Source organism: Humidesulfovibrio idahonensis (genome assembly GCF_054657715.1).
This window is the reverse complement of the sequence record NZ_BAAHYE010000002.1, coordinates 393511-503360: the sequence shown is the minus strand read 5'-3', so window position 1 is coordinate 503360 and position 109850 is coordinate 393511. Positions and strand designations below refer to the sequence as shown.

The 109850-nt window shown below is 66.0% G+C and carries 108 protein-coding genes, 2 pseudogenes and 1 riboswitch (2 of these 111 only partly in view); of the genes and pseudogenes, 48 read left to right on the top strand and 62 right to left on the bottom strand.

The genetic code is table 11. The features are described from left to right. Nucleotides 1-1085: the 5' portion of a hypothetical protein gene (locus ACYQ4W_RS02645; RefSeq protein ID WP_459852473.1), read on the bottom strand. The gene continues 100 nt to the left of window position 1, outside the view; 1085 of the gene's 1185 nt are visible here — the first part of the coding sequence; it begins with the start codon at nt 1083-1085; its stop codon lies off the left edge, out of view. Between the two features lie 190 nt (nt 1086-1275). On the opposite strand from ACYQ4W_RS02645, the gene purN reads away from it, so the two are divergent. The 3 genes from purN to ACYQ4W_RS02630 all read left to right on the top strand — a co-directional run bounded on the left by purN (nt 1276) and on the right by ACYQ4W_RS02630 (nt 4813). Continuing rightward, nucleotides 1276-1974 carry a phosphoribosylglycinamide formyltransferase gene (gene purN / locus ACYQ4W_RS02640; RefSeq protein ID WP_459852470.1) on the top strand — a complete coding sequence of 233 codons (699 nt, stop codon included), beginning with the start codon at nt 1276-1278 and terminating at the stop codon, nt 1972-1974. 140 nt (nt 1975-2114) lie between these two features. Beyond that, nucleotides 2115-2669, top strand: a complete 555-nt coding sequence (amrA, locus tag ACYQ4W_RS02635) for an AmmeMemoRadiSam system protein A (protein WP_459852468.1) — start codon at nt 2115-2117, stop codon at nt 2667-2669. A gap of 140 nt (nt 2670-2809) precedes the next feature. Beyond that, the gene (locus tag ACYQ4W_RS02630; RefSeq protein WP_459854435.1) at nt 2810-4813 is read left to right on the top strand and encodes a methyl-accepting chemotaxis protein; all 2004 of its coding nucleotides are present in this window, start codon (nt 2810-2812) and stop codon (nt 4811-4813) included. Nucleotides 4814-4901: 88 nt separating this feature from the next. On the opposite strand, the gene ACYQ4W_RS02625 is transcribed toward ACYQ4W_RS02630, so the two are convergent. After that, a complete protein-coding gene (locus ACYQ4W_RS02625) occupies nt 4902-6998 on the bottom strand; it encodes a molybdopterin-dependent oxidoreductase (RefSeq protein WP_459852466.1) in 2097 nt (698 codons plus the stop codon). A gap of 325 nt (nt 6999-7323) precedes the next feature. Here ACYQ4W_RS02625 and ACYQ4W_RS02620 point away from each other — a divergent pair, with 325 nt between their 5' ends. The 3 genes from ACYQ4W_RS02620 (at nt 7324) to ACYQ4W_RS02610 (ending at nt 9632) form a co-directional block, all read left to right on the top strand. Beyond that, nucleotides 7324-7779 (top strand): 4Fe-4S dicluster domain-containing protein, encoded by a 456-nt coding sequence (locus tag ACYQ4W_RS02620; protein WP_459852463.1) that lies wholly within the window; start codon nt 7324-7326, stop codon nt 7777-7779. Between the two features lie 77 nt (nt 7780-7856). Beyond that, nucleotides 7857-9104 (top strand): sulfite exporter TauE/SafE family protein, encoded by a 1248-nt coding sequence (locus ACYQ4W_RS02615; protein ID WP_459852461.1) that lies wholly within the window; start codon nt 7857-7859, stop codon nt 9102-9104. Nucleotides 9105-9161: 57 nt separating this feature from the next. Next, a complete protein-coding gene (locus tag ACYQ4W_RS02610; RefSeq protein ID WP_459852459.1) occupies nt 9162-9632 on the top strand; it encodes a hypothetical protein in 471 nt (156 codons plus the stop codon). Nucleotides 9633-9692: 60 nt separating this feature from the next. Here the strand turns inward: ACYQ4W_RS02610 and ACYQ4W_RS02605 are convergent, their stop codons facing one another. From ACYQ4W_RS02605 to ACYQ4W_RS02595, 3 genes are read right to left on the bottom strand one after another with little or no spacing between them, the layout of a single operon-like run. Next, complete coding sequence (locus ACYQ4W_RS02605) at nt 9693-10397, bottom strand: STAS domain-containing protein (RefSeq protein ID WP_459852457.1); 705 nt, start codon at nt 10395-10397, stop codon at nt 9693-9695. A 28-nt stretch (nt 10398-10425) separates the two neighbouring features. Then, entirely contained in the window at nt 10426-12450 is a 2025-nt protein-coding gene (locus tag ACYQ4W_RS02600; RefSeq protein ID WP_459852455.1) for an ATP-binding protein, read from the bottom strand. Continuing rightward, nucleotides 12447-13670: an ABC transporter substrate-binding protein gene (locus tag ACYQ4W_RS02595; protein ID WP_459854433.1), complete on the bottom strand. Its 1224-nt coding sequence runs from the start codon at nt 13668-13670 to the stop codon at nt 12447-12449. The genes ACYQ4W_RS02600 and ACYQ4W_RS02595 overlap by 4 nt, the downstream gene beginning before the upstream one ends. Nucleotides 13671-13922: 252 nt before the next feature. On the opposite strand from ACYQ4W_RS02595, the gene ACYQ4W_RS02590 reads away from it, so the two are divergent. The 7 genes from ACYQ4W_RS02590 to ribB all read left to right on the top strand — a co-directional run bounded on the left by ACYQ4W_RS02590 (nt 13923) and on the right by ribB (nt 21434). Further along, the gene (locus ACYQ4W_RS02590; protein WP_459852453.1) at nt 13923-14786 is read left to right on the top strand and encodes a transposase; all 864 of its coding nucleotides are present in this window, start codon (nt 13923-13925) and stop codon (nt 14784-14786) included. 68 nt (nt 14787-14854) lie between these two features. Continuing rightward, nucleotides 14855-15079 carry a hypothetical protein gene (locus ACYQ4W_RS02585; RefSeq protein ID WP_459852450.1) on the top strand — a complete coding sequence of 75 codons (225 nt, stop codon included), beginning with the start codon at nt 14855-14857 and terminating at the stop codon, nt 15077-15079. A 28-nt stretch (nt 15080-15107) separates the two neighbouring features. Continuing rightward, nucleotides 15108-18185 carry a formate dehydrogenase-N subunit alpha gene (gene fdnG / locus ACYQ4W_RS02580; RefSeq protein WP_459852447.1) on the top strand — a complete coding sequence of 1026 codons (3078 nt, stop codon included), beginning with the start codon at nt 15108-15110 and terminating at the stop codon, nt 18183-18185. 12 nt (nt 18186-18197) lie between these two features. After that, nucleotides 18198-18932 carry a 4Fe-4S dicluster domain-containing protein gene (locus tag ACYQ4W_RS02575; RefSeq protein ID WP_459852445.1) on the top strand — a complete coding sequence of 245 codons (735 nt, stop codon included), beginning with the start codon at nt 18198-18200 and terminating at the stop codon, nt 18930-18932. Nucleotides 18933-19079: 147 nt separating this feature from the next. Continuing rightward, nucleotides 19080-19649, top strand: coding sequence for a peroxiredoxin family protein (locus ACYQ4W_RS02570; RefSeq protein WP_459852442.1), 570 nt, complete (start codon nt 19080-19082; stop codon nt 19647-19649). 27 nt (nt 19650-19676) lie between these two features. Further along, nucleotides 19677-20345, top strand: coding sequence for a peroxiredoxin (locus ACYQ4W_RS02565; RefSeq protein ID WP_459852439.1), 669 nt, complete (start codon nt 19677-19679; stop codon nt 20343-20345). A 174-nt stretch (nt 20346-20519) separates the two neighbouring features. Then, nucleotides 20520-20672, top strand: a riboswitch (FMN riboswitch). 117 nt (nt 20673-20789) lie between these two features. Continuing rightward, nucleotides 20790-21434, top strand: a complete 645-nt coding sequence (gene ribB / locus ACYQ4W_RS02560) for a 3,4-dihydroxy-2-butanone-4-phosphate synthase (protein ID WP_459852436.1) — start codon at nt 20790-20792, stop codon at nt 21432-21434. 77 nt (nt 21435-21511) lie between these two features. Here the strand turns inward: ribB and mltA are convergent, their stop codons facing one another. From mltA to ACYQ4W_RS02545, 3 genes are read right to left on the bottom strand one after another with little or no spacing between them, the layout of a single operon-like run. Beyond that, nucleotides 21512-22909 carry a murein transglycosylase A gene (gene mltA / locus ACYQ4W_RS02555; RefSeq protein ID WP_459852434.1) on the bottom strand — a complete coding sequence of 466 codons (1398 nt, stop codon included), beginning with the start codon at nt 22907-22909 and terminating at the stop codon, nt 21512-21514. Continuing rightward, entirely contained in the window at nt 22906-24048 is a 1143-nt protein-coding gene (locus tag ACYQ4W_RS02550; RefSeq protein ID WP_459852431.1) for an AI-2E family transporter, read from the bottom strand. Before ACYQ4W_RS02550 ends, mltA begins: the two co-directional genes overlap by 4 nt. Beyond that, nucleotides 24045-25622: an ATP-binding response regulator gene (locus tag ACYQ4W_RS02545; protein WP_459852428.1), complete on the bottom strand. Its 1578-nt coding sequence runs from the start codon at nt 25620-25622 to the stop codon at nt 24045-24047. Before ACYQ4W_RS02545 ends, ACYQ4W_RS02550 begins: the two co-directional genes overlap by 4 nt. 475 nt (nt 25623-26097) lie before the next feature. On the opposite strand from ACYQ4W_RS02545, the gene ACYQ4W_RS02540 reads away from it, so the two are divergent. The 4 genes from ACYQ4W_RS02540 (at nt 26098) to ACYQ4W_RS02525 (ending at nt 30061) form a co-directional block, all read left to right on the top strand. Then, on the top strand, nt 26098-26904 hold the full coding sequence (locus tag ACYQ4W_RS02540; protein ID WP_459852426.1) for a basic amino acid ABC transporter substrate-binding protein: 807 nt from the start codon (nt 26098-26100) through the stop codon (nt 26902-26904). 89 nt (nt 26905-26993) lie between these two features. Then, a complete protein-coding gene (locus ACYQ4W_RS02535) occupies nt 26994-27776 on the top strand; it encodes an amino acid ABC transporter permease (RefSeq protein ID WP_459852423.1) in 783 nt (260 codons plus the stop codon). Continuing rightward, nucleotides 27763-28506: an amino acid ABC transporter ATP-binding protein gene (locus ACYQ4W_RS02530; RefSeq protein WP_459852421.1), complete on the top strand. Its 744-nt coding sequence runs from the start codon at nt 27763-27765 to the stop codon at nt 28504-28506. Before ACYQ4W_RS02535 ends, ACYQ4W_RS02530 begins: the two co-directional genes overlap by 14 nt. A 118-nt stretch (nt 28507-28624) precedes the next feature. Next, on the top strand, nt 28625-30061 hold the full coding sequence (locus tag ACYQ4W_RS02525) for a DUF3298 and DUF4163 domain-containing protein (RefSeq protein ID WP_459852419.1): 1437 nt from the start codon (nt 28625-28627) through the stop codon (nt 30059-30061). Between the two features lie 493 nt (nt 30062-30554). Here ACYQ4W_RS02525 and ACYQ4W_RS02520 read toward each other — a convergent pair whose 3' ends face one another. Continuing rightward, nucleotides 30555-30824 carry a hypothetical protein gene (locus ACYQ4W_RS02520; RefSeq protein WP_459852417.1) on the bottom strand — a complete coding sequence of 90 codons (270 nt, stop codon included), beginning with the start codon at nt 30822-30824 and terminating at the stop codon, nt 30555-30557. A gap of 191 nt (nt 30825-31015) precedes the next feature. Here ACYQ4W_RS02520 and ACYQ4W_RS02515 point away from each other — a divergent pair, with 191 nt between their 5' ends. From ACYQ4W_RS02515 to ACYQ4W_RS02500, 4 genes are all read left to right on the top strand, one after another. Beyond that, complete coding sequence (locus tag ACYQ4W_RS02515) at nt 31016-31237, top strand: FeoB-associated Cys-rich membrane protein (RefSeq protein WP_459852415.1); 222 nt, start codon at nt 31016-31018, stop codon at nt 31235-31237. A 56-nt stretch (nt 31238-31293) separates the two neighbouring features. Beyond that, nucleotides 31294-31533, top strand: coding sequence for a FeoA family protein (locus tag ACYQ4W_RS02510; protein ID WP_459852413.1), 240 nt, complete (start codon nt 31294-31296; stop codon nt 31531-31533). Nucleotides 31534-31537: 4 nt separating this feature from the next. Then, nucleotides 31538-33802 (top strand): ferrous iron transport protein B, encoded by a 2265-nt coding sequence (gene feoB, locus ACYQ4W_RS02505; protein ID WP_459852411.1) that lies wholly within the window; start codon nt 31538-31540, stop codon nt 33800-33802. 241 nt (nt 33803-34043) lie between these two features. Then, entirely contained in the window at nt 34044-34430 is a 387-nt protein-coding gene (locus ACYQ4W_RS02500; RefSeq protein ID WP_459852409.1) for a Rid family detoxifying hydrolase, read from the top strand. 81 nt (nt 34431-34511) lie between these two features. On the opposite strand, the gene ACYQ4W_RS02495 is transcribed toward ACYQ4W_RS02500, so the two are convergent. Continuing rightward, nucleotides 34512-34862 (bottom strand): IscA/HesB family protein, encoded by a 351-nt coding sequence (locus ACYQ4W_RS02495; protein WP_459852407.1) that lies wholly within the window; start codon nt 34860-34862, stop codon nt 34512-34514. Nucleotides 34863-35017: 155 nt separating this feature from the next. After that, complete coding sequence (locus ACYQ4W_RS02490; protein ID WP_459852405.1) at nt 35018-35341, bottom strand: IscA/HesB family protein; 324 nt, start codon at nt 35339-35341, stop codon at nt 35018-35020. 186 nt (nt 35342-35527) lie between these two features. On the opposite strand from ACYQ4W_RS02490, the gene ACYQ4W_RS02485 reads away from it, so the two are divergent. The 5 genes from ACYQ4W_RS02485 to ACYQ4W_RS02465 all read left to right on the top strand — a co-directional run bounded on the left by ACYQ4W_RS02485 (nt 35528) and on the right by ACYQ4W_RS02465 (nt 38804). Then, a complete protein-coding gene (locus ACYQ4W_RS02485; protein WP_459852403.1) occupies nt 35528-36100 on the top strand; it encodes a TetR/AcrR family transcriptional regulator in 573 nt (190 codons plus the stop codon). Further along, nucleotides 36097-36642 carry a bifunctional pyr operon transcriptional regulator/uracil phosphoribosyltransferase PyrR gene (pyrR, locus tag ACYQ4W_RS02480; protein WP_459852401.1) on the top strand — a complete coding sequence of 182 codons (546 nt, stop codon included), beginning with the start codon at nt 36097-36099 and terminating at the stop codon, nt 36640-36642. The genes ACYQ4W_RS02485 and pyrR overlap by 4 nt, the downstream gene beginning before the upstream one ends. A gap of 29 nt (nt 36643-36671) precedes the next feature. Beyond that, nucleotides 36672-37232 (top strand): homoserine kinase, encoded by a 561-nt coding sequence (gene thrB, locus ACYQ4W_RS02475; RefSeq protein ID WP_459852399.1) that lies wholly within the window; start codon nt 36672-36674, stop codon nt 37230-37232. Then, nucleotides 37229-37828: a hypothetical protein gene (locus ACYQ4W_RS02470; RefSeq protein WP_459852397.1), complete on the top strand. Its 600-nt coding sequence runs from the start codon at nt 37229-37231 to the stop codon at nt 37826-37828. The genes thrB and ACYQ4W_RS02470 overlap by 4 nt, the downstream gene beginning before the upstream one ends. 571 nt (nt 37829-38399) lie before the next feature. After that, nucleotides 38400-38804 carry a bacteriohemerythrin gene (locus ACYQ4W_RS02465; RefSeq protein ID WP_459852395.1) on the top strand — a complete coding sequence of 135 codons (405 nt, stop codon included), beginning with the start codon at nt 38400-38402 and terminating at the stop codon, nt 38802-38804. Nucleotides 38805-39193: 389 nt separating this feature from the next. On the opposite strand, the gene ACYQ4W_RS02460 is transcribed toward ACYQ4W_RS02465, so the two are convergent. Continuing rightward, complete coding sequence (locus tag ACYQ4W_RS02460) at nt 39194-39373, bottom strand: hypothetical protein (RefSeq protein WP_459852392.1); 180 nt, start codon at nt 39371-39373, stop codon at nt 39194-39196. A 197-nt stretch (nt 39374-39570) separates the two neighbouring features. Here ACYQ4W_RS02460 and ACYQ4W_RS02455 point away from each other — a divergent pair, with 197 nt between their 5' ends. Next, on the top strand, nt 39571-40467 hold the full coding sequence (locus ACYQ4W_RS02455) for a LysR family transcriptional regulator (protein ID WP_459852390.1): 897 nt from the start codon (nt 39571-39573) through the stop codon (nt 40465-40467). A gap of 484 nt (nt 40468-40951) precedes the next feature. On the opposite strand, the gene ACYQ4W_RS02450 is transcribed toward ACYQ4W_RS02455, so the two are convergent. After that, nucleotides 40952-41449 carry a GlcG/HbpS family heme-binding protein gene (locus ACYQ4W_RS02450; RefSeq protein ID WP_459852387.1) on the bottom strand — a complete coding sequence of 166 codons (498 nt, stop codon included), beginning with the start codon at nt 41447-41449 and terminating at the stop codon, nt 40952-40954. Between the two features lie 365 nt (nt 41450-41814). On the opposite strand from ACYQ4W_RS02450, the gene ACYQ4W_RS02445 reads away from it, so the two are divergent. From ACYQ4W_RS02445 to ACYQ4W_RS02425, 5 genes are all read left to right on the top strand, one after another. Next, on the top strand, nt 41815-42216 hold the full coding sequence (locus tag ACYQ4W_RS02445) for a hydrogenase maturation nickel metallochaperone HypA/HybF (RefSeq protein ID WP_459852385.1): 402 nt from the start codon (nt 41815-41817) through the stop codon (nt 42214-42216). A 1-nt stretch (nt 42217) separates the two neighbouring features. After that, the gene (hypB, locus tag ACYQ4W_RS02440) at nt 42218-42877 is read left to right on the top strand and encodes a hydrogenase nickel incorporation protein HypB (protein ID WP_459852383.1); all 660 of its coding nucleotides are present in this window, start codon (nt 42218-42220) and stop codon (nt 42875-42877) included. A gap of 10 nt (nt 42878-42887) precedes the next feature. Further along, nucleotides 42888-43367, top strand: a complete 480-nt coding sequence (locus tag ACYQ4W_RS02435) for a hypothetical protein (protein WP_459852381.1) — start codon at nt 42888-42890, stop codon at nt 43365-43367. A gap of 91 nt (nt 43368-43458) precedes the next feature. Further along, the gene (locus ACYQ4W_RS02430; RefSeq protein WP_459852379.1) at nt 43459-44337 is read left to right on the top strand and encodes a P-loop NTPase; all 879 of its coding nucleotides are present in this window, start codon (nt 43459-43461) and stop codon (nt 44335-44337) included. A gap of 284 nt (nt 44338-44621) precedes the next feature. Then, entirely contained in the window at nt 44622-44765 is a 144-nt protein-coding gene (locus tag ACYQ4W_RS02425; protein ID WP_459852377.1) for a hypothetical protein, read from the top strand. A 6-nt stretch (nt 44766-44771) separates the two neighbouring features. Here ACYQ4W_RS02425 and ACYQ4W_RS02420 read toward each other — a convergent pair whose 3' ends face one another. From ACYQ4W_RS02420 to ACYQ4W_RS02405, 4 genes are all read right to left on the bottom strand, one after another. Beyond that, complete coding sequence (locus ACYQ4W_RS02420) at nt 44772-48332, bottom strand: efflux RND transporter permease subunit (RefSeq protein ID WP_459852375.1); 3561 nt, start codon at nt 48330-48332, stop codon at nt 44772-44774. A gap of 92 nt (nt 48333-48424) precedes the next feature. After that, complete coding sequence (locus ACYQ4W_RS02415) at nt 48425-49615, bottom strand: efflux RND transporter periplasmic adaptor subunit (protein ID WP_459852373.1); 1191 nt, start codon at nt 49613-49615, stop codon at nt 48425-48427. Between the two features lies 1 nt (nt 49616). Then, on the bottom strand, nt 49617-50246 hold the full coding sequence (locus tag ACYQ4W_RS02410; protein ID WP_459852370.1) for a TetR/AcrR family transcriptional regulator: 630 nt from the start codon (nt 50244-50246) through the stop codon (nt 49617-49619). A 483-nt stretch (nt 50247-50729) separates the two neighbouring features. Further along, nucleotides 50730-51185, bottom strand: a complete 456-nt coding sequence (locus tag ACYQ4W_RS02405; RefSeq protein WP_459852368.1) for a winged helix-turn-helix transcriptional regulator — start codon at nt 51183-51185, stop codon at nt 50730-50732. Nucleotides 51186-51325: 140 nt separating this feature from the next. On the opposite strand from ACYQ4W_RS02405, the gene ACYQ4W_RS02400 reads away from it, so the two are divergent. After that, the gene (locus ACYQ4W_RS02400) at nt 51326-51940 is read left to right on the top strand and encodes a flavodoxin family protein (RefSeq protein WP_459852366.1); all 615 of its coding nucleotides are present in this window, start codon (nt 51326-51328) and stop codon (nt 51938-51940) included. 245 nt (nt 51941-52185) lie between these two features. Here the strand turns inward: ACYQ4W_RS02400 and ACYQ4W_RS02395 are convergent, their stop codons facing one another. The 17 genes and pseudogenes from ACYQ4W_RS02395 to ACYQ4W_RS02315 form a co-directional block, all read right to left on the bottom strand. After that, the gene (locus tag ACYQ4W_RS02395) at nt 52186-52488 is read right to left on the bottom strand and encodes a cysteine-rich small domain-containing protein (protein WP_459852364.1); all 303 of its coding nucleotides are present in this window, start codon (nt 52486-52488) and stop codon (nt 52186-52188) included. Then, nucleotides 52485-52901, bottom strand: a complete 417-nt coding sequence (locus tag ACYQ4W_RS02390) for a secondary thiamine-phosphate synthase enzyme YjbQ (protein WP_459852362.1) — start codon at nt 52899-52901, stop codon at nt 52485-52487. The genes ACYQ4W_RS02395 and ACYQ4W_RS02390 overlap by 4 nt, the downstream gene beginning before the upstream one ends. Then, complete coding sequence (gene cobM / locus ACYQ4W_RS02385; protein WP_459852360.1) at nt 52901-53677, bottom strand: precorrin-4 C(11)-methyltransferase; 777 nt, start codon at nt 53675-53677, stop codon at nt 52901-52903. The genes ACYQ4W_RS02390 and cobM overlap by 1 nt, the downstream gene beginning before the upstream one ends. 89 nt (nt 53678-53766) lie before the next feature. Further along, nucleotides 53767-54981, bottom strand: a complete 1215-nt coding sequence (locus ACYQ4W_RS02380; RefSeq protein ID WP_459852358.1) for an FprA family A-type flavoprotein — start codon at nt 54979-54981, stop codon at nt 53767-53769. A gap of 174 nt (nt 54982-55155) precedes the next feature. Continuing rightward, entirely contained in the window at nt 55156-55314 is a 159-nt protein-coding gene (gene rd, locus ACYQ4W_RS02375; protein WP_459854430.1) for a rubredoxin, read from the bottom strand. Between the two features lie 21 nt (nt 55315-55335). After that, a pseudogene (locus ACYQ4W_RS02370) lies at nt 55336-55548 on the bottom strand (rubredoxin); the annotation flags it as partial. A 29-nt stretch (nt 55549-55577) separates the two neighbouring features. Next, the gene (locus ACYQ4W_RS02365) at nt 55578-55961 is read right to left on the bottom strand and encodes a desulfoferrodoxin (protein WP_459852356.1); all 384 of its coding nucleotides are present in this window, start codon (nt 55959-55961) and stop codon (nt 55578-55580) included. Between the two features lie 32 nt (nt 55962-55993). Beyond that, nucleotides 55994-56566, bottom strand: coding sequence for a rubrerythrin (rbr, locus tag ACYQ4W_RS02360; RefSeq protein ID WP_459852354.1), 573 nt, complete (start codon nt 56564-56566; stop codon nt 55994-55996). A 107-nt stretch (nt 56567-56673) separates the two neighbouring features. Continuing rightward, complete coding sequence (locus ACYQ4W_RS02355; RefSeq protein ID WP_459852352.1) at nt 56674-57081, bottom strand: Fur family transcriptional regulator; 408 nt, start codon at nt 57079-57081, stop codon at nt 56674-56676. A 217-nt stretch (nt 57082-57298) separates the two neighbouring features. After that, complete coding sequence (locus tag ACYQ4W_RS02350; protein WP_459852350.1) at nt 57299-57631, bottom strand: PilZ domain-containing protein; 333 nt, start codon at nt 57629-57631, stop codon at nt 57299-57301. Nucleotides 57632-57670: 39 nt separating this feature from the next. Further along, a complete protein-coding gene (locus ACYQ4W_RS02345) occupies nt 57671-59698 on the bottom strand; it encodes a methyl-accepting chemotaxis protein (RefSeq protein ID WP_459852348.1) in 2028 nt (675 codons plus the stop codon). Nucleotides 59699-59708: 10 nt separating this feature from the next. Continuing rightward, entirely contained in the window at nt 59709-60152 is a 444-nt protein-coding gene (locus tag ACYQ4W_RS02340; protein WP_459852346.1) for a cytochrome c family protein, read from the bottom strand. Nucleotides 60153-60360: 208 nt separating this feature from the next. After that, nucleotides 60361-63366, bottom strand: coding sequence for an AIR synthase-related protein (locus ACYQ4W_RS02335; RefSeq protein ID WP_459852344.1), 3006 nt, complete (start codon nt 63364-63366; stop codon nt 60361-60363). A gap of 66 nt (nt 63367-63432) precedes the next feature. Next, nucleotides 63433-65952: a sensor domain-containing diguanylate cyclase gene (locus tag ACYQ4W_RS02330; RefSeq protein ID WP_459852342.1), complete on the bottom strand. Its 2520-nt coding sequence runs from the start codon at nt 65950-65952 to the stop codon at nt 63433-63435. An 11-nt stretch (nt 65953-65963) separates the two neighbouring features. Further along, entirely contained in the window at nt 65964-66932 is a 969-nt protein-coding gene (locus ACYQ4W_RS02325; protein WP_459852340.1) for a polyprenyl synthetase family protein, read from the bottom strand. Nucleotides 66933-66969: 37 nt separating this feature from the next. Further along, nucleotides 66970-67671 (bottom strand): futalosine hydrolase, encoded by a 702-nt coding sequence (gene mqnB / locus ACYQ4W_RS02320; RefSeq protein WP_459852338.1) that lies wholly within the window; start codon nt 67669-67671, stop codon nt 66970-66972. 4 nt (nt 67672-67675) lie between these two features. After that, nucleotides 67676-68998: a nucleotide sugar dehydrogenase gene (locus tag ACYQ4W_RS02315; RefSeq protein ID WP_459852335.1), complete on the bottom strand. Its 1323-nt coding sequence runs from the start codon at nt 68996-68998 to the stop codon at nt 67676-67678. A 73-nt stretch (nt 68999-69071) separates the two neighbouring features. On the opposite strand from ACYQ4W_RS02315, the gene ACYQ4W_RS02310 reads away from it, so the two are divergent. Beyond that, on the top strand, nt 69072-69272 hold the full coding sequence (locus tag ACYQ4W_RS02310) for a DUF2065 domain-containing protein (protein ID WP_459852332.1): 201 nt from the start codon (nt 69072-69074) through the stop codon (nt 69270-69272). Between the two features lie 67 nt (nt 69273-69339). On the opposite strand, the gene ACYQ4W_RS02305 is transcribed toward ACYQ4W_RS02310, so the two are convergent. After that, on the bottom strand, nt 69340-70263 hold the full coding sequence (locus tag ACYQ4W_RS02305; protein WP_459852330.1) for a ubiquinone/menaquinone biosynthesis methyltransferase: 924 nt from the start codon (nt 70261-70263) through the stop codon (nt 69340-69342). 4 nt (nt 70264-70267) lie between these two features. Beyond that, nucleotides 70268-70483: a hypothetical protein gene (locus ACYQ4W_RS02300; RefSeq protein WP_459852328.1), complete on the bottom strand. Its 216-nt coding sequence runs from the start codon at nt 70481-70483 to the stop codon at nt 70268-70270. Nucleotides 70484-70791: 308 nt separating this feature from the next. Here ACYQ4W_RS02300 and ACYQ4W_RS02295 point away from each other — a divergent pair, with 308 nt between their 5' ends. Beyond that, nucleotides 70792-71907, top strand: a complete 1116-nt coding sequence (locus tag ACYQ4W_RS02295; RefSeq protein WP_459852326.1) for an HD domain-containing phosphohydrolase — start codon at nt 70792-70794, stop codon at nt 71905-71907. Nucleotides 71908-71987: 80 nt separating this feature from the next. Here the strand turns inward: ACYQ4W_RS02295 and ACYQ4W_RS02290 are convergent, their stop codons facing one another. The 9 genes and pseudogenes from ACYQ4W_RS02290 to ACYQ4W_RS02250 all read right to left on the bottom strand — a co-directional run bounded on the left by ACYQ4W_RS02290 (nt 71988) and on the right by ACYQ4W_RS02250 (nt 82110). Then, entirely contained in the window at nt 71988-73955 is a 1968-nt protein-coding gene (locus tag ACYQ4W_RS02290; RefSeq protein ID WP_459852324.1) for a hypothetical protein, read from the bottom strand. 80 nt (nt 73956-74035) lie between these two features. After that, a complete protein-coding gene (locus tag ACYQ4W_RS02285) occupies nt 74036-74428 on the bottom strand; it encodes a cytochrome c3 family protein (RefSeq protein WP_459852322.1) in 393 nt (130 codons plus the stop codon). Between the two features lie 167 nt (nt 74429-74595). Further along, a complete protein-coding gene (cobJ, locus tag ACYQ4W_RS02280; RefSeq protein ID WP_459852320.1) occupies nt 74596-75378 on the bottom strand; it encodes a precorrin-3B C(17)-methyltransferase in 783 nt (260 codons plus the stop codon). Between the two features lie 9 nt (nt 75379-75387). Next, nucleotides 75388-76728, bottom strand: a complete 1341-nt coding sequence (locus tag ACYQ4W_RS02275; protein WP_459852318.1) for a cobalt-precorrin 5A hydrolase — start codon at nt 76726-76728, stop codon at nt 75388-75390. Beyond that, nucleotides 76725-77975, bottom strand: a complete 1251-nt coding sequence (cbiE, locus tag ACYQ4W_RS02270; protein ID WP_459852317.1) for a precorrin-6y C5,15-methyltransferase (decarboxylating) subunit CbiE — start codon at nt 77973-77975, stop codon at nt 76725-76727. Before cbiE ends, ACYQ4W_RS02275 begins: the two co-directional genes overlap by 4 nt. A gap of 354 nt (nt 77976-78329) precedes the next feature. Continuing rightward, nucleotides 78330-79460, bottom strand: a pseudogene (gene cbiD, locus ACYQ4W_RS02265) (cobalt-precorrin-5B (C(1))-methyltransferase CbiD); the annotation flags it as partial. 251 nt (nt 79461-79711) lie between these two features. Further along, a complete protein-coding gene (locus ACYQ4W_RS02260) occupies nt 79712-81292 on the bottom strand; it encodes an SDR family oxidoreductase (RefSeq protein ID WP_459852315.1) in 1581 nt (526 codons plus the stop codon). Between the two features lie 3 nt (nt 81293-81295). Further along, entirely contained in the window at nt 81296-81544 is a 249-nt protein-coding gene (locus ACYQ4W_RS02255) for a hypothetical protein (RefSeq protein WP_459852313.1), read from the bottom strand. Further along, the gene (locus ACYQ4W_RS02250; protein WP_459852311.1) at nt 81502-82110 is read right to left on the bottom strand and encodes a cysteine hydrolase family protein; all 609 of its coding nucleotides are present in this window, start codon (nt 82108-82110) and stop codon (nt 81502-81504) included. The genes ACYQ4W_RS02255 and ACYQ4W_RS02250 overlap by 43 nt, the downstream gene beginning before the upstream one ends. 293 nt (nt 82111-82403) lie before the next feature. Between ACYQ4W_RS02250 and ACYQ4W_RS02245 the strand changes: the two genes are divergently transcribed. Continuing rightward, entirely contained in the window at nt 82404-83603 is a 1200-nt protein-coding gene (locus ACYQ4W_RS02245; protein ID WP_459852309.1) for a DUF2325 domain-containing protein, read from the top strand. 212 nt (nt 83604-83815) lie between these two features. Here the strand turns inward: ACYQ4W_RS02245 and ACYQ4W_RS02240 are convergent, their stop codons facing one another. Together ACYQ4W_RS02240 and ACYQ4W_RS02235 are read right to left on the bottom strand one after the other, a co-directional pair. After that, entirely contained in the window at nt 83816-84361 is a 546-nt protein-coding gene (locus tag ACYQ4W_RS02240) for a cysteine hydrolase family protein (protein WP_459852307.1), read from the bottom strand. Between the two features lie 130 nt (nt 84362-84491). After that, entirely contained in the window at nt 84492-84944 is a 453-nt protein-coding gene (locus ACYQ4W_RS02235; RefSeq protein ID WP_459852305.1) for a hypothetical protein, read from the bottom strand. 404 nt (nt 84945-85348) lie between these two features. Between ACYQ4W_RS02235 and ACYQ4W_RS02230 the strand changes: the two genes are divergently transcribed. From ACYQ4W_RS02230 to ACYQ4W_RS02190, 9 genes are all read left to right on the top strand, one after another. Further along, nucleotides 85349-86566: a bifunctional 3,4-dihydroxy-2-butanone-4-phosphate synthase/GTP cyclohydrolase II gene (locus tag ACYQ4W_RS02230; protein ID WP_459852302.1), complete on the top strand. Its 1218-nt coding sequence runs from the start codon at nt 85349-85351 to the stop codon at nt 86564-86566. A 41-nt stretch (nt 86567-86607) separates the two neighbouring features. Then, nucleotides 86608-87078 (top strand): 6,7-dimethyl-8-ribityllumazine synthase, encoded by a 471-nt coding sequence (ribH, locus tag ACYQ4W_RS02225; RefSeq protein ID WP_459852300.1) that lies wholly within the window; start codon nt 86608-86610, stop codon nt 87076-87078. A gap of 68 nt (nt 87079-87146) precedes the next feature. Further along, nucleotides 87147-87680 (top strand): transcription antitermination factor NusB, encoded by a 534-nt coding sequence (gene nusB / locus ACYQ4W_RS02220; RefSeq protein ID WP_459852298.1) that lies wholly within the window; start codon nt 87147-87149, stop codon nt 87678-87680. A gap of 30 nt (nt 87681-87710) precedes the next feature. Then, nucleotides 87711-90227 (top strand): leucine--tRNA ligase, encoded by a 2517-nt coding sequence (leuS, locus tag ACYQ4W_RS02215; RefSeq protein ID WP_459852295.1) that lies wholly within the window; start codon nt 87711-87713, stop codon nt 90225-90227. A gap of 19 nt (nt 90228-90246) precedes the next feature. After that, a complete protein-coding gene (gene lptE, locus ACYQ4W_RS02210) occupies nt 90247-90768 on the top strand; it encodes an LPS assembly lipoprotein LptE (RefSeq protein WP_459852293.1) in 522 nt (173 codons plus the stop codon). A gap of 8 nt (nt 90769-90776) precedes the next feature. Continuing rightward, on the top strand, nt 90777-91838 hold the full coding sequence (locus ACYQ4W_RS02205; protein ID WP_459852291.1) for a DNA polymerase III subunit delta: 1062 nt from the start codon (nt 90777-90779) through the stop codon (nt 91836-91838). Beyond that, a complete protein-coding gene (radC, locus tag ACYQ4W_RS02200; RefSeq protein WP_459852289.1) occupies nt 91835-92563 on the top strand; it encodes a RadC family protein in 729 nt (242 codons plus the stop codon). The genes ACYQ4W_RS02205 and radC overlap by 4 nt, the downstream gene beginning before the upstream one ends. Before the next feature lie 318 nt (nt 92564-92881). Beyond that, nucleotides 92882-93046, top strand: a complete 165-nt coding sequence (locus ACYQ4W_RS02195; RefSeq protein WP_459852286.1) for a JAB domain-containing protein — start codon at nt 92882-92884, stop codon at nt 93044-93046. A 50-nt stretch (nt 93047-93096) separates the two neighbouring features. Beyond that, entirely contained in the window at nt 93097-93981 is an 885-nt protein-coding gene (locus ACYQ4W_RS02190) for a 4Fe-4S ferredoxin (RefSeq protein ID WP_459852284.1), read from the top strand. A gap of 41 nt (nt 93982-94022) precedes the next feature. Here the strand turns inward: ACYQ4W_RS02190 and ACYQ4W_RS02185 are convergent, their stop codons facing one another. The 13 genes from ACYQ4W_RS02185 to ACYQ4W_RS02125 form a co-directional block, all read right to left on the bottom strand. Then, nucleotides 94023-94544 (bottom strand): DUF2059 domain-containing protein, encoded by a 522-nt coding sequence (locus tag ACYQ4W_RS02185; protein WP_459852282.1) that lies wholly within the window; start codon nt 94542-94544, stop codon nt 94023-94025. A gap of 36 nt (nt 94545-94580) precedes the next feature. Next, nucleotides 94581-95117, bottom strand: coding sequence for a DUF2059 domain-containing protein (locus ACYQ4W_RS02180; RefSeq protein ID WP_459852280.1), 537 nt, complete (start codon nt 95115-95117; stop codon nt 94581-94583). 94 nt (nt 95118-95211) lie between these two features. Next, the gene (gene uppS / locus ACYQ4W_RS02175; protein WP_459852278.1) at nt 95212-95928 is read right to left on the bottom strand and encodes a polyprenyl diphosphate synthase; all 717 of its coding nucleotides are present in this window, start codon (nt 95926-95928) and stop codon (nt 95212-95214) included. A gap of 5 nt (nt 95929-95933) precedes the next feature. After that, nucleotides 95934-96488 carry a ribosome recycling factor gene (frr, locus tag ACYQ4W_RS02170; protein WP_459852276.1) on the bottom strand — a complete coding sequence of 185 codons (555 nt, stop codon included), beginning with the start codon at nt 96486-96488 and terminating at the stop codon, nt 95934-95936. A 2-nt stretch (nt 96489-96490) separates the two neighbouring features. Beyond that, complete coding sequence (gene pyrH, locus ACYQ4W_RS02165) at nt 96491-97213, bottom strand: UMP kinase (protein WP_459852274.1); 723 nt, start codon at nt 97211-97213, stop codon at nt 96491-96493. Nucleotides 97214-97311: 98 nt separating this feature from the next. Beyond that, nucleotides 97312-97935, bottom strand: a complete 624-nt coding sequence (tsf, locus tag ACYQ4W_RS02160) for a translation elongation factor Ts (RefSeq protein ID WP_459852272.1) — start codon at nt 97933-97935, stop codon at nt 97312-97314. A gap of 3 nt (nt 97936-97938) precedes the next feature. Next, nucleotides 97939-98715 carry a 30S ribosomal protein S2 gene (gene rpsB, locus ACYQ4W_RS02155; RefSeq protein WP_459852270.1) on the bottom strand — a complete coding sequence of 259 codons (777 nt, stop codon included), beginning with the start codon at nt 98713-98715 and terminating at the stop codon, nt 97939-97941. A 205-nt stretch (nt 98716-98920) separates the two neighbouring features. Further along, complete coding sequence (locus ACYQ4W_RS02150) at nt 98921-99697, bottom strand: fumarylacetoacetate hydrolase family protein (protein WP_459852268.1); 777 nt, start codon at nt 99695-99697, stop codon at nt 98921-98923. A gap of 8 nt (nt 99698-99705) precedes the next feature. Continuing rightward, the gene (locus ACYQ4W_RS02145; protein WP_459852266.1) at nt 99706-100095 is read right to left on the bottom strand and encodes a response regulator; all 390 of its coding nucleotides are present in this window, start codon (nt 100093-100095) and stop codon (nt 99706-99708) included. Between the two features lie 227 nt (nt 100096-100322). Next, complete coding sequence (locus ACYQ4W_RS02140; protein ID WP_459852264.1) at nt 100323-101387, bottom strand: sulfite exporter TauE/SafE family protein; 1065 nt, start codon at nt 101385-101387, stop codon at nt 100323-100325. A 24-nt stretch (nt 101388-101411) separates the two neighbouring features. Then, nucleotides 101412-101708 (bottom strand): hypothetical protein, encoded by a 297-nt coding sequence (locus ACYQ4W_RS02135; RefSeq protein ID WP_459852262.1) that lies wholly within the window; start codon nt 101706-101708, stop codon nt 101412-101414. Between the two features lie 77 nt (nt 101709-101785). Beyond that, a complete protein-coding gene (locus ACYQ4W_RS02130) occupies nt 101786-102325 on the bottom strand; it encodes a hypothetical protein (protein WP_459852260.1) in 540 nt (179 codons plus the stop codon). Between the two features lie 21 nt (nt 102326-102346). Continuing rightward, on the bottom strand, nt 102347-102526 hold the full coding sequence (locus ACYQ4W_RS02125) for a hypothetical protein (RefSeq protein WP_459852258.1): 180 nt from the start codon (nt 102524-102526) through the stop codon (nt 102347-102349). 358 nt (nt 102527-102884) lie between these two features. Between ACYQ4W_RS02125 and ACYQ4W_RS02120 the strand changes: the two genes are divergently transcribed. The 3 genes from ACYQ4W_RS02120 (at nt 102885) to ACYQ4W_RS02110 (ending at nt 107922) form a co-directional block, all read left to right on the top strand. After that, nucleotides 102885-104903, top strand: a complete 2019-nt coding sequence (locus ACYQ4W_RS02120; RefSeq protein WP_459852256.1) for a S16 family serine protease — start codon at nt 102885-102887, stop codon at nt 104901-104903. A gap of 155 nt (nt 104904-105058) precedes the next feature. Then, nucleotides 105059-106564: a sensor histidine kinase gene (locus ACYQ4W_RS02115; protein ID WP_459852254.1), complete on the top strand. Its 1506-nt coding sequence runs from the start codon at nt 105059-105061 to the stop codon at nt 106562-106564. Next, the gene (locus ACYQ4W_RS02110) at nt 106561-107922 is read left to right on the top strand and encodes a sigma-54-dependent transcriptional regulator (protein WP_459852252.1); all 1362 of its coding nucleotides are present in this window, start codon (nt 106561-106563) and stop codon (nt 107920-107922) included. The genes ACYQ4W_RS02115 and ACYQ4W_RS02110 overlap by 4 nt, the downstream gene beginning before the upstream one ends. On the opposite strand, the gene ACYQ4W_RS02105 is transcribed toward ACYQ4W_RS02110, so the two are convergent. Further along, on the bottom strand, nt 107919-108722 hold the full coding sequence (locus ACYQ4W_RS02105; RefSeq protein WP_459852250.1) for a sirohydrochlorin cobaltochelatase: 804 nt from the start codon (nt 108720-108722) through the stop codon (nt 107919-107921). The genes ACYQ4W_RS02110 and ACYQ4W_RS02105 overlap by 4 nt on opposite strands. 558 nt (nt 108723-109280) lie before the next feature. Continuing rightward, nucleotides 109281-109850, bottom strand: the 3' portion of a protein-coding gene (locus ACYQ4W_RS02100; protein ID WP_459852248.1) for a DNA polymerase. Its footprint extends 2448 nt past the window's final position; 570 of the gene's 3018 nt are visible here — the last part of the coding sequence; the start codon falls outside the window, past its right edge; it ends in the stop codon at nt 109281-109283.

The window sequence follows — 109850 nt, the reverse complement described above, 5'->3', positions numbered from 1 at the left end:
GCGCCCACGCGCTCCTCGTGGGTGAGGATGTTGGCGTACTTGCCGTTCTCCACAACCTTCTGGAACTCGCTCTTCTTCATGGCCGGGGAGGTCTTGGCGATGTTCTCTATGGCCACGGCGTAGGCCGCGATCTTGCGGCTCAGCTCGGCCTCGCTCATGGTGGAAAGCTCGCGCACGCGCGCGGCCAGCTCGTCCGGGTCGGGCAGGCGGTCGGACTCGACGATGCGCTTGAAGGCGTTGGCGTAGCGGGTCACGCCGTCGTTGATGTGGTCCTTCTGCACCATGTTCATGCCGGCCCAGCCGGCGCGCAGCCACTTGAACAACATAAAGGTGGTCTGGTGCCCGTTGTCCTCAACAAACACCTGCACCGAGGCGGAGTCGTAGAGGTAGGTGTCGGCCCAGCCGATGAGTCCCTTGTTCAGGCCGTTGATGCCGGAGTAGAAGTAGTTCCACTCGCCCTCATCCAGAATGACGGCCTTCTTGCCCACGGTGGACTTGTCCTTCTGCTTGGAGATGGAGATGAGCACGTTCTTGCCGTTGTGCTTGGTCATGATGAGCAGGCGGTTCAGGTCATAGCGGTAGTAGCCGCCGCCGAAGGAGTCCGGCGCGTTGACCTCGTACTCCTGGCCCCACAGGGCCTCGGGCTTGTCGGACTTGCCCAGGTTCAGCCAGGGCTTGGAGTCCTTGGTCAATATGTCGCTGCCCTGGTACCAGCCGGAGAGGCGCAGCACGCTGGGAAACAGCAGGTAGTTCGGAATGGAGGGGTTGTAGCAGTAGCGCATGAGCCGGGCCAGGCCGGTCTTCATGGTCACGCGCAGCACGGTGCCGTTGGCGTCCAGCCTGCGGGCGGGCACAAGCTCCCGGCCGTCGCCCTTGGACATGGTGACATAGTCGAGCAGCGCGTCGTAGTCTTGCGGATTGATGGCGGTGCCGCGCCGTTGCGAAAGGGCCAGCAGGGCGGTCAGGTTCTGCTCCACGGGCTGTGGCACGGAAACGGCCAAGGCCAGGCCGGGCAAAAGCAAAGCCAAACAGAAGCCGGCAAGGCAAGCGGCCGCGCGGCGGCGAGAAAAAACACGCAGAGCCATCGGGAAACCTCATGTGCGGTTGTGCGGCGGAACAATATGTTCCACCGCCTGGAACCAAATATGATATGCAGGAACGTTCCGTTTGACAAGCTGCGCCCCCCGGTTCCCTTCCGGCCGGAAAAGAGATAGAAGCGGCCATGCCGGGCCGATATGACGGCGCACGGACAGTCAACGCAACGCGGAGTGCCCCATGCCCATGCCCCTTGCCGTGCTCGTTTCTGGCGGCGGTTCCAACCTCCAGTCCATTCTGGACAAAATCGACGCAGGCCTTGTCGACGCCGAAGTGCGCGTGGTGCTTTCCAACAAGGCCGACGCCTACGGCCTCACGCGCGCGCGCAACAAGAACATTCCGGCCATAGCCCTGCCGCACACGGCCTTCGCCACGCGCCAGGCCTTCGACGCCGAAATGGTCCGCCTGATCCATGAGCACGGCGTGGACGCACAGACCGGCGCCATCGCCCTGGCCGGGTTCATGCGCATGCTCACCCCGGAATTTCTGCGCGCCTTTCCGCACCGCGTGGTGAACATCCACCCGGCGCTTTTGCCCAGCTTTCCCGGCACCCACGGCGCGGCCGACGCCGCCAGCTACGGCGTGCGCCTGGCCGGCTGCTCCGTGCATTTCGTGGACGAGATCATGGACCACGGCCCGGTCATCATCCAGGCCGCGGTGCCCGCCCTGCCCGGCGAGGGGGGAGAGGCCCTGGCCGCGCGCATCTTGAAGCTGGAGCACTGCATCTACCCCCAGGCCATAGCCTGGCTGGCCAAGGGACGGCTCAAGGTGCAGGACCGCCACGTGCTGGTGGACGCCGCCGCCCCGGCGTTTTGCGGCTGCGCAGCCCTGCCCTTTTTGGCGAGCCCCGGCCTGGAGCCGGGTTTCCAGCCCGCCTAGGCCGAAGGGCAGGCCCCGCTCAAGCGACGGGCGCGCCGACGGACCGCCCCATCAGCCGATCCCGGCGCTGCGCTCCGTCGCCGCGCCACATTCATATGGCCAGATCGGCCTGACAGGACAGACCCGGAAAGGAGTTCGTCATGGCGCATTTCCAACTTTCCCCCACCGAAGCGGACAAGGCCTACCTCAAGGGCCTTGTGCCCCTCTCCATCGCCAGCGGCCTGGCCGGAAAGGACGACGCGACGCCCCCGCCGCCGCCCTCCGAACTGACCCGGCGCGACCTGGGCGCCTTCGTCACCCTGAAACGCAACGGCCAGCTGCGCGGCTGCATCGGCAACATCGTCGGCCAGGGCCCGCTCTATATGACCGTGTGGAACATGGCCCAGGCGGCGGCCTTTCAGGACCCGCGCTTTTCCCCGCTCACCAGGGGCGAGATGGCGGACCTGGAGATCGAAATCTCCATTCTGGGGCCCATAGAACCCTGCCCGGACCCGGAGCTGGTCGAGGTGGGCCGCCACGGGCTCATCATGCGCCAGGGCGCGCGCAAGGGCCTGCTGCTGCCCCAGGTGCCCGTCGAGTGGGGCTGGGACCGCCAGCAGTTCTTGGCGCAAACCTGCCGCAAGGCTGGACTTCCCTCCACCGCCTGGCGCGATCCGGCTACGCAGATATACTGGTTCGAAGCAGTATTTTTCTGATGCACCATAAGCTGTTGCGATAATCAGCCCTCCCTGTTGATTTTATTTCCTCCAGGGTTTATCTTCTATAGTCCATTATCCGTGGCCGCACATAGGCCCGCGTAATAACTATTACAACAGGAGGATACCCTGTGAAGCGCATGACCATCAAAGCGCTACTTATCATATTGGGCTGCGTAACTCTTGCAGGATTCGCCTCGACCCTCATTTTATTCACACTGCAGTCGAGGCATATCGACAGCACATTCGAGGACATCATCAATGTAGACGAGGCGTTGCTTGGGCAACTGCAGGAAATGTACGCCCAAGGGCTGCAGACCGAGCAGGCCACGCGCAACGTGGTGCTGAACCCCGTGGATAAAACCGCGCGCAAAAACTACGAGACAGCCAACAACAAGTTCAGCAAGTCCCTTGAGGTGGCGTTGCGTCTGTCCAAGGGCCCCATGGCCGAGGCGTTGAAGCCCCTGCCGGCCCTCTGGACCGAGTCTGGCGCGCTGAAGGCCGAGGTGATGACCCTGGGCACGGAGGGCAAGACCGAGGCGGCCATCGATCTGCTGAACACAAAAGAAACCAAGAAGTGGCGCGAGATCAAGGACATCGTCCAAAAGGCCATCGAGGAACAGGGCAAGACCTCCAAGGCCGCCTTTGAGGCGTACAAAGCCAGCGAGGGCCGCTCCTTCCAGGTGGTGCTGACCATGGGGCTCATCCTGCTCGCGGCCATGTCCGTGCTGCTGTTCATGGGCGGCCGCATGATTCTGCGCCCCCTGCGCGAGATCCAGGCCTTCGCCCTCTGCCAGGCCGCGGGCAACTTCGAGCAGTGCCTGCTGGGAGAGTTCACCGGCGAGCTCAAGGAGGTCTCCGGCGCGCTGGAGGCCATGGCCGCCAAGGTGCAGGACTCCCTCGGCTTCACCCAGGGCGTGCTGGGCGGCATAGCCACCCCGTATGTGGTGGTTGATGAGTCCAGCAAGCTCTCCATGACCAACCAGCCCCTGCTGGACCTCTTGCAGCACCAGGGCAGGCCGGAGGACTTCATCGGGCAGAACGTGGCCCACTTCTTCTACGGCGACGCCACGCGCAAGACCGTGCTCAGCACCGCCATGGAGGAGAACAAGACCGTGCTGCGCGAGGTGGACCTCACCGGGCGCAAGGGCGCGGTGCGCCGCATCTACATCTCCGCCTCGCCTCTTTACAATTCCATCAACGGCAAGCTCATGGGCGCGCTGTGCCTGTACACAGACCTGACCGAGCTGCGCGAGAAGGAATCGCAGATCATGGCCCAGAACCAGGTCGTCACCGACGCGGCCAAGCAGGCCGAGGCAGTGGTGCACGCCCTGCTCGACTGCTCCAGGCGGCTCTCCGACCAGATCGCCAAGGCCGAGGACGGCGCGGCGCAGCAGCGCGAGCGTGCCGGCGCAACCACCCAGGCCATGGGCGACATGAGCGAGTCCATCCGCGGCGCAACCGAGAGCGCGGACGTGGCGGCCAAGGGCGCGGAAAACGCCGGCGGCAAGGCCGACGAAGGCGCGGGCGTCGTGCGCGAGGTCGTCTCCTCCGTGGAGGAGGTGCGCACCCAGGCCATGGCCCTGAAGGAGAACATGGGCAACCTGGGCCGCCAGGCCGAGGCCATCGGCCAGATCATGAACGTCATCAGCGACATTGCCGACCAGACCAACCTGCTGGCCTTGAACGCCGCCATCGAGGCGGCCCGCGCGGGCGATGCGGGCCGCGGCTTCGCCGTCGTGGCCGACGAAGTGCGCAAGCTGGCCGAAAAGACCATGAACGCCACCCGCGAGGTGGGCGAGGCCATCGGCAGCATCCAGCAGGGCACGCGGGCCAACGTGGCCCAGGTGGACCAGGCCGCGCGCGCCATCGAGCGCACCTCGGAGCTGGCCGGCCGCTCCGGCGAGGCCCTGAGCCAGATCGTCGGCATGGTCAACGACACCACCCTGCGCGTGCGCGGCATAGCCACCGCCGTGGAGTTGCAGGCCAGCGCCAGCATGCAGGTGGACGAGGCCGTGGGCGAGATCAACGACATCGCCCTGCGCACCTCCGCCGGCATGGACGAGGCCGCCCGCGACGTGGACGAACTGAAGCGCCTGGCCGACCAGCTGCGCGAAGTCATAGAGGGCATGGCCAAGGCCTGAGCCTCCGGCGCGCGGCAAAGAAAAGGCCCGCCCCAGGCATGTCCTGGCGGCGGGCCTTTTGGCGTCTTGTGAACGGACCTGCGGCGGCCTAGGCCTCCACGCGGCGCACGGTGACGTAGTTCTCCTGCATGGCCACGGCGCCGCCCGCCTTGTCCCAGCGGCCGAAACCGCCCGGCATGAGCTCGTTGTCCGAAACGCCGCGGCCCTGGGCCCGGCTCTCCACCGGCAGGGTGTGGCCGAAGCCGTGCACGGTGAACACGCACTCGGCGTGGATGAACTCCGTGACAAAGGCGCGCAGGCGTCCAGGCGTGCCGCCCGCGGCCACGGGCGCCACCTCAACCATGTCCATGTGCTCGATGCCCAGGGCCTTGGCCCGAGTCTTGTTGATCCACAGCACGTTCTCCGGCATGAGCTCGAAGAGCAGCGGATTGTTCACCGTGTGGCCTTGCGTGTGCAGTCCGCAGCGGCCAAAGGCGATGCGGAAGGCATCCTTCGGCGGATGCGCCGGCGAGACATACGCGGGCAGGGCCTCCAGCCCGTCCTTCAGCAGCTTGGCCGAAAGCATCTCGATCTTGCCGGAGGGCGTTTTGAACGAAAGCGGCTTGTACGTGGGCTTGGGCGCAAGCTCCACAAAGCCCTTGGCTTCGAAGTCCGCCAGACTGACGCCCGTGCCCTCGAGCTGGCGCGACCACAATTCCTCCGGCCGGGTCACGGCCAGGGGCTCCATGCCCAGGCGCTTGGCCAGCCCGGCGTAGATCTCCCAGTCGGCGCGGGTGTCGAAGCGCGGGGCCACGGCGCGCTTTCTGATGAAGAACTGCGGCTTGAGCCCGCCCTTGCTGCCGAGGATGCTCTCCCGCTCCAGGTACGTGCTCATGGGCAGCACCACGTCGGCGTTCCAGGCCGTGTCGGACCAGCTGAAGGTGACGGCCACCAGCAGGTCGAGCTTCTCCCACAGCTTTTTCACGGCCTGCTGATCGGGGAAGGCCATGAGCGGGTCGTGCCGGTGGGCGATGTAGGCCTTGATGGGATAGGGCTTGCCCGAGGCGATGGCCTCGAAGGCCAGGTTGACCAGCCCGGGCCCGCCGTCGAAGTGCGTTCTGCCCTCGCCCCACCCGGCCCCGTCCACGCGGGGCTTCTCCGGCTTGGGAAACAGCTCCATGAGCGGCCTGAGCCCCTTGCGGCCCACGTCTCCCGGCTTGCAGGAGAGCGGCAGGCCGCCCTTGGCGCCTATGGCCCCCATGAGGGCGTTGATGATGTACGCCGTGCGGCTGACGTAGAACGAGTCCTCGTAGCGCGCCGTCATCCAGCCCGGATGCCAGATGACCTGGGGCGCGGCCTTGGCGAACTGGCGCACGAACAGGCGCAAAGCCTGGGCGGAGACGCCGGTTTCCTTCTCGGCGAACTCCGCCGTGTAGGGCTCGACAAAGGCCCTGAGCGCGTCCAGGTCGGCTATCCATTCCTTGACGAAGGCGCGGTCGTAGAGCTTTTCGGCCAGGATGGTGTTGATGACCGCGAGGTTGAAGGCATAGTCCGTGCCGGGGCGGACGAGGAAGAAGTTGTCCGCCTTGGCGGCGGGCACGTTGGCGCGGATGTCCACCACGGTGAGCTTGCACCCGGCCTCGCGGGCGTCCATGAGGTCGTTGACCTCCTTCACGTTGATGGCTTCCAGGATGTTGCGGCTCTGCAGCACCACGTGCCGCGCGTTCTTCAGGTCGTACACCAGCTCCTTGCGGCCGCAGCCGAACACGGAAAGGGCCGCGTGCTGCACGTTGCGCGCGCAGGCTGTGTCGTGGTTGCAGTAGTTGGGCGAGCCGAACCCGCGCACAAAGGCGCGCGTCAAATCGACGAAAGGTCCGCCGCGGTCGGAGAGCAGCAGCGCCTCCGGTCCGTGCTCGGTGCGGATGGCCGCGAGCTTGTCCGCGACGTAGTCGAGGGCTTCGTCCCACGAGACGGCGCGCCATTTGCCCTCGCCGCGCCCGCCGGCGCGGATGAGCGGCGTCTGGGGACGTTCGTCGTCGTAGAGCAGGGCCGGTCCGGCCGCGCCGCGCGCGCACAGGGCGCCCTTCACTCCCGCCGCGTGCGGGTTGCCAAAGACCGAAACCACCCGGCCGTCTTCTACATCAACAGCGGCGGGACAGCGCACTGTGCACATGCCGCAGACGCTGTACGTTATTTCTCGACCCATGAGGCCCTCCTGAATACAAGTCAAAAGACGATGCATACCCCCTTAGCACAACCCATCAGTCCTGGCTAGGGGGGAAGAGCGATATTCCAACACCAGAGCCGCTATGCGGCGAAATCTATTCCATCCCACAAAATAGGAATTGATGTGCGTATATGAGAAAAAAAGAACGAATAGGCGCGTCACTTGACAACCCGCTTAACGTTATGGTTTACGATGCTGAACTGGGAATACCTCTCCAGGGTGTGCTGGCGCGTTGCGCAAACGCTCACGCCCTGCCAGCAACGGGAATCACTTCAACTTTTGGAAGGACAGGGCGGGGTGAATCATGAGCCTCTACCGTATCGCGCTTAATCCCAACCGCTGCATAGGCTGCAAGGCCTGTCTTGTTCACTGCAACATGCGCAACAAGCTCCCGGCCGGATTGTCGCTGAACCGCATCAAGGCCCTTGGCCCCTTTACCGGACCGGACGGCAGGCCGCGCATGGAGTTCGTCTACCAGAACTGCATGCAGTGCGACGACCCCTTCTGCGTCAAGGTGTGCCCCGCCGGCGCCCTTGCCAAACGCCCGGAGGACGGGCTGGTCTGGCTCGACAACGACGCCTGCATCGGCTGCCAGCGCTGCGCGGACGCCTGCCCCTGGGATGTCCCCGTCTTCATCGAGGCCTGGGGAAAAACGAAGAAGTGCGACTATTGCAAGGACCGGGTCGACCAGGGTATGGACCCCGCCTGCGTTACCGGCTGCACGGCAAAGGCCCTTACGTTCGTCCGTCCCGCCTCATAAAACCGCGACCTATGCTCCGCGTGTGCGGCGCGGAGCTGTGACATAGGGCTACTATAATCTGGAGGAGTGTTGTGAACATGAACAAACGTCATTACCTGACTCTTGCTGCCGCCACATTGGCGGTCAGCCTGTGGCTGGGCGTTGCAGCAGCCCAGCAGGCCGCTCCGGCCCCGGCCGCGACGGAGACCAAAGCCGTTGAAGTGGCCAATGCCACCAACGCCGCCAAACCGGCCGACGCGGCCAGCACCGGCAACAAGCTTGCCGACGCCATCGCCAAGGCCCCCCGCGGCACCGAGCCCGGCATGATCGACGAGACCAAGCCCACGGGCTTCCTCGGCATTCCCGGCGCGCCCAACGTCAGCATCATCCTGGCCTTTGCCTGGGCGGTGTGGGTCGGCTGGATCTTCTCCACCGTGGGCGCCTTCGGCGGCGTCATGGCGGGCGTGGGCCACATGAGCGTGTTCGGCTTCGGCAACTATGCCGGCGGGCTGAAGAAGACCGCGCCGGAACTCGGCAAGATCGTCACCGACTCCATCAAGGCCTCCAACCAGTTCCTGGTCGGCACCTCGGCGGCCATCAGCTCCTTCAACTACCTCAAGATGAAGCGCCTTGTGCTGCCGCTGGCCATCAGCCTGGGCCTGGGCTCCCTCTTGGGCGCTTATGGCGCGGCCGCCCTTTCCGCGGGCAAGCTCGACTTCAAGTCCTACCAGGGCTACTTCGGCCTGTTCGTTCTGTTCTTGGGCTGCTGGCTTTTCTACCAGACCACCCCGGGCGCCAAGAGCAAGCAGAAGACCGCCAAAGAGGCCGCCAAGGCCTTCGAGGACGCCGTGAAGAAGCAGAAGTGCGGCGAAAAAATTGAAGAATGCAATCTTGGCCTCAAGATCCAGCGCTTCACCATGGCCACCTGCGAATTCACCTTCTACGGCGTGCCCTTCCACTTCAATCCCTTTGTCCCCTTCCTGGGCGGCATCGTGATCTCCGCCGTGGCTGCCTTCCTGGGCGTCGGCGGCGGCTTCCTGCTGGTGCCCTTCCTCACCAGCGTCACCCAACTGCCCATGTACCTGGCCGCGGGCACCAGCGCCCTGGCCGTGCTCGTCAGCATGATCACCAGCATCGTCACCCTCATCAGCAAGGGCACTCCCATCGAGTGGCACCTGGTGGGCATCGAGCTCGTGGGCATCACCCTCGGCTCCATCGTGGGCCCCATGACCTCCAAGTACCTCTCCGACGCCCTGATGAAGCGCATCTTCATCGTGCTTTCGCTCTACATCGGCCTCGGCTACACCCTGGCCGGCTTCGCCGGCATCAAGATTCCCGGCGTGTAAGACGCCAGGCATCGGGCTCCTCCTCCGCAAGGGGGAGGGGCCCCTTTCGCCAACGCCATGAACCCCTTCCAAATTCTCGACGCGATATTGATCGCCCCCTTCCGCCTGCCGGGACCGCCCGAGGCTGGCTTCGTCTTTGGCGTCTTCGTTCTGGCCGTGGCCAGCGCGGCTTTGGGCAAAGCCAGCATGGCCCTGGTGGCCCGCGTGCAGCGCGTCCGCCAGGAGCGCGAGGAAGGCGATGCGCAAAAGCACAGCGACCTTTCCGTGCGCGCCCTGCAGGAGGGCGACAAGAAGGCCTACCTGGCGCAAAACCACCTGGCGCAGCAAGCCTACGGCAACACCCTGGCCCTTTCCGCCGGGCGGGGCGCCGGCCTGCTTTGGCCCGCCTGCGCCGCCCTCACCTGGCTTTCGTGGCGCTTCGACGGCATCCCCATGCCCTTCTTGTGGCGCAGCGCAGGTCCGGCCTCCTATTTCATTCCACTGTACATCCTCGCCCTGTGGGGCCTTGGCCGCTTGCTGCGCAAATAAAACGCCGCGCTCCCCGGCCATGCGGAAAGCGCGGCGCAAAAAGCGCGATGTTCAGGCGGATCAGCCGGGCGTCTGCATGCGGCTGGGCTCCACCAGCCGCGATATGCCCACCACCTCGAAGACCTTGCGGAAGTTCTCGGACAAGCCGCGGATGCGCACGCTGTCGCCGTTGTCGCGCGCCTCTTGCAGCAGGCGCGTCAAAATGGCCAGCCCGGCCCCGTTGATGCTCGCGTTCTCGTCGAAGTCCAGCACGATTTCGGCCTTGTCCAGGGCCCGCGCAGCGGCCATGGCCCGGATCAGAAACGGCTCGGAGCGCGCGGTGACGCTGCCGCGCAGAATGAGCGCCGCCGCCCCGTCCTCCTCGGTTACAGCGATCTCCTGCTTGTGCGTTCTGGCGATGGCCAGGCGCTCCTCCGCGCGGGAAAGCGCCTGGCTCAAGCCCTGGCGCTGCACAGGCTTGTTGAGGAAATCCGTGGCGTCGAGGTTGAGCGCGCGTATGGCCAGCTCCATGTCGCCGTGGCCGGTGATGACGATGACCTCGGCGTGGGGGTCCAGGTCCTTGATGCGCCGCAGGGCCTCGATGCCGTCCATGACCGGCATCTTGATGTCCGTGAGCACGATGCCGGGCCGTTCGCGTTCGAAGATCTCCACGCCCTCGGCCCCGTTGGCGGCGGTCAGGGTCTCGTAGCCATAGGCCCCCAAAAGCAGGCGGAACATGTTCAGCGTGGGCTGCTCGTCGTCGATGACCAGTATTTTCTTGTCCATGCGTGCTTCCTTCCTTCTGCCGCCGTTCTCATGCCGCTTGGGGGAAAATCAGGCTGATGCGCGCGCCGCGCCCGGGTGCGCTCTCGATGCGGATCTCGCCGCCGTAGTCGCGCACGATGCCATAGCTGATGGCCAGCCCCAGGCCCATGCCCTGCCCCGTCTCCTTGGTGGTGAAAAAGGGCTCGAAGATCTTGTCGCGCACGCCCTCGTCCAGCCCGATGCCCGTGTCGGACACGCTGACGACCACGAAACCGCCGCCCGCGCACGTCTCTATGGTGATGAGCCGCAGCGCGCCCGAGTCCGTCGGCTGGCTCTTTTCGTTTATAGCATCGCGCGCGTTGGTCAAGAGGTTGAAAAAGACCTGCTGCAGGCGGTTGTCGTGGGCCAGCACCGGGGGCAGGTTTTCGCCCAGGTCGAGCCGGAAGCGGATGTTGTCCAGCTCGAACTGGCGGCGCACGATGGTCAGCACGCTGGTCACGGGATGGTTCACGTCCACGCGCTCCTTGAAGATCTCCGCCTTGCGGCCAAAGGCCCGCAGGGTGTTGATGATCTCCGCGGCGCGGTCCACCTGGCCGCTTATCTCGCGCACCACCTGGCGGAACGACTCGGGCGTGACCGCATGGCCCTGCTCGTCCAAAAGCGCCAAAAACTCGCTGCCCATCTTGATGGCGTTGAGCGGCTGGTTCAGCTCGTGGGCGATGCCCGCGCTCATCTCGCCCAGGGACTTCATCTTGCCCGCCTGAATGAGCTGGGCGTCCTTTTCGATCATCTCGGTGATGTCCGTGACGGAGATGATGATGGCGTGCCGGCCCCGGTAGGAGATGGAGCAGGCGTGGACGTTGACGTAGAAGGGACGCTGGCCTTTTTTGTAGTGCAGCACCTTGGGATGATACAGGCAGCCCGCGGCCGCGGTCGGGCCTCCGTCGCCTGCTCCTGGCGCGTCTTCTCCCGCAAAGGAGAGCAGGCAGTCGTCGCGGTTCTCCGGTCCGAGGGAAAGATAGCTCTTGCCCAGCAGCTCGTGCTTTTCATAGCCGTAGAGCTCCAGCGCGCGCGGGTTCGCGTCCTTGATGGCGAAGTCCGCGCAGTCCACCACGAACACCGGGTCCGGGCCGGAGTCGAAGAGCGAACGGTACTTCTCCTCGCTTTCGCGCAGGCGGCGGCGATAGAGCTTGATGCTCCAGACCATGTTGCGGAAGCTGTCTCCCAACTGGACCACCTCGTCGCCCTGGCGCTTGCGGTAGAACACGCAGCTTTCGCAGGTGCGGTGCACCACGGCCTGCCGCGCGGACTGGTCGAAGTGCCAGCAGGGCATCTCGGTGTCCGCATAGGCCGGGCAGTCCATGGGCCGCCAGCGCTCGTCTTCCTCCTGCATGTCGAGGGAGATGTTGAAGTTCCCGCGCGAGAGCTCGTCGGAAATGCGCGTGAGCTTGGACAGGGGCCGGATGATGTGCCGGGTCAAGCGGTCGGAAAGATAGAAGGTGATGAGGATGACGGCCGAGATGAAGCCCAGGAAGGTGAGCCGCAGGGTGGCGATGAGGCTGTCGATGTGGCTCTTGGAAAGGCCCACGTGCACGGAGCCGATGCGGTACAGGCCTTCGTTCATGGGCACGGCGATGTCGTGGATGGATTCGTGCTCCACGTTGACCAGCCGCACGCTGCGGCTTTCGCCCGGCTCAAGGACGTTGGCCTGGCGCAGCTCCGCCGGAAAGGCGCGCGTCATGGTGTGGGCCAGCACCAGGCCGTCCTGGTCGGTGACGAAGATGTAGGCGATGAGGTTCTTGCGCTCGTGCAGGCGCGCTTCGTCGAAGATGAGCGAAAGCAGCATGGGCGTGTTCTTGTCCAGCACATACGCGCCGCCGCGCTCGGCCACGGAGTGGGCGATGGCGCTGCCGCGCAGCTCCAGTTCCGCGGTGAGCGAGGACACCAGGATGTACCGGGCGAGAAAGGCTATGGCCACGCTGATGCCCAGCACCACCCCAAGAATGGACAGGAAGATCTTGTTTTTGAGGCTCAAGGACTCGTAGCGCGCAAGGGCGCGGCGCACCGGGCTCATGGCGCGCCCCCGTTGCCGGAGCCCCGCTGGCGGGTCAGGGCGCGGCCGACATTGGGCCAGGAGTCCACAAGGGTGAACTGGCCTTCCACCAGCCGCGTGAAGAACACCTGGCGCAGCCCCTGGTGGTTGTCCGGCCCGAAGGAAGCCACCAGCCCGGGCCCCAGCTCCAGGTCGCGGATGGACTCCAGGGCCTGGATGAAGCCCTCGCGGGTGAGGTTTCTGCCCGCGCGCTCCAGGGCCTCCACAAGAATGCGGGCGTTGTAGTAGCCCTCAAGCCCCACGGAGTTGGGCTTGTCCTCCGGATAATACTTGGCCAAAAGCTCCACGTATTGCCGCGCGCCGCCCTGGGGCGCGCTCGAGGCGCTCTCGATGGGCGGCACCACCTGGCTCATGATGACCACGGCGCCGGGCTTCGGCCCCAGCCTGCGGGCCAGCTCCTCCGCGCCCACGAACGACACGGCGTAGAAAATGGGCCCGAAGCCGGAGTCTTTGGCCAGCTCCACAAAGCGCGCGCACGGGTCGGAGGTGCCGATCATGACCACGGCCTCGGCGCGGGAGTCCTCGATCTTGGCGAAGCCGTCTTCTATGTCCAGGGTGCCGCGCACATAGGAACCGCGCGCCACCGGAGCCAGACCGAACTCCTTCAGCGCCAGCTCCGTGCCGGTCAGGCCGTCGAAGCCGTAGGCGTCGTACTGGTAGAACACGGCGATGCGCTTGAGGCCCAGGTCCGCCACAAGATGGCGCACGGCCGCCGCGGTCTCCTGATAGTAGGAGGCGCGGATGTTGACCAGAAAGCGGTTGAAGGGCTCGCGCAGGGCGTTGGCCCCGGTGAACATGCCCAGCAGGGGGATGCGCGCGTCCTCCACCATGGGCAGAATCTTCACCGTGGTGGGCGTGCCCACGTAGCCGAACAAGGCGAAGACCTTGTCCTCCACGATGAGCTTTTGCGTGTTGGCCAGGCAGCGCGGCGGGTCGTAGGCGTCGTCGTAGGGCACAAGCTCGATCCTGCGGCCATGCACGCCGCCGGTCTCGTTCACGTGCTTGAGGTAGCAAAGCGCCCCGCGCAGGGTCTGCGAGCCCAGGTAGCTCGCGTGGCCCGTGAGCGCCAGGGAGGACCCCAGGGTGACGCGCGTCTCCGTGACGCCGGGCGCGCTTTGATCCACGGCCTCCTTGCCGCCCTGCGCGCGGCAGGCGCAAAGCAGCGCGGCCAGAATAAGCATGCACACCGTGCGGTTGAACCAGCTTGCGCCCACATGCCTCCCGAGCAATGATTCCTGCGCGCGGCCGGCGGCGGCACGCGGAAGAGTTCCCGCAGCGTACGTCAGTTGGGGGGCCGCTTCAACCGAAAAGGCGCGCCAAGGCCGCTTTGCCGGGGCGGAAGGATCATCGCCGCGCCTACCCGTCGAAAATCCTCCCCATGCCTTGGCACAGGGCGGACTTCGTGCTATGCAGCAGGGCGAGGTGGCCTGAACATGCCCAACGAGACCGACACCCCCCCGGCTGCGCCGGCAAGCGAGGCCGATGCCCGCGCCGAGCTTTTGGACCTTTGCTGGCCGACGGGCCAAAAGCGTTGCCCTCGCTGCAACACGCCCGCGCCCTATCAGCTGACCGGCGGACGGCTGCGCTGCGGCGGCTGCCGCTACACCTTCCACGACTTCACGGGCCGCTGGCTGAACGAGGCCGGCCTCTCCGCCCTCAAGTGGAACGCCCTGGCACAGGCCTTTACCGAGGAGCTGAGCACCCGCGAGGCCGCGGCAAAGGTCGGCATCTCCTACAACACCGCCTTCAAGGCCCTCACCGTGCTGCGGCTGGCCATTCTCGCCCAAGGGGCGGACGCGCCGCAGCTGCTTGGCCCGGGCGCGCCCCTGGCCGCCCTTCTGGACAGCGGCCGCGAGCCCGAGGAAGCTCCATCCGGCGCGGGCTTGCCGGTGTACGGCATCTTGCACCGCAACCAGCACATCTTTGTGGACCTCTTGCCGGAGCTGACTGCGGAGAGCGTGCTGCACTTCAACCACAACTTCCACCTGCGCGTGGCGCGGCACGGCAGCATCCTCATCACCGACCGCTACAAGACCTACGACGCGCTGATTCTTTGCGGCGACGAAAGCCTGCCCTACCACTACCTGCTGCGCCACCCCGGCCAGGTCTTCGCCGAGAGCGGCGGCTGCGCCTTCTGGGACTTCGCCAAGCCGCGGCTCAAACAATTCAAGGGCTTGTCGTGGCGGCGTTTTCCCCTGTACCTCAAGGAACTCGCCTTGCGCTTCAACCACCGCCAAAGCGACCTGCGCCCTTTTCTGCTCAGCGCTTTGTGCGCGCCGGTGCCAAAACTTGCATAACCGTCCCTTCTTTTGACGCGCACACGTTTTTATGGCCTATCGTGATCCTCATACCGTGGAGGTATTTTATGGATTCCCCATCTTCCACAGAACGTGATCCCGGCCTGACCATGCTCCCCTTCGGGGGCCTGGGCCTGGATCTGGCGGAGGTCCGGCGCAAGGTGTCGGGTCTTTTGCTTGTGCCCTTCCTCAAACAGGAAGCGCCCCTGCAAGAGCCCCGCTTCGACGCGCCCCCCGTGCTCTCCGGAGCCGAGCTGCTCATCCGGCTCGACCGCGAAACGCTCGGCAGCTGACTTTAAACCTCATAACCAAGGAGGCACCATGACGCTTTCACGCAGAGGGTTCTTGAAACTCTCCGCAACCGCAGCCCTCTCCTCCGCCTTCGCCGGAATTGGCTTTGCCGCCAAGCCCGCCGCGGCAAAGGCCGCCGTCGACCGCATAGCCCAGCTCAAGCCAGAGTGGAGCAAGCAGACCACCACCGTGTGCTGCTACTGCGCCGTCGGCTGCGGGCTCATCGTCAACACGGCCCTTTCCGGCGCCAAACGCGCCCTGAACATCGAGGGCGACCCGGACCATCCCATCAATGAAGGCGCGCTGTGCGCCAAGGGCGCCAGCATTTGGCAGCTCGCCGAGGGCAACCCCGGCCAGCCCAACCCGCGCCTGCAAAAGGTCATGTACCGCAAGCCCTACGGCACCAAGTGGGAAGCCAAGAGCTGGGACTGGGCGCTGGAGCGCATCGCCAAAAACATCAAGCGCGACCGCGACGCCAGCTTTGCCGAAAAGAACGCCAAGGGCCTGACCGTGAACCGCTGCGAGGGCATCGCCTCCGTCGGCTCCGCCGCCATGGACAACGAGGAGTGCTGGGCCTACCAGGCCTTTCTGCGTTCGCTGGGGTTAACCTACATAGAACATCAGGCCCGTATTTGACACAGCGCCACTGTGGCGGCTCTGGCAGAGTCGTTCGGACGCGGTGCGATGACCAATCACTGGATCGACCTCAAGAACAGTGATTGCATTCTGATCATGGGCAGCAACGCTGCCGAAAACCATCCCATTTCCTTCAAGTGGGTCACCCGCGCGCAAGAAAAAGGCGCAAAGGTTGTCCATGTGGACCCGCGCTTCACGCGCACCAGCTCCAAGGCGGACCTTTACGCGCCTCTGCGCTCCGGTTCGGACATCGCCTTCCTTGGCGGCCTCATCAACTACATCGTTGAAAAGAACCTCATCTTCAAGGAATACGTGGTGAACTACACCAACGCATCCTTCCTTGTGGGCAAGGACTTCGACTTCAACGACGGCATGTTCAGCGGCTTCAACGACGAGTCCAGAAAGTACGACAAGGCCAAGTGGGCCTTCGACAAGGACGCGGACGGGAACATCAAGCGCGACAACACGCTGGCCAATCCCCGCTGCGTGTACCAGTTGTTGAAAAAGCACTACGGCCGCTACACGCTGGACCGCGTGGTGGAGATGTGCGGCACGCCCAAGGAAAAGGTTCTTGAGGTGTTCGACACCTACGCGGCCACGGGCAAGCCGGACAAGGCCGGCACGGTCATGTACGCCATGGGCTGGACCCAGCACACCGTCGGCGTGCAGAACATCCGCGCCATGAGCATCGTGCAGCTGCTTCTGGGCAACATGGGCGTGGCCGGCGGCGGCGTCAACGCGCTGCGCGGCGAGTCCAACGTGCAGGGCAGCACCGACCAGGCCCTGCTCTACCACATCATCCCCGGCTACCTGCCCACGCCCAACACGGGCGACAAGGCCCTGGCCGACTACCTGAAGCGCATCGCCCCTTCCACCAAGGACCCCAAGAGCCTGAACTGGAAGAAGAACCAGCCCAAGTACGCCGTCAGCCTCATCAAGAGCTTCTACGAGAACGAGGAGCCCGCCAAGGCCTTCGACTGGCTGCCCAAGCTGGAGCCCGGCAAGGACTACTCCTGGCTGACGCTCTTTGACGACATGCTGAAGGGCCAGTTCAAGGGCTTCTTCGCCTGGGGCATGAACCCCGCGTGCTCCGGCGCGAACACCAACAAGACCCGCGAGGCGCTGACCAAGCTCGACTGGCTCGTCAACGTCAACATCTACGACAACGAGACCGGCAGCTTCTGGCAGGGCCCCGGCATGGATCCCAAGAAGATCAAGACCGAGGTCTTCATGCTCCCCTGCTCCGTCAGCGTGGAGAAAGAGGGCTCGGTTTCCAACTCCGGCCGGTGGATGCAGTGGCGCTACCAGGGCCCGAAGCCCCTGGGCGACAGCCGCCCCGACGGCGAGATCATCTACGAACTGGCCCAGAAGGTGCGCGAGCTGTACAAGAAGGAAGGCGGCGCCTTCCCCGCGCCCGTGCTGGGCATGAACTGGGAAGCCATGGGCCACGGACATGAGTTCGACGCCCACAAGACCGCCCGGCTCATCAACGGCTACTACACCCGCGACGTGGAAGTGAAGCAGCCCGATGGCAGCGTGAAGGTCTTCAAGAAGGGCACGCAGGTTGCGGCCTTCCCCGACCTGCGCGACGACGGCAGCACCACCAGCGGCAACTGGGTGTATTGCGGCTCCTACGTGGAGACCGACCCCAAGGGCAACCGCGCGGCCAAGCGCTCCAAGGAGCAGACCCCGGCCCAGGCCAACGTGGGCCTGTACCCCAACTGGTCGTGGGCCTGGCCGGTCAACCGCCGCGTCATCTACAACCGCGCCAGCGTGGACATGACCGGCAAGCCCTACGCCCCGCAAAAGGCCGTGCTGGCCTGGAACGCCGAGGGCAAGAAGTGGGACATCGACGTGGTTGACGGCGGCGGCGCTCCCGGCGCCATCCATCCGTTCATCATGCAGGTGGAGGGCATGGGCGCGCTCTTTGGCCCCGGCCTGAACGACGGTCCCTTCCCCGAGTACTACGAACCGCTGGAATGCCCGGTGAGCGCGCACCCGTATTCCAAGGTGCTGCACAACCCCACGGCCCTCAAGTTCGCGGGAGAGAAGCACAGCGTGTGCGACCCGCGCTTCCCCTTCGTCTGCACCACCTACCGCGTCACCGAGCACTGGCAGACGGGCCTGCAGACCCGGCCCCAGGCCTGGCTGATCGAGGCCGAGCCGCAGATGTTCTGCGAGATGAGCGAAGAGCTCGCGGAGCTGCGCGGCATCAAGAACGGTGAAAAGGTCTGGCTGGAAAACAGCCGCGGCAAGCTCTGGGCCATCGCCATCGTGACCAAGCGCTTCAAGCCCTTCACCGTGCAGGGGCAGACCGTCCATGAAGTGGGCATTCCCTGGCACTTCGGCTGGCGCTGGCCAAACGACAAGAGCGGCGGCGACGCCGCCAACCTGCTGGTGCCCTCCGTGGGCGACCCGAACACCGGCATCCCCGAGTCGAAGGCCTTCATGGTCAACGTCCGGAAGGCTTAAAGGAGGCGCGTCATGAGTAACGGAAAGAGCTTCCTCGTGGACCTGACCAAGTGCACGGCCTGCCGTGGCTGCCAGATCGCCTGCAAGCAGTGGAAAAAGCTGCCCGGCGAAAAAACCAAAAACACCGGCACGCACCAAAATCCGCCGGACTTCAGCTACAATACGCTGCGCGTGGTGCGCTTCAGCGAAAAGGAAGTGGACGGCAAGCTCAACTGGTTCTTCACCCCGGACCAGTGCCGCCACTGCCTGGACGCCCCATGCAAAACCGCGGCCGAGCAGCCCGACTCCATCATCATCGATGAGCAGACCGGCGCTGTCATCTACACCGAGAAGACCGCCAAGGAGAGCTTCGAGGCGGTGCAGAGCATCTGCCCCTACGACGTGCCGAGAATGGACGCCAAGACCAAGCTGATCCGCAAGTGCGACATGTGCAACGACCGCGTGAAAGCGGGCAAGCGCCCGGCCTGCGTCACCTCCTGCCCCACGGGCTGCATGAACTTCGGCGACCGCGAAGACATGCTGAAGCTTGCGGAGGTCCGCCTGGCCGAGGCCAAGAAGAAGCACCCCAAGGCCCAGCTGGTCGACGCGGACACGGTCCGGGTCATCTTCCTCACGGCGGATGCCCCCAACCTGTACGCCAAGAACCTGATGGCCGACGCCTCGACCGCTCCCGCGGGCGTGCGCCAGTACACCAGGCAGGAGCTTTTCGCCGCGCTCAAACGGCCGGTGAAGAACATCCTGGGATAACATTGCGAGACGGTACGCACCTCTAGATAGGAAGCCGCCGGTCCGGACGGTCCGGGCTGGCGGCTTCCCCATCCATGGCGAGGGCGCTGCCGAGCCGCGCAGAATGATTGCCGGCAGGCCAAAGCACGCAAACCGCACGGAGCCCGCATGAACAGACTGGCCGCGCCTCTTTTGGCGCTTTTGCTCTTCGCCGCCTCCATCTTCACCACCGCAGCCCTGGCCGCCAACCCCAAAGCGGGCGACGTGCTGCCGGACCAGGAGGTGAAGGTCCTGCTCACCCCGGCCGAGGCCGAATACCTGGGCCTGCCCGCGGGCACCCGGAGCTTCCGGCTGTCGCAAATCAAGGCCGAGGCCCTGCTGGTGGAGATTTACAGCATGTACTGCCCGCGCTGCCAGGCCGAGGCCCAGGCGGTGAACCGCGTGTTCGCCAGGCTCGCGGCCTCGCCCGAGGGCAAGCGGCTCAAATTTCTGGCCATCGGCGCGGGCAACTCCCCCTTCGAGGTGGAGTTCTTCCGCAAGAAGTACCAGGTGCAAATGCCCATGCTGCCCGATGCAAGCTATGCGCTGCACAAGGTCTTCGGCTCCGTGGGCACGCCCTCGTTCTTCGTCCTCAAGCCCGGGGCCAAGGGCCTTGGCGTCGCCTTCTTCCAGGAGGGCGCGTTTTTGAACGAGGACGACTTCTACGCCCAAGTGCTGCGCGCGGCCGCCCTGCGCTAACCCCCGGCCCCACACAGGAGGAAAGTCATGCGCACACGTCTCTTCGCCCTGGTCCCGGCCCTTGCGCTGGCCCTGCTTCTGACGGCCGCGCTGTGCGGTCCCCTCACCCTGCCGGGCGTCGCCCTGGCCGTGGACCTCAAGGAGATGATCCTCGACCCCGGCCCGCTCAAGCCGGTGGACAGCGTCCTCAAGGTGCGCCCCGGCGACATGGCCCCGGACTTCACCCTGCCCGGCGTCATCATGGACAAGGGCGGCAAGCGCTCCGTGCGCCTCTCCGACTACCGGGGGCGCAAGAACGTCATGCTCTCCTTCGTGCCCGCGGCCTTCACCCCGGTGTGCTCCGACCAGTGGCCCGGCTACAACCTGGCCAAGGATCTTTTCGACGAATACGACACGGAAATCCTGGGCATCAGCGTGGACAACCTGCCCAGCCTGTACGCCTGGGCCGTGGAGATGCGCGGTCTGTGGTTCCCGGTGCTCTCCGACTTCTGGCCCCACGGCGGCGTGGCCCAGGCGTACGGCGTGCTGCGCAGCAGCGGCACGGCCGATCGCGCCATCGTCATCATCGACAAGAAGGGCGTGGTGCGCTTCGCTGAAATCTTCAACATCAACATCCGCCCGGACCTGGGCGTCATCATGGCCGAGCTGCACAAGCTGGAACCCCTGCCGCCCAGCGGCGCGCCGGGACCGCGCTGACGCCGACCGCCCAATTTCACCATGCGGATCGCGGGCGCGACAGATTTTGCCGCGCGAAGCCTACCCGCGTCCCCCTGACCGCGCCTCCTGACCGCGCCAACAATGGCCTCCAAGCATAGCCGCGCCGAAACCGGCCGCGTTGACGAGCCCGCGCCGAAGGGATAGAAAGACCCCGCTTATTCTCAGGGCGGGGTGCAACTCCCCACCGGCGGTATCCCGAACGCGCTTCGGGGAGCCCGCGAGCGCCTGCTCCATCGGGGAGCGGGGTCAGCAGATCCGGTGCGATTCCGGAGCCGACGGTGACAGTCCGGATGGAAGAGAATGAGGCAGCCGACCCGCCGGTTTTCCCGGCGTGCCACCCGCATGGCGCTTTTCGTGCGCCCTTGCGGCTGGCGTCTGTCTTTTACGCCCTGATTCTGGTCTTTCTTGCCACGGAGGCAAACCATGAATCAGTCCCTGCTTGAACGCTTCGGCAATCCCAAAACACGCGTCGAAAGAGCTCTTGAAAGTCTGCGCAGCGGCAGCGGCGTCCTTGTGGTGGACGACGAGAGCCGCGAGAACGAGGGCGACCTCATCTACCCGGCCGAGAGCGTGAACGAGGAGCAGATGGCCCTGCTCATCCGCGAGTGCAGCGGCATCGTCTGTCTGTGCCTCACCGACGAGCACGCCGACGCGCTGCGCCTGCCCCCCATGGTGGAGCACAACACCAGCCGCAACAAAACCGCCTTCACCGTGACCATCGAGGCCGCCAAGGGCGTGACGACGGGCGTTTCCGCCGCGGACCGCGTGACCACGGTGCGCACCGCCGTGGCCAAGAACGCCAAGGCCGAGGACCTGCACCGGCCCGGGCATGTGTTTCCCCTGCGCGCGCGGCCGGGCGGCGTGCTGGAGCGCGGCGGCCACACCGAGGCCACGGTGGACCTGATGCGCATGGCCGGGCTTGCGCCCGCGGGCGTGCTCTGCGAGTTGACCAACCGCGACGGCAGCATGGCCCGCCTGGCGGAGGTCACGGCCTTTGCCGAACTCCACGGCCTGCCGGTGCTCGCCGTGGCCGACCTGGTGCGCTACCGCCAGGAATTCGTCGCCTAGGACCGAACAATCACAAGAAAAAAGGCCGCCAGGAGATTGCTCCCGGCGGCCTTTTTTTCGCGCTGTTGCTGTGCGGGCTACTGCGGCCCCTGTTCTTGAGCAGGCGTGCCCTGCCCATTGCCCTGCCCGCTGCCCGGCTGCTCCTGGTCCAACTGCGGCTGGCCCGGCTGCGGCTGGCCCGGCGCTTGCGCATCAGACTGCTGGCCGGCGGGCAAAAGGCCCATGGCCCGGCGGCTGACCAAAATATGCAGCTGCCCAGGGTTCTTCATCCGGCCGGAGACGAACTCCGCATACGCCCCGGACCCGCAGAACAGGTCCACATGGTTGCCCACAATGGCCCCGCCCGTGTCCTGGGCCATCATGAGCCCGGACAGACGCGTGGGGCCGCCGCTCTTGGGCGCGGGCAAAGGCACGCTCATGGCCAGGGCCGCGCCCAGGGGCACCTGCGAGCGGTCCACGGCAATGGAGCTCATGGGCGTGAGGATCTTGCCCATGCTGCCGAAGGGGCCGTTCTCCGCCAGGCGGAAGAACACGTAGCTCATGTCCTCGGACAAAAGCTCCTTGGTGAGCTTGGGGTTCTGCTGCACAAAGCTGCGGATGCGCGGCATGCTGGCCTCGTCGCGGGTCATGTAGCCCCGGCGGACGAGGGTGCCGCCGAGCATGTGCCGCTCGCGCCCGTTCTGGTCGGCATAGAGCACGTGGGTCACGCTGCCGTCCGGCAGGATGAGCCGCCCGGAGCCCTGAATCTGCAAAAAGTACAGATCGATGCGGTCCTTGACCCAGGCGATCTCCACACCCTTGTTCTTGAGCGCGCCGCCAAAGTCGATGTCGCCGCGGGAGTAATAGGGTTTGATGCCGTTTTTCTGCATGCGGTAGTAGAGCTTCTGCCCCTTCCAGCGCGGGTGGAATTCGCCCAGGTCCACCTTCAGCAGATCGTTTGGGTGCCCGTAAACGGCGTAGGGGTAGGCCGGGTCCGGCTCCAGGCTGGCCTCGAGGAACGGCTCATAATAGCCGGTCACCAGGGTGTTCTGCTCCAGCGGGAACCAGGCGAAGAGCTGGGCCAAGAGCGCCGGGTCCTCGTCCAGGTACGGCAGGGCCTGGAGCAGGTCCTCCAGGGTCTGGCGCATGGCTCCCCAGGTGAGCTTGAGGCCCGGGCGCTCCACGGCGTAGGCCCCGGCGGGCTTGCCCGAAACATAGGCCAGGTTGGCCTTGAGGCCGGGCTCCAGGTCGCGCCAGGAGCGCAGGCCCTGGGTGGAGGCGTGCATCTGCCGCGCGCGCTCCAGCGCCTGGGCCGCGCTCAAAGGCTCGAAGCTCGGCTTCTCCACCACCGGCGGCGGCGGGGGAGGAGACGGACGAGGGGGCGTGACCGGCCGGGCGCAGCCGAAGCTGAGCAACAGCACGCAAAAAAGCATGCCGCACAGGCGGCGCATGGACCGCGACGGACAAGGCCGGCGCGCAACAAGGCGGTGGATCATGGTTCGTTCCTGTATTCGCTGTAGGCGGAGCGCGAGGTCAGCACGTCCTTGTACTCCTCGCCGTAGATTTTCAGCATGACCATGAGGAAGGTCAGGATCAGCGGGCCATAGAAGATGCCCAGCGCGCCAAAGGCGTTGATGCCGCCAAGGATCGCCAGGAAGATGTAGAAGGGCGAGACCTCCGCGGCCTTGCGCATGAGCATGGGCCGCAGAATGGTGTCGATGTTGGTGACGATGAGCACGTTGTACAGCAAAAAGAACAGCGCCCACTGCCAGTCGCCGAAGAAATACAGGTAGGCCGTGGCCGGTATCCACACCAGGCCGGTGCCGATGATCGGAATCAGCGCGGCCAGGCCCATCATGGTGCCCCAGAACAGCGGCTTGATGCCCACGATGTAGAGTCCGAGCGCGCCCACAAGCCCCTGCAGCACGGCGATGAGCAGGCTGCCCAAAAGCACCGCGCGCGAAACGCGCTGCAGGCTCTCGATGATGATGTCTTCCTGGTGCGTGCGCAGCGGCGCAAGATACTTGAGCTTCTGCACAATGCCGCGCCCCTCGCGCAGGAAGTAGAAAATCATGAAGATCATGAGGAAGAAGCGCAGCACCAGCTTGGCCATGTTGCCCACAAGGGTGGCGCTGGCGTTCAGCAGCGACTGGCTGGAGTTCCGCGCGACGGCAAGGATGCGCGCCTGGATGCTCGCGTCGTCAATGGTCACAAAGGGCAGGCGCTCGCGAACCCAGTTCAGGAAGGGATCCAGCCTGTGGCCGCGCAGAATCTCGGCGAAGTCGTTGCGGTCGGCCCAGGCGCGGATGGTCATCATGGAGTCCAGGCCCTCGGTCACCAGCCCCCACACAAGAAACGCCGTGGGCAACAGGATGAGCACCACCACCAGCAGGGAGGTGATGCCCGCGGCCAGGTTGGCCCGCCCGCCCAGGCGGTGGAACAGCCGCGAGTTGATGGGCGAAAAGATGATGGCCAGCGCGGCCGAGAGGATCATCGTGTTCAGGAACGGCTCCACCAGCACGAAGCCGAAGAAGAACGCCACGACCAGAAAGAAGAGCATGAAATAGGCGAAGATTTTGTTGGAGTGCGGCTGCGACAACGGGGTGTCCGGCGTCTCCGGTGCGCTGTTCATCATGGTGCGTCCGCCCCCTGGCGGTCAGTGGTTCTACTCTCGACAAACGATCGCCTGGCGAGCAATTCCGCCAAGCGTTCCAGGCACGCGCCGCAATCATCGGTCTGCGCCAGCACGTCGTCCATGCCCGCGTCCAGGCGTCTGGCGCGGCCAAGCTCGCTCTCGCTGGCAATGACCCCGAGCACCGGCGTTTCGGCCACGGCCTTGGTGCGTCGGTCGCGCAGCACCCGGGTCAGGGCGGCCGCGGTCTGGCCCTCCAGCGAGGCCGTGAACACAACGGCGTCCACACAGGACTCCGCCAGCAGCTCCGCGGCGGCCGCGCCGCCGCAGGCGCGCAGCACCTGGGCCCCGGCCAAGGCAAGGGCCCGGCACAAGGGCGAGGCCGGCGCAAGCTGCCCCTCGGCCACAAGCACCCGCGCCCCGTTGAGCGGGCTTTGCCGGGAGGCGGCGGAACCGTCCGGCGCAACCGGCTGCACAGGCACGCGCAACGTGAAGACGCTGCCCTGGTCCGCGGAGCTTTCCACGCAGACGCTGCCGCCCAGGCACTCCGCAACCTTGCGGCACATGGCGAGCCCCAGCCCAAGACCGCCCAGGCGGCGGGTCATGAAGTCCTCGCCCTGGGTGAAGCTCTCGAAAATCAGCGGCAGTTGCTCTGGCGCGATGCCGCAGCCGGTGTCGGCCACGCGCAGCAGCAGCATGAGCGAACCCGGCGTCGTGCCGGGCTCGGCCGAGGCGGTCACGCGCACACAGCCTTTTGCCGTGTAGGCCAGGGCGTTGTCCAGCAGATGTTCCAGGCACTGGCGCATGCGGTTTGGCGCGCCCACGACCACTTGCGGCAAGTCCGTGGTCGAAACGACGAAATCGAGCCCTTTGCGCGCAGTCTGCGCGCGGTACCGGTAAACAACGCCGTCAATGAATTCCCTCAGATTGAACTCCTGCGTGCCCAGGTCGCAAACACCGGCCTCCAGGGACGAAAAGTCCAGCAGCTGGTTCAAAATCCCCGTGAAGCTCTGCGCGCAATTCTTCAGGTGTTCAACGGTCTCGCGCTGGTCATGGTCCAAATCTGAAAGGAGCAGCAGTTCGGCCATGCCGAGAATGCCGTTCATGGGCGTGCGCAGCTCGTGCGAGAGCGTGCCGAGGAACGCCGTCTTGGCGTGGTCGGCCTCCTCCGCCGCGCGGCGCGCCCGCTTGAGGTCGCGCTCCGCCGCGTGCTTGGTCAGGGCTAGCTCGATGGCGCCGCGCAGTTCGCGGTCTTCAAAAGGTTTGATGAGATAGCCGAAGGGCGAGGCCCCAAGGGCCCGACGCATGGTGTCCTCATCGGAATACGCGGTGAGGAAGACCACGGGGACATCGCGGACCTGGGCGATGCGGACGGCCGCCTCGGTGCCGTCCATGCCGCCCGCCAGGCGAATGTCCATGAGCACCAGGTCCGGCGAGGCCGAAGCGGCAAGGGCCACTGCCTCCGCGCCGCTGGCGGCGCACCCGGCCACGCGGTACCCCAAGCGCGAAAGCGCGCTCTGGATGTCCAGGCTGACGATGCGCTCATCATCGACGACAAGAATGCTGGGCTCGGTCATTTTCTCGGCCCCGGTCGGATTGTGGTGGGCGCAAAACGGCAGCCCAGCCCCCGAAGCAGGGGCCTGACGGACCGCCTCACATGGGCTTTGTAAGCCGCGCCGCCGGCATGGTCAAGCGGCGGCGGCGCATGCTGCGGCTCCGAACCCCGCGGCCGCAGCGCAAAGGCAAATGCCATTTTCGTGAAGGCACCGGCGCGCCGTGCCCTGGTGCGCAAAACACCAAGCGCAGCCCTAAGGTCCGCCTCCACGTCCTTGGCCGATGCCGCCCAAGAGGACAAAAGAACTGCGCAGGCCGTGTTTGCGGTTCTTGTAATTTGTCAGGGATGTGTCTAAAGGAAATGCCAGTGCCGTGCGGTGATGGGTTTGTCCGCGCATGCACCTGATTTCTTCCCGGCCTGAGAGCGCTCAGGCGCGCAGTCCGGGGCGTTGTGTTTTTGTGTCTGCCCGCAAATAATTTTCAACTGGAGGAGTTCGCATGAAACGCCTGTTCAAATCCATCGTCATCGCCGCCGCGATGAGCGTCCTCGCCCTCGGCGTGGTCGGCTGCGGCAAGAAAGAAGAGAAGGCCGCCGAGCCCGCCGCCAACGCCACCGCGGCTCCCGCCGGTCCGAAGACTATCGTCTTCGCCTCCGACGCCACCTACCCCCCGATGCAGTACACCAACGATCAGAAAGAGATCGTGGGCTTCGAAGTCGACGTGATCAAGGCCGCCGCTGAAAAGGGCGGCTTCAAGGCCGAGTTCAAGAACGTCGCCTGGGACGGCATCTTCGCGGGTCTCGCCACCGGCAAGTACGACGCCATCTCCTCCAGCGTCTCCATCACCGAAGAGCGCAAAGCCACCATGGACTTCTCCGATCCCATCATGCCCATCGAGCAGATCCTCGTGGTCGCCAAGAACGAGAAGGCCACCGACCTCGCCGGCCTCAAGGGCAAGAGCATCGGCGCCCAGATCGGCACCACCAGCTACCTGGTCATCAAGGACGTGAAGGGCTTCAAGGCCATCAAGACCTACGACGAAGTGGGCCTGGCCATGGAAGACCTGGTGAAGGGCAGCATCCAGGCCGTCGTCGCCGACAGCCCGGTCGCCGTCGAGTACACCACCAAGAAGTACTCCGATAAGATCAAGATCGCCGGCACCCTCAAGAGCGACAAGGTCGAGAACATCGGCATCGCCGTCAAGAAGGGCAACAAGGACGTGCTTGATCTGATCAACAAGGGCCTCGCCGCCATCAAGGCCGACGGCACCTTCGACAAGATCAAGGAACAGCACCAGATGAAGTAGACCGGACCGCAACGGACCGATCTTAGAGATTCTCCCGGGGGGCCGCCATTTGGTGGCCCCCCGGCATTCCAACAGCAAAGGCCTCACACATGACCGAATCACGAAAAATCGACGTGGGCGAAGGGGCGGCCATCCCCAACAAAAACGATTGGGGACTCTTCAACGCCTGGATGATCAGCATCGTCGGCGCCATTGCCGGCATCATCTACCTGCTGGTCGCCTATCCCGACCCCTACATGCGGCTGCTCAAGTACCTGGGCGACGGCATCGTCATCACCTTCCAGGTCACCATCACCTCCATCATCTGCGCCTGCGCCATCGGGCTCATAACCGGACTTGGCCGCGTTTCCAAAAACAAGGCCATCAACCTCGTGGCCTCCACCTACGTGGAGATCATCCGGGGCATTCCGCTTCTGGTGCAACTTTTCTACATCTACTACGCTCTGGGGCGCTTTCTGAACGTGCACGACCTCACCGCGGCCATCATCGCCATGAGCGTGTGCTACGGCGCCTACATGGGCGAGGTGTTCCGCGCGGGCATCACGGCCATCGACAAGGGCCAGAGCGAGGCCGCCCGGTCGCTTGGCTTCAACGGCAAGCAGACCATGTTCCTGGTCATGCTGCCGCAGGCTTGGCGCACCATTCTGCCGCCGGTGGGCAACGAGTTCATCGCCCTGTTGAAGGACACCTCGCTGGTGTCCATCCTGGCTGTTTCCGACCTGCTGCGCCGGGGCCGCGAGTTTTCGAGCGAGACCTTTCTCTACTTCGAAACCTACACCATGGTCGCCCTGGTCTATCTCGTCATCACGCTCCTCCTGTCCAAGGGTGTGAGCATCATGGAAGCGAGGCTCAGCCATTATGTCCGCCGCTAGTCAGCCCATCGTCGATATCCGCCACGTGCACAAGAACTTCGGCGCGCTCAAGGCGCTGAACAACGTGTCCATGTCCATGAGCCTGGGCGAAAAGGTCGTCATCATCGGCCCCTCCGGCTCCGGCAAAAGCACGCTGCTGCGCTCCATCAACAAGCTCGAAACCGTCGATGCCGGCACCATCATCGTGGACGGCCAGGACATCAACGATCCGAAGACCGACATCAACAAGCTGCGCATGGAGCTTGGCATGGTGTTCCAGAGCTTCAACCTGTTCCCCCACAAGACCGTGCTGGAGAACCTCACCCTGGCGCCCATCAAACTGAAGGGCATGAGCAGGGACGAGGCCGACACCATCGCCCTCAAGCTGCTGGACAAGGTCGGCATCAAGGACAAGGCCCACGTCTATCCTTCGCGCCTTTCCGGCGGCCAGCAGCAGCGAGTGGCCATTGCCCGGGCGCTGGCCATGTCGCCCAAGATCATGCTGTTCGACGAGCCCACCAGCGCCCTCGACCCGGAGATGATAGGCGAAGTGCTCGACGTCATGGTGACCCTGGCCAAGGAAGGCATGACCATGGCCGTGGTGACCCACGAAATGGGCTTTGCCCGCGAAGTGGCCGACCGCGTGGTGTTCATGGACCACGGGGCCATCATCGAGGAAGGCACGCCCGAGCACTTCTTCCAGAACCCCGAGAACGACCGCACCAAGCTCTTCCTGAGCCAGATCCTGTAGCCCGTTCGCAACCGCCGATCCCCAAAGGCCGTCTCCCCGGAGGCGGCCTTTTTTGCGCCCCTTGCGCCCGGCCTCGCCCCGGCGTAGAGCATTTTCTCGAACCTATCGGAGGATTCCCATGCGCACCCTCGCCCGTTTCGCCGCGCCCCTTGCCCTTTCGCTGCTCCTGGCCGCCTGCGCCGCGGAGCGCCCGGCCGCACCGGCCCCGGAACCCGCGCCGGCCCCCGCACCCCAGGCCGCGCCTGCCCCGGCCGTGAGCGAGCAGCAGATTCTGGGCGCCCTCAATGTTCTGGTGAACGACACCGAGCCCGGCTCGGACGACTACGAGGCCAAGCGCGCAGCCCTGGCGCTGGCGGCCAAGTCCGCCTCGCTCGGCCAGTCCCTGCGCTGGACCGTGGCCCAGGTGCTGGCCTTCGATCCCCCGCGCCTGCGCGAGCGCTGGCAAAAGCGCCAGGAGGCCGAAAACAGCGCCGCCGCCCTCTACGCCGCCAATCCGCCGGAGAACTTCGCCGCGCTCAAGGGCGCGCGCGTGGTGCACCGCATCGGCGCGGCCATCTACCTTGTGCGCCTGCCCGGCGGAGACACAGCCCTGCTGAACACCAAGCGCCGCCTCAAGAACGGCACGCTCATCAAGACCCTGCTGGTTGCGGAGGTGCAGCGCCCCCAGCCCGACAGGAGCAAGGGCGACCTGGTGGACGAGCTGACCGACCAGCCCCGCGCCTTTGTCGAAATATCGAAGCAGGAGGCCCAGCGCCGCGAGTCGCTGCGGGCCCCGGCCCTGGCGCGCCTCAAGACCCTGGAGAGCCAGGGCGGACAGATGGAGCGCGCCGTGGCGGCGGATCTGGCCCGGCTCGACACCCTGACCCGCGACGTCAACGCCGTGGCCAGCCCCATGCTGTTGCCACAGGGCTCCAGAACCACGCCCACCGCGCTCATCCGCAAGGTGAAGCGCATGGCCAAGAGCTACAGCCGCGAGCAGTACTACCGCTACGCCCTGCCCGTCACCGGCAAGCCCAAGGTGGACGCCATGCTCAAGGGCTATCTGGACGAGCGCAAGGCCGAGATGCAGAGCCTGCTGCGCACCACAGGCGTGGGCCGCGGCCATGCGCGCGCCAACGTGGACCGCATCGCCTTTTCGGCCTTCACCGCCACGCCGCGCCTTTTGTCCATCCGCTTCGAGGAAATGCGCGACACGGGCGGCGCGCACCCCAACACGGCCTTCGCCACCTTTGTGTTCGACATGAAGCGCCAGACCAAGCTTGAGCTGGCCGATGTCTTCACCGATGTGCCCGCGGCCCTCAAGATCCTTTCCGAGCTGGCGGCGCGGCGCATGGAGCTCGTGCTCGACGGCTCCGTGTTCCCCGAGGGCCTTGCGCCCAAGGCCGAGAACTTCTCCGTCTTCCTCTTCGACGGCGCGGACATCGTGTTCACCTTCCCGCCGTATCAGGTTGCCAGCTACGCCCAGGGAAGCCAGATTCTGCGCGTGCCCCTGTGCCACCCGCGCCTGCGCCCGCTGTTGACGCCGGACCTGCTCGAGGCGCTGGCCGGCAAATAGCGCGCGGCCGCAAGGAACGTGCCCCTGGGTGCCCCTTCTGCGCCGGCCATGCCGGGCGCGCAGGACCGCTCATCCCAGTCCGGCCCCTCACGCCGCACCTCACAACCCAAAAAGGCTTGAGCCGCGCCAGCGTCCCAAGCCTTTTTTTTGTTGCAGCGCTTCCCCAAACCTTGCGCCCCGGCTTGCCCGCCATCCCAACGCGAAGAGCCCCTTCCGGCGGTTTCACCGGAAGGGGCTCTTCGCGTCCTGGGGAGTCCAGAGGGCGAATGCCCTTTGGCGGGGGTGCCGGGGGCGGAGCCCCTGGATTCTTCAGACGATGCCGATGGGGTGCCTGGATATGCCTCCGGCGGCCGGGGGCTGGCCTCCCCCGGACCCGGCGAAATGGGGAATGGAATGGTTGCCTTGACCGGGGTGCCGGGGGCGGAGCCTTGGCGCTTGATCGAGAGAGGTTCGCTAACGCCGCGTTACGAGCGCGGCCAGACGCTCTGCCCGCCTACTTCCCTTCCCTGCGGTCGTGGATGTTCTTCATGGTGACTCCGGCGAGGCAGCCGCACAAGAGCCCAAGGCCGAGCATGCGGCCCATTTCGGCGCCGGGGATGAGCCAGCCGGCGATGACGGCGACGGAGCCGCCGATGATGATGCCCCGCGCAAGATAGTTGAGGGTCCCGGCGAAGCGCTTGTCCGCGGGCGAAAGGCCCTCGTCCTGCGTTGCGCCCTTCTGTGCGGCTTCATCCTTGCGGTCGCGTTTGGCCTGCTTGCCCATGAGTCCTCCATAAGATTCGGTTGCGGGCGGATAGAACCACAAATCCGCCCGGCGCTCAAGCCCTGGCGCGAATTCTGACCTGCGGCGGATGAATTCTCCGGCTTTTACTTGACATCGATTTTCAATTTCATTATCTCTCCTCGTGACGGCGCAGGCCCGTGTGGGCGCGTCGAAACAAGGAGACTCAAGTCATGTGGCAGAACATCATCGTTTTCGCAATCGTGGCTGTGGCGGGTGGCATCACCCTGTGGCGGTTCTACGAGAAGTTCACCGGCAAAGCATCGTGTTGCGGCGGAGGATGCACCTGCAAGGGCTCCTGCGGCTCGACCGGCATGAAGGATCCCGGCGGCAAGGACAATGGGTTGAAGCGGCTTGATTCCGCCTCGTGCGGCGGCTCCTGCTGCTCCCGCTGACCTGACCGGTTCTGAGAGAATGCCGACAAAGCCTGTAAATGAGTAAGGAGACACCCATGGATTCGTGCAATACGCTGCGCCGCGCACAGGTTAACAAGAAACTGCGCATCTGCTCCATCGATGCCCAGGGCGAGCTGGGCCGCAGGATTCGGGACATGGGGCTCATCCCCGGCGCGGAGCTGACCGTGGTGGGCAAGGCTCCGCTCAAGGACCCCGTGGCCCTGCGCCTGCGGGACTTCACCCTGACCCTGCGCAACAGCGAGGCCGACCACATCGTGGTGGAGCCCGCGGAGTAGATTTATGCCCACCCAAACGCTGACCATCGGTCTTGCCGGCAATCCCAATTGCGGCAAGACCACCATGTTCAACGCCCTCACCGGAGCCCACCAGCATGTGGGCAACTGGCCCGGCGTCACCGTGGAGAAAAAATCCGGCAAGATCATCACCGACGAGTACATTCTCGACGTGGTGGACCTGCCGGGCACCTATTCCCTCACCGCCTACTCCGAAGAAGAAAAGGCGGCGCGGAACTTTCTGACCGACGACCACCCCCACGTGGTCATCAACGTGCTGAACGCCGACAGCCTGGAGCGCAACCTCTACCTGGCCATTCAGATCATGGAGCTGGGCGTGCCGCTGGTGCTGGCCCTGAACATGATGGACGAGGTGCGCAAGGCCGGCAAAGACATCAACGTGCCCCTGCTGACCAGGCTCATGGGCTGCCCCGCGGTGGAGACCGTGGCCCGCCAGGGCAAGGGCAAGCGCGAGCTGCTCGAGGAAGCCGTCCGCGTGGCCACCACCAAGAACGGCCGCACCGAGCCCCTGCGCATCTCCTATGGTCCGGACCTGGACCCCGTGCTGGACGAGATGGAGCCCATCATCGCCCAGGCCGGGCTCTTGGCCGAAAAAGGCCCGGCCCGCTGGGTGGGCATAAAGTACCTGGAGGGCGACGCCTCGGTCGTCCGCCACGGGCAGGAGCAGAACCCGAACGTCTCTCGTCAGTTGGAGGCCATGGTCGCCAAGGTCGCCCAGCACTTGAAGGCCACCCTGAGCGCCGGGCCGGACGGCATCATAGCCGACTACCGCTACGGCTACCTCGCGGGCATCGCCAAACAGGTGGTGAGCTACCCCACCATCAACGCCGAGCGCATCCGCATGTCCGACCGCATCGACCGGGTGCTGACGCACCAGTTCGCCGGTCCCATCGTCATGGCGCTCATCATCTACCTTCTGTACACCATCACCTTCGCCCTGGGGAAATTCCCCATGGACGGGCTTGAGGCGGCCTTTGGCTGGCTGGGCGACACGGTGAAGGACGCCATGGGCGACGGGCTTTTGCGCTCGCTCATCGTGGACGGCGCCATCGCCGGCGTGGGCGGAGTCATGGGCTTCGTGCCGCTCATCATGATCATGTTCTTTTTGCTCTCCGCCCTGGAAGACACGGGCTACGTGGCGCGCATGGCCTACATGCTCGACCGCGTGTTCCGCATCTTCGGCCTGCACGGCACCAGCGTGCTGCCCTTCATCATCTCCGGCGGCATCGCCGGCGGCTGCGCCGTGCCCGGCGTCATGGCCTCGCGCACGCTGCGCAGCCCCAAAGAAAAGCTTGCCACCCTGCTGGTGGCGCCCTTCATGACCTGCGGCGCCAAGGTGCCGGTGTTCCTCATGCTCGCCGCGGCCTTCTTCCCCGGCGCAGAGGCCAGCGTCATGACGGCCGTGACCCTGAGCGCCTGGGTGGCCGCCCTGCTGGTGGCCAAGCTGCTGCGCACAACCGTGGTCAAGGGCGAGAGCACGCCCTTCGTCATGGAGCTGCCGCCCTACCGCATGCCCACCCTGCGCGGCCTGTGCATCCATACGTGGGAACGCTCCTGGCAGTACATGCGCAAGGCGGGCACGGTCATCCTCGGCATCTCCATCCTGCTGTGGGCGGCCATGACCTTCCCCAGCCTGCCCGAAGACCAGGCCAAGCCCTTCGAGGACCGCATCGCGGCCATTCAGGCCCAGGCGGACGAAGCCAAGCCCGTGGTCCCGGCGGATGCCGTCGCGGCGAATGACGTCGCGGCGCAAGCTCCCGCCAAGGGCCAAAAGAGCAAGGGCGAGGACGACGCGCCCCTGACTCCGCAGGAAGAAGCCATCAAGGGCATTGAGGCGGAAAAGGCCGAGGCCGAGCTGCTCAATTCCTTTGCCGGACGCGCGGGCGTGGCCATGGAAAAAGTCATGTCGCCGGCCGGCTTCAACTGGCGCGTGAACATCTCGCTACTGGGCGGGTTCGCCGCCAAGGAAGTCATCGTCTCCACACTGGGCACGGCCTATTCCCTCGGCAAGATCGAGGCCGAGGAAGCCGCCCCCCTGTCGGAGAAGATCTCCCAGGACGACACCTTCTCCAAGGCCGGAGCCCTGGCGCTCATCGCCTTCGTCATCCTGTACGCGCCCTGCTTCGTCACCATCGTGACCATGGCCAAGGAAGTGGGCTGGAAGTGGGCGGCGTTCTCCATGGGCTTCAACACCGCGCTGGCCTACGTTGTCGCGGTCATCGTGTTCCAAACCTCGCGGCTTTTGGCCTAGGGCCTCCAACAGCGCGACAAAGCTATCCCTCCTCCCTCCGTAGGGGCTCCCGGAGACGGCTCCGGGGGCCCCCATAAAAAGAAAAGGCCAGACGCCCAGCAGGGTTCCGGCCTTTTCTTTTTTCCGCAAACCAGATACCCAGAAAGGCGCACAGCGCATCCCGCGCCCCCGGCCTCCGCGCGGCCCTTTTGCCGCATGGACCCTTTCTTTCGCCGGAACAACCCGCAACACAGGAGCCCGCATGCCCCTTGAACCTAAGACCGTCCACACCGACGCCGCCCCAGCCGCCATCGGCCCCTACAGCCAGGCGGTGACCTGCGGAGGCGTCGCCTACGTGAGCGGCCAGCTCGGCAGCGATCCCAAAACCGGGATCATTCCCGACAACTTCGCGGCCCAGGTCCGCCAGGCGCTGGCGAACTTCAAGACCGTCGTCGAAGCCTCCGGCTCCAGCATGGACCGCGTGCTCTCCGTGGACGTCTTCCTCACCGACATGGGGAACTTCGGCGCCTTCAACGAGATTTACGCCACGTACTTCCCCAGCCACCGTCCGGCGCGCGCCGTCGTCTGCGTGGCCGCCCTCCCGCGCGAGGCCCAGGTGGAAATCCGCTGCGTGGCCGCCCTTTCCTAGACGGGGCGCATAGGCCAAAAAAAGGCGGCTGACCCGATCATCTCGAGTCAGCCGCCTTGTCGTTGTCAGAGCAGGCCGGGTTCAGGAGCAGCCGCAGCCGCCGGACTCGCCGCCGGAGCCGCAACCGCCGCCGCAACCGCCGCCGGAGCCGCAGCTGCCGCCGCCGCCCATGGGGTTCTCGGAATCAACGCTGAAGCCGTATTCGGTCATGTCGATGGAGATGGCGCCGGAAGCGGCCAGCAGGGCCTTTTCGGCCAGCAGGGTGTATCCGCCCGCCTCGAAGGTGTCGTCGCCGTCCTTGGCCTCGTCAAGGGCAAGAGACAGCTTGGGGCCGCAGCAGCCGCCCGCCAGGAACACGCGGATGGGAGACTTCTCCTTGTCCGCGAAGTACCCGTCCAGCTGCTCCTTTGCGGAATCGCTCAATGTGATCATGGGGGAAACTCCTTTGTGCGCCGCCTTTGGCGCGCTGTCATGTCTGCGGCAGATGTGTCCGACTGGCTTCCCGCATCTTTCGCCGGGCCGGCCCCAAAAAATGGAGCGCCGCCCCTTTCGGAACGACGCCCCTATTGTACCGTGTCTTGCGAGCCCTAGCTGGAGCAGCTCCCGCTGCTGCAACTGCCGCCGCAACCTCCGCCCCCTGTACTCATGGGGTTTTCCGAATCGACGGTGAACCCGTATTGGGTCATGTCGACGCGGATGGTTCCGGTCTGCTCGCCCAGGGCCCGCTCCACTACGAAGCTGTACCCCTGCACGTCATAGGTGTCGTCGTTCTCACGCGGCTCATCCAGAGCCAGCGAAAGCCTCGGGCCGCTTCAACCCCCTGAAGCCATGAAAATGCGGATCGGGGATTTTTCCTTGTCCGCAAAGTACCCGTCCAGTTGGGCCTTTGCGGAATCGGTCAGTTCAACCATCTCTGCCTCCTTGGAGCGTTGGTGGAAGGTGGATAAATAATGACGCCCCCACCCTTTGTCAAATGAGTGAGGACCTGCCCCCGGACATTGACCGGGAAGTGACTCTGGGCTACATGGCGGGATGCGGATGGACGTGTTGTCCGCCGCCATTGTCCTTTATTTTTCGCTTCTTGAACGAGGCAGCGCATGAGCACCAAGGACCTGATCCTATCGACCGCCAAGGACATGATCTCCGAGGTCGGTTTTCATAAAATGACCACGGCCAACCTGGCCAGGCGGGCCGACATCTCGGAAGGCACCATTTACCGCCACTTCGAGAGCAAGGAGGACATCCTCCAGCACATTCTGGACATCTTCGATCAAAAGTACCAGGTCCTGGCCGAGCAGTGCCGCCTGCGCATGGACAAGGGCACCCTGACCATCGAGGACCTGCTGGGCAGCCACTTCGCCTTTCTCGACGCCAACGCCGCGGACATCAAGATCGTGCTCGGCACCTACAGCATTTTGGAGATCACCAAGCGGTCCATGGCCCGGTTCATCGACCGCATGCGCACACTGTTCGAGGACTTCCTCTCGCGCGGCATAGCGCGCGGCACCATCCGCGACGTGCCCCTGGGCGACACGGGCATGATCATCGCCAACATGTTTTTCGGGCTCATGCGCATCAAGCTGTACTGGCCGGAAATCTCGGACTTCTCCCGCGAGGCCGTGGAATTCTGCCGCCGCAGCCTGGTCATCGAGCCGGAGGCCAAAGAGTGAGCGACTCCCGCACCCTCATGACGGCCAAGGAAATGGCCCGCACCCTGGAGCGTCTGGCCTCGGAAATCATCGAGCGCCGGGGCGAGGAAGGTCCGCTGGTCCTGGTGGGCATTCAGCGCCGCGGCGTGGACCTGGCCCGCAGGCTCAAGAAACTGCTCGACGCGCGCCTGCCCCGCCCGGTCATCCTCGGCATGCTCGACATCAATCTGTACCGCGACGACTGGAGCAGCCTGGGCAAGACGCCGGCCATCAGCAGCACCGAGATCCCGGCCGAGGTGGAGGGCGCCAGCGTCGTTTTGGTGGACGACGTGCTCTTTTCCGGCCGCACCATCCGCGCCGCGCTCGAGGCCATTCTCGACTTCGGCCGCCCGCGCCGGGTGGAGCTGCTTGTGCTCATCGACCGCGGCCACCGCGAGCTGCCCATCCAGGCCGACTACGTCGGCAAGCGCGTCAACACCTCCAGCGCCGAGCAGGTGGACGTGCTGGTGAGCGAGCGCGACGAGCAGGACAAGGTCGTGCTGCGCTCCAAACCCGCGGCCTGAACGCCGCCGCGCCAGCCAGAAGGCATTCCATGCACGCCGAACAGCAATCCGTCACGTCAAGCGCCCTGCCCCGCCTGTGGGACCAGGGCTGCGTCAGCCTCATCGGCATGGCCGCCGCAGGCAAGTCCACCCTGGGCCGCCTTTTGGCCGAGAAACTCGGCTGGGCCCACCTGGACACCGACCGCATGATCGAGGCCTATTACGGCCTGCCCTTGCAGGAAGTGCTGGACGGCATGGGTCTGGCGAAATTTCTGGAAGCCGAGGAAACCCTCGTGTCCACCCTGGGTGTGCGCCGCACGGTCATCTCCACCGGCGGCAGCGTGGTGTACGGCCCCAAAGCCATGGAGCGCCTGCGGCTGCTGGGTCCGGTGGTGCACCTGCACATCAGCATGGCGAGCTTTCTGAAGCGCGTGGGCGACGGCGGCAACCGGGGTCTGGCCATAGCGCCCGGCCGCAGCAAGGAAGATCTTTTCCTGGAGCGCCAGCCCTTGTACGAGGCCGCGTCCGACTTCACCCTGAACACGGATTCGTCCGACCACAACGTCAGCCTGGAAAAGCTCCACGCCTGGCTCATGGAAACACCGGCATGAAAAAGCCTTTGAAGAACCCCGTGCTGCGCCGCCTGCGCGAACTGTACACGCGCATGGACCAGGCCTACGCGGCCTCGTCCACGGCCATCGGCCTGAGCTGCGCGGGCTGCAAGGACAGCTGCTGCGAGACCATGTTCCGCCACCACACCTATGTGGAATGGGTGGAGCTGACCCAGGGCCTGGCCGCCCTGCCCGCCGAAAAGCAGGACGAGATACGCCAGAACGCCGAGACCTGGCTGCGCATCCACAAGAACGCCCTGCCCGGCACCAGCCCGCGCGTGCCCTGCCCTCTGTGCCTGGAGGCCGAGGGCTCGCTGATCTGCGGGCTGTATGAGCACCGGCCCATGGTCTGCCGGCTGCACGGCGTGCCCAACGTGCTGCTGCGCCACGGCGGCCAGCAGGCGGCCTTCCCCGGCTGCGAGCGCGCCCAGAATCTGGCCAAGACCTGCGCGCCCGCCCTGCTGGACCGCACGCCGCTGCTGTCCGAACTGGCGCGCCTGGAAATGGACCTGCTTGGGCGCGAGCGCATGGGCAAAATGCCCCGGATGGACCTGACCATCGCCGAGATGATCCTCATGGGACCGCCGCGCCTGTAGCAAGGCGCACAGCAAAACATCAACGCGCGAGTTCCCCTCGCGTGCGCCCGAAGCGGCACGGCCTTCCACTGCCGCCTTGCCGCTGTTTCCCGCTTCCTGCCGCACCATCCCCGCCCGCGCCGCGGCAAGCGGCCAACCGCCGGCGTTCGCGCTCCGCAGCGGCCGGGCACGCGGGCCGGCCTCGGCAGTCAGCCTCTGAGCAGTCAGCCGCATCGCCCAGCCCCATTGGACAAGGGCACATCGGGCAGGCGCTCGCAAGGCAAGTCCAGCAGCCAAGCTCAGCCTTGCGTGAGCTTTCCGGCAAGCATCCGTGCTCCCTCCTTCGGAGGGCTCGCGGTCCAGGCCGCCAGCTCATCGCCAGCTCATCGCCAGCCCAGCGCCAGCCCAGCGCCAGCCCAGCGCCGCGCAACCGTCGCAAAGCCGCGTGCCACTTCCCTCTTGGCAGCCGCCAAGCGGCCATGCTATACGCATCACAAGACCCGGGCCCCACGGGCCGCGTCCAAGCCAGCACATCCGCCCCCATTCCTCGGCTTCTTCGGCCGGCCGGTCTGGTGCGGCCAGTGGAGGAAGAATGCCGCAGTTCATCTGGGACGACAGCCTGAACCTGGGCGAGGAAATGATCGACCGCCAGCACAAGACCCTGGTGGAGCTCATCAACAAGGTGCACGAGGTCAGCCAAGCCGCGGACAGGGACGTGGAGGCCATGCAAAGCCTGACGGCCATGTACCTCTACGCCAAGGAACACTTCTTCGACGAGGAAGCGCTGATGGAGCGGCTGGGCTATCCGGACATCCAGCGGCACAAGGCCCAGCACAGGGCCTTTGTGGACAAGACCCACGCCCTGACCGACGCCTGCCTGGAAGGCGAGATGGAGATGGAGGAGCTTTCGAAATTTCTGGTGCTTTGGCTGCGGCAGCACATCGCCTTGGAAGACGCCAAAATCATACGCTTCATCAGGTCGAAAGAGGACGCCTAGCCTTCCGTTCCGGCGGGCTGCGGCACGGCTTGGCGCAGCGTAGGCCTCCGGCTCTTCAACTCTTTCCGATCTTTCCGGCCGCGCGGCGCGCATCAGCTCGGGGCCTTCGGCTTTTCAATTCCGCGCCAGCGGCGCAGCGTAGGCCTCCGGCTCTTCAACTTCGCTCTGACCGCGCGTGGGGCATCAGCTTTGGGCCTTCGGCCCAGTCCGGTGGACTCCAACAGCCAGCCCGGCACACGCGCACAGGCAACACTCCCCTCTCGAACGGCCTGAGCTGTCCCGGCAGGCCCCCCGACGGATTCGACCAGCGGATTCACTTGGCGGATTCGACCGGCGGATTCATAAATCAGCCAGCCGCGCGCCGCCAGCCGCAACAAGCCCCTCGCGGCCTAGACGGCCCCGCCCAGCAGACTTGCCAGGCCGATCCCGGCCGCAACGGCCATGGCCGTCCACAACCCGGCCTTGAGCGCACCCGCGGCCACGCCGTCATACCGCACGGCGGCCACCGGGCTCTCCGGCGTGAACAGGTAACGTAAAAACCGCATCAATTCGGTCAGTAGCGGGATCATGGCGGCCTCCTTTTCGGGTGTTTGCAGGCTGGACGGTTGCGGCGCGGCGTGGCATCATCCGCGCCAACGCCGTCCACGCGTCCTGTCTAGCAGCGCGCGCGGGTCCGGGTCCAATCGCAATGCCTGAACCAGTGCTTCAGGAATCGTGATGCCCGCGGCGGTTCTTTTTCCCGTATATGCTTGGCCAGAGGAGAGGCATGGAACTTTACCAGTTGCGCACCTTTGTGACCGTGGCCGAAGAAGGGCACCTGACCCGCGCGGCAGAGCGGCTGTTCATCAGCCAGCCCGCCGTCTCGGCGCACATCAAATCCCTTGAGGAAGAGCTGGGCGTCGTGCTGTTCACGCGCAGTTCGCGCGGCATGCAGCTCACGCGCGAGGGTCAGGCCCTCAAGGCCCAGGCCGAAGCGGCGCTGCAAAGCGTGGGCGATTTTCTCTCCCAGGCGCGCAGCCTGCGCGAGAACCTGACCGGCGAACTGCACCTGGCCCTCAACACCGATCCCGAACTGCTGCGCGTGCGCCGCCTCATGGACAGCCTGCGCGCCGCGCACCCCAAACTGCAGGTGCACCTGCCCCAAAGCTCGTCCAACCTCATCATCGAGGAAGTGCGCCAAGGCCGCGTGGACGGAGGTTTCGCCTTTGTCTCCGGCCCGGCCGTGCGCGACCTTCCGGCGGAGCTCTCCTGCCTGCACCTGGCCGACACCAGCATGCATGTGGTGGCCCCGCCCGCCTGGCGCGACCGCCTGAACACCTGCACCTGGGCCGAGCTGGCGCAGGAGTCGTGGGTCTGGTTCACCGACGCCTGCCCCTGCCGCTCGCTCTTGGAGCACCAGCTCTCGCCCTACACCGGCGAGATAAAGAAGGTCGCCGTCACCGATTACGAAGGCACCCTCAAGGCCCTTGTGGCCAGCGGCGCGGGCCTTGGGCTCATGCACCGCGACGAGGCCGAGGGCTGGGAGAGGACCGGCGAGGTGTGCGTGTGGCCCAACGACCAGCTGCCCATCGGCATCTGCTTCCTCACCCGTTCGGACCGCGTGGCCGACCCGGCCATACGCGCCGTGACCCTGGCCCTGCGCGACGTGTGGGAGCTGGTCTAGCGGCGAGCGCAAGAGCCTAACGACACAGGCCAAGATCTCGCCCTGCCCCCTGTCCAGCGCCCATCCTTGCGGAGCCGCCCGCGCCAGACGCCAAGAACGAGCGCCCGGCCAAAGCCGCGCCGCAACGACCCCGCCCCAACTATTTCATCCGGCCCAGACCCTTTCATCCGGCGCAGACCCTTTCATCCGGCGCGTCGACAAGAACTTCTCAGTCAGAGCGCTTTGGCCTGCGCGTGCGTGGATTGCGGCGCTGGCATGCCCGTCCTGTGCGCAGGCGGGTCGCCAAAAGAAAAAGCCCCCTTCCGCGCATGACGCCGGAAAGGGGCTTTGCTTCTGCCACATGTTCAGCGGGGCTCAGGCCCTTTGGCGGGCCCGGGACCAACTGGCCAGCCCAGGCCCAATGGCCTCTCAGGCACTGGCCTGCTCAGGTCGCTGGACGGGCGCTCAAACGGCGTTGGCGGGGAGAGGCCCCTTCACGTTCCTGCTACTTCAGGGCCGCGGCGCCGGCCATGGCCACGCTCTCGTCCTCGTCCACGCTGCCGCCGCTGACGCCGATGGCGCCGATGATGACGTTCTTCTTGTCCACCAGGGGCACGCCGCCCGCGAAGATGGCCAGGCCGTTGTTGGTCACCTCGATGCCGTAGAGCGGCTTGCCGGGCTGCGAGGCCGCGCCCAGGGCGCGCGTGGTCATGTTGAAGTACCGCGCGGTGACGGCCTTCTTCTTGGAGATGTCGATGCTGCCGATAAAGGCGTCCTCCATGCGGTAGAAGGCCTTGAGGTTGCCCCCGGCGTCCACGATGGCGATGTTCATGGGAACTTTGATGGCCTCGGCCTTGACCAGGGCGGCCTTCAGAATCACCTGGGCCTGGGCCAGGGTGATGTCTCCGGCCAGGGTTTTTTTCGGTTCTTCCGCAAGGGCGGTGCTGGCCATAAGGAACAACAAGCACACTGTGGCCACGAGAATGGACTGAAGCTTACGCATAGTTCATTTCCTCCTCTGGTACAGGTTTGCATTGGCTGAATAAATATCCCTCACGTTTTTGATAGTCAACGTGTCGAGAGCGTCGTTTGTGATTTTTCTCACAATACTTTTCCCGCAAGTCGAAAGATCTCGGGCACGGCCGGGCGCAGATGCTTTCCGCCGCCAATGGCAAGGCCTCGCTCCTGCCAGCCGTCCATGACAATTCCCGGAAGATTGCGGCGGCATAGCCCGAATCGTTATCGGCACGCGGCCCAAGGGGCAGGCAGCGGCAGCGGCGCAAGACCGCCCAAACGTCCCGCGCGGGTTTGAACGCTTGCGCCGCGCGCCCTTGCCGCGCCCAGGCTTTTGCGCTATGCCGGGAACCCATGCACGAACTATCCCTTATCGAAAGCATGCTCTCCATCGTCCGCGAGGAACGGGAGAAGCACAACATGAAGCGCATCCTGCGGGTCAAGGTGGTCAACGGCCGGCTTTCCGGCGCCGTGTCCGACGCGCTCAGCTTCGGCTGGGAGTGCCTGACCCAGGAGGGCGACCTGCAAGGCGTGGCGCTGGACATCGAGGACGCGCCGCTCAAGGTGCGCTGCGGCTCCTGCGGCAAGCCCTTCACGCCGGAGGACGCGCACTACATGCCCTGCCCCGACTGCGGGGAAATTCTGGGGCACGAGATAGAAAGCGGCAGGGAACTCTACATCGACGAAATCGAGGCCGACATCGACGACGCGGAAAGCGCCGCGCAAAGCGATGCCGCGCCACACACGGGAGACTGACATGGGCAAGACCGTCACCATCGTGCGCAACGTCATGGAAGCCAACGAGCGCCGCGCCGTTAAGCTCAAAGAGTATTTCGACAAAGAGAAGATCCTCTGCCTGAACCTCATGAGCAGCCCGGGCGCGGGCAAGACCAGCCTGCTGGAGCGCACCCTGGCCGACCTCAAGGGCGAGTTCAAGATGGCCGTCATTGAGGGCGACCTGCAGACCGACAACGACGCCCGGCGCGTGGCCGCCACCGGCGCGCAGGCCGTGCAGGTGAACACCGAGGGCGGCTGCCACCTCGACGGCTCCATGATCGAGGACGCCGTGGCCGAGCTGGACATGCAGGGCCTGGACATCCTGTTCATCGAAAACGTTGGCAACCTGGTTTGCCCGGCGGAGTTCAACCTGGGCGAGGACCACAAGGTCAGCATCCTCTCCGTCACCGAGGGCGACGACAAGCCGGAGAAGTACCCGCTGATGTTCCACCTCTCCAGCGTGATGCTGCTGAACAAGACCGACCTGCTGCCTTACGTGGACTTCAGCCTGGAGAGCGCCAGCGCCCACGCCAGGAAGCTCAACAAGGACATCGAGATTTTCCCCGTGGCCGCCCGCAAGGGCGACGGCCTGGACGCCTGGTACGACTGGCTGCGCAAGGCCCGCGCGGCCAAGCGCTAGGAAGCGCACCATGCCCGCCGCGCCAATGACGTCCCCCAAGGTCTGCGTGCTTGTCACGGCCCCAACCGAGGCCGGCGTGCGCCGTTTTCTGGCGCACTACGTCAAGCCCGCCTTCGGCCTTTGCAAGAACCAGTGGCGCATGTGCTACCGCGAGCATTACGCGCTCACGGTGCTTTCGCGCCCGTTGCGCGCGGGCGAAAATCCGGCGGACCTCTACGGGCCCCATGCCCGAAGCGGCGCGCTGGTGCTGGCCGCCCTGTCCGCAACCAGCCCGGCATCGGGCTTCGAGGCCGCACGCGCCTGGCTCAAGGCCCAGGGCTTCGACCCCATGGCGGAGCTCGCCGTCAACCTCGCCAACACCGAGAACGAGAACATCGACCAGGGCGCGCTGGTGGTCAATTTCGTCAACGGCCACTGCCCCTGGCGCAACGACCCCATCGACGACCTGGACGCCTACATGGCGAAGAACAACAAACCGTTTTGGGCATAAGACCATTTGACAAGCGCCCCGCCCGGACCTAATTTCCCCCAATCAAGCTGAAATACCACCACCGGGCACGCCCGGGTTCAAGGAGACGACCATGAGCAAGGCATGTAAAAGCTGTCCCTCGGCCAGCGCTTCCGGGGGCTGCTCTTCCGGGCACGACCCCAAAAGCTGCGGCACCAAGCCAGAGGACGAAAAGATCGTTCAGACCCTGGCGCGCATCAAGCACAAGATCGTGGTGCTTTCCGGCAAGGGCGGCGTGGGCAAAAGCACGGTTTCGTCCAACATCGCCATGGCCCTGGCCCAGGCGGGCAAGAAGGTCGGCCTGCTCGACGTGGACATCCACGGCCCCAGCATCCCGCGCCTGCTTTCCCTGCAGGACGCCAAGCCGCACATCGAGCCCGACCACATGGAGCCCGTGCCCTACAACAGCAACCTCGGCGTCATGTCCCTGGGCTTTTTGATCCCGGACAAGGAGACCGCCGTCATTTGGCGCGGCCCCATGAAGCTCGGCCTCATCAAGCAGTTCGTGCGCGATGTGGACTGGGGCGACCTCGACTATCTCGTCACCGACTGCCCCCCGGGCACCGGCGACGAACCCCTGGCCGTGCTGCAGACCTTCGGCCCCGAGGCCCAGGCCGTCATCGTCACCACCCCGCAGGGCGTGGCCATCGACGACGTGCGCCGCAGCGTCACCTTCTGCAACCAGCTGGGCAACCCCGTTCTCGGCATTGTGGAGAACATGAGCGGCTTTGTGTGCCCCAACTGCAAGACCACCCACGACATCTTCAACTCCGGCGGCGGCGAGGCCCTGGCCAAAGAGATGAACGTGCCCTTCCTGGGCCGCATCCCCATGGACCCGGAAGTGGTGCGCAGCGGCGACGAGGGCTACCCCTTCATGAAGGTGCAGGGCGACACCCCCACGGGCCAGGCCCTGGCCAAGATCGTCGCGCCCATCCTGGCCCTCAGCAAATAGGGCAAAAAGCCTAGAGGCCAAGGCGGGCACGCCGCGGCCAGTCAAAAGACCCACAAAAACGGGGGACGTTGCATATGCGGCGTCCCCCGTTCTCATTCGCCCACAGGGCAGCCCCCGGCGAAATGCCGCCAGACCTCGATTCGTAGCAAATGTCTCCTGACCGCAGGCGATGCCTATGGCGTGCGCGCGTGCAATGTTCCACCGCGAGGACGTTCTTTCCGCGATGGTTGCGCGTGTTCTGACGGCGGGCTGCCGCCGCATCGCCGTCCTTGAAGCGGGCGCACGTGGCGAAACGTCCGGCGCTGCCCTCCGGCATCCTCTCCACGGGCCCGGCCCGCATCCACCGGTCCAGCCGCTTCGGCCTGCCGACCGGCGGGACTGGCCTGTCCAGGCGTCCGGCGACAAGCGCGCCGCCCCGCTCCGACTAGCTCCGACTAGCTCACGATCTTCAAATCCTCGGCCGCGATGGTGTACAGCACCGGCACCATGACCAGCGTGACGAAGGTGGCCACGATGAGCCCGCCGATCTGCGCGTAGCAAAGCGGCTCCCAGAGCGGACCGCCGTGCAGGGCCAGGGGCACCAGGGCCAGCACGGTCGCGCCCACGGTGATCATTACCGGCCGCAGGCGCATGATGCCCGCGTCGAGGATGGCCGTGCGCAGGTCCTCGCCCTCGGCCCGGCGTTCCTCGATGAAGTCGAAGAGCACGATGATGTGGCTGATGATGACGCCCATGAGGCTCACGATGCCCAGATAGGCCATGAAGCCGAAGGGCGCGCCCATGAGGTACAGCGACCCGAAGGCTCCGGCCATGCCGTACGGAACGGCCGCAAAGACGATGAGCGGCTTGACCGCGTTGCGGAACTGGAACAGCAGGGCCGTGTAGATGGCCAGAATGGACACGCCCATGACCATGGCCATTTCGCCGAAGCCCTTGACCTGCTCCTCGTACTCGCCGCCTATCTCCAGCCGGTAGCCCGGCGGCAGCTGCGCCCGGAAGGTTGCGAGATCGGGCTGTATGGCCTCGATGACCTCGCTGGAGAGCACGCCCGGCGCGGTGAAGCAGGACACGGTGACGGTGCGGAAGTGATTGCGCCGCACGATCTTTTCCGTATCAAGCCCCCAGTTGACGCTGGATATTTGCCCCAGGGGCACTTTGGTCGCGCCGTCGGAGGAGATGACATAGAGGTTCTTGATGTCCTCCAGCCCGGCGCGCTCCTCCATGCGCAGGCGGGCGATGACCGGCACGTCGAGCCGGCCCTCGCGTATGCTCGCCACCTGGAAGCCGTTCATGGCCGCGGCGGAGGACTTGGCCACATCAAGGTTCGTCACCCCGGCCAGGGCGGCCTTGTCCGGGTCGATGGACAGGCGCGCGCGGAAGATCTCCGCGCCCCAGTTGTCCTGCACGCGGTCGGTGTCCGTGCGGCGGCGCAGCATGGTCTTCAGACGTTCGGCCTGGTCGCGCAGGGTGGCCATGTCGTCGCCGGAGATGCGCAACTGCACGGGAATGCCCACGGGCGGACCGCTCTCCAGTCTGCGGGCGCTGACGCGCACGCCCGGCATGGCCTGGGTCAGCCGGGGCTGCAAATATTCCATGAAGGGCGTGGTGTCGTGCTCGTCGGCGATGTCGAGGAGCACCTGGGCGTAGTTGGGCTGGTCCAGCTCCGGCTCCACCGAGAACCAGAAGCGCGGGCCGCCCGCGCCCACGAAGGTCGTCTGGGTGCGCACCACGGGCCGGTCCTTGCCGCCGCGCGGGTGCTCATGGGCATACTCGCGCGCCACCCGGCGGATGACCTCGTCCACCTGGCGGGAGGCCTTGTCCGTGGCCTGCACGCTGGCGTCCTCGGGCAGCCAGATGTCCACGTAGGCCAGGTGCGAGAGGTCGTACGGGAAAAACTGGTTCTTGAGCTGCGACTTCATGGCAAAGGCGGCGGCCACAATCACCAGCGAGATCCCCAGCACCTTCCAGCGGTGCTCGATGAGCCCGCCCGCGAAGCGGTAATAGCGTCCGGTGAGGCCCTGGGTGCGCAGATCCGCAATGCTCTTGCCCGCGTTGCGCCCCGGCCGCAGCAGGTACTGCGCCAGGAAGGGGATGAAGGTCATGGAGACGATGCGCGAGGACACCAGCGAGCAGGCGATGACGATGGGCATGGAATAGAGGAACAGGCCCGTGTCGCCGCTGAGCAGCAGATACGGCAGGTAGGCCACGATGTTGGTGATGGTGGCGTAGAGGATGGCCTTGGCCAGCCTTGTGGGGCCGAGCCAGGCGGCCACGTCAAAGCTTTTGCCTCCGCGCAGCTCGGCCTTGATGGCGTCGTTGGCCACCACGGGATCGTCCACCAGCAGGCCCAGGGCCAGAATCATGGCCGCGATGGAGATCTGCTGGATGTCGATGCCGAGCAGATGCATCATGCCCGCGGTCATGGCCAGGGTGATGGGGATGGCCAGGGCCATGAGCAGGGCCGAGCGCCACTCGCGGAAGCCGATGTAGGCCACGGCCACCACCAGGATGATGGCCTCCCAGAGACTGGTCATGAACAGGCCGACCTTGTCGTCCACCTGCTTGGGCTGGTCCGAGGTGCGGGAATAGACGAGGTCGCCGGGCAGGCGCTTCTTGAGGCCGTCCAGGGCCGCGTCCACGGCCTTGGAGAACTGGCCTATCTGCGCGCCACTGCGCATGGTTATGGCCAGGGTTATGCCCGGCATGCGCGTCCAGTTGCCCTTGGCGTCGCGCTCAAGAAAGTAATGGCGCTTCGGCGCGGGGCTCACGTAAGAGCGCTCGATGTCCGCTATGTCGCGCATGTAGGTCAGGGCGCCGTTCTTGACGCGGCCCACGGCCACGCCGCCGAGGTCGGCCTCGCCGCTCAGCTCGCCGGAGGGGTCCACCAGCATGGACTTGCCGCCGCTCTCCACCACGCCGCCGCTTTGGCGCACGTTGCGGGCGCTCAGCGCCTCCTTGATGCGCCAGGGCCCGAAGCCGTATGCAGCCAGCCGTTCCTGGGAGTAGTCCAGGTAGATGGCCTCCTCGCGCACGCCCCAGCGCGTCACCTTGGCCACCTCCGGCAGGGCCTGCATGGTGCGCATGATCGTTTCGGTGCTGCTCTCCAGGTCGCGGTACGAGTAGCGGCTGCCCGCAACCGCGGCCAGGGCGCCGGTGATGCCGGCGGTGTCGGACGCGTCGCGCACGATGGCCACGGGCCAGGCGTCCGGGCTCAGCTCGCTTTCGCGCAGGCGCTCGGCCTTGAAGTCATCCACGGCGGCCTGCAGCTGCGCGTCCGTCTTGTCCGTGCGCAGATCAAGAAGCGCCAAGCCGGGAACAAAGCTGGTGCGGGCGTCCGTGCCCAGGCCCTTTTCCACGGCGGCCCGGGCGAAGCGCTCCACCACGCGGCGCACGCCCTGCTCCGGCGTGCCCGGCGGCAGCACCTGGACCAGGGCGGCCCGCTGCCCGGTCGCGTCGCCGCGCAACTGCGCAAGGGTCTTGGCGATCTGCGCCGCGCGCAGGCCCAGCTCCACCTCGCCCTCGGGCGGGGAGGCCACGGTCAGCATCAGGGTGGCGGTATCGCCGAAGTCCTTGATGAAATTCACGGGCCCGGCCCCGTCGGGCAGGGTGAGCACGGAATTGAGCTTGAGGTTCAGGTCGTCGAAGACATCCGACGGGCTCTTCACGTTGTCGCGCAGCTTGATGGTCACCACGGCCAGGCCCGTGCGCGTGGTGGAGTCGATGCGGTCGACCTTGTCGTTCTCCGCGATCTTTTCCTCCAGCCGCCGGGTGACGAGATCCTCGACCTTCTCGGCGGCCACGCCGGGCCACGTGCAGGTGACGGCGGCGACGCGGATCGGGATGTCCGGGTCCTTGCGCTGGGGCATGCGGAAATAGCTCACCACGCCCCAGACAAAGACGGCGAGGAGCAGCACCAGGGCTATCTGCCTGTTTTCGACGAAGAATCGGGCGGTGTTGTGCTTTTCCAAAAGCTTGGAATCATCGTGGCTGTGCATGGGCGTCACCTCGGGGGAGCGGGAAAAGGGTCGTTGATCCTGGGCGCGGCGAGAGAGAGCGGCGCGCGAGGGCGACGCGCTAGGGCGACGCTTTAAGGTATGACGGCGACGACCGCGCCGTCGTAAAGCTGCGCGGCGCCGGCCGTGGCCACCTGCTCGCCGGGCCGCAGCCCTTCCAGCACGGACACGCTGCGGCCGCTCACATCGCCGAGCTTCACCGGCCGGGCCTGGGCCACGGCGCGGCCGTCCTTCTCCGTCACCACGAACACCATGTAGCCTTGGGCATTGCCGGTTTGGCGCACCACGGCCTGCAAGGGCACGCTTGCGCCGCCGCCCTGCCCCGCGCCTCCAGTCGGCCCGGACGACCCGGCGCCCCCCTGCGCGGCCGCGCCGTCCATCTGCACGGCGGCGATCATGCCGTCCTTCAGCGCGCCGTCGGCGTTGGGAATGGTCACCTCCACGTCAAAGACGCGGTTGGCGGCATCGGCCGAGGGCGAGACGGACGTGACGTTGCCCGTGAAGCCGCGCCCCAGGGCGTCCACGTAAACCGAAAGCGGGCCGCCCGGCTTTATGGACGCGAGCTGCGCATCGGCCACGCCGAACACGGCCTTCACCGAGGACAGATCCACCAGCACAAAGGCCTTGGTGCCGCTGGCGACAAGCGTGCCCCGCTCCACCGAGCGGCTGGCCACCACGCCGTCCATGGGCGAGCGCAGCTGCGAATCCGCCAGCTGGTTGTCGGCCTGCTCCAACTGGGCGCGCGCGCCGTCGTGCTTGGCGCGGGCCGCATTGAACTTCGCCAGGGCCTGGTCGTATTCGCTGCGCGCCAGATAGCCGCCTGCCACAAGGGAGTGAGCGCGCTCATGGTCCTTCTGGGCCTGGACCAGCGCGGCCTGGGACTCGGCCAGGGCGGCGCGGGCCTGCCGGGCGTAGGCGGCGTGGTCCTTGTCGTCCAGGCGGGCCAGCACCATGCCGCGGCTCACGTGGTCGCCCGCGCGCAGTTCGCGCACGCTGCCGTCCGGCCCCTTTACGGAAACGATCTCGCGCACGTAGCCGTCCACCTTGAAGGCCAGCTCCACCTGCTCATGGGGCTTGATGCTGGCGGAATAGCGCAGCCCGGCGGCGCTCACCGCGCCCTCCGCCGCCACCACGCGCACAGGGATGGGGGCGGGCGCGGCCTGCTTGCCCTTGAAAAGGACATGCGCGGACAGGGCGAAGATCACCACAAGAACCGCCCCGGCAACGCCCAGCCGCTTGCCGCTCATGCGCAACGAAAACTGCATGCTATTCCCCCTTGAACCCCTTGGCCTGCGCGATGCCCGCCAATGAAAACTCAAACACGAATTTCGCCACGAACTCAACACCCAAGGCATCGAGGGAGATTTGCGGGCAGATGCGGAGGATCATCTGGCGCAAGTTGTCGAACAGCAGGCAGTGGCCGAGGATTCCCGCCGTGCAGAGCTGCACGGTGCGCTCCTCCGTTCCCGGAGGCAGAAGCTCGCGCACGATGCCGAGCAGCTGCGCGTGCTGGGGCTTGATGAAGCGCTCCATCAGCACGCCGAAATTCTCGGACGGGTCGCAGAATTCCTGCGTGAACAATTTGTTGAGCTTCTCTTCCTGGGCGTCGCCGCTGCCCGCGATCTTGTAGAGCAGGGAGGTGATGTACGCCTTGAGACGGTCCTGCGCCGGGGAGTTTGGCGGCAGGCCCATGTCGGAGGGGTAGCGCTTCTCGCTCGACAGCATGAGCTCCGTCAGCACGGCCATGAACAGTTTTTCCTTGCTGCCGAAGTGATAGTGGATGGCCGCCATGTTGGCTCCGGCCTTGGCGCAGATGTCGCGCACCGTGGCGTCCTTGACTCCGTTCTCGGCAAATGCCTCGCGCGCAACCTGCAATATGCGCTGCTTCGTATCCATGTCAGCTCCTTGTGCAAGACGATCCGGCACCAATTCAGTCAGCGATTCAACCAACGCTTGAATCGCTGATTAATGCGTTGACTGAACGCTGTCAAGCCTCAGCATCAGTCCTTGTTGGAGCGGACGCGCACAGGCCAAACACCAAGGCCCGCCACATGCGGAACGCATGGGCTGGCCATCCGCAACGAGCTGTAATGACGACAAAACGTCAAATGGGCAATGGATTCAGAGTGTGCGACTGTCGCTCATGCCGCCGGAAAAGCATGGGCTGTTGGCGGGAGACGCCCTGCGCCATGCTCCAGCTGTGGTCCCTTGGCAGGCGCAAAGGCGCCTCAGGCCGGGCAAGCCGCAACATTTCGCCGCAGGCCGCAAAGGATGCGACGTTGCCGTCAGCGCCGCGAACCGAGCACGTCTGGCAGCCCCCTCCGCCTGAAGGTTGAGCAAGGGCGGGACGGACGAAAGCGCCGGCGCGTCAAAGGAGCTTCAGTCCGACAGGGAAGAATCGTGCCGAGGCGCGCTTGCGCTATAGCGCGGATGCAGCCGGGGCGCGCGGTCGGCGTCGTAGGCCTCGCTTGCGGGCGTGGGCGCGGCGCCCATGGCCTTTTCGTAGCCCGCGCCCCAGTCGCGCATGGAGACCAGAATGGGAAACAGCCCCAGCCCCGGTTCGGTGAGGGAGTACTCCACGCGCGGCGGCACCTGGCGGTACACCTCGCGCCGGATGAGCCCGTCGGTCTCCAGCTCGCGCAGCTGCCGCGTCAGCATGCGGTCGGTCACGTCGGGCATGCTGCGGCGCAGTTCGCTGAAGCGCTGCACGCCCTTTTGACCCAGATGATACAGGATGATGGGCTTCCACTTGCCACCCATGACCGAGAGCGCAAGCTCGAAAAAGCAGCGGTATGTCTTGCCCCCAAGCTCCTTCATGGCGCAGGATTCGGACATGCGTTCCTCCTGGTGATGCTTATGCACTATACACAGTGTTAGTACCTGACAAAATATTCAGTACTTGTCATATGTGCATGTAGTTCGTATGAAGTAGGCGTGTCGGGTTCGGGAGTCAAGCACACCAAAACGGAGGTCCCATGAAAGTCATCGCCATCAACGGAAGTCCCCGGAAAGAAGGCAACACCCGCCTGCTGCTGGAAAAGGTTCTGGAACCCCTGGCCAAGGCCGGGTGGGAAACCGAAATCATCCAGATCGGCGGCAAGAACATCCACGGCTGCCGCGCCTGCTTCAAGTGCTGGGAAACGCAGGACAAGCGTTGTGTCTTCGGCAAGGACGCCTTCAACGAAGTCTATGCCAAGGTCATCGACGCCGACGCCATCATCCTGGGCTCGCCCACGTATTTCGCGGATGTCACGGCCGAGATGAAGGCCTTCATCGACCGTGCGGGCATGGTGGCCATGGCCAACGGCTGCCTGCTGGCCGGCAAGATCGGCGCGGCGGTTGTCGCCGTGCGGCGCGGCGGGGCCACCCATGTGTTCGACACCATGAACCACCTGTTCTCCATCTCGCAGATGATCATGCCGGGCTCCACTTACTGGAACATGGGCTACGGCCTGGAGCCGGGCAAGGTTGCCGAGGACGACGAGGCCCTGCGGAACATGAACCACCTGGGCAAGGCCGTGGACTGGCTGGGCAAGGCCGTCAAGGCCAGCACCACGCCCTACCCCGTGCGCAAAAGCGGCGAGGCCTAGGCGGAGAGAAGAATTGTTTCCGGGGGGAATGATTCCCCCCGGGCCCCCTCAGGGCAAGCAAAAGGGCTGGAACGCAAAGCGTCCCAGCCCTTTTGCTTGCGGAAAAGCGGGCGGCGAGGGGTTGAGAGGCTGGCTGGTCCAATTTTAGAGAAGCCCTGACGCTGTGCGCTGGGGCCCTGGAACGGAGCAGGAAGAGCACTTGGCAGCGGCGCAGCCTGTGTCCGCGGGGGATGCGGATCGAGAGGCTAGTCCTTGTTCTCTCCCTCGGGCTCCGGCCCAAGCGTGCGTGGCGCCGCGCCCGCGCGCAGCTCCGCATAGGCCTGGCCCAGGCGCGTCTGAATGGCCGCCCAGCCGCCGGGAGCGTGCGGCAGGGAGCAGCCGGTGCAGTCCTTCACCAGCCCGCGCCAGGCCGGGTTGCCGCCGCAGTCCTTGAGGAAGAACAGCGGGCAGTAGCAGAACAGGCAGTTGAACGCGGCCGTATCCACGCCCTTGTGGCAGGGAAAATACTCGCACGCGGCGTTCTGAAAATGCTTGAAGTGCTCGCTCATGCGCCCTCCCCCGATGCAAGCGTCTGCACCAGCACCATGCGCCGCCTTGGGCCGTCGAATTCGCAGAGGTAGATCTTCTGCCAGGTGCCGAGCTGCAGGCTGCCGCCGCTGACGGGCACAAGCTGCGACGGGCCCATGAGGCTCGTCTTGATGTGCGCGTCGCTGTTGCCCTCGGCGTGGCGGAAGCGCGAGGCGCCGCCGTCGAGAGGCACCATGGCGGCAAGATGTGCCAGCATGTCGCGCTTCACGTCCGGGTCCGCGCCCTCGTTGATGGTGACGCCTGCGGTGGTGTGCGGCGAGTAGACCAGCACCGCGCCTTCCGCAAGGCCGCTTTCGGCCAAGGCCTGCGCCACTTGCCGGGTGATGTCCACGAACTCCTCGCGCCGGGTTGTGGCCACGCCGAATTGCCGCATCAGGAGTCCCCCTCGGGGTTTGCGCCCTCGCGCCAGCCGTGCGTAAAGGACGGATCGTAAAGCTTGGAGCGCGCCGCGGCGGGGTCGAGATCCTCGCCCGGCAAAACGAGAAACACGGTCTGCCGGGTGAAGCCCGCCTCGCGGGCCGTGCGCGCAAGGTCGCCCAGCTTCGCGCGCCGCACCTCGCCGCCGGGCCAGCCCACCTTGTGCCCCAGCACCACGGTCGTCTCGGGCGCGTAGCCGCCAGCGAGCAGCTCGGCCTGGAGCCGCTCCGGATCGCCCGCGCTGAGCAGCACGGCCATGGCCGCGCCGTGGGCGGCCAAAAGCGGCAGGGACTCCGGGGCGGGCACGGGAGTGCGGCCGCTCATGCGCGTTAAAATGAAGGTTTGCGGCCCGCCGGGCGCGGTGAAGGAGACCTTGGCAGCGGCAGCGGCGGCAAAGGCGCTGGAAACCCCGGGCACCACGTCCCAGGCGATGCCGTCGGCATCGAGCAACGCGGCCTGCTCCTGCACGGCGCCGTAGATGGAGGGCTCGCCCGTGTGCACGCGCGCGGCCATGCCGCCCGAAAGGGCGCAGTCGCGCAGCAGGGCGTGGGTCTCCGGCAGGGAGAGCGGCGCGGAATCGATGACGCGCACGCCGGGGCGCACGCCGGCAAGCACCTCGCGCGGGACGAGCGACCCGGCGTAGACGATGAGGTCGGCGCTGGCGATGAGCCGCTGGCCCTTGACGGTGATGAGCTCCGGGTCGCCCGGCCCCGCCCCGATGAACCAGACCATTCCTGCTGCGCTATCGGCCACCATGCCCCCTTGGCGTTGCGGAAAAAAAAGGGAGGGCGCGCGGCCCTCCCCGTGTCGACTGTGTGCGCCTAGGCGGACAGCTTGGCGTTGATGGCCTGGCCGACCTTTTTGCCCAGCTCAAAGCAGGCCTGGTAGGTCTCGTGGCTGGGCAGGTTCTTGACCTTCACGGCGGGCTCGATGAGCTCCATGCCCATGCCGGTCAAATGCTCGGTGATGATCTTGACGCACTCGCCGCTCCAGCCGAAGGAGCCGAAGGCCGCGGCAAGCTTGTTCTGCGGGCGCAGGCCCTTCATGTAGGTCAGCACATCGGCCACCAGGGGCAGAATGCCGTTGTTGTGCGTGGGCGAGCCCACGAGCACGGCCGCGGCGTCGAACACCTCGCGCATGACGGCGCTGTGGTGGTTGTGCTTCACGCTCATGATGCGCACGCTGATGCCCTCGTCGGCCAGGCCGTCGCAAATGGCGCGGGCCATCTTCTCCGTGCTGTGCCACATGGTGTCGTACACGATGACGGCCTTCTTGGTGGGCTTCTGCAGGGCATACTCGCGGTAGCTGTTCAGGGCGTGGGCCACTTCGTCCTTGCCGCGCCAAATGAGGCCATGGTCCGGGCAGAGCATGTCGATGTCGAGGTTCATGCCGGCGAGCTGGTCCAGGGTCTTCAGCACCACGGGCGAGTACGGCAGCACGATGTTGGCGTAGTAGTCGGCCAGGGCGGCGTTCAGGGCATGGCGGTCCACCTCGTCGGCGAAGCGCTCGGTGCTGGCCCAGTTCTGGCCGAAGGCGTCGGACGAGAAGGCGATCTTGTCCTCGGGGATGTAGGAGATCATGTTGTCGGGCCAGTGCAGCATGCGCGTTTCGATGAACTGCACGGTGCGCTTGCCGATTTTGATGGACGCGCCCGTGGGCACGACCTCGACGGGCCAGTCCTGCGAGTTGTGGTAGTAGGAGCGCAGGGCTTTCTCACCCATGGGCGAGCAGAAGATCTTTTCCGGGTGGTAGCGCTCCACGATGGTATCCAGGCAGCCCGCGTGGTCCGGCTCCAGGTGGTTCACCACCATGTAGTCGATGCGGGGCGTGCCGCCGCAGGCCTGGGCTATGGAGCACATGAGCTCGCTGGTGAAGTCGGCCTTCACCGTGTCGAACAGGGTGATCTTTTCGTCCTTCACCAGAAACGCGTTGTAGGTGGTGCCGCGCGGCGAAAGGGAATAACCGTGGAAGTCGCGGCTGTTCCAGTCCACTGCGCCAACCCAAAAAATATCTTTCTTGATTTCAACTGGTTTCATGCTGGTCTCCGTTCGGGGTCCATTTGGGGGAAGGAAGCGTGAGGCCCGGCGCGAAAAAAGCGCGGGCAGCCGTGCATTTACGCGTTTTTGTCAAAACACGAGGAGCGCCCTCCTGTCAAGAAGGCGCTCCGTACGTAGTTGGCAGTATGCGGCTATTCTGCCGACATAATATACTTATTCAGGGCTGAAGTTCTCTTTGGAGGCTCCGCAGATGGGGCAGGACCACGCGGCGGGCACAGCTTCCCATTTGGTGCCGGGCTTCACGTCGTTGTCCGGGTCGCCGGCTTCGGGGTCGTACACATAGCCGCAGATATTGCACACGTACTTCTGCATCGTGGGTTCTCCTTGGGTGGGTGTGGGGCAGCTCACCTCGCGGGTGGAGCCGGGTCCGGCCAGGGGCCGGAAGCACTTCTTGCCTCCGCCGCAGATAGGACACTTCCAGTCATCCGGCAAGTCCTCAAAGCTGGTGCCCGCGGGAATCTTGCCTTTGCGGTCGCCCTTGTCTGGGTTGTAGATGTACCCGCAGTTGGTGTTCTGACACTGGTACATCTCTTCCGGTTCGGCCATTCGGCGTCCTCCCTCGCTCAACGTGACTGCTAGGACTTGGCGGACCAGAGTCCGTGCAGGTTACAGTACTCGCGCACGGAGACGCTTTTGGCGTCGGTGATGAACACGGCCTCGGGGGCGTCGCCGGGCTTGAGCAGCTTGGTCATGACCATGCCGTCGGCCATCAGCTCGATCCACTCGATCCAGTGCTTCTCCTCCATGGGGTGGGGCACGGCGCCGACCTTGACCTTGTAGCCGCCGGGAACCTTCTCGATGACCGGGACGTGCTTTTCCTTGGCTGCATCGACGGTGTTCTCGACCATGAGTTTCATGGGCGCGCCGCAGCAGACCAGTTCGCCGCCGCCGGGATGCACGACAAGCACGATGTTCCCGCACGTATCACATTTGTAGACCTGTCCGCATTCGATTCCCATAGTTACTCCTCGCTCTTTGCGTTGGCTCAGGGTTACCAGTTCTCTTCAGACAGCTCGAAATGGGCCTGGGGATGCGCGCAAGCCGGGCACTTGTTGGGGGCGGCTTCGCCCTCGTAGATGTACCCGCAGTTGCGGCAGCGCCAGGTGACTTTCTTGTCCTTCTTGAAGACCTTGCAATTCTCGATGTTGGCGGCAAGGGCCAGGAAGCGCTTCTCGTGGAAGCGTTCGGCCACGGCGATGGCCTCAAAGATGACGGCGATTTCGGTAAGACCTTCCTCGCGGGCGATCTTGGCGAACTCGGGGTACATGGACGCCTGCTCGTGGTGCTCGCCGCCGGCCGAGGCCTTCAGGTTCTCCACGGTGGTGCCGATGGTGCCGGCCGGGAACGCCGCGGTGATCTCCACCTCGCCGCCCTCAAGCAGCTTGAACAGGCGCTTGGCGTGCTCTTTTTCCTGGTTGGCGGTTTCCTCGAAAACGGCCGAGATCTGGACAAAGCCTTCTTTTTTGGCCGCGGCCGCAAAGTAGGTGTAGCGGTTGCGGGCCTGGGATTCTCCGGCAAAGGCGGTGAGGATATTCTTTTCAGTGCGGGTTCCGCGAAGACTCATGATGATAACTCCTTCTTGGGCGCAAGCGCAGGCTTGGCTGTTTGCCACAATTCATCAATACCATATCGAGTGGAGAGCGCCAGAAAAATGTGACGGCTAAAGCGTGCTTAGCTGCATTTATTCTCGGCGCACATGGGGCACACCCCCACGAACTCCACATCGCACCGCAGGCTGCTGTAGCCCATGGACTGCTCCACCGGGAGCTCCGGCAGGTGCAGAGGATACTCAAGGTCGTCCACCCGGCCGCACACGGAACAACGCAGATGCGGATGCGGGTCCGGGTTGCCGTCGAAACGCTTCTGCGTTCCGGCGCCGCCAAGGCGGAGCACCACTCCCCTGCTGCTCAAGAAATCCAGGTTGCGGTACACCGTGCCCAGGCTGATTCTGGGCATGATCTTGCGCACCATGTCATAGACCTCGTCTGCGGTGGGGTGGGTTTTCACCTTGCACAGTTCCGCAAGGATGGTCTCGCGCTGGCGCGACAGACGGACACCTTTTTTTTCTTCAGATTCCATGGCTACCTCTCAGTGCTGAGAATAATTCCTAATAGCCAACTCGACCAAAGTCAAGCGGCGGGCATTATAAAAGTGAGGACGATTTGCGCGTCCATACTGAAATATGCCGCATTTGCCAAGCAATCCGATAGGGTATCGATACCGCATCAGGCAAACCGATAACAGCGGTCATATGCACAGACATCCGCGCATGGAGCCGCCAGGAGAAATCAGGGACTCAGCAAACCAGCTTTTGCAGGGTGTGGATGCCGACATCCAAGCTCTGGTCGAACTTGATGCCGAGTTCCTGGCCGTTGCGCCAGCGCACCGCGGCGGCGAGTTGTTGCAGCAGGCCGCCGTCATCCAGGTTTTGCACCGAGAAGGTCACGATCTTGGCTGAAGCGGGCAGCGCCGGGGGCGGCACGTGCTTCAGACGCGCCCCACCGGAGCTGATGTCGATGAGGACCGCGACAAAGCTTGCTCCGTCGATTTCCACGGTGCAGGTCTTGTCGCGGCCATAGGCAAGCAGATGCAGGCGGCCGAACTGGCGTCGTTCAAGAGGAGATTCCATAGATACACTCCGGGTTGAGCCGGGGGGCCTATAGACCGTCTACTCCTCGCTGCGGAATTTTTCAACCAGGCGCGCAAGCTCCCGGGCCATGTTCGCCACCTCGCGGATGCGCTCGTTCGCGGTCTGGATGTCCGTCGACATCTGCCCGGAAAGAGTATTGATCTCGCTCACGTTCAGGTTGATTTCCTCGGAGGTGGCGGACTGCTCCTCCGCGGCGGTGGCGATGGAGCGCACCATGTCCGCAATGCGGTCCGAAGCGCTCACGATCTCCGTCAACATGCCGCCCGCGCCGCCGGCAAGCTCTGTGGTCTTGTCCACGCGCACCTTGGCGGAGTCCATTTCGTGCACGGCGCCCTCGGTGCTCTTCTGCACCTGCAAAATGGCCGTCTCCACTTCCTTGGTGGCGGTCATGGTCTTTTCGGCCAGTTTGCGCACTTCGTCGGCAACCACGGCGAAGCCGCGCCCGGCGTCGCCCGCGCGGGCCGCCTCGATGGCGGCGTTCAAGGCCAGCAGGTTGGTCTGGTCGGCGATGTCGTTGATGACGCCCATGACCTGGCCGATGCCCTGCGCGCTTTTGGAAAGCTCGCCCAGCGCGCCGGAGAGGCTTTCGGTGGTGGCCGCCACGTGGCGGATCTCGGTCAGGGTGCTCTGCACCATGTCGCCGCCCTCGCGGGCCACGCTGTTGGCCTTGCCCGAGGCCTCGGCCGTTTCGCTGGCGTTGCGCGCCACCTCAAGCACGGTGGCGTTCATTTCCTCCATGGCCGTGGCCATGCTGTGCGTGCGGCCCGAGGCGTTGTCCATGCCCTGGGTCAGCTCGTCCATCTGGCCGGTCAGCTGGTCCGAGGCCTGCTCCAGGCGCAGGGCCACCTGGGTCACCTCGTTGGCAACGGAAAGCAGCACCTCGCGGTGCGCCTCAATGCGCTGCCGCGACTGTTCTTCCTGGGTCAGGTCCACCAGCATGGTGATGGCGCCCACGGCCTCGCCATGGGCGTTTTTCAGGGGCGAAACCTCTGCGTGCAGGGGAAACTCCACGCCGTCGCCCCGGGTGAAGCGCAGGTTGCCGCTCATGTTCGCGCAGGCGTTCAGGGCCTTCTGGGTCAGGGTTTCGCGCTTTTCGCCATAAAAGACCATGTCCGGGCAATGGCCCAGCACGTCTTTGCCCGGCTTGCCGAGGATGCCCAAAAGCGGCGCGTTGGCGAAGGTGATGACGCCGAGGCCGTCCGTGACCATCATGGGCACGATGATGCCGTCGAGCAGGCCCTTGTTGTATTCCAACTGGTCCTTGATGCGCTCCACCATGCTGCCGAGGTGGTTGGCCAGCACGGCCAGCCTGTCCTCTCCTTCCACGGCGAAGCGGGCGTTCAGGTTGCCCTGGATGACCTCGTCGGCGCTGCGCTCGATGGAGGTGATGCGTGCCAACACGGTGCGCTTGATGAACAAAAAGACGACGAAGCTGAGCGCCAGCATGCCCGCCAGGGAAAGCACGGCGGTAAGGGCCTGGGTGAGGCGCAGCGAGCCGAACTGCTTGGTCAGGTCCTGCCGGGTGATGAGCGCCCCTAGAATGGGGCGGCTTTGGCCGTGGCAGTGGTAGCAGGCGGGCTCGTTGGGAATGGACTTCACTTCCGTGTAGAAGTTGATGCCCGACATGTTCATGAGGTCGCCGGTCTCGATCTTTTCCTTGAGTCCCTTGGCCACAAGGGCGCGGCAGTCCGGGTGGGGCAGCACGTCGTTTATGGCCTTGCGCTCGGTGGCGTTGTCGGTGGAATAGGTGATGTTGCCATCATAATCCACCATGTAGATGTTTATGTCTTTATTTTGGCCGGACAAATCGGCGAAGCGCGCCTTGGTGGCGTCGTTGTCGCCCAGGCGCATGGGCTCCTCCACGACCATGGAGATCATGCGGCTGTCGCGCTGGGCGCTGTGCTCCACCTCGCCCAGCATGGACTTGCGCTGCCAAAAGGAGGTTGCCAAAAACAGGCACAAAAACACCACGCCGCTGACGGCGACGGTGAGCACCAGAACTTTTGCCGTCAGGGACTTGCGGATGGTTTCAGGGGTGATGATCATGGCCGGCCTCCTAGTGCGCCCCGCCGAAGAGCATGGGCTTGAAGCGGAAGTTGGCCACCCTCTCGGAATTGTGGCAGGTCTCGCAATCCTTGATGTTGAGACGGCCCTTGCCCTTGATGAGGTTCTTCTTGCCGCCGGAATCCACATGGGCGGAACCGGGGCCGTGGCAAACCTCGCAACCGGCGTGGCCCAGCTCCGGCGTCTTCTCGTAGCTCACAAACCCGCCGGGCTTGCCGTAGCCCGTGGTATGGCAGCCGTAGCAGCCCTTCAGCTCCTCCGGGGTGAGCTTTCTGGCCATGATCTTCACGCTGCGGTCGGAATGGGCTTTTTTGGCGTACTTGGTGAAGTTGGCGTATTCTTTCTCGTGACAGCCTTCGCAGCTTGCCGAGCCTACGTATTTCGCCTCGCTTTTGTCCGCGGCCACTGCTGTGGCGACGAAAGAGACAAGCGCCATGACGCAAAATATAAAACATGCGGACTTTTGCACGGCAAAACCTCCAGAGATGCTGCTCATATCGGCTATTTCGCAGTATACTTAAGCCCCGATAGCATTACCCCAGAACACCGCCATCGTCACTACCCAATCGTATTCCCCCAAAAAGAAAACAGCCGGGAGCGCCGCTTTCGACGCTCCCGGCTGTTCAATGCCGCGTATCTGTTTCCTACCAGTTCAGTGGCGCCTTGAAGGCCTCGGCCAGGGCCTCCACAGGCGACTGCAACAATGCCGTACCCGACTGCACCAGTTGCAAATCGCCCTGCGTCACGATGCCGATCCTCGCGCAATGCTGCCCGGCGAACATGGCCTCGAAGGCCGCGGCCTTGTCCGGGCTCACGCTGACCACGAAGCGGCTGGCGGACTCGCTGTACAGCAGCTCCAGCGCCGATTCGCAGCCGCACTGGGGCACAAGGGCCAGGTCGACATCCGCGCCCAGGCGGCCGCCGATGCACATCTCGGCCAGGGCCACGCCAAGACCGCCGTCGGAGCAGTCGTGGCAGGCGTTGACGAGCTTTTGCTGTGTGGCCTTGAAGTACGTCAGGTAGCGTTCGCGGGCCGAGACAAGCTCCACCTGCGGCACCTGGCCGCAGGCGAGCCCGAGCTCGCTGGCGAACTCCGAGCCGCCAAGCTCCGGCCGGGTCAGGCCCAGCACGTAGACGAAGTCGCCCGCGCGCTTGAAGTCGGAGGTCACGGCCAGCTTCACGTCCGGCATCTTGCCCATGACGGAATAGAGCACCGTGGGCGGAATGGAGATTTTGACCCCGCCGCCCTTGTAGTCGTTCTTCATGGAGTCTTTGCCGGAAACGCACGGCACGCCGAAGCCCCGGCAGAAGTGGTCCAGGGCCTCGTTGGCGCGCACCAGCTGGGCCAGCTTGTACTTGCCGTCGGGCGTGGTCTCGCTCTCAACGGGGTCGCACCAGCAGAAGTTGTCCGTGCCGGCCATGTAGCGCAGGTCGCCGCCGACGGCCACGGCCCCGCGCACGGCCTCGTCGATGGCGCAGGCCATCATCCAGTAGGCGTCCAGGTCGCTGTACTTGGGGCAAATGCCGTTGGAGATCACCAGCCCCTCGTCGCTGTCGTAGTCGGGCCGGATGACCGCGGCGTCGGCCGGGCCGTCGCGCTTCACGCCCACCAGCGGCTTCACTATGCTTCTGCCCTGCACCTCGTGGTCGTACTGGCGGATGACGTATTCCTTGCTGCAGATGTTGAGCCGGCCCAGCATGCGCTTGAGCAGCTTGTCCTGGTCGACGTTCTGCGGCAGCGGGTCGGCCTTGCACGCGGGGCGCTCCCAGCGGGCGGCAAGCTCCATCTGCGGCAGGCCCTCGTGCAGAAAGTGCATGGAAAGGCAGGTGACGGGCTTTGCGCCGTAGCGCACGTTGAAGAAGCCGGAATCGGTGTAGGTGCCGAGCGCCGTGCTCTCCACGTCCATTTCCTTCGAAAGGGCCAGGAACTCGTCGAGCTTGTCCTTGGGCACCGCGCAGGTCATGCGCTCCTGCGCCTCGGAGATGAGGATCTCCCAGGGCTTGAGGCCGTCGTACTTGAGCGGGGCCTTGGAGAGGTCGAGATCGCAGCCGCCGCAGTCCTGGGCCATTTCGCCCACGGACGAGGACAGGCCGCCCGCGCCGTTGTCGGTGATGGCGTTGTAAAGCCCGCGGTCGCGCGCGCGCATGAGGAAGTCATACATCTTGCGCTGGGTGATGGGGTCGCCGATCTGCACGGCCGTGGCGGGAGACCCCTCGTGCAGCTCCTCGGACGAGAAGGTGGCGCCGTGGATGCCGTCCTTGCCGATGCGCCCGCCGCTCATGACGATGACATCGCCGGGCAGCGCGCATTTCTCGTGGCTCAGGCGTCCGGCCACGCGGGTGGGCATGGTGCCTATGGTGCCGCAGTACACCAGGGGTTTGCCCAGGTAGCGCTCGTCGAACACGATGGCCCCGTTGACGGTCGGAATGCCGCTCTTGTTGCCGCCGTGCTCCACGCCCTCGCGCACGCCTTCGAGCACGCGGCGGGGGTGCAGCAGCCGGGGCGGCAGCTCGCCTTCATAAAAGGGCGAGGCGAAGCAGAACACGTCGGTGTTGCACAAAAGATTCGCGCCCAGGCCCGTGCCCATGGGGTCGCGGTTCACGCCCACGATGCCCGTGAGCGCTCCGCCGTAAGGATCAAGGGCGGAGGGCGAGTTGTGCGTCTCCACCTTGATGCAGACGTTCAGCTTGTCGTTGAAGCGGATGACGCCAGCGTTGTCCTTGAACACGGACAGGCAGAAGTCGTCTTTGCCCTTGGCCGCGCGGATGGCCTTGGTGCTGTTCTGGATGCAGGTCTTGAACAGGCTGCTGACGGTGCGCCGCCTGCCCTGCTCCACGTCCTCGAAGTCGATGTTGGCGGTGAATATCTTGTGCTTGCAGTGCTCGCTCCAGGTCTGGGCCAGCACCTCCACCTCGGCGTCGGTGGGGTTCTCCACCAGCTCCGGCGGCAGACCGGCGGCCTTGCGGGCGGCGCGCACGGCCGGGTCCTTGAAGTGCTCCACGATGGTCTTCATCTCGCCCAGGGAGAGCGCCAGGGTGTTGGCCCGGCTGAAGGCGGCAAGCTCCGCGTCGGTCATGGTGGTGAGCGGGATCACGGCCACGGCGTCGCTGGCCTGGCCGGTGACGCGCGCGGCCTTGGGCGCAAAGCCGGGCTCGGCCTTCCACTGCGCGGCGGACTTGTATTCAAAGCGCTGGATGAGCTCGTTGGCCAGCAGGTCGCGCGCGATGTGCAGCACGGTCTTCTCGTCAAGGTTCTGGCCCGGCGCGGCGCGCAGCAGGTACTGCACGCTGGTGTACACGCGGACCGGGGCCTTGGCGTCGAGCCCCAGCACCAGCAGGATGGTCTCCCGCGCGGTCTTGGCCTCGTTGTCCGTCACGCCGGGGCGAAAGCCCACCTCAAGCACCCAGTCGGGGCTTTCGGCCCTTTCACAGGGGGAGAGGGAAATTTCGTGCAGGACCGGGTCGTGCAGGGCGCCGGCGTCCAGCACAGCCTGGGCCTGGGCCGCGTCTATGCCCTCGACCGTGTACACGCGCACGATGTTGACCCCGGCCAGGTCGAGGCCCAGCTCGCTTTTGATCTTGCGGGCCACGCGCTCGCCAACCACGTCGCGCACCTGGGGCTTCAGTCCCAATTCAAAGCGCAGAAGCATACGAAGCTCTCCTTAAAAAGCCGGGGTTCCGGCCATTTCTAGCGTGTTTTCAGCGCAAACGGGGGGTCATTCCCCCACCAGGGTGTCGCCCCCGGCCGCCTTGGCCTTGTAGGCCAGATTGTCCGCCCGGCCAAGCAGTCCCTGCGGGGTGTCCTGCGGGCGCAGCATGGTCACGCCCACGCTGACGCTCACCAGCCCGCCGAACTGTTCGCGCACATCGGCCAAGATGCGCTGCCCGATGGAATGCAGACGCGCCTCGTCCACCTCGCTGACGATGACCGCGAATTCGTCGCCGCCGTAGCGACAGGGAAAATCCATGCCCTGGCGCACAAGGTGCAGCAGCAGGGAGCCCATGCGCTTGAGCACCTGGTCGCCCGCGAGGTGCCCGTGGGAGTCGTTGACGCCCTTGAACTTGTCCAGGTCGCAGAACACAAGGCCCATGCCGCGCCCGGTGCGGCGGCTGCGGCCCACCTCGCGCTCCAGGGTGGTGTGGAACTGGTAGTGGTTGTACAGCCCGGTCAGGCCGTCGAGCATGGCCCGCAGCTTGAGCTTGGCCTCCAGGCGGCGGATGTGCGTCAGGTCGCGTCCCACCACCAGGCATTCGCGGTTCAGCACGCCGCCGGAGCCTGTCCGACCACCGGCAGGCCCGCCCAGCGGGGCGAAGGAAAGCTCGAAGGCCATCTCCTCGCCGCCTTCCGGGTGCAGCACGGCCTCCACATGGCCCGGGCACTCCGCCGTCAGCAGGCAGGGGCTCCAGGTGTCCACGCAGCACTCCGAGGGCTGGAAGACCGTGAAGAAAGGCCTGCCTGCCAGGCCCAGGTCCTGGCGGGAGCAGAACGCGATGACGCCGTTTTCGCCCACGGTGAGCACGAGCTCGTGCATGGAGCCGATGAGCCGCTCCAGAAAATTCTTGCGGCGCAGGGTCTGCACCTCGACTTCGGAGAGCTCCCGCAGGTCCTCGATGAGCGCCAGGATGCTGCGGCCGTGCACGTCCTCCATGCGGTGGGCGGAGAGGTACAGCGCGCCGTCGAAGCTGGCCCCGCTGGCGTCCTTGGCCAGAAAGTAGTCGATTTTGCCGAACTGCCCGCGCGCGGGATCGGCCAGGAAATGCTCGAACTCGGCGATGGTCTCCTGCGGCAGGCGCTTGGCCAAAAGCTCGCTGAAGACGCCGCCCCTGGCGGGCCGCTCCAGGCTCAAGAACTCGTCGACTTTGCCGTTGGCCTCCACCACGTGTCCGGAGAAATCCAGCCGGGCCACGCCGATGGGGATCCTGTCAAAGGCCAGGGCCTTTTCCTCCAACACGGCCTGCCGGGCGCAGTAATGCTCGAACCCCTGGCCGAAGAAGCGCAGGTACAGGCGCAGGTTGTCCTGCTCGATGCTCGGCAGGTTGGCCTCGCCCACGCGCAGCTCGCCCAGGTGGTGCCCGGCGGAGCTTATCTCAAAGCCGGGAGTTTTGATGCGCCAGGGGATCTGGCCGATGGTGTAGCGGTCCTCGGCGCGCTCCAGCTTGCCTTCCGGGGTCAGGTGGTACAGCCGGTACAGGTCGCGGTGGGGCGACTTGAGGGCCACGTCCCAATTTTTGATGTCCCAGTTGAGGCGGATGTGCTTGCCCAGCACCTGGGCCACGGAGGCCAGCCCGCCCTCGGCGGTCAAAAGGTCCATGCTGAGGAAGCAGTAGCCCTGCATGGCCTTGACCGAATGGCGGTAGTAGGGCCGGTTTTCGTCGCCCTCGCCGATGCCCAGGGATTGCAGCATGGAGCGGAAGCGCGTCAGGCATTCGCCGCGCAGGGCGTCCACCTCGCGCTCGGTCATGCCCAGAATGCCGCGCAGCATGCCCTCGAACTGCACCACGCTGAAGGGCCCGCCCGCATGGCCCAGCTCCATCTCCGACCACTGGGTGGCCAGAATGACCGCCTGCGTCAGGGGCGCCTGGTCCTGCAGTCCGTCCATGTCGTGGTGGAAGCGGATGCTCTCGCACATTTCAAGCGGAATGCCCCAGCGCAGCAGCAGCATTTGCGAAAGCGCGCCGTGGTGCAGGCCCCAGACCTCGGCCTCGCGCGCAAGCTGGTCCTTGCCCAGCACGGTGATGCGGTCGCGCAGGTCCGGCTCGGGCAGCAGGTCCTTGGCGGCGCAGCGCAAAAACAGCAGCGAAACGTCCTTGAGCAGACAGCACAGGTAGGCCTGGTCGGTCTGCTCCGGGCAAAGCCGCGCGGCCAAAAGCTCGGCCGCGATGGACGACCAGACGATGAGCCGCCAGTCGGGGTAGAAATCGTAGTGGCAGTCGGGAAAGCCGTGCTCCAGGTCCTTGTGCAGGGTCATGGAGACGGCCATTTTGAGGATTTCGCGGCTGCCCAGCACCAGAGCGGCGCGGTTCAGGTCCGTCACGCGCTGGGGCAGGCTGTAAAAGGCGGAGTTCACGAGATTCAGCACGGTGGTGGCCAGGGCCGGGTCGAGGCGGATGATTTCGGCCATGACCGAAAAATCCGGCTCCGGCTTGAGCGCCTCCTGCATGAGGCGCAGCATCACCGGCGACAGAGATATTTTTTGAAGCAGATGCGGCGAGTTGAGCAGCAGATTCTCGGCCATCGGCCCCCCGGTCACTTGCGTCTGGTGAGAACGTACTCCGCGGCCTGGACCAGCACGGTCCGCTCCGGCGAATCCGGCAGGGACTCCAGCTCGCGCAGGGCCAAGGCGACGTAAGCCTTGGCGGCCTCGCGGGTCTTCTCGGCCAAGCCTTTCTCACGAACCGTAGCAACTATGCGCCCGGCCTCCTCCTCCGTCAACCGCTTCTCCCGAAGCTTCGCCAGCAATTCCGCGGCCTCGGCCTCCGGCAGGGACTCCAGCAGCAGGATGAGCGGCAGGGTCATCTTGCCTTCGCGCAGGTCGCCGCCGGCGGGCTTGCCCATCTCGCTCTCGGAAATGGTGTAGTCGAGGGCGTCGTCCACCAATTGGAAGGCGATGCCGAGATTGAGGCCGTAGGCGCCGGCCATGTCCTCCACGCCGCGCTCGCGCGTGGCCAGGGCCGCGCCGCAGCGGCAGGCGGTCTCGATGAGCCGGGCGGTCTTGCCGATGACGATGTTCAGATAGGTGTCGCGGTCGACCGTGGGGCGGGCGGTGTGCGCCAGCTCCAGAATCTCGCCCTCTGCCGTGGCCATTATGCCGCGCGCCAAGAGCGAGTTGAGGCGCGGGATGTCGTAGTCCGCCCCGAGCTTGTTGGCCAGGGCCAGCAGCACGTCGCCCGCGAGGATGGTCTCGGTGACGCCGTAGGCCACATGGGCCGAGGTTTTGCCCCGGCGCGTCTCGGCCTGGTCCAGCACGTCGTCGTGCAGCAGCGTGGCCGTGTGCAGCATCTCGATGGCGCAGGCTATGGCCAGCATGTCCTCTTTGCCGTGGCCAAGCACGCGGGCGAAAAGAATGGTCAGCATGGGCCGGATGCGTTTGCCGCCGGAAAGCAGCACGTGGCGGGCCACCTCGCGCACAAGGCCGTCGAACTTGTCCGCCTCCGCCGCGAGGAAGGCGTTGATGCCGGGAATCTCCCCGGCGAAATAGGCGCGCAGTTCGTTCATGCCGTCGCATCCGCTTGTTGTAGGTTTCATACCGGGCTCAGGGCGCCAGCAGCAGCCGCGCGGCCTGTCCCAGCGCCGCAAGGGCGCCTGGCAGGTCCCAGCCCTTGGGCGGACGCGAGCCCACGGGGTTCGACACCGCGCGCAGCTCCGCAAAGGGCAGTCCGGCCCGCCTGGCCCCGTAGGCCAAGGCAAAGCCTTCCATGTTCTCCAGGCGGGGCCCGTAGCGCTGGCAAAGCAGGGCCGCGCGCTGTGCGTCCGCGGTGACGCCGCTGACCGTGAGGCCCGCCGCCGGGGTCCACCCCTGCGCATAAAGCCCCATGGCCGAAAGTTCCGCCGGGCCGTTCCAGGCCAGGTGATCAAAGACGGCGTTCTCCGCCGTATTGGGCACGCCGTTCAGGGCGAAGCCCAGGCCGCGCGCATCGGCAGCGACAGCGCCCGTGGTCAAAAGACCGTACTCGGGCCAGCACTCCCGGTCCAGCAGGCGCACAGAGCCCACGGGATGCGCGCCCAGGTCGAAGCTGCCCGCCACGCCGAAATCCACCACGCCGGTCACGTCCGGCCGGGTCAGCGCGCGTCCCAGCTCCAGGGCCGCGTTCACAACGCCGATGCCCGTCACCAGGGCCAGCACGAGGCGGCCGTGGGCGGAAAGCTCCACCACAGCGCCCTGCGGGCCGTCGGCCTTTACCCCAAGGGCGGCGGAAAGCTCCAGCCCGGTGGCGGCGACGACCAGAAGCGGCATGACCTTACAACCGCCAGAGCGTGAAGCCCTCGGCCTTGGCCGCGGCCGGGTCGAAGCGGCCCTTCACGTCCAGCAAAAGCGGCGCCGAAGGATCGCGGAACCAGCTGCGCAGCTCGGCCAGGCCGATGTCCGCGTACTGCTCGTGCGCCACAGCCAGAATGACCGCGTCGAGCCCGCGCAGGGCCGAAAGGTCGGAAAGATCGATGCCGTACTCGTGCCGGGCCTCGGCCGGGTCGGCCATGGGGTCGTGCACCAGCACGGTGACGCCGAACTCGGAAAGCTCGCGCAGCACGTCGATGACCTTGGTGTTGCGCAGGTCGGGCACGTTCTCCTTGAAGGTGAAGCCGAGCACGCCCACGCGCGCGCCCTTCACCTTCACGTCGCCCGCGATGAGCTTTTTCACGCAGGTTTCGGCGATGAACTTGCCCATGCCGTCGTTGATGGACCGGCCCGCCAGGATGACCTGCGGCGAAAAGCCCAGGGCCTGCGCCTTGAAGGTCAGGTAGTAGGGGTCGACGCCGATGCAGTGGCCGCCCACCAAACCGGGCCGGAAGGGCAGGAAGTTCCACTTGGTGCCCGCGGCCTCCAGCACCTCCAGGGTGTCGATGCCCATGCGGTCGAAGATGACCGAAAGTTCGTTCATCAGGGCGATGTTCAGGTCGCGCTGGGTGTTCTCGATGACCTTGGCGGCCTCGGCCACCTTGATGCACGAGGCGCGGAAGATGCCCGCCTTGACCACCGCGCCGTACACGCCGGCCAGCAGGTCGGCCGTGGGCTGGTCCTGCCCGGCCACCACCTTGACGATGGTCTCAAGCGTGTGCGCGCGGTCGCCGGGGTTGATGCGCTCCGGCGAGTAGCCCACGAAGAAGTCCTTGCCGCAGGCGAGGCCGGACTGCTCTTCCAGCAGGGGCACGCAGACTTCCTCGGTAAGGCCGGGGTACACGGTGGATTCGTAGGCGATGACAGCGCCCGGGGCGAGGTTGGCCCCCACCGTGCGCGTGGCGCCCACAACCGGGCGCAGGTCCGGGCTTCTGTGCGCGTCTATGGGCGTGGGCACGGCCACGATGATGATGGCGGCGTCCTTGAGGCGCTTGGGGTCGCAGGTATAGGCGACCTTGGCGCTCTTGAGGTTCTCGGGCAGCACTTCGCCGGTGCGGTCGCTGCCCTTCTCCAACTCGTCCACGCGCTTTTGCGAAATATCGAACCCGATGACGGGAAAATGCCGCGACAACGCCACGGCCAACGGCAAGCCCACATAGCCCAGGCCCACGACGGCGATGCTGGCGCGCCCGGCCTTCAGATCCTCAAGGGTGGTGATCAAACCCATGTGTTTACCTTCCTCGTGAAGAGCCCGCTCCCCGCCGGTGGACAACCCGTGCCCGCCCGGATAGAAGGAGCGCATGAACCTCGACTGGTCGCTCTTCTTTATGGCCCTTGGCCTGGCCTTCCTGCTGGAGGGCCTGCCCTATTTCATCCTGGCCGAGAGGATGCCCGGCATCCTGCTCACCCTGGCCAGCCGCCCGCCGCGCGCGCTGCGCATCCTGGGGCTCACGTCCATCATTCTGGGCGTTCTGCTGGTGGCTTTGGGCCGGTCGTTCTAACTCGCCAAAAAATTCCGCAACGCGCTGGCCCAGCGCCTTTTCCGGCTTACCGCCGTCCACTCGCCGCCTACTCGTCTTCAGGACCCTTGCCCGGATCCTGCGGGGTGAAGCAGCGCAGAACGCTGTCCTGTCCTGCCGCGCCAGCCTGCGCGTTATCCGGTGATCCGGCCGGTGATACGGCCTCGCAGGGGCGCGTGTCCGCGGCGCCGCTTGCCGTGCCGGGCGCAGTATACGCGTCGGTTTCGCCGCGCAGTTCGCCCGCCTTTTCCGCCACATGCAGGTACACGATGCCCGAGAGCATGGCAACGTGAAACACGCGCGCGTAACCCGCGTCCATAAGCTCCTGCGAAAGCTGGCGTTCGTCCGGGAACTCGCGGATGGTCTCCGCCAGGTAGCGGTAGGCCGCGCGGTCGCCGGAGATGAGCCTGCCAAAGCCCGGCAGCACCGAATTGAGATAGAAATTATACAGCCCGCCCCAGACCTTGCGCCTGCCGGTGCCGAATTCGAGGATGCAGAAGCGGCCGCCGGGCTTGAGGCAGCGCAGCACCTCCTGGTGGGCGGCCATGCGCGGGCGGATGTTGCGGATGCCGAAGGCTATGGTGGCCGCGTCCACGGACTCGTCGGCCAGGGGCAGCTTGCGGCCGTCGCCCTGGGCGGGCAAAATGCGCTCACCAGGGCCGCCTTCCAGCTTTTGCATGCCGCGCGCCAGCATGGGCAGCGTGTAGTCCACGGCGGCCACGCGGATGTCCGGGTACTGGCGGATGAGCGCCAGGGACACGTCCATGGTGCCGGCCGCAAGGTCGAGCACCACGCCGCCGGGCTTGGGCAGGGCCACGCGGGCCAGCCGCCAGCGCCAGTAGATGTCCAGGCCGAGGCTCAACGTGTGGTTGAGAAAGTCGTACCAGCGGGCGATGCGGCCGAACATGGCCGCCACCTGACGGCCGTGCAGCTGATCGCGCTGGGTTTGCTCCGGGGAAGGAGGACGCTGCATGAGACTAATCGACCTTGTCCTTTTTCTTTGCGGCGGCCGCGGCGCTCTTCGGCGCGGCGCCGGGATCGCACACCGCTCCGCCCGCCACGGTGGTCAGGATCTCGCCATATATTTCCGCAAAATGCTCGGAGAAATTGGCCGGAGAAATGCGGCCGACCTCAATGAACTTGACCACGATTTCCTTGGCCACCTGCAGGGCCTGCTTCTCCAGCGAATCCATGCCTTTCTCCCGCGATCCGAGCCGCTTTGGCCCGGTTGTGCGACCGAAAAACCCGCCCGGTGGGAAATGGCCGTGACCGCACCACGCGGTGGACCCCGGGCGGGAAAGGGAAAGAAACCGGTGAGGCCCCTCCCCCTTTGTTTGGTCCGCCACCAGTAGCACGCCACCCCCCGCCTCGTCGAGTGCGACGCAGCCGGAGATTGCGCCAAGATGCTTCCGCGCCTACGCAGTTGCAGAGCGGGGCCGAGCCATGTATTTCTGACACGCGGCCCGCGATGGGGCCAATTCCTCACGACACTGGAGAATCAATGCTGCAGAAAGTCCTCATGGTGGAAGGGGCGGCGAACCCGCTCGGCTCCACGCGCGAGCAGCTGGCCAAGCGCTTCGAGCTGACCTGCGCCGTGGGCATTGAGGAAGCCCTCAAGGCCGTGCGCGCGCACGGGCCCTTTGCCGTGGTCCTCACCGACCTCAAGCTGCCCAAGAAGGACGGCCCGACCCTGCTCGACGTCATCCGCACCGCGCACCCGCACACCGTGGGCATCCTCTCCACCGGCCACGCCGACACGGACATGGCGGTGAACGCCATCATGGACGGCCGGGCCTTCCGCTGCGTGACCAAGCCCATCGCCCTGGAGACATTGGCGCGCAACATCGAGGCCGGCCTGGCGCAGTACAAGCTGCTCACCGCCGAGCAAAGCTTCCTAGAGGAGACCATGCACGGCTCGGTGCAGGCCCTAAGCGACGTGCTGAGCCTGGCCAACCCCGCGGCCTTCGGGCGCTCCCTGCGCATCCAGGGCCTGGTGCGCCGCCTGTCCGAAGCCTTGCTCATTCCGCAATTTTTCGAAGTGGACATGGCGGCCATGCTTTCGCACATCGGCTGCGTGTCGCTGCCGCGCACCGTGCTGGAGAAGATACGCGCCGGCAAGGACCTGGCCCCGGACGAGCGCAGGCTCTTCGAAAGCCACCCGACCATCGGCGCGGGCCTGCTGGCCCACATTCCGCGCATGGAGCTCGTGAGCGAGATCATAAGAAACCAGCACGCGCGCTGCGATGAGAACCCGCCCTACGGCGCGCGCGTCCTCAAGATCGTGCTGGACTACGACATGCTGGCCAACCGGGGCCTGCCTGCCGCCAGCATCTTCGTGCAGATGTTCGGCACCAAGGGCATGTACGACCCCGCCATCCTCAAGGCCTTCGAGAGCACCATTCCGGTGGACTCCGGCTACGTGCGCCGCCGCGTGAACATGCGCGAACTCAAGGAGAACATGATCCTGGAGGAGGACATCGTTTCCGTGGACGGCATGCTGCTGCTCGCCAAGGACGCCGAGCTGAACGAGACCAACATCTACCGGCTCATCGAGTCCAAGAACTCCTTCGACATCGTGGAGCCCGTGTCCGTGCTGGTTCCGGCGCGCACCCTCTAGCACCGGCCGCACCGGCGCAGGCGCAAAAAAAGGCCGCTCCCGAATGGGGGCGGCCTTTTGCATGGCGCTTTTCGTTGTGCTTATTCTTCGCGCATGGAAGCGGCCAGATGGGCGATCTCCTCGCGGATGACCTTTGCGGCCTCGCGCGGGACGGCGCGGGTGATTTCGGCAAAGACCTCGCGGTCGAGCTGGGACTGGCGGTTCTCCATCTGGGCCAGGCGTGCGCCTGCACCGCGTACGGTCATCTCGGCGCTTTCGACCCGCGGGGTCAGGGCGTCGGCCTTGTCCGAGGCGCTTTGCGCCTTGTCCAGGGCGGCCAGGGCCTTGTCCATGGCCCCAAGGGCCTTGTCCATGGCGGCCTGGGACTTGTCCGCCGCGGACTGGGCGGACTGCGCCAGCTCCTGCTGCACGGATTCGTCCTGGGTGCGCAGGCTCTCCTCCAGGTGCGCGCGCAGGGCGGAAAGCTCCTCGCGCAGGGCTTGCGCCTCGGCCTGGGAGGCTTCGAGGCGGGCCTCGATGTCGGCCAGATTCTTCTCGCGCTCGGCCAGCTTGCCTTCCAGGCGCACCACGGCGACGCTGTTTCCGGTCACCTGGGTGGCCAGCTGGGCCAGGCGCTCCTGCAGCGTGCTCAGTTCCTCGTTCGAGATGCCGACGGGCGCGGCCTGGGCCGACAAAGCAGGGTCCGACAAAGTGGAAGCGGCGGCGGCTCCTGCGGCCACGGCGCCCACGGCCACCGCGCCCACAAGGGCGGCATCGGCCAGGGGCATCTCCGCCGGGGCCGGCTCGGGCTGCGTTTCGAACGCGGGCTCGAGGACCGTATCCTCGTCGATGGGCCGCAGCAGTTCCGGCACCTCGTCCAGGTCCGCGCCAAAGGCGGATTCGGGCTCGACGGCAGGTTCAGAAGCAGCGGCGGGGACAAAATCCGCGGCAGGTGCGGCGGCGAAGTCAAAAGCGGGTTCGACCTCGGCCACAGGTTCGGCAACGGGCTCGCCAAGTTCGAAGGCCGGCGCGGACTGTGCCCCGGCGGCCGTTTCGGCATCGGGAATCTGGGCCAGCAGGTCCTTGGCGTCGAGGGAAATCTCGGGCTCAGGCTCGCCGTCGGAGGTTTCGATGCCCTCCATGAGGCCGCCCAGCCCAAGCTCGTCGCCCAGCAGCTGGTCCATGGACGCGGCAGCGGGCGCCGTCCCCGCAGGCTCCTCGGCCAGGGGCGCGGCAGCGGCCGCGGGTTCGTCCGCCACCAGATCGTCCAGGGAAAGGTTGAGTTCGCCGCCCATGTCGGCCTGCTCCTGCTCGGCCAGCAAATCGCGGCCAGGCTCAGGATCGGAGAGGTCCGGCAAGGTCAGGTCAAGGATGGAGTCCTCGGACGCGGTGGCCGCCGCAGGCGCAGCAGGCTCCAGGTCCAGGGGCTCGGCCTGGGGCTGATCCTCCACCAGGTCGCCAAGGGAGAGCTCCAGCAGGTCGTCGCCCGGGGCCTCCGGCGCGGCGGCCTTGGGAACGTCCAGGTTCTCCAGCAGATCGGCCATGTCCGTGCTGTCCAGGGGAAGGTCCGCCGGCGGGGCGGGCTCCTCCGGGGCGGCGGGAGCGGCGGGTGCGGCTTCCTTGCTGTCGCCCAGGCCGGAAATAAGCTCATCAAGCCCGGTGAGGTCGATGATGCCGTCCTTGCCGCCAGCGGTCTCGTCGGGCGGCGCAAGGTCCAGCTCTCCACCGGTGCCGAAGGCGCTCAGGTCGAGAATGTCCTCATCGTCGGCCTCGTCGGCTTCGCTGTGTTTCTGGCTGGGGGCCTCGGCCGGAGCCTGGGCCTGCGACATGACGGGCGCGTCCTCGACAAGGTCGTCGAGCAGCAGGGCGTCCTCTTCGATTTCCGGCGCGCCAACAGGCGGCGCCGAAGCGGGCTTCTCATCGGAGGAGGCCAGCTCCTCGGCGAAAAGGGCTTCCAGCTCTTTCTCGAAGTCGCTCTCGGCAGCCGTGGACTTCTTGGCTCCGGAAGGCTTCAGGTCCAGGCCGTCAAAGTCCAAGGCGTCATCATGAGAAGGGGGAGTCGGCGGCATGGTCTTCTCCTCCAGGAGGAAAAGTTAAAAAGGGGGAGCCGCTTGCGCAGCTCCCCCTTTGGTGAGCTAACGTCCTGAAACTAAGCGTGACACTTGTTGCAGGCAGTAGGAGCGTTCGGGTTGGAGTCCTTCTTGGACTTGTGGCAACCCACGCAGGACTTGGCATTGTTGCCGTGGAACGCGGCGTAGTAGGAATCCTTGCCCTGCTTGGCGGTCAAGTTGTCGTGGCAGCCCTTGGTGTCGCACTTGGCGTATTCGTTGGCACCGGCCTTCTTGTGGTGGCAGTCGACGCACTTCAAAGCGGCGTGCTTCTTGTGCGGGAACTTCACCAGGGGCTTGGTGGTCTTCATGCCCTCAGGGGCCTTGAAAGTAACATCGGCAGCCGGGGCGGCTTTGCCGGCGGCGTACAGGGGCAGCGCCAGGGCGCAAGCCAGGGCCGCAACGACCAGGCTCATAAAGAGAGAACGTTTCATGCTCCTCAATCCTCCTTCTTCACATACGTGAGAAATCCACTCTACCACAGCCTTATGGAAGCATCTCCCCGTGTACCCAGGGAGCCATTCCGAGACGAACAGTGATGCAGATACCCCCAAACCGCACATTCTGGCAAGGGAGGGCGCGCACTTTTCCAGGATTTTTTTCACAATCCCCGCGCGGTTCCATCCCCGCTCAGGCCGTACTTTCCCGCGTAACCGCGGGGGGTGAGCATGCGGTCCCCGGCCATCCGGGTCGCGGCGTTGCCAACCACCAGGATACTTTGCATATCCACGGCTTCCGGATCGAGCCCGGCAAGGGTGGTGGCAATGATCTCCTGTCCCGGCCGGTAGGCGCGCTTCACCAGCCCAACAGGGGTCGCCGCCGACCTGTGCGCGGCCAAAACAGCCAAGGCCTTGGGCAACTGGTCCTTGCGCCTGCCGGAGCGCGGATTGTAGAGCACGACCACGAAGTCGGCCCCGGCCGCGGCCGCCAGCCGCTTCTCGATGACCTCCCAGGGGGTCAGCAGGTCCGAGAGGCTCACCACCGCGAAGTCGTGCATGAGCGGCGCGCCAAGAAGAGCCGCCGCCGCGCACAGGGCCGGTATGCCCGGCACCACCTCAAGGTCGAGAACATCCAGAAGCCCGCGCGCCTCCATGAGTTCGAGCACCAGCCCGGCCATGGCGTACACGCCCGCGTCGCCGCTGGAGACGACGGCCGTCTCCACGCCGCTTGCGGCCAGGTCGATGGCCGCGTTGCAGCGCTCCACCTCTCCGGTCATGCCCGTGGAAAGCACCCGCCGCCCGGCCAGAATCTCCGGCTCCACCAGTTCAATGTACCCCTTGTAGCCCACGATGGCGTGCGCGCGCAGCAGCGCCTGGCGCGCCAGCGGCGGCAAAAGGGCGGCGTCGCCCGGTCCCAACCCTACGACAGTGATGCGCTTCTCCACGTCCTCTCCTTAGCCTGCATCACCTGGCGCCGGCCGCAAAGCCACTGCGCAGGTCACGCGGCTGGTCTTGGTCTTCTCCACCAGCAGGCCCGCAGCTCCGGAGAGCAGCAAGGCCGCTGCCTCGCACACGCTCCCGGTGCCGGTCCTGCGCTTGACCGTCTCGGACTGCCCGGCGGCTTCCACATCCGCCAAGGCTTCCGGGCTGAAAAATACATATTCCGCGCCAAGGGCGATCATCGCCGCGCAAATACCCGGATCGTCACGCTTTATGCTTGCCGTTCCGCTGGCGGCCAAGCTCTGCGGAGCCAGGTTCTCCCGCGCAAGAATGTGCTCCACGTGCGCAAGGATTTCCCGCTCCTCCACACCCTTGCGGCAGCCAAGGCCCAGGCACAGGCAGCGGGGATAGACGCGGAAGGTCTGCGGATGGCGGCCGCCGACGCGCCAGTGGCACCACACGCCCGGCGCTGCCGCGTCCCAGGCCTCTGGCGGCGTGGGCACAAAAAGCCCGCCCGCGTCCTCGCCTTCAAGCAGCCGGCCTTCTGGGTCGTAGAGCTGCACGGGCCGGCCCTCAAGCAGCGCGGCGGCGACGGCCTTCACGGCGGCGGCGTTGTCCACGGCCATGCCCTTTGCCGCGGCCAGTTCGTCCACGCCGGGCAGTCCGGCCGCGTCCGTGCCCGTGGTGATGACGGCCGTTGCGCCGGTGAGGCGCGCCAGCTCGCGCGCCAGCGCATTGGCCCCGCCCGCGTGGCCGGACACGAGGCTTATGGCGAAGCGCGCGGCCAGGTCCAGCACGGCCACCGCCGGGTCCAGCGTTTTGCCGCGCAGGTGCGGGGCGATGGCGCGCACGGCGATGCCCACGGCCCCGATGAACACGTGGCGCCGGTAGGCGGAAAAACGCTCGGCCATATGGCCGGACAGGTTCGCGAAGGCCCGGAGGCGCGCGGTTCCGGCATGGGTCGGTTTCGCGCTTGTGAACGCGGCGGCGGCCGAGGCCGGCTGTCCGCCGTCAAGGTCCTCGACGCCAGGGTCATCAACGGCCAAGCGCCCGGCAACTGGCTGCGCTGGGACCTTGCCCCCGGCGGCCGCATGCCCGACAACAAGGCGTTCGGGCGCATACACATCCGCGCCGAGAGGCCCGGCCAGGCGCAGGGACAAGGCCAAGCCCTGGGCGCTCAAGGCATGGATCACCGTACTGCGCGTGCCGGTGGTTTCGTCTTTGACGGCCGCAGCGTCCGCTGCCGGAGCAGCCGGTTCGACAGTTCGGACCTCGCGGGCGGCATGGGCGGAGGGCGCGGCAGGCTGCGACGCTTTGCCGGTTGCAGGTCCGGGCGTCGCGGTCTTGGCGCTCACGACGCTGCCGGGGCCGCTGGCTTGTCCGCCCAGATGATGAACACGGGATTCTGGGCGCGCAGGCGGAAGTCTCCGGCCAGGCGGTCGGCCGTGCTGGCCTGGAGCTGTGTGATGCCGAAGTTCCAATTGTGCGTGTTGAGGTAGTCCTTCACGCGCATGAGCGTATCGAGCAGAATGGCGTGAATGACGACGCGGCCGCCGGGTCTGAGCCTGCGGCAGGCGTGGGCCAGGGCGCGGGTGTCCTGCCCGAGGCCGCCGCCGAAGAACACCCGGTCCGGGTCCGGCAGCTCCACCAGGGATTCGGGCATCTCGCCCTGCACGGTCTCCACCAGCCAGGCGCCTATGCGCCGCACGTTCTCGCGGATCATGGCCGCGCGCCGGGGCTCGCGCTCCACGGCGAAGACGCGGCCCTCGTGCGCCAGGTGCGAGGCCTCGATGGCCACGGAGCCGCAGCCCGCGCCAAGATCCCACACGACGCTGTCGGGCATCACGCCCAGCATGGCCAGGCCCGTGGCGCGCACGGCCAGCTTGGTGATGAGCCCTTTCTCGTGGAAATAATAGTGGTCCGGAATGCCCAGCATGAGCGGGATTTCCGGGGGCGCGGTGCGCTCCACCAGCACAAGGTTGAGGTCCGAGAACGGCAGGTCCCAGGCGTCCTCAAGACGCATGCGCCGGGCGGTCTCGCCCGCGCCGCCAAGGTTCTCCAGCACGATGAGCTGGGCGTCGACCACGCCGCGCTCGAGCAAAGCCTGAGCCACCACGGCGGGCGTGTGCTCGGGGTCGGTGAACACGGCGATGCGCTCAAAGCGCGCCAGGGCGGCGAAAAGCGGCGTGAAGTCATTACGCCCGTGCAGCGAGACCACGCGCACGTCGTGCCAGGGCAGGCCCACGCGGGCAGCGGCCATCTGCAGCGTGCACAGGTTGGGATGCACCACCACAAGCTGCGCGCCCAGGGCCTCCAGCAGCCGTTTGCCCAGGCCGAAGAACAGGGGGTCGCCATCGGCCAGCACCACCACGGCCTTGCCCACGGCGCGCTCGCGCTTGATCTCGTCCAAAATGGGGCCAAGGGGGCCGGCGATGGGAATGGTGCGCTCCGGCTGGCAGGCGCGCGGCGCGGCGTCCAGCAGCCTGCGCCCGGCCACCAGCACCTGGGCGCGGGCAAGAACGTCCTCCACGCCGGGGGGCGGGGTCAGGGCTCCGGGCCTTAGGCCCACAACATGCACGGGGTTCTGGCTCTTCTCGAACATGGGTTCCCCTTATCGTGAACCCGCGCCGGGGTGAAGAGGAAAAACAGGAGAAAACAGCGCTTCGGGCACATCGTCTTCGTACAGCACGCCGCCCTCCAGGCCGAAAACCACATAGCGCACGTCGAGAGTTGTGGCCGCGCCCACTTCCGCAACCGCGCCGGAACGCCCCACCTGGGCAGGGTGCAGACCGTCTTGCGCCGCGCTCTCGGCGTTCGCTTCCGCACGCTCCGCAGCGGGCAAAGCCGACCTTGCGCCGGAGCCGCCTGCCGCACAGGACGAACCTGCGCCCGTTGCGGCATTCTCCGCGACTGCCGAGCCTGCGGCCCTTTCCGCGCTTACCCGGTCAGAGGAATCCGAGCCGGACAGATCCTCACGGGACAGATCCCCGCCGGACAAATCAGCCCCCGCGCCCTGCCCTGCCTGCGCCGCGGTAATATGCCTTCGGGCCGCGGCCTTGGCCTGGGTCACCAGCAGCGCGGTCAGCCGCGCCGCGACAGCGCCGGGCAAAAGCGCCAGCGCCTGGGCCGCTGTGTTGGCCTGGGCGACGGCGCTCGCCTGCGCCTCGTCCGCGCCCGCCTCCCGCGCCCACTCGGCCAAGAGGGCGAAGTCGAGCTCCACCTCCCGCGCGTGGGTGCTGGCGAAGCCCTGGGCCTGCTTCACCAGCTTGCCGAAGAACACGGCCCAGACCACGCAGGTGAAGCCGCGCCGCGCCGCGTCCTGCATGGACTGCGCGAAAAAATCCGCCGCCTGCGCGAGGCAGACGTCCGGCGTGAAGGGAAAGCGCTCCTGAAAAAAGCGCTCGCTGCGGCGGCCAGTGGTCAGCACCGCGCAGGCGTGCCCGGCGGCGCGGGCCACATCCAGGCTGCGGCGCACGCACTCGGCCCAGGCCCCATGGCTGTATGGCCGCACAATGCCGCCCGTGCCCAGGATGGAAATGCCGCCGATGATGCCCAGGCGCGGGTTCAGGGTGTGGCGGGCCATGGCCTCGCCCTCCGGCGCCTCGATGACCACCAGCGCGATGCCCTTGAAGTCCTCGGGCAGCACCTCCAGCACGCTCTGGCGTATCTGCGCCATCGGGCCAGGGTTGATGGCCGCCTGCCCAACCGCCACGGGCAGGCCGGGCAGCGTCACCGTGCCCACGCCCTTGCCCCCGCCGATGAGCACGTGCGGCCCCACGCCGGAAAAAGCAGGGTCCAGGGTCACGTGCGCTTCGATGCGCGCGCCGTGGGTGGCGTCCGGGTCGTCGCCGCCGTCTTTGACCACGCCCGCGCGCACGCCCAGACCGTCGTCGGCCGCGTCGGCTATGGCGATGGTGAGGCGCGCGCCCTGGTGCGGCGGCGGCAAAGGGATGTCCACGCTCTGCGGAACCACGCCGGTGAGGGCGAACAGCGTTGCCGCGCGGGCTGCGGCGGCCGCGGCGGAGCCGGTGGTGAAGCCCTCGCGGAGCGTGCCGCCGCGCGGCTGGGCGTCGGGCGAATGACCTTCAGGCGACTGACCTTCAGGCGACGGGCTCCTGTGAGCCTGGTCTGCGGAAGGATGGCCGCCGCACGACTGGTCCTTGGACGACAAGGTCTTGGACGCCGAGACAGCGGGCGGGTGCGCCATTCGCGGCTGGCCCGTCTCCGGCTGTTCGGGGTGAAGCTCTTTCGCGCCCAGAGTGTCGTTCACATCTTGACGGTGCGCCTTGGGTGCGCAGACAGCGGGCTTGCGGGGAGGGGCCCCGGCGGCGCGCCGGCTCATGCGCCGGCCTTTTTTGGCCCAAGCTTGGTGGGGCCGGAAAGGATCCTGGCCTTGGCCGCGCGGGCGATGTTCCGCAGCATGGCCGGAAACAGCAGACCATGGGCCGGGTACATGCTCCACCAGTAGGCCAGCCCCCACAGGCCGCGCGGGCGGAAGCTGGTGAGCAGCGAAAGCCGCGTGCCGCGTCCCGGCGCGCCTTCCATGTCCTGCGGCTCCAGGCGCAGTTCAAAGGTGGCCGCGCCCGGCACCTTCATTTCCGCCAGCAGCAGCAGACGGCGCTGCGGCTCGGCGTCCAGCACGCGCCAAAAATCCAGGGCGTCGCCCACGCCGAGACGCTCCGGGTCGCGGCGGCCGCGCATGTGCCCCGGCCCGCCGATGAGCTTGTCCGCCAGGCCGCGGATGCGCCAAAGGACATCGCCCGCGTACCAGCCGGTCGCGCCGCCGATGCGCGTCACCGCTTCCCACACCTGGGCCGGGGGCGCGTCCAGGGTCACGGCGTAGTCGGCGGTGAAGAGCGTGCCGCCCGCAAAGGGCGCATCGCCCGCCTTGGTCCACTCCGCCGGGCTGTCCACGGGGCAGCTCGTCCGCCCGGAAAGGAAGTCCGGCGCGCAGACGCCGCCCGCGTCGAAGCAGCAGCTGGGGGCCGGGCCTTGCGTCGTCTCGGAAAGGGCCTGGGCGATGGCCTCGTGGCAGGAGAGCAGTTGCTGCGGCACAAGTTCCAGAATGCGCTTGTCGCGGCACACGACCTCGTTGCGCAGGCCCTCGATGAGCGGACGGATGAGGTGCGCGGGCACCGGGGTGATGAGGTTCACCCAGTGGGCGCTCAGGGTGGGCGTCAAAAAGGGCACGGGAATGATGAGCGGCGCGCGCAGGTGCGCGGCCCGGGCGAAGATGCGGAAAAGTTCGGCGTAGGTGACGACATCCGGACCGCCGATGTCCAGCGTGAGCCCGGCCGTGGCCGCGTTCTCCAGGCAGCCCACAAGATAGCCCAGCACGTTGGACACGGCTATGGGCTGGCAGCGCGTGCGCACCCAGCGCGGGGTGATCATGAGCGGCAGGCGCTCCACAAGGTTGCGGATGATCTCGAAGCTGGCGCTGCCCGAGCCGAGGATGACGGCGGCGCGCAAGACCGTGGCGGGCACCGGCCCCTCCGACAGGATGCGCCCCACTTCCGAGCGGGAGCGCAGATGCTCGGAGAGTCCGGCCTCGCCGGTTTCTTCCGTGGCGCCAAGGCCGCTGAGGTAGATGATGCGCGAGACGCCTGCCTCGGCCGCGGCCTGGGCCATGTTCTGCGCGGCGTCGCGGTCGGCCTGGGCGAAGTCTCCGCCCGCGCCCATGGAGTGCACCAGATAAAAGGCCACTGTGCAGCCGCGCATGGCGGCGGCAAGGCTCGCCCTGTCCGTCACGTCGGCGGGCAGGATGCTCAGGCCCGGCTGCGCGCCCCAGGGCCGCGCGGCCAGCTTGCGCGGGCTGCGCACCCCGGCGCGCACGGCATACCCGCGCGAGAGCAAAAGCGGCACCAGCCGGCCGCCCACATACCCGGTGGCTCCGGCGACGAAAACCGCGCCCGGCTCCACGGGCTAGTCCTTACGCTGCCAGCCGAGACGGCGGTAGCACTCGTCCATGGCGGGCTTTTGCGCGGCCTCTCCTCCTTGTGGTCCGATCTTGTCCTTGCAGAACTGCGTGTCCTCGATGAACTGCTTGTCCTCCTTGCGCGGGTCGGCAATGCGCGGGTGGGTCCAGTCTTTGGAGGGCGGCAGGCAGCCGCCGAGCACGCACGGCAGGATTATAGCGAGACCGAGGCTGGCAAGAAGGGATTTGCTGCGCATGAAGAATGTGACCTCCAGGTTCGGGGAAGATCGATGTCCGCGGCGTTGACGACCTTGGCGAACACGGCGCCGAGTGCTGCCAAATACGCGGCCTGGACATCGGCGGCGGGCACAATGCGGCCGCAGTATTCCAGGTCGCGCGTGGCGCAGGCGTCGGCCACCAGACGGCAGGGAAAGCCCAGGTCGAAGGCGGCGCGCACGCCTGTGTCTACACACATATGCGTCATCATGCCACAGATGGTCAACCTTGTGGCCGTGAACCGCTGCAACACGGCCATGAGCCCCGTGTGGCGGAAAGAATTGTGGTCGTGCTTGCTGATGACGGTCTCCGTGGGCAGGGGGGCCACCAGGGGGTGGATCTCCGCGCCCTCGGTGCCGGGATGCAGAAAGGTCGCGCCGGGCTGCACGCTCTCGTGGCGCACGTGCACCACGGGCAGGCGCGATGCGCGGAAACGGCCCAAAACAAAGGCGGCCTTCTCGGCCGCTTCTTCCGCGCCAACGAGCTCCATGTGCCCGCCGGGGAAATAATCTTTTTGTATGTCGATCAGAATCAGTGCTTCGCTCATGTCTTGCCTCGCGAATGTTTCAGGACAGTTAGCCAACTTCCGGGGGGGTCCCTACCAGCATTCCGCGGGAAGGCCAATGTGCAAATTTCCACGGATTTTCCGGCTGATTCCCCCCTTCAATCGGCATCCGCGATGACGCAAAGTCATTCAGATTCGAGGCATAGAAATACATCTTGACTTTGGAATTCAATTTCAATTAAACACGTGGCGTCGGCTGACCACAAAAGTTTTTCCACAAACATCCGCTGACGCAAAACCGCCGCAAGCCCGGCACAACGAGAAAGGAGGCGCCCATGCTCAAACGCAACATGTGGGATCACGCGGACTACCACTGCCCCATCGTCGGCACCTGTCTCACCACCGCGGAGCTGCGCAAGCTGGCCGCGCGGGTGGGCCTCATGCTGCCCCAAAACGTTTCGGACTATGAGCTGCACGGCGCTTTCGTCACCCTGGCCAAGCGGGCGGAAAGACCGGCCAAACTTGTGCAGAAATTTCTGGACCGCAAGTTCAAGCGCCAGATGAAGCGCTTCTCCAAGGTCGAGGGCGACGAGGCCCTGTGGACCCTGTGGACCGAAATGGCCGATGCCGGCGACATCCCCGGCGCGTTCTGGTCGGTCATGCGCCACCAGGGCGCAAGCGAAACGCTGCTCGCCCAGATTTACGGCGAGGTGCACATGCTCTCGCATCTGGTCGGGGCGTCCACGCGGGCGGACCTGCGCCGCCTGGCCGAGACCCAGGCCCGGGTGGAGCAGTTGGAAAGCGCCCTGGCCGAGCGCAAGACCGTGCTGCGCGACGCCGTTTCCGTGTGGAAGCGCCGCACGCTGGAGCTGGAGCGGGAGCTGGCCGCCGAGCGCGCGCAACGCCGGAAGGTGGAGCGCGAGCGCCTGAGCCTGCGAGAACTGCTGGAGAATCGCGGCATCCAGGAGCTGGAGCAGGACCGCCACGCCCTGGCCGCCCAGCTGGAGCATTTTCAGGATCGCACCGTGGAGGCCGAGGCCCAGGCCCGCCGCCAGGCCGTCATCATTGAGGGCAACTACCGCGAGGAGGCCGCCCTGCGCGCCGCCCTGGCCGAGCGCGACCGCGAGATGGAGGCCTTGGAGCTGGCCGCGTTGGCGGGCCTGGGGCGGCAAACGCCCTGCGGCGGCGCCTGCGACGATCCCGCCGCCTGCCCCTGCCCGCACCTGCGCGGCAAGTGCGTGCTGTACGTCGGCGGCCGCAGCGGCCTCAAGGGCCAGTACAAGATGCTGGGCGAGCGCTTCGGCTGCGAACTGCTGCACCACGATGGCGGGCTTGAGCAGTCGCCGCAGCACCTGCAGCAGATGCTCACCCGCGCCGACGCCGTGGTGTGCCCGGTGGACTGCGTGAGCCATGACGCCTGCGCCCTGGTGAAGCGTTTGTGCCGCAGCAGCATGAAGCCCGTGCTCTTCGCCCGGTCGTCTGGGCTGTCCAGCCTGGCGTCGTCGCTGGCCCAGCTGGACCGGGCCTGCCAGTAGAGAGAAAGCATCAAGGGGCGCCGCCCCTTGGACCCACCAGGGGGTATGCACCCCCTGGACCCGCAAATGGGGCGAAGCGCCTGGGCCACATGCGCTGTCGGGTCTGTTCACCATATGAGGGGGACCGGGGGGAATCATTCCCCCCGGCGGAGGGCGCGGGAGGCGGAGCCTCCCGGTAAATCGAGGAGAGAGCCCGGCCTCCCGGCCTTCGCTTACGGCAGCTTCACGTCGGCGGCGTTGACGACCTGCGCGAACACCGATCCCAGCGCCGCCATGAACGAGACCTGCACCTCGGCCGCCGCCGCAGCGCGGCCGTCAAAGGCCAAGTCGCGCGTGGCGCAGGCGTCGGCCACCAGCTGGCACTCAAAGCCCAGGTCGAAGGCGGCGCGCACGGTGGTGTCCACGCACATGTGCGTCATCATGCCGCAAACGGTGAGCCGCGTGGCGGCAAGCCCACGCAGGTGCTCCAGCAGCGCCGTCTCGCGGAAGGCGCTGGGATAGTGCTTCAGGATGACGGCCTCGCCGGGCAGCGGAGCCACGCAAGGATGGATCGCCGCGCCCTCGGTGCCGGGCAGAAAGAACGTGGAGCCGGGGCGCACGCTCTCGTGCCGTATGTGCACCACGGGCAGTCCGGCGGTGCGGAAGCGCGCCAGCACGCGCGATGCGGCTTGGCCGGCCTTATCCGCGCCGACGAGCTCCATGCGCCCGCCGGGAAAGTAGTCGTTCTGGATGTCGATGAGGAGGAGCGCGTCAGACATGGGGAACCTCGCGTCTTGATATTATGAAGCCGTGCAAAGCATACATTCGGCGCGAGGTCGCAGCAAGACCGCGTCTGCCGGGTAGGGAGGCGCTCCGCCCGGCAGACGCGGTCGAGCCGCAAGGCCCGGTCTACTGGTTCAATGGAATCACAATGGGCTTCTGCAAATTCGGCAACCCTCCCTCCACCGGGTACAGGTGCGCCTGGACCGGACAACCGGCTTCAGCCTTCACGCCCTTGGTCAGGGCAAGAACGCCGACCGAAGCGGTGGCAAGCCCTGCAAGGCTCGTCATGGTCTCTGGGATCTTCGCGTCGGTCTTCTGCCCGACATTGGTGATCATGCCGTTGCTGAGCGCCACGGAAAGGTCCGACGTGCCGTAGCCGGACACAAAGCGCACCTGACGCTTTTCGGCTGGAAGCATCAGGACCGTCGCCGAGGAAACGCAATCCTTGTTGGTGGAGACAAAAAGAAACGGCTTGGCCTCATAATATGTCAGGCCTCTGTCCTCGCCAAAGTCCAGCCGGGCGCACCCGGCAAACACGATGGCGGCAACGATGCAACACGACACTGCAAACTTGTTCATGCTTCCCCCCTGGTTGTGGTTGGACAACGCGGGCCGCGCGCCAAACGGCGCGGCGGCGTCAGGTCCCGGAGGGCGAGAAAGAGAAAAGGCCAGCCCAAAGCCTCCGGGCGGCTCGCCTTGCGCCAGCCACCCTGAAACGACCCTTTGTCGTGCCATTGCATATTTAATTTTCTACGTAAAGAGGGGTGCCGTATTTTTCTTGCAGCCGGTGCCCCACAGGTTCGCCGGCAAGCTGCGTACACGGCAAAAGACCGCGTGCTCGCGGCACAACACGCTGATTTACAACGATCATTTTCGCCCTTCACAGCCGCCGCGTTTTGAGGTAGACGAACAGATTCCGTTGTTTGAGAATCCGGCCCGGCTGCCCAAAGGCCGCCCCGCGCCCCCAAGAGAGAGGTTCATCCATGCCCCTGTGCACCATTGAGGAAGCCATCGAGGACATCCGGCAGGGCCGGATGGTCATCATGGTGGACGACGAAGACCGCGAGAACGAGGGCGACCTGGTCGTCGCCGCGGAAAAGACCACCCCAGAAATCATCAATTTCATGGCCAAGTTCGGACGCGGCCTCATCTGCCTGGCCATGGAGCCGGCGATGATCGACCGCCTGGAGCTGCCGCTCATGGCCCAGTCGAACGAGTCCAAGTTCGGCACCAACTTCACCGTCTCCATCGAGGCGCGCGAAGGGGTCACCACCGGCATTTCCGCCTTTGACCGCAGCCGCACCATCTTGACGGCCGTGGCCGACGGCGTGAAGCCCCACGACATCGTGACCCCCGGCCACGTGTTCCCGTTGCGCGCGCGCAGCGGCGGCGTGCTGGTGCGCGCCGGCCAGACCGAAGGCAGCGTGGACATCGCCCGCCTCTCCGGCATGAAGCCCGCCGGCGTCATCTGCGAGATCATGCGCGACGACGGCGAGATGGCCCGCATGCCGGACCTGGAGATATTCGCGGCCGAGCACGGGCTCAAAATCTGCTCCGTGGCCGATCTCATCAAACACCGCATGAAGTTCGGCGGCAAGGCCATCACCAAGATCGCCGAGGCCGACATGCCCACCCGCTGGGGCCACTTCAAGACCTCGGCCTTCCACTCCGAGGCCGACGGCCGCACGCACATCGCGCTCTTCAAGGGCGACATCAGCCCGGACAAGCCCGTGCTGGTGCGCGTGCACAGCGAATGCCTCACCGGCGACGTGTTCGGCTCCATGCGCTGCGACTGCGGCGACCAGCTCGCCGCGGCCATGTGCATGATCGAGAAAGAGGGCGCGGGCGTGCTGCTCTACATGCGCCAAGAGGGCCGGGGAATCGGCCTGGGCAACAAGATCCGCGCATACCACCTGCAGGACGAGGGCTACGACACGGTCGAGGCCAATGTGAAGCTGGGCTTCAAGCCCGACCTGCGCGAATACGGCACCGGCGCGCAGATCCTGGTTTCCCTCGGCGTGTGCCAAATGCGGCTCATGACCAACAACCCCAAGAAGATAGTGGGGCTTGAGGGCTACGGCCTCAAGGTCGTGGAGCGCGTGCCCATCGAGATGGCCGCCTGCTCCGTGAACGAGCGCTACCTGCACACCAAGAAAGAGAAAATGGGCCACATGCTGACCTTCAGCGAGACGGCGAAATAGCCCCGGCCATCCGCACCATATCTTCCGAGAAGGAGACGACCATGCACCACATCAAGACCATCGAGGGACAGCTCGACGCCAAGGGCCTCAAAGTGGCCATCATCGCCAGCCGCTTCAACGACTTCATCGTCGACAAGCTCATCGGCGGCGCGGTGGACGCCCTGACCCGCCACGGCGCCAGCCGCGAGGACCTGACCCTGGTAAAGATCCCCGGCGCTTTCGAGATGCCGCTCATTGCCAAAAAGCTGGCCGCCACGGGCAAATACGACGGCATCGTCTGCGTGGGCGCGGTCATCCGCGGCGCCACCCCGCACTTCGACTTCGTGGCCAACGAATGCGCCAAGGGCCTGGCCATGGTCAGCCTGGAATTCGGCATTCCGCTGGGCTTCGGCGTGCTCACCACGGACAACCTGGAGCAGGCCATTGAACGCGCGGGCAGCAAGGCCGGCAACAAGGGCGTGGACGCCGCCATGGCCATGCTCGAGACCGCCCGCGTCGCGTCGCAGATCTAAAAGCACAAGCGCCCGCGCAAGCGGCGCATTTCCGGGCGGACCGCAAAGGCCCCCGGCAGGAGCACCCGGTGACAGTAACGGACAAGAGCAAAGGATCGCGCCGCCAAGGCCGCACGTTGGCCTTCCAGGTCATTTTCGGCCTCGGCTTCGACCCCCAGGAAGAACAATCCGCGCTGCGGCGCGCGTTTGCAAGAAACCCAGCCGTCGAGGACTGCGAGAGCGAGGAGGCCGTGGCCTTCGCGTCGCAGCTGGTCATGGGCGCCTGCGAGCACATGGCCGACATCGACAAAGTCATCGGCAAACATTCCGACCACTGGAAGATCGGGCGCATCGGCAAGGTGGAGCTGGCGATTCTGCGCCTCTCCCTTTACGAGATTCTGCACCGCCAGGACATTCCGCTCAAGGTGGCCATCAACGAGGCCATCGAGCTGGCCAAAAGCTTCGGCGACGAGAACTCCCGCGCCTTCGTCAACGGCATTCTGGACTCCGTGGCCAAGGCCGTGGACCAGGGCCGCTTCGGCGACGTGGACAAGAAGATCGACAAGAAGACCGAAAAGAAAATCGACAAAAAGGCCGAGACCAAGGCCGACGCGGCCAAATAGCCGCACGCTTCAAGGGGAGGCATACGAGAGATGGGCTTCGGCAAGTACGATCCGCAGCAGGTTGAGCAGAACTGGCAGAAGAAATGGAACGACAACCGCTGCTTCGAGGTGGAGGTCGATCCCTCGCGGCCCAAGTACTATGTGCTCGAAATGTTCCCCTACCCCTCCGGCAAGATCCACATGGGGCACGTGCGCAACTACTCCATCGGCGACGTTGTCGCCCGGTACAAGCGCATGCGCGGCCACAACGTGCTGCACCCCATGGGCTGGGACGCCTTCGGCCTGCCCGCCGAGAACGCGGCCATAAAGAACAAGACGCACCCGGCCGCCTGGACCTACTCCAACATCGCCGACATGCGCACCCAGCTCCGCCGCCTGGGCTATTCCTACGACTGGCGGCGCGAAATCGCCACCTGCCGCCCGGAATACTACAAGTGGGAGCAGCGCTTCTTCATCCAGCTGCTGGAAAAGGGCCTGGTGTACCGCAAGAACTCGCCCGTGAACTGGTGCGAGAGCTGCAACACCGTGCTTGCCAACGAGCAGGTGGAGGAAGGCCGCTGCTGGCGCTGCGACGGTCTTGTGGAGCAGAAGCAGCTGGAGCAGTGGTTCCTCAAGATCACCGCCTACGCCGAAGAGCTTTTGCAGGACCTCAAGATGCTTGAGGGCAGCTGGCCCGACCGCGTCATCACCATGCAGGAGAACTGGATCGGCAAAAGCGTGGGCGCGCAGATCACGTTCCAGGTGAAGGATTCCAGCGAGACCATCGAGGTTTTCACCACCCGGCCCGACACCCTCTGCGGCGCCACCTTCATGAGCCTGGCCGCCGAGCATCCCATGGTCGAGAAGCTCATCAAGAACAGCCCCGAGGCCGAGAAGGTGCGCGCCTTCTGCCGCGAGGTCGCCAACATGGACCGCATCAAGCGCGGGGCCGACGACCTGGAGAAGGAGGGCGTGTTCACCGGCGCATACTGCGTCAACCCCATCACGGGCAAGGACATGCCCATCCACGTGGCCAACTTCGTGCTCATGGGCTACGGCACCGGCGCGGTCATGGCCGTGCCAGCCCACGACCAGCGCGACTTCGAGTTCGCCCGCAAGTACAACCTGCCCATGCAGGTGGTCATCGAGCCCAAGGGCGAAACCCTCGACCCCGCCGCCATGGAGTCCGCCTATTCCGACCCCGGCGTGCTGGTGAATTCCGGCCAATTCGACGGGCTGCAGAACCAGCAGGCCAAAGCCGTCATCATCGAGCACCTGGCGAAAAACGGCCTGGCCAAGCCCACGGTGAACTACCGCCTGCGCGACTGGGGCATTTCGCGCCAGCGCTTCTGGGGCGCGCCCATTCCCGTGGTGCACTGCGAGAAGTGCGGCATCGTGCCCGTGCCCTTCGACCAACTGCCCGTGCGCCTGCCCGAGGACGCCCAGGCCCGCGCCGACGGCCGCTCGCCCCTGCCCCTGCTGGAAAGCTTCGTCAACGCCACCTGCCCCAAGTGCGGCGGCCCAGCCCGGCGCGAAACCGACACCATGGACACCTTCATGGAGTCCAGCTGGTATTTCATGCGCTACACCAGCGCCAGGAACGAAGACGCCCCGTTCGATGCCGAGGCCCTCAAGTACTGGATGCCCGTGGACCAGTACATCGGCGGCATCGAGCACGCCATTTTGCACCTGCTCTATTCGCGCTTCTACGTGAAGCTGCTGCGCGACCTGGGCTACACCGAGCTTGCCGAGCCCTTCCAGAACCTGCTCACCCAGGGCATGGTGCTCAAAGACGGCGCCAAGATGAGCAAGAGCAAGGGCAACGTGGTGGACCCCAACTCCATGATCGGCAAATACGGCGCCGACGCCACGCGCCTGTTCATTCTCTTCGCCTCGCCGCCGGAAAAGGACCTGGAATGGAGCGACGCCGGCATCGAAGGCGCGTTCCGCTTTCTGAACCGCATTTGGCGCCTGGCCGAGGAACTGGACGAGGCCGGGGCGCTTTTGCCCGTGGGCCCCGCAGCGCCTGTGTCCGCGCTGGCCAAGGGCGGCGAGCTTTCCGCCCCGGCCAAGGACCTGCGCCGCAAGGAGCACGACTCCGTGCGCAAGGTCACGCGCGACATGGAGAACAAGTTCCAGTTCAACACGGTCATCGCCGCGCTGATGGAGCTGGTGAACGAGATGTACGCCCAGAAGGACACGCTGAAAAACGTTCCCGGCGGCGCGGCGGCCTTGTCCTCGGCCATGTCCACGGTGCTCACCCTGCTTTCGCCCGTTGCCCCGCACATTTGCGAGGAACTCTGGGCGCACATGGGCCACAAGGGCCAGCTGTCGGCCATGCCCTGGCCGGGGTACGACGAATCCGCTCTGGTGAAGGACGAGATGGAGCTGGTGGTGCAGGTGAACGGCAAGGTGCGCGGCAAGCTCATGGTTTCCGCCCTTGCCAGCAAGGACGAGATCAGCGAATTCGCCATGACCCACGAGAACGTGCTCAGGCACCTGGAAGGCAAGAGCATCAAGAAGCTCATCGTGGTGCCGGGCAAGCTGGTCAACGTCGTGGCCGGATAACCCGCCGGAGGAAATCGTCATGCGCAGGCTCGCCCTGAATCTGGCCCTTTTGACGGCCCTGGCCCTGGCCCTTTGCGGCTGCGGCTACACCTTCACGGGCATGGGCTCGCCGGATTCCGAGGACGCGGCCTCGCGCCTGGCGCCGGACATGCGGCAAATGACCCTGGTGCGCGTGGACAATCCCACCACCGAGGCCTGGATCGAGCCCCGTCTGCGCTCCCTCATCCGCGACGAATTCAACCGCCGCAGGCTCGTGACCTGGGTGGAGAAGGCCAAGGCCACCAGCCTGCTCACCATCGTCATCAAGAAATACACGCGCGGCACCTCCATCGCCGGCCAGAAGGACCAGTCCGTGAAGCTCAGCGCGGGCATCACCGTCACCTTCCGCGTCACCCGCGCCAGCGACGGCGCGGTCATCTGGGACTCTGGCGAGCAGAGCCAGAACGAGTCCTTCTACCCTGGCGACGCCGACGGCGCGGACCAGCGGCTCACGGACCTGCTCGTGCGCCGCATGGCCGACCTCATGACCGAGAACTACTAGGAGCCCGCATGGCTTCGCCCCCGGCCCGCCCCACGCCGAACACCGGCCACGCAAGCCGCAAAGGCCACCGCTTCCTCATCTGCCCGGACGCCGAGCTGCTGCGCCGCCAGGTGGCCAAGATCTCCGCGGGCATGGGCGCGCCGGATACCGTTGCGCGCAAGGTCTTCTGGGGTGACGACGAGCCCTTCCCCCAGGCCTTTTGGCCGGAACTCACCACGCAGAATCTCTTCTCCACCCCGACGGTGCTTGTGCTGCGCCGGGCGGAAATGCTCAAGGCCGAGGTCTGGGACCGCCTGGACGAGGGCCTGAAGCTGCAAGCCACCACGGTCCTGCCGGTGTTCTGCCTTGAGGGCCGCTGGAAGGAAGGCAAGCCTCCGGTGCCGGTGTTTCTGACCAAGCGCGGGCTGTGGCAAAAGGCCGAGGAAAACGCCTGGCTCTGGCAGTCGCCCGGCCTCACGGAGTCCACGCTGCCCAAGTTTCTGGAAGCCTGGGCCGCCGAGAAGGGCCTTGCGCTGGACGGCCCGGCCAAACGCGCCCTGCTGGACGCCCTGCCTCACGACGGCCTGGCCGCAGGACTGGAGCTGGACAAGCTGGAACTGGCCGCGGGCGACGAGAAGCGCGTCACCGTGGAGATGGCGGATCTCATCGCCCCGCACGGCGACATGGATTTCTTCGACTTCATGAAGGGCCTGGCCGCCCGGCCGGAGACCAACCCCGAGGCCCTGCGCGACGTCTGGGCCCGCGTGCTGGACGACCAGCTGCGCCCCAGCGGCGACAAGATCTTGTTCCAGCTGTTGGGCTACGTGTCCTGGCAGGCCCGGCAAATGTGGATGCTCAACGAGGGCGAGGAGCACAAGGTGCGCATGAACCCGCGCGACAAGCCCGCCCTGGCCCGCATGTCCAAGCAGCTGGGCCGCGCCGGAATCGCGCGCATCATCGAGCTGACGCTGGACGCCAACCTGGGCGTCATCAGCGGCGCGCGCCGCCCGGACGACACGCTGGAATCCTACGTGGCGCAGCTCTCCGCTTTGTTCCAACAGCAGCCGGCAACAGGCGGGCGCCCGGCATGAGCCCGGCCAGAAAATCACCCGCCGCCAAAAGCGCCGACAAGGCCGCGGAAACGCCGCCGCCCCACTATCTGGGCCATCGCCAGCGCCTGCGCGAAAAGCTCGTGAACGAGCCCAAGGCCCTGGCGGACTATGAACTCATCGAACTGTTGCTGGGCCAGGTGCTGCCCCGGCGCGACACCAAGCCGCTGGCCAAGGATCTTGTGGCGCGCTTCGGCAGCCTGCGCGGCGTGCTCACGGCAAGACCGGAGGCGCTGATGGAAGTGAGCGGCTTCGGCGAAAGCCTGGCCGGGCACTGGGCGCTCCTGGCCGAGGCCTTTGCCCGCATGGGCGAGGCCCCGGTACGAGAGAAGCAGGTCTTCTCCGGGCCGGAGGTGGTGGCCGCGGCCGCCCGCGCGCGCATCGGCCATCTGGCGGTGGAGGAATTCTGGGTGGCGCTGGTGGACAACAAGAACCGGCTCATGGCCTGGGAGCGCGTGGGCAAGGGCACCGTGGACGAGACGCCCGTCTACCCGCGCGAGGTGCTGGCCCTGGCCTTGAAGCACCAGGCCTCGGGCCTCATTCTGGCCCACAACCACCCCGGCGGCGACCCCTCGCCGTCCATCCAGGACCGCGATCTCACCCGGCGCATCGCCCACTCGGCCAAGGAGCTGGGCCTGCGCGTGCTCGACCACCTCATCGTGGCCGAGTCCGGGCACTTCAGCTTTCAGGACGCCGGGCTCTTGTAGAAGCCGACAAGCTTATCCTGTTGTCGCTTCCAATTAATGGGAGGTTTGAGCATGGACCCACGTCAAATCCTTTGCGATTGGGTTGTGGCTGCACTTAATGACCTTGGTGGTTCCGCACACATCATCCCGATTTGTAAACACATCTGGAATCATCATGAGCATGAACTCAGGGATTCCGGTGATCTGTTCTACACGTGGCAGTATGATGTTCGTTGGGCTGGCCAAAAGCTAAGAGATACAGGCGTGCTGGCACCGGTATACAATCAGAGAGGGCTGCCTTGGACTCTGTTATAGCATTTACAGCGAGCTTATAAGCGGGTGACCCACAACCACCCCTGCGGCGACCCCTCGCCGTCCATCCAGGACCGCGATCTCACCCGGCGCATCGCCCACTCGGCCAAGGAGCTGGGCCTGCGCGTGCTCGACCACCTCATCGTGGCCGAGTCCGGGCACTTCAGCTTTCAGGACGCCGGGCTCTTGTAAAGACGAAACCGCCCGGCCGCCGCGAACACCGTCACCCCCCAGGAGGCGCCATGGACAACGCACCCGCCGACACCGTTTTCGCCCAAGCCCTGGTCCGCGATTACCTCGCCATCCCCGACAACAACCGCATTGAACCCGGCAGCGCCGAACGCGCCTGGGACGAGCCCCTTGTGGGCTTTGCCCGCGGCGACGACCCCCTCTTCGCATCCTACAAGACCCATGTGGACCCGCAGCACTGGACGCCCCTGGAGGCCTTCCGCCTGGGCTTTCCCGGCACGGATGCGACGGACGCCGACATCGCCGTCATGGCCTGGATTCTGCCCCAGACCGCACAGGTGCGCCAAGACCACAGGAAGGAAAAGGAACTGCCCAGCAGGCGCTGGGCGCTGACGCGCAAATTCGGGGAGGAGATAAACGCCGCACTGCGCGCCCACGTGGCGCGGGAGCTGTGCGCGGCCGGGGTGCAGGCCTGCGCGCCGGTGCAGCTCAAGGAGTGGACGCGTGTGGAGGGCGGGCCTTTCGTCTTCGCCTCAACCTGGTCGGAGCGGCACGCCGCCCACGCCGCAGGGCTCGGCACCTTCGGCCTGTGCGACGGGCTCATCACCCCGCTCGGCAAGTCCATCCGCGTGGGCACAATCGTGGCGCGCGCCCCCTGGCCCGCCACGCCAAGGCCCTATGCCGGGCACCGGGACTGGTGCCTGTTCTTCGCCACGGGCAAATGCGGGGCGTGCATCAGGCGCTGCCCGGCCGGGGCGCTCTCGCCCTCCGGCCACGACAAACGCAAGTGCAAGGCCTATATCCGCGGCGTCACATCGCCCTACGTGGAAGAGAAGCTGCTGGGGTGCAAGGTCAACGCCTGCGGCCTGTGCCAAACCGGCGTGCCCTGCGAAAAGGGCATACCGGCGGCGCTGCGCGGGCGCGAGGCCAAAGCCTAGGAGCCCGGCTTCCCGGGTCTCCTAGGGGGAAAATGTAGGGGCTACTGGGCGGTCTGGTTGGACTGGGACTGGCTGGCGTGGGCCTGGGCGTCGCGCTTCAAAACATCGGTCACGCGCTGGTTCAGCTCCGGTATCATGCCGATGGCCATGCTCTGGGCCACGGCCTTGGCGTCGCGCATGGTGGCGGGCATGACGGCCACGGCCTTGCGGCCCAGGGGCGACTCGTAGAAGGCCGCCAGGTCGCGCAGCTCCTTCTGGGTGAAGTGCTTGGCGAACACGGGCAGAAGCTGCTCGGCCAGGCCGCCGGGCGCAACGATCTTCTCGGTCACGGCGCTGGCGATCTCGCGCTCGACCAGGGGCATCTTGTCCGCCGGGATGTCCGGGCGGAACTTCTTCACCAGCCCGATGTTCTGACGGACATACTGCAAAATCAGGTCTTTGCCGCCAAGGGCCTCGATGAGGCGCAGGGCTTCCTGGCGGTTTTCCGGGGTCAGGTCCAGGGCAAAGGCGTTGGTGCACAACAAAACGGAAAGCAACACGCCGCAAAGAATTCTCACAAACATTTCAGGTCCTTTTTTGTTCATGGCTTCGGGCCGTGGCTAGAGCCGCTGCCCGCTCTCAAGCTTCTTCAAGCGTTCCTCGATCCGGGGCGCGGCCTTGGAGGTGATGTCCTCGGCCAGGCGTTCGCCCACGGCATCCATATCCTCCGCAATGCGCGGCTGCAAGGCCACCACCTTCTGCATGCGCGGGTCGCGCCCGACCGTGAGCAGGTAGGCCACGTCCTCGCGCGTCAGGTGCCGCTGGAACACGGGCACCATGTCGAGCACCGCGGCCTCCGTCGCCGCCTCAAGCTCGGTCTGCAATTCGTTGTGGATGAGCTCCAGCACGCCGGGTTCGATGTCCTTATGGGACTGGCGCACCAGCTCGATGACCACGTCCAGCTGGCGCTCGGCGCTCACCTTGAGCATTTGCCGGTAGCCGAAGAGCCGGATGTACTCCAGCACGTCGGCCTGGCGGGGCGCATTGGCCGGGATGGCCTCGCCGGCCGGGTCGGCCAGGTCGGCGTCTGCGGCCAGGCAAGGGCCGGCCAAGAGCACGCAAAGGGTAAGCGCAAAGGCTGCGGTCAAGTGGCGCATGGCAACTCCTGTGTTTGGCGCAAGCAACCACGCTTTGCCGAGAAAGGCAAGGGGCGAGGGGAGGCGGAGCGGCGGGAGGGAAACGGGCGGGGCGCTAGTCGGTCACCTGGGCGCCGGTCTTGCCGAAGCGGCGCTGCCGGTTCTGATAGTCGGCCAGGGCGCGCTCCAGCTCGGCCGCGTCGAAGTCCGGCCAGAGGGTCTCCGTGAAATAGAACTCGGAGTAGGCTGCCTGGAAAAGCAGATAGTTGGAGAGCCGAAGCTCCCCGCTGGTGCGGATGATGAGGTCCGGGTCGGGTTGGCCCGCGGTGTACAGCTCGGCTGCAAGGGCCTCCTCGGTGACGGCCTCCGGCTGGAGCCCCTTGGCGACCAGGCTGCGGCAGGCGCGCAGAATCTCCTCGCGCCCGGAGTAGTTGAGCGCCAGGTTCAGCGTCATGCTGCGGCAGTGCGCGGTTTTCTGCATGACATGCCCAAGGGCCCGGCGCGCGGCAAAGGGCAGGCCCTCAAAGTCGCCCAGGTGCTTCAGGCGGATGTCCTGGTCCAGCATGTTCTGCAGCTCGCCTTTCAAAAACTCCACGAGCAGGTCGAAGATCAGCCCGACCTCGTCCTTGGGGCGCGACCAGTTCTCGCGCGAGAAGGCGTACAGGGTGAGGTGCGAGAGCCCGAGCTCGCGGGCGCGGGTGATGATGACCTTGGCCGTGCGGACGCCCGCGCGGTGGCCCTCGCTGCGCGAGAGCCCCCTGCGGGTGGCCCAGCGGCCGTTGCCGTCCATGATGACGGCGACATGCGCCGGAGCGCCGGTAGCTTCCGCCATATGGGCTAAAGCTCCAGAATCTCTTTTTCTTTGCCGGCGAAGGCCTGGTCGCACTTCTTGATGGTCTCGTCGGTGAGCTTCTGCACCTCGTCCGTGAGCTTGTGCTGCTCGTCCTCGGTGATGGTCTTGTCCTTCAAAAGCTTCTTCAGGTCCTCGTTCAGGTCGCGGCGCACGTTGCGCACGGCCACCTTGGACTCCTCGGTGAACTTCTTGGCCATCTTCACCAGATCCTTGCGGCGCTCCTCGGTGAGGGGCGGAATGCTGATGCGGATGAGCTTGCCGTCGTTCACGGGATTGAGGCCCAGGTCGGACTTCATGATGGCCTTTTCAATGGCGCTGAAGGCGGCCTTGTCCCAGGGCTGGATGGTGATGGTGCGGGCGTCCGGCACGGAGAGCGAGGCGATCTGTCCCACGGGCGTGGGGTTGCCGTAGTACTCGGCCATGATGGGCTCGATGAGGGCCACCGAGGCACGGCCCGTGCGCAGGCGCGCAAATTCCTTGGTGAGGCTCGAGAGTGCGCCGGTCATGCGTTTCTTGCCGTCGTCGATAACTGCATGCATGTCTAGTTCCCCCCTTCAACGATGGTGCCGAGCTTCTCGCCCTGGATGACCCGGCGGATGTTGCCTTCCTTGAACAGATTGAACACGATGATGGGCACGTTGTTGTCACGCGCAAGGGAGATGGCCGTGGCGTCCATGACGCCCAGGCGCTTCTCCAGGGTCTCGATGTAGGTCACGGTGTCGAAGCGGACCGCGTCCGGGAACTTCTTGGGGTCCTTGTCGTACACGCCGTCCACCTTGGTGGCCTTCAAAATGGCCTCGCACTTGAGCTCCATGGCCCGCAGGGCGGCGGCGGTGTCCGTGGTGAAGTACGGGTTGCCGGTGCCCGCCGCGCAGATGACCACGCGGCCTTTTTCCAGGTGGCGCACGGCCCGGCGGCGAATGTACGGCTCGGCCACTTCCTTCATGGTGAAGGCGGTCATGACGCGGGTGTCGCAGCCAAGCTTCTCCAGGGCGTCCTGCACGGCCAGGGCGTTCATCACCGTGGCCAGCATGCCCATGTAGTCGCCCTGGGCGCGGTCCATGCCCTGCTCGCTTGCGGCCATGCCCCGGAAGATGTTGCCGCCGCCGATGACCAGCGCGATCTGCACGCCGCGCTTGGCCACGTCCGCTATCTCGCGGCAGAAGGTGCCGATGGCCTTGGGCTCGATGCCGAACTTCTGTTCGCCGGCGAGCGCCTCGCCGGAGAGTTTGAGGAGTACCCGTGAATAGTGCAGCTTGTCCATGTTCCTCCTCTCTGGTTGCGCGCGTTGACCGGCGGCAGTGTGTTGGCGGTATTTTTCAGGGTTTCAAAAAAAACGGGCCTTGCGGCCCGTTGTTTTTCTTATTCCTCGGTGGCGTCCGCTTCGGCGTCTTCGCCCAGAACCATGCGGTCGAACCGCCCGATCTGCATGTTCTCTCCGAGAACCGCGATGAGCTCGTTCAGCAGGTCCTTTATCTTCTTCTTGTCGTCCTTGATGAAGGGCTGCTCGAGCAGGCACACTTCAGAGTAGTACTTGTTCACGCGGCCTTCGACGATCTTCTCGGCGATGGCTTCGGGCTTGCCTTCCTGCATGGCCTGGTGCTTGAAGATCTCGCGCTCTTTGGCGAGCAGTTCCTGGGGCACCTGGTCGGGGCAGACGCAGATGGGGCACGCGGCGGCGATCTGCATGGCCAGGTCGCGGGCGAACTCCTTGAACTTCTCGTTCTTGGCCACGAAGTCGGTCTCGCACTTCAGCTCGACCATGACGCCGATCTTGCCGTTGCTGTGGATGTAGGAGCCGATGACGCCCTGGCTGGTGGCGCGTCCGGCCTTCTTGGCGGCCTTGGCCAGGCCCTTTTCGCGCAGGTAGGCAATGGCCTTCTCTTCGCTGCCGCTGCACTCAACCAAAGCTTTCTTGCAGTCCATCATGCCCGCGCCGGTTTTCTCGCGCAGGACCTTCACCGCTTGGGCGCTGATATCAGCCATGGCTTACTCCTCCTCGGCGGCGGCTTTCTCGGCGGCCGCGTCGACTTCGGTTTCCTTGGCCGGGGCGTTCTTGGCGCCGCCGGGGGTATTTTCCTTCAGGGCCGCGGCGCCTTCGATGCAGGCGTCGGCGATGTGGGTGGCGAACAGCTTGATGGCGCGGATGGCGTCATCGTTGCCGGGGATGACATAGTCGATCTCGTCCGGGTCGCAGTTGGTGTCGACCACGGCCACGACCGGGATGCCCAGCTTGCGGCATTCCTGCACGGCGATGTGCTCGCGGTTGGGGTCGATGATGAAGGCCACGGCCGGGGCGCCGTTCATGTCCTTGATGCCGCCGAGGGCGTCGTTGAGCTTCTCGACTTCGCGGGCGAGCTGGACGACTTCCTTCTTGGGGAACTTGTTGATGGAGCCGTCGGCGAACATGGATTCCAGGTTCTTCAGACGGTCGATGCTCTTTTTGATGGTCTGGAAGTTGGTGAGCGTGCCGCCCATCCAACGCTGGGTCACGCAATGCATGCCGCAGCGCTCCACTTCGGCCTTGATGGCCTCCTGCGCCTGGCGCTTGGTGCCGATGAAGAGCACCTTGCCGCCCTGGGCCACGGTCTCGACGATGAAGTCGTGGGCCTTCTGGAACAGCTTCACGGTCTGCTGCAGGTCGATGATATGGATGCCGTTGCGCGCGCCGAAAATGTAGGTGCGCATCTTGGGGTTCCAACGGCGGGTCTGGTGACCGAAATGGACGCCGGTCTCCAGCATCTGCTTCATGGTAACGTAAGCCATAAATCCTCCTGGGTTTTTCCTCCGCCCTGGCGCTTGGTCGTCTCCCGGAACGTCCGGGACACCCAGTGAAAAGCCAAAGCGTGTGATTTGTGAAACGGAAGCTTCTACGTCGAACGCGCGCGCTTGGCAAGGGGAAAATGCGCGCGCAAAAGAGCGCCCGCCCGTGCGGCGGTAGCGCTCCAGGAAAAAATGCGGCCCCGCCGGATTACTGCACCGCGGCCGGGTCGGCCGGGCCTTCGCTCACCACGGCGTTGGTCAAAAAGCCCACTTCGTCGATCTCGATGGTGACCTCGTCGCCGTCCTGTATCGGCCCAATGCCCGCCGGGGTGCCGGTCAAGATCACGTCGCCGGGCAGCAGGGTCATGACGCGCGAAACGAAGCTCACCAGCATGGCGGGCGGAAAGATCATCTCCGCCGTGTTGCCCTGCTGGCGCACTTCGCCGTTGACCAGGGCGCGCAGGCCCAGGCCGCGCAGGTCGTCCACCTGGGTCTCTATCCACGGGCCCACGGGGCAGAAGGTGTCGAAGCTCTTGGCCCGGGTCCACTGGCCGTCCTTCTTCTGCAAATCGCGGGCGGTGACGTCGTTGGCGCAGGAGAAGCCGAACACGTGGCGCATGGCCTCGGCCTCGCTCACAAAGCGGGCGGCCTTGCCCATGACCAGGGCCAGCTCGGCCTCGTAGTCCACGCGCTGCGAGCAGCTGGGCAAAACGATGGCGTCGCCGGGGCCGATGACCGAGGAGGGCGGCTTGAGAAAGATGATGGGCTCGTCCGGCGTTTTCAGGCCAAGCTCGCGGGCGTGGTCGTGATAATTGAGGCCCACGCAGACGACCTTGCTGGGGCGCACCAGGGGCAAAAGCTCCACCTCGGCCAGGGGGATGTCGTCCGGCAGGTTCTCCTCAAGGTTCAGGCAGCGCACCGTCTCCGGGCTGGTGATGGCGGCGTAGAACGAGCGGTTGTTGTGGCGGACGCGGATGATGCGCATGCGGCGGCCTACAGTCCCTTGGCCGTCTTGCGGCGGTCGTAGGCGATGTGGATGATGCCCAGAAGCTCGTCCATGGGATAGGGCTTGAGCAGATAGTCCGAGCCGCCGTGGGCCATCATCTCCGCGGCGATGTCCACCGAGGCGTGGCCGGTCAGGATGATGACCTCGATGTCCGGGTCGATCTTCTTGATCTCCGGCAGGGTCTCCTGGCCGCTCATGCCGGGCATCTTCACGTCCAGCAGCACAATGTCGCAGGGTTCGGCCTTCAGTATCTCCAGCGCCGCGGCGCCGCTCTCCGCGGTGGTCACGGTCATGCCCTGGGCGGTGAGCAGCTTGCCCAAGGTGTTGCGGAAACGTTCCTCGTCATCCACCACCAGGACCTTGATGACCTCGCCCATGCGCGCGCTCCTTGTCTGACGTCTGTCGTTGGGGCCTGCCGCCAGGCCTCTTGGCGAATCCGGCGCGGGCAGCCCCCGCCGTGGCCATTTCATGCCACATCGCCATGGATTCGTCGAGGGGTGAAGGCGGGATTCCCCGCCCTTTGCGCCGGGCCGCGGCCGCAAAAAGGCCCGCGCCGCCCCGAATGGGACGCGGCGCGGGCCACAGGTCAAGGGAAGGCGGTTTTCTAGGCCTGGCCGTAGGCCTCCTGGGCCTGGCGCGCCATGACCCTGCGGGCCTTGAACATGGCGCCCAGGATGATGACCGCGCCCAGGGTGAGGGCGGCGCACATGATGACGAAGCTCGCCTTGTCCATGAGGGCCACAGTGTCCGGGGCGATGTCCATCAGGCCCAGCTGGGCCAGATACTTGGGCATGGCCAGCGCGCGGCTGACGGCCACGATGAGCATGATGGAGCCCATGACGATCTTGATCATGACCTCGCGCACCAGGGTGGTGCCGATGGCGCCCAGCTGCACGCCGAGAAGTGAGCCCGCAAGGATGATGAGGGTGAGGCGAATGTCGACCATGCCGTGCATGGCCCAGTTGATGGTGCCGCCCAGGCCCATGGCGAAGGCGATGACCAGCTCGGAGGCGGAGGAGACCAGGCCGCCCACGCCCATGACGTAGATCATGCCGGGCACGCCGATGAACCCGCCCACGGCGATGGTGGCGGCCAACATGCCGGTGGCGAAGCCCACGGGCAGGGTGAACCACAGGGAGATGCGCACGTTGGCGGTCTTGAAGTGGATCATGGGCCAAAGGTTGATGCTTTGCAGCTTGAGCGCCAGGGCGGGCGTCACGTCCTTGCCGGTACCCGCGCGCGACTTCATGGCGTCGTAGAACACGTAGCTGCCCACAATGACCAGCACGGCCACGAAGGACACGCTGACGTACAGGTTGGAGCCGGCTTGGCCCCAGGCGCTCAAGATCAGGTTCTGGATCTTGATGCCCACCTGCACGCCCACCGCGGCGCTGGCGGCCAGCACGAGGCCGAGCTTGATGTCGACCTGGCCGTAGCGGAAGCGCTTGATGGCGCCCACCAGGGCCTTGGGGAACTTGTGGCACATGTTGCTGGCCACGGCCACGGTGCCGGGCACGCCCAGGCTCATCATGCCCGGGGTGAGCACGAAGGCCCCGCCGGAGCCGATGAAACCGCTCACCAGTCCGCCGATGAAGCCGACGATGAACAGAAAGATGATGGAGGACGTGGTCAGGTCGATGAATTTCAGACTGTCGAGTGCGAGATCCATGATCAAGTCTCCTTGCTGGCGCGCTTAGGCGTTTAAGGTGGCGCGCACTTCGGGGCGCTTGGTCTGGGTGGCCTGCGCGGTCTTGGCCGGGGCCTTGGCGGTAATGCCGAGCGCGGTCCAAAGATTGGAGGCGAAGCCGCCGTGCACATAGGAAACCAGGAGCACCGCGCCGATGGGCATGGCCGCGTACATTCCGCCGCGCGCGCACAGTTCGGTGAAGGCGTCGGCGTGCTGGAAGGCCAGCGTGAACATTGCGGCGCTGACGGCGCCAAAACCCACCATCCGCAGCAATGCCTGCTTTTTCGTCAATTCCTGAGCCATGTCATCCTCCGTTCTTGCGTATGTATTGACGGCTCCGCCGCCGGTTCGAACCACATCTCGCCGCTGTCGCGCGGCGTTCAGCACTTGAGGGAAAATTCCGGCACCATGAGAGCGGCCTGGCGGCGCTCCGCCTCGGGCCTGCGGGTGATGACGAACTCCACGCGCCGGAGCTCCACGCTGACGGCGGAGAGCACCTCGTCGCGGCCGCCCTGGCGCAGAATGTGCGCGCAGGAGACGCCGCGCTTGGCCGCCTCGGCGAACAGCGCGGCCGCACCGGCCTCGGCTCTGGCCGCAAAGTCGCCCCCGCGCCGCGCGCCCGTCTCCACGCTCAAAAGCACCAGGTCAAAGCCCAGGCGCTCGGCCAGGTTCACGCTGTACACGGCCATGGCCGCGGGCACGCCGTCGGCCTCGGCCAGGACAAGAATCTTGCGGTGCTCGGCGTAGAATTCGCCCAGAATCTCGCGCGCCAATTCGCCCTCGCCCGCCTCGGCCATGGAGACGGCCTCGCCGTAGGTCTCCATGGCTTCGCGCCAGCCGCCGCGCAGGCGCAGGGAGATTCCCGGCTGCGCCTTGGCGGCCTTGTCCGCTTGGCGGGTCTTGGGGGAGGACTTTGGCATCACACGGCTCCGGCTTTGAACTTAGGCCTTGAGGCTGGGGCGCTGGCGCTTGCCCTTGGCGCTTTCGGACCGGGAGCTGCCGGCCTGGGTGCGGGGCTGCGCGCCCTCGCCCAAAAATTCGCGGGCTTCCTGGTGCAGATTGCGCTCGGCAAAGGCGGCGGCGGCAAAAGCGGTTTGCATGGTGTCGCGAAGGCTGTTCATGGCGGTCTCCGGGTTGGCGTTTCAATTGACTTGCGCATTTCAAGTGACGTGCCGCGGACCGAATAATGCGCAACACATTGATATCAAATGAGTTTTATGCTTGAGGCAAAACAACCACGCCGCCCGAACCGTTGCAGATCGCAACATGGCAGGTGCGCAGAATCAGCAACATGCTTATTTTTAACGATATTAATTGTGCAACACTCGAAAGACCTGCGTGTTGCTATTTGCAACACCGGCTATTTCCAAGAGGAATCAGGCATCTGCCCCGGCGCTTTGACACAAGGGGAAAAGCGTGCGTAAACAGGGTGGAACTGGCGAGCAACCCGCCGTATGCGGGCGAGGACAAGGAGCGCACATGATTTTTTTCCGCAAGACCGAGGAAGAGGCCGCCACGGGTCCGGCCAAGGGGCTCGACGACCTGCGCGGCCAGGTGCGCGAGGCGGCCCTGCCGGATTCCGTGGCCGCCATCGTGGCCAAGGAGCTGGAGCGCCTGGACAAGACCGACCCCTCGGTGGCCGAGTACGCCATCGGCCTCAACTACATAGATTGGCTGAGCACCCTGCCCTGGACCAAGAGCACCGAGGACTGCCTGGACTTCCCCAAGGTGGAGAAGACCCTGAGCGGCAGGCACTTCGGCCTGGACCACGTGAAGGAGCGCCTGCTGGAGTATCTGGCCGGGCGCACCCTGGCCGCCAGCGCGCCGCCCCATGTGCTGGTGGTGGATGACGAGGAGATAGCGCGCACCAACCTGGAGCACGTGCTCAAGAAGGAAGGCTACGCCGTGCGCACCGCCGCCAACGGCGTGGAGGCGCTGGAGCTGCTGCGCGCCTGGAGCTTCGACCTCATCGTCACCGACCTCAAGATGGACAAGATGGACGGCATGACGCTTTTGGCCGAGGCCGGGCGGCTCTCTCCCGCGACGCAGATCATCATCGTCACCGGCTACGCCACGGTGAACTCCGCCGTGCAGGCCATGCGCACCGGCGCCGCCCACTACCTCACCAAGCCCATCAGCCTGGACGACCTGCGCGCCACCGTGCGCGAGGTGCTGGGCGGCAAAAAGACCCTGGCCCCCACGCGCGGCCCGGTGCTCTGCTTCACCGGCCCCCCGGGCACGGGCAAAACCAGCATCGGCATGGCCATTGCCGAGGCCCTGGGCCGCAAGTTCCACCGCATGTCCATGGCGGGCATGCGCGACGAAGCCGAGCTGCGCGGCCACCGCCGCACCTATGTGGGCGCCATGCCGGGCAAGATCATCCAGGCCATCCGCCGGCTCGGCGTCAACAACCCGGTCATCATGCTCGATGAAATAGACAAGGTGGGCCAGGACTTCCGGGGCGATCCCGGCGCGGTGTTTTTGGAGGTGCTGGACCCGGAGCAGAACCGCCAGTTCATGGACCTTTACGTGGACGTGCCCTTCGACCTTTCGCAGGTGATGTTCATCGCCACGGCCAACGACCTTTCGCGCCTGGACGCGCCCCTGCAGGACCGCCTGGAGGTGGTGCACTTTCCCGGCTACACCGAGACGGAGAAGGAGCAGATCGCGCTGCGGCACATGGTTCCCCGCCAGAGCGCGGAGCACGGCCTGACCCACCCCTACCCGGCCTTCACGCCCGAGGCCGTGCGCACCATCATCCGCGACTACACGCGCGAGGCGGGCGTGCGCAACCTGGACCGCGAAATAGGCGGCGTGTGCCGCAAGCTGGCGCGCATGGCGCTTCAGGACGGCGTCCACGGCGACTACCCTGCCACTGTGGACGCGCCCCTGGTGGCCAGCCTGCTGGGTCCCCGCCGCTTCACCCACGAGTCCGCGCGGCCCGCGCCGCGTCCGGGCGTGGTCAACGGCCTGGTGTGGAGCGACACCGGCGGCGAGATAGTGCTGGTGGAGGCGGCCAAGATGCGCGGCACCGGGCAGCTGCTGCTCACGGGCTCCCTTGGCGCGGTGCTCAAGGAGTCGGCCCAGACCGCCCTTTCCTACATCCGCGGCAACGCCGAGGCCTTCGGGCTCGACCCGGATTTCTTCGCCGCCCAGGACCTGCACATCCACATCCCGGCCGGGGCCATACCCAAAGACGGCCCGTCGGCGGGCGTGACCATCCTCATGGCCCTGCTCTCGCTGTTGACCGGGCGGCCCGCCAAGCCCGGCGTGGCGCTGACCGGCGAGATGTCCCTCGGCGGCACGCTGCTGCCCGTGGCCGGCATCCGCGAAAAGATTCTGGCGGCGCAGCGCGGCGGCGTGCACACCGTGGCCCTGCCCGCGGGCAACCGGCCCGAGGCCGAGCAGCTGGAGCCGGACATCCGCAAGGCGGTCGCCATCGTGCTGGCCGACGAAGCCTCGGAACTGGTGGACGTGGTGCTGGGGCCGAAGGCCTGAGGCGGCGGGGCGAAAGCGCCGCGCCCGCGCCCAGCCAAAGGGCGATGATGCGTAAGAGGGACGCGGCACTGCCGCCACGCGGTTGACTGCCCTTTCGCCTTGGGCATATGCAGAGCGTCCCGAACAAGATAATCAGCAGACCAAGAGGAGCGCACGTGTTTCCGCCGAAGCCCTTTCTCCGACTGAACATCCGCCGCCGCGTCCTTTTGGGGATGCTGCTCTCGGTCTTTGCCGTGGGGCTCATCGGCACCTTCTCCTACCACTCCCTGGCGCAGATAGAGCGCAAGATGGGCTTCGTCGAGGTCATCGACGATCTGGGCAACACCATTCTTGAAATCCGGCGCTACGAAAAAAACTTCATGCTCTATGGCCACCACGAGGACTTTGACGAGAGCCGGGAGTACGCGGCCAAGGCGCGCGACATCCTGGTGAAGCTCGAGGGCAACGCGGCGGAGTTCGGCCTCTCCCAGGAGCATGCCTCGCTCAAGTCCGTGCTGGCCGACTACGAGGCCGTGAGCGGCAGGCTCTTTGTGGAGCGCGGCCAGGGCCAGGGACCGCCGCCAGCCGCCCTGCAAGCCGACCGCGACCGCCTGCGCGACACGGGCAAGCAGCTGGTGGACCTCTCCCAGCGGCTGGTGACCCACGAGCGCGCGCGCATCCTCACCATCGTGCAGTCGCTCAAGCGCCAGCTGCTGTTCTCGGTGGTGGTGTTTCTGGCCCTGGGCGGCGGTTTTCTGTTCGTGCTGGGGCACAAGACCATCACCGCCCTGCGCAGCATCGAGGCGGCCACGCGCGAAATCGCCAAGGGCCGCTTCAAGGCCCTCGCGCCTTCCGGCTCGGACGACGAGGTGGAGCGCGTCATCGGCGCCTTCAACCACATGATCGCGGAGCTGCAGAAGCGCCAAGACCAGCTGGTGCGCGAGAAAAAGCTCTCGTCGCTCGGCGTGCTCACCAGCGGCGTGGCCCACCAGCTGAACAACCCGCTGAACAACATCTCCACCTCCTGCCAGATTCTGATCGAAGAGGGGCAAGAGGTGGAGCCCGCCTTCTCGCGCAAGCTCCTGGGCAACATCGACCAGGAGGTGGCCCGCGCGAGAGACATCGTGAAGGGTCTGCTGGAATTCTCCCGCGCCAAGGACTTTGAGCGCAAGCCGACCTCGCTGGCCGAGGTGGTGGAGCGCTCGGTGCGTCTGGTCTCAAGCCAGGTGCCCGCCGGGGTGGAGATCACCCGCGCCGTGCCCGCGGACCTCATCCTGCCCATGGACGCCCAGCGCATGCAGGAGGTCTTCCTGAACCTGCTCATCAACGCGCTGCAAGCCCTGCACGGTCCGCAAAACGGCCAGCAGCAAGCCGGGTGCGGGCGCATCGCCATCACCGCCGAGCGCGACACTGAGCACGACCAGGCCGTGGTCACCGTGGCCGATACCGGCGCGGGCATCGACCCCGAAGACATCGCCCGCATCTTCGATCCGTTCTTCACCACCAAGGAAGTGGGCAAGGGCACGGGCCTGGGCCTGTCCATCGTCTTCGGCATCGTGGAGAAGCACCAGGGCGAAATCGCCGTGGAGAGCGTCCCGGGCCAGGGCGCCAGCTTCATTCTGCGCCTGCCCCTCGCCCTGCCGCCGGTCCAGCCCGACGCCGGGACCGGAGCCAGCGCATGAGCGCCGGGCGCGTGCTGGTGGTGGACGACGAGGTCATCTCCCGCGAGAACCTGGCCCACGCCCTGACCCGCGCGGGGTACGACGCCCTGGCCGTGAGCGACTCGCGCGCGGCCCTGGCGGAGCTGGCCAACGCCGCCTACGACCTGCTGCTGACGGACCTGCGCCTGGGCGAAGGCAGCGAGCTGGACGGCATCGGCCTCATGGAGCGCGCGCGCAAGCTTTTCCCCGGGCTGGAGGTTGTGGTCATGACCGGCTACGCCACGGTGCCCGGCGCGGTGGCGGCCATGAACCGGGGGGCGTTCTCCTACCTGGCCAAGCCGCTCAATCTGGACGAGGTGCGCGCGCTGACGGCCAAGGCCGTGGAGTCGAGCCGCCTGCGGCGCGAGGTGCTGGACCTGCGCCAGCGCCTCAAGGACCGCGACGCGCCGCCGCTTTTGGTCGGCAAAAGCCCGGCCATGGCCAGCCTGCTCATGACCATCGCCCAGGTGGCCCCCACCTCCTCCACCGTGCTGCTGCTGGGCGAAACCGGCACCGGCAAGGAGCTTGTGGCGCGGGCCATCCACCAGGCCAGCCAGCGCTCGGGCAAGCGTTTTCTGGCCGTCAACTGCGGGGCCTTCAGCGAAGATCTGCTGGCCAGCGAGCTGTTCGGCCACGAAAAGGGCGCATACACCGGCGCCATGGAGCGCAAGGCCGGGCTTTTCGAGGCCGCGGACGGCGGCACGCTGTTTTTGGACGAAGTGGGCGAGATGACGCCCTCCATGCAGGTGCGCCTGCTGCGCGTGCTGCAGGAGCGCAAGCTCATGCGCGTGGGCGGCACGGCGGACATCCCCGTGGACGTGCGGGTCATAGCCGCCACCAACAAGGACCTGGCCGCCGAGGCGGAAACGGGCTCCTTCCGCCTCGACCTCTACTACCGGCTGAACGTCATCACCCTGCGGCTGCCCGCCCTGGCCCAAAGGCGGGAGGACATCCCGCTTCTGGCGCGGCACTTCCTGCTCAAGTATTCCGAGCTTTTGGGACGCGATGTGCGCGAGATAGCGCCGGACGTGCTGCTGGCCCTGGCGGCCTATCCCTTTCCCGGCAACATCCGCGAGCTGGAGAACCTCATGGAGCGCGCCGTGGTGCTGGCCGAGGGCCACGTGATGGAGCTGCGCCACCTGCCCCCGGACCTGCAGCTGGACCAGCAGCAGCTCAAGACCTCGCGCCAGGGCGGCATGGCCACCTTGGAGGAGAACGAGCGGCAGCATATTTTGTGGGTGCTGGAGCAGACCGGCGGCAACAAGTCGCGCGCGGCGGAGATTCTGGACATCGACCGCGCCTCGCTCTGGCGCAAGCTCAAGCGGGCCGGACTGGGCTAGGCTTCAGTCTTCTGGCCGTGCAGGCGCGCCACGGCCTCGCGCAGGTGGTCCAGCCAAATGCCCGCCAGCTCCTGGCGTTCGCCCGCGCCGCGCAGATGCGCCTGGCACTGGAAGCCCGCGTTGGCGAGGCCGCAGCGCCAGGAACCGCCGCCCTCCCCGGCCATGTCGCGCATGACGTGCACCCCGCGCGCAAAGAGAAGCGGCATCAGGTGCACCTTCTTCACGCCAAGCTCGTTTAATTCCGTCACTTTCTCCGCAAGGCCGGGCTCCGCCTCCAGCGCGCCGATGAGCACGCGCGAGCCCAGGGCGCGCAGCTCTCCGGCCAGGCGGCGGTACGCGCCATTGGCCTCGCCCCTGGTTCCGTGGCCCATAAGGAGCACCGCCTCGCCGGGGCGGGAGGCCTCCTCCAGAGCCGAGGCCAGGGTGGCCGCCACCAGCCGCACGTCGTCCTCGTTGCCGAGGAGCGGACGCCCCAGCTCGATGGCCTCGAACTCGCCGCGCAGACGCTCCACCTGCCGCTTCAGCCCGAGGTACTCGGCCCCCGGAACCACGTGCAGGGACTGCACGGCGAGACGGCGCACGCCCTCGCGCGCGAGGGCGTGCATCGCCTCCGCCGGGGTGCGGAGGTGGGGGGCGTGGACGCCCTTGGCGAAGTGCGCTCCGGCCGTGAAGACCTGCTCCACCCGGTGGCCGGGAAAGGCGGCCACGGTCTGGCGGAGGAGATTGTCCATGGCTTCCTGCGCGCCCGTGAGGCGCGAGCCGTAGGCGGCAAGGAGGATGGCGTCGTGGTTGGCGGTCATGCTGGCGGCAGCGTAGCGCAGAACCGCACCGTCCGAAAGGGATTTCTGCCTGCTGCGGCGAGAAGGCCGGGCCGGATGCCGGGGCCTGGCCGGACGGCAGAACAGACAACGGTCCAGGCGCCAGGCCAGACGAGAGGCAAGGCGATGGATCAGATTGCAGGCCAGATGGCGGGCCGTACGACGGAGCAGACGACAGAACAGGCGACAGGACAGGCGACAGAACAGACGACAGGACAGGCGGCGGACCAAATGATGAGCCCGATGATGAGCCCGATGATGAGCCCGATGGCGGGCCAGACGCCTTTGCCTGTCCGCGCCTCCTGCCGGTCATTGCGTTGGGGCCACGCGGGGCTCAGCCCGCCGCCGGCCCAAAAACAAGAAGAAACGCGGGGCCACCTGCCGGCTCCGGGCATGCGCGGCCCATCCATGCAGCAAAACGCGCAGAAAAAAGCCGCAAGGCGATCAGGAAAAACAGCGGGGGGGGCGGCCAGTGCGCCTCGGGCCAGCCGCGGCAGCAAGCTGGTCCCAGGCTTTGCACGCGTGGACGGGCGGACTCGGCTAGTGGGCCTCGGCCCAGTTGCGGCCCTGGCCCACGTCCACCTTGAGGGGCACGGCCAGGGTGGTCACGGTCTGCATGAGCCGGCCAAGCTCCACAGCCGCGGCCGGGGCGTTCTGCTCCGGCACCTCCAGCAGCAGTTCGTCGTGCACCTGCAAAATGAGCTTGGCGTCGAGCCGCGCCAGCTCCGGGCTGCCGAACACGCGCAGCATGGCCAGTTTGATGACGTCGGCCGCGCTGCCCTGGATGACGGTGTTGATGGCCTGCCGCCGCGCCTGGGCCTGCACCTGCTGATTGCGCGAGAACAGCTCCGGCAGCAGCCTGCGCCGTCCGGCAAGGGTCGTCACGTACCCGCGCGAGAGCGCCTCCAGCACGATGTCTTCGTAAAAGGCCTTGAGCGTGCCCAGCTTCTCGAAGTAGCGGGCGATGAACTCCTTGGCCTGATTGGTGGTGATGGACAGCTCGCGCGCCAGCTTCTGCGGGCCCATGCCGTAGATGAGGCCGAAGTTGATGGTCTTGGCCCCGCGACGCTCGTCCGGCGTGATCTGGGCCGCGTCCTTGTCGAACAAAAG

Excerpts from the sequence above, each read along its gene's own strand:
- purN (WP_459852470.1), top strand. The coding sequence starts at position 1,276 with ATGCCCATGCCCCTTGCCGTGCTCGTTTCTGGCGGCGGTTCCAACCTC.
- amrA (WP_459852468.1), top strand. The coding sequence starts at position 2,115 with ATGGCGCATTTCCAACTTTCCCCCACCGAAGCGGACAAGGCCTACCTC.
- ACYQ4W_RS02630 (WP_459854435.1), top strand. The coding sequence starts at position 2,810 with ATGACCATCAAAGCGCTACTTATCATATTGGGCTGCGTAACTCTTGCA.
- ACYQ4W_RS02625 (WP_459852466.1), bottom strand. The coding sequence starts at position 6,998 with ATGGGTCGAGAAATAACGTACAGCGTCTGCGGCATGTGCACAGTGCGC.
- ACYQ4W_RS02620 (WP_459852463.1), top strand. The coding sequence starts at position 7,324 with ATGAGCCTCTACCGTATCGCGCTTAATCCCAACCGCTGCATAGGCTGC.
- ACYQ4W_RS02615 (WP_459852461.1), top strand. The coding sequence starts at position 7,857 with ATGAACAAACGTCATTACCTGACTCTTGCTGCCGCCACATTGGCGGTC.
- ACYQ4W_RS02610 (WP_459852459.1), top strand. The coding sequence starts at position 9,162 with ATGAACCCCTTCCAAATTCTCGACGCGATATTGATCGCCCCCTTCCGC.
- ACYQ4W_RS02605 (WP_459852457.1), bottom strand. The coding sequence starts at position 10,397 with ATGGACAAGAAAATACTGGTCATCGACGACGAGCAGCCCACGCTGAAC.
- ACYQ4W_RS02600 (WP_459852455.1), bottom strand. The coding sequence starts at position 12,450 with ATGAGCCCGGTGCGCCGCGCCCTTGCGCGCTACGAGTCCTTGAGCCTC.
- ACYQ4W_RS02595 (WP_459854433.1), bottom strand. The coding sequence starts at position 13,670 with ATGCTTATTCTGGCCGCGCTGCTTTGCGCCTGCCGCGCGCAGGGCGGC.
- ACYQ4W_RS02590 (WP_459852453.1), top strand. The coding sequence starts at position 13,923 with ATGCCCAACGAGACCGACACCCCCCCGGCTGCGCCGGCAAGCGAGGCC.
- ACYQ4W_RS02585 (WP_459852450.1), top strand. The coding sequence starts at position 14,855 with ATGGATTCCCCATCTTCCACAGAACGTGATCCCGGCCTGACCATGCTC.
- ACYQ4W_RS02575 (WP_459852445.1), top strand. The coding sequence starts at position 18,198 with ATGAGTAACGGAAAGAGCTTCCTCGTGGACCTGACCAAGTGCACGGCC.
- ACYQ4W_RS02570 (WP_459852442.1), top strand. The coding sequence starts at position 19,080 with ATGAACAGACTGGCCGCGCCTCTTTTGGCGCTTTTGCTCTTCGCCGCC.
- ACYQ4W_RS02565 (WP_459852439.1), top strand. The coding sequence starts at position 19,677 with ATGCGCACACGTCTCTTCGCCCTGGTCCCGGCCCTTGCGCTGGCCCTG.
- ribB (WP_459852436.1), top strand. The coding sequence starts at position 20,790 with ATGAATCAGTCCCTGCTTGAACGCTTCGGCAATCCCAAAACACGCGTC.
- mltA (WP_459852434.1), bottom strand. The coding sequence starts at position 22,909 with ATGATCCACCGCCTTGTTGCGCGCCGGCCTTGTCCGTCGCGGTCCATG.
- ACYQ4W_RS02550 (WP_459852431.1), bottom strand. The coding sequence starts at position 24,048 with ATGATGAACAGCGCACCGGAGACGCCGGACACCCCGTTGTCGCAGCCG.
- ACYQ4W_RS02545 (WP_459852428.1), bottom strand. The coding sequence starts at position 25,622 with ATGACCGAGCCCAGCATTCTTGTCGTCGATGATGAGCGCATCGTCAGC.
- ACYQ4W_RS02540 (WP_459852426.1), top strand. The coding sequence starts at position 26,098 with ATGAAACGCCTGTTCAAATCCATCGTCATCGCCGCCGCGATGAGCGTC.
- ACYQ4W_RS02535 (WP_459852423.1), top strand. The coding sequence starts at position 26,994 with ATGACCGAATCACGAAAAATCGACGTGGGCGAAGGGGCGGCCATCCCC.
- ACYQ4W_RS02530 (WP_459852421.1), top strand. The coding sequence starts at position 27,763 with ATGTCCGCCGCTAGTCAGCCCATCGTCGATATCCGCCACGTGCACAAG.
- ACYQ4W_RS02525 (WP_459852419.1), top strand. The coding sequence starts at position 28,625 with ATGCGCACCCTCGCCCGTTTCGCCGCGCCCCTTGCCCTTTCGCTGCTC.
- ACYQ4W_RS02520 (WP_459852417.1), bottom strand. The coding sequence starts at position 30,824 with ATGGGCAAGCAGGCCAAACGCGACCGCAAGGATGAAGCCGCACAGAAG.
- ACYQ4W_RS02515 (WP_459852415.1), top strand. The coding sequence starts at position 31,016 with ATGTGGCAGAACATCATCGTTTTCGCAATCGTGGCTGTGGCGGGTGGC.
- ACYQ4W_RS02510 (WP_459852413.1), top strand. The coding sequence starts at position 31,294 with ATGGATTCGTGCAATACGCTGCGCCGCGCACAGGTTAACAAGAAACTG.
- feoB (WP_459852411.1), top strand. The coding sequence starts at position 31,538 with ATGCCCACCCAAACGCTGACCATCGGTCTTGCCGGCAATCCCAATTGC.
- ACYQ4W_RS02500 (WP_459852409.1), top strand. The coding sequence starts at position 34,044 with ATGCCCCTTGAACCTAAGACCGTCCACACCGACGCCGCCCCAGCCGCC.
- ACYQ4W_RS02495 (WP_459852407.1), bottom strand. The coding sequence starts at position 34,862 with ATGATCACATTGAGCGATTCCGCAAAGGAGCAGCTGGACGGGTACTTC.
- ACYQ4W_RS02485 (WP_459852403.1), top strand. The coding sequence starts at position 35,528 with ATGAGCACCAAGGACCTGATCCTATCGACCGCCAAGGACATGATCTCC.
- thrB (WP_459852399.1), top strand. The coding sequence starts at position 36,672 with ATGCACGCCGAACAGCAATCCGTCACGTCAAGCGCCCTGCCCCGCCTG.
- ACYQ4W_RS02470 (WP_459852397.1), top strand. The coding sequence starts at position 37,229 with ATGAAAAAGCCTTTGAAGAACCCCGTGCTGCGCCGCCTGCGCGAACTG.
- ACYQ4W_RS02465 (WP_459852395.1), top strand. The coding sequence starts at position 38,400 with ATGCCGCAGTTCATCTGGGACGACAGCCTGAACCTGGGCGAGGAAATG.
- ACYQ4W_RS02460 (WP_459852392.1), bottom strand. The coding sequence starts at position 39,373 with ATGATCCCGCTACTGACCGAATTGATGCGGTTTTTACGTTACCTGTTC.
- ACYQ4W_RS02455 (WP_459852390.1), top strand. The coding sequence starts at position 39,571 with ATGGAACTTTACCAGTTGCGCACCTTTGTGACCGTGGCCGAAGAAGGG.
- ACYQ4W_RS02450 (WP_459852387.1), bottom strand. The coding sequence starts at position 41,449 with ATGCGTAAGCTTCAGTCCATTCTCGTGGCCACAGTGTGCTTGTTGTTC.
- ACYQ4W_RS02445 (WP_459852385.1), top strand. The coding sequence starts at position 41,815 with ATGCACGAACTATCCCTTATCGAAAGCATGCTCTCCATCGTCCGCGAG.
- hypB (WP_459852383.1), top strand. The coding sequence starts at position 42,218 with ATGGGCAAGACCGTCACCATCGTGCGCAACGTCATGGAAGCCAACGAG.
- ACYQ4W_RS02435 (WP_459852381.1), top strand. The coding sequence starts at position 42,888 with ATGCCCGCCGCGCCAATGACGTCCCCCAAGGTCTGCGTGCTTGTCACG.
- ACYQ4W_RS02430 (WP_459852379.1), top strand. The coding sequence starts at position 43,459 with ATGAGCAAGGCATGTAAAAGCTGTCCCTCGGCCAGCGCTTCCGGGGGC.
- ACYQ4W_RS02420 (WP_459852375.1), bottom strand. The coding sequence starts at position 48,332 with ATGCACAGCCACGATGATTCCAAGCTTTTGGAAAAGCACAACACCGCC.
- ACYQ4W_RS02415 (WP_459852373.1), bottom strand. The coding sequence starts at position 49,615 with ATGCAGTTTTCGTTGCGCATGAGCGGCAAGCGGCTGGGCGTTGCCGGG.
- ACYQ4W_RS02410 (WP_459852370.1), bottom strand. The coding sequence starts at position 50,246 with ATGGATACGAAGCAGCGCATATTGCAGGTTGCGCGCGAGGCATTTGCC.
- ACYQ4W_RS02405 (WP_459852368.1), bottom strand. The coding sequence starts at position 51,185 with ATGTCCGAATCCTGCGCCATGAAGGAGCTTGGGGGCAAGACATACCGC.
- ACYQ4W_RS02400 (WP_459852366.1), top strand. The coding sequence starts at position 51,326 with ATGAAAGTCATCGCCATCAACGGAAGTCCCCGGAAAGAAGGCAACACC.
- ACYQ4W_RS02395 (WP_459852364.1), bottom strand. The coding sequence starts at position 52,488 with ATGAGCGAGCACTTCAAGCATTTTCAGAACGCCGCGTGCGAGTATTTT.
- ACYQ4W_RS02390 (WP_459852362.1), bottom strand. The coding sequence starts at position 52,901 with ATGCGGCAATTCGGCGTGGCCACAACCCGGCGCGAGGAGTTCGTGGAC.
- cobM (WP_459852360.1), bottom strand. The coding sequence starts at position 53,677 with ATGGTCTGGTTCATCGGGGCGGGGCCGGGCGACCCGGAGCTCATCACC.
- ACYQ4W_RS02380 (WP_459852358.1), bottom strand. The coding sequence starts at position 54,981 with ATGAAACCAGTTGAAATCAAGAAAGATATTTTTTGGGTTGGCGCAGTG.
- rd (WP_459854430.1), bottom strand. The coding sequence starts at position 55,314 with ATGCAGAAGTACGTGTGCAATATCTGCGGCTATGTGTACGACCCCGAA.
- ACYQ4W_RS02365 (WP_459852356.1), bottom strand. The coding sequence starts at position 55,961 with ATGGGAATCGAATGCGGACAGGTCTACAAATGTGATACGTGCGGGAAC.
- rbr (WP_459852354.1), bottom strand. The coding sequence starts at position 56,566 with ATGAGTCTTCGCGGAACCCGCACTGAAAAGAATATCCTCACCGCCTTT.
- ACYQ4W_RS02355 (WP_459852352.1), bottom strand. The coding sequence starts at position 57,081 with ATGGAATCTGAAGAAAAAAAAGGTGTCCGTCTGTCGCGCCAGCGCGAG.
- ACYQ4W_RS02350 (WP_459852350.1), bottom strand. The coding sequence starts at position 57,631 with ATGGAATCTCCTCTTGAACGACGCCAGTTCGGCCGCCTGCATCTGCTT.
- ACYQ4W_RS02345 (WP_459852348.1), bottom strand. The coding sequence starts at position 59,698 with ATGATCATCACCCCTGAAACCATCCGCAAGTCCCTGACGGCAAAAGTT.
- ACYQ4W_RS02340 (WP_459852346.1), bottom strand. The coding sequence starts at position 60,152 with ATGGCGCTTGTCTCTTTCGTCGCCACAGCAGTGGCCGCGGACAAAAGC.
- ACYQ4W_RS02335 (WP_459852344.1), bottom strand. The coding sequence starts at position 63,366 with ATGCTTCTGCGCTTTGAATTGGGACTGAAGCCCCAGGTGCGCGACGTG.
- ACYQ4W_RS02330 (WP_459852342.1), bottom strand. The coding sequence starts at position 65,952 with ATGGCCGAGAATCTGCTGCTCAACTCGCCGCATCTGCTTCAAAAAATA.
- ACYQ4W_RS02325 (WP_459852340.1), bottom strand. The coding sequence starts at position 66,932 with ATGAACGAACTGCGCGCCTATTTCGCCGGGGAGATTCCCGGCATCAAC.
- mqnB (WP_459852338.1), bottom strand. The coding sequence starts at position 67,671 with ATGCCGCTTCTGGTCGTCGCCGCCACCGGGCTGGAGCTTTCCGCCGCC.
- ACYQ4W_RS02315 (WP_459852335.1), bottom strand. The coding sequence starts at position 68,998 with ATGGGTTTGATCACCACCCTTGAGGATCTGAAGGCCGGGCGCGCCAGC.
- ACYQ4W_RS02310 (WP_459852332.1), top strand. The coding sequence starts at position 69,072 with ATGAACCTCGACTGGTCGCTCTTCTTTATGGCCCTTGGCCTGGCCTTC.
- ACYQ4W_RS02305 (WP_459852330.1), bottom strand. The coding sequence starts at position 70,263 with ATGCAGCGTCCTCCTTCCCCGGAGCAAACCCAGCGCGATCAGCTGCAC.
- ACYQ4W_RS02300 (WP_459852328.1), bottom strand. The coding sequence starts at position 70,483 with ATGGATTCGCTGGAGAAGCAGGCCCTGCAGGTGGCCAAGGAAATCGTG.
- ACYQ4W_RS02295 (WP_459852326.1), top strand. The coding sequence starts at position 70,792 with ATGCTGCAGAAAGTCCTCATGGTGGAAGGGGCGGCGAACCCGCTCGGC.
- ACYQ4W_RS02290 (WP_459852324.1), bottom strand. The coding sequence starts at position 73,955 with ATGCCGCCGACTCCCCCTTCTCATGATGACGCCTTGGACTTTGACGGC.
- ACYQ4W_RS02285 (WP_459852322.1), bottom strand. The coding sequence starts at position 74,428 with ATGAAACGTTCTCTCTTTATGAGCCTGGTCGTTGCGGCCCTGGCTTGC.
- cbiE (WP_459852317.1), bottom strand. The coding sequence starts at position 77,975 with ATGTTCGAGAAGAGCCAGAACCCCGTGCATGTTGTGGGCCTAAGGCCC.
- ACYQ4W_RS02255 (WP_459852313.1), bottom strand. The coding sequence starts at position 81,544 with ATGCGCAGCAAATCCCTTCTTGCCAGCCTCGGTCTCGCTATAATCCTG.
- ACYQ4W_RS02250 (WP_459852311.1), bottom strand. The coding sequence starts at position 82,110 with ATGAGCGAAGCACTGATTCTGATCGACATACAAAAAGATTATTTCCCC.
- ACYQ4W_RS02245 (WP_459852309.1), top strand. The coding sequence starts at position 82,404 with ATGCTCAAACGCAACATGTGGGATCACGCGGACTACCACTGCCCCATC.
- ACYQ4W_RS02240 (WP_459852307.1), bottom strand. The coding sequence starts at position 84,361 with ATGTCTGACGCGCTCCTCCTCATCGACATCCAGAACGACTACTTTCCC.
- ACYQ4W_RS02235 (WP_459852305.1), bottom strand. The coding sequence starts at position 84,944 with ATGAACAAGTTTGCAGTGTCGTGTTGCATCGTTGCCGCCATCGTGTTT.
- ACYQ4W_RS02230 (WP_459852302.1), top strand. The coding sequence starts at position 85,349 with ATGCCCCTGTGCACCATTGAGGAAGCCATCGAGGACATCCGGCAGGGC.
- ribH (WP_459852300.1), top strand. The coding sequence starts at position 86,608 with ATGCACCACATCAAGACCATCGAGGGACAGCTCGACGCCAAGGGCCTC.
- leuS (WP_459852295.1), top strand. The coding sequence starts at position 87,711 with ATGGGCTTCGGCAAGTACGATCCGCAGCAGGTTGAGCAGAACTGGCAG.
- lptE (WP_459852293.1), top strand. The coding sequence starts at position 90,247 with ATGCGCAGGCTCGCCCTGAATCTGGCCCTTTTGACGGCCCTGGCCCTG.
- ACYQ4W_RS02205 (WP_459852291.1), top strand. The coding sequence starts at position 90,777 with ATGGCTTCGCCCCCGGCCCGCCCCACGCCGAACACCGGCCACGCAAGC.
- radC (WP_459852289.1), top strand. The coding sequence starts at position 91,835 with ATGAGCCCGGCCAGAAAATCACCCGCCGCCAAAAGCGCCGACAAGGCC.
- ACYQ4W_RS02190 (WP_459852284.1), top strand. The coding sequence starts at position 93,097 with ATGGACAACGCACCCGCCGACACCGTTTTCGCCCAAGCCCTGGTCCGC.
- ACYQ4W_RS02185 (WP_459852282.1), bottom strand. The coding sequence starts at position 94,544 with ATGTTTGTGAGAATTCTTTGCGGCGTGTTGCTTTCCGTTTTGTTGTGC.
- ACYQ4W_RS02180 (WP_459852280.1), bottom strand. The coding sequence starts at position 95,117 with ATGCGCCACTTGACCGCAGCCTTTGCGCTTACCCTTTGCGTGCTCTTG.
- uppS (WP_459852278.1), bottom strand. The coding sequence starts at position 95,928 with ATGGCGGAAGCTACCGGCGCTCCGGCGCATGTCGCCGTCATCATGGAC.
- frr (WP_459852276.1), bottom strand. The coding sequence starts at position 96,488 with ATGCATGCAGTTATCGACGACGGCAAGAAACGCATGACCGGCGCACTC.
- pyrH (WP_459852274.1), bottom strand. The coding sequence starts at position 97,213 with ATGGACAAGCTGCACTATTCACGGGTACTCCTCAAACTCTCCGGCGAG.
- tsf (WP_459852272.1), bottom strand. The coding sequence starts at position 97,935 with ATGGCTGATATCAGCGCCCAAGCGGTGAAGGTCCTGCGCGAGAAAACC.
- rpsB (WP_459852270.1), bottom strand. The coding sequence starts at position 98,715 with ATGGCTTACGTTACCATGAAGCAGATGCTGGAGACCGGCGTCCATTTC.
- ACYQ4W_RS02150 (WP_459852268.1), bottom strand. The coding sequence starts at position 99,697 with ATGCGCATCATCCGCGTCCGCCACAACAACCGCTCGTTCTACGCCGCC.
- ACYQ4W_RS02145 (WP_459852266.1), bottom strand. The coding sequence starts at position 100,095 with ATGGGCGAGGTCATCAAGGTCCTGGTGGTGGATGACGAGGAACGTTTC.
- ACYQ4W_RS02140 (WP_459852264.1), bottom strand. The coding sequence starts at position 101,387 with ATGGATCTCGCACTCGACAGTCTGAAATTCATCGACCTGACCACGTCC.
- ACYQ4W_RS02135 (WP_459852262.1), bottom strand. The coding sequence starts at position 101,708 with ATGGCTCAGGAATTGACGAAAAAGCAGGCATTGCTGCGGATGGTGGGT.
- ACYQ4W_RS02130 (WP_459852260.1), bottom strand. The coding sequence starts at position 102,325 with ATGCCAAAGTCCTCCCCCAAGACCCGCCAAGCGGACAAGGCCGCCAAG.
- ACYQ4W_RS02125 (WP_459852258.1), bottom strand. The coding sequence starts at position 102,526 with ATGAACAGCCTTCGCGACACCATGCAAACCGCTTTTGCCGCCGCCGCC.
- ACYQ4W_RS02120 (WP_459852256.1), top strand. The coding sequence starts at position 102,885 with ATGATTTTTTTCCGCAAGACCGAGGAAGAGGCCGCCACGGGTCCGGCC.
- ACYQ4W_RS02110 (WP_459852252.1), top strand. The coding sequence starts at position 106,561 with ATGAGCGCCGGGCGCGTGCTGGTGGTGGACGACGAGGTCATCTCCCGC.
- ACYQ4W_RS02105 (WP_459852250.1), bottom strand. The coding sequence starts at position 108,722 with ATGACCGCCAACCACGACGCCATCCTCCTTGCCGCCTACGGCTCGCGC.